Origin of the sequence: Pseudomonas lundensis, from assembly GCF_001042985.1 — a bacterium.
GTDB lineage: Bacteria > Pseudomonadota > Gammaproteobacteria > Pseudomonadales > Pseudomonadaceae > Aquipseudomonas > Aquipseudomonas lundensis.
This window is the reverse complement of the sequence record NZ_JYKY01000017.1, coordinates 1-112,864: the sequence shown is the minus strand read 5'-3', so window position 1 is coordinate 112,864 and position 112,864 is coordinate 1. Positions and strand designations below refer to the sequence as shown.

The window sequence follows — 112,864 nt, the reverse complement described above, 5'->3', positions numbered from 1 at the left end:
AGGGCAAGCCCTCCAAGTTATCTGGTGGATGCGTCTAATGGGTGTTTCTATTGGGTCATTCCAAGCCGTCACATTGGCGATGGAGGGGGGGGTGTGTATAGCCATTGTTTAAGCGATGAGGGGGGGGGGTGTATAGCCGCTGCTGCAGCCACCGAAGGGCTTGATCACGGCTAAGCACTTGGTAGTGGAAATTGTGCTTAGTCAGGTAAGCTCGGTTCGGTCAGACGCCCATTGATAACGATGTTTTGGAAGCGGGATTGTTTCGCTTAGCAAGCTCAGAAAATTAACTGACTGTTGCACTTGCTCCTTGAGACCGCCATGTTATGAAAACCCCGAGTGCCACTAAGCGTTTTGTCGCGGGCTGTGCGTTGGCTTATGCCGTGTTCATGGCCGGTTCTGCCGTGGCTGCAAGCCCCGCTGAGTTTGTTGACGAAGCGTCTGCGGCAGGGATTGCGGAAATCGAGAACAGTCGTATGGCGATTCAGAAAACCAAGTCGGTCGATATCAACAGCTATGCCGTGGAAGTGATCAAGGATTACACCGATGCCAACCGTGACCTTAAGGATATTGCTCAGAAGCAAGGGCTGGAGGTGGCGGCTGAAGAAGATGTCTTGAGCAAGGCCAAGACGATGATGCTGCAAGTGCAGGAAGGCGCGTCGTTTGATGTGGCGTATGTGGCCAATCAGGTAAAAACCCACGAAGACGCTATTTCGCTCTTTAAGCAGCAAGCTCACCAGTCAACGTCGCCGCAGCTTAAAGCGTTTGCGAAGAAGTATTTGCCGAAGCTGGAGATGCATCTGGACATGGCCAAGAAGTTGGCGACTACGCATCAAAAAGGTGAGGTGGATAAACCGGTCAGTTAATGGCCCCTGTGGCGCTGGCGCTGACGCGCGTCAGCGCACTGTCGCTAGGCCTTGGCGTCGGTTGTTTCTTCGTTGGAGGTGATGACCGTTTCGGTGCAGGTCACTTCCACTGACTGGTTTTCACCGATGCGTTTGTATTGTTTGCGAATATTGTGCAGCTCTTTGGTGTCCAGCGCGTCCAGGTTGAGCACGGCGTTTTGTGCTTCTTTGGTCACGCGCAGCAGTTCATCAATTTTGATATGCAGCACATCGTTGTCGCGGTTCTGGGTATTTTGAATGAGGAACACCATGAGGAACGTGATGATGGTGGTCGAGGTGTTAATGATCAGTTGCCACGTGTCGTTGTAATGAAACCAGGGCCCCGAAACAGCCCATATCACGATCAGTAAAATGGCGATCTGGAATGTTCTGGGGCTTCCTGCCTGCTTGGCAAGTCCTTGGGAAAAGGTATCGAATTTCATCTTGTGCCTCTGAGTGGTCGTTATAACTGGGACCACGGCAGGTGTTTGAAATTCTTTTTTCTTACATCGACCTTTTCATCTCCAGTGGAAACATTGCCCGTCAGGCGGCATCAAGGTTGGGTTGGGCCGGGTAAGACCGAAGGTGGCGTGACTGAGCGCTCGCCATCGCCTATCGGGCCATTGCCATCCGTATTCATACCGCCCTGACGGCCTGGATCATTGCCTTGAATGCGTGGATCGACTGACGGGTGCGTCGGGGTGTCCGCATCGTTGTGGATTTTGGAATCCTGATTGATGGTGGGCTCAATCCCTTGGGTCGCTGGCGCGGGGGCGGGCCCTTCGGGAAGGGTCGGGCCGGTGGAAGACGAAGCCGCATAGCTGCTGACGGACACCATGCCCAAGGCAGTGGCGAAAGACAGGTGTTTAATCAAGGTCATCATGAGGTCGACTCCAAAGTGGGGAGGGCTACATGATGTTGGTGTGTGAACTGCACATGTTCGTGCCACCCAAGTGACGAGCGGTTACTCGGTAATCGCCGCGTCACGGGGGCGTCAGGCTCAAACGGCGATGTCGTTGAAGCTGCAGTATTCTTCCCAGCTCATGTCCAGGGCTTCAGCGACTTCCTGATGCACTTCCCGGCGCATAGCGGCCAATTCTTCCGGCGAGCGGGCGATGAGTTCCAGGGCCAGCTCCCAGGCTTCGAGGCCACGGCTTTGGGCTTCGTCTTCAAATGCCCAGAGGATTTGCTGCTGGCGATCCTCGTGGCTGAGGTCTTTCATTTCTTCGATCAGTTCAGGGTGCCCTTTGATGAACGTATCCAGGGCCAGTTCGTTGCGGGATTCTTTAGGGATCATTCGTATTCTCGGGGCCATTCAGGGCAATAAACGACCTGCCAAGACAGGCCGTTTTCAAGGTGTTGAGCATCCTAGCGGCTTCACCCGGTGATGAAAAGCGCCGCAACACGAGCTACCCGACAGCTTGCAGCTTGCTTTCTCGTTGCAGGGCATAACCCCACACTGCGAGGGTCAGGGCCGCGATGACGGCGCCGACCATGACGATGCCCTCCCAACCGTAAACCGGGTAGGTTTGTGCGCCCGCGAGCGAGCCCAGAGCGCCGCCAATGAAATAACAGGTGATGTAACCCGCGTTAAGGCGATTGCGCGCCGCGGGCCGGATTTGAAACACGGCGTTCTGGTTGCTCACATGGACCAGTTGCACGGCAAAGTCCAAGGCCAGCACGCCGATCAACAGGGCGGCCAATGAGCTACCGGCAAATGCCATGGGCAGCCAGCACGCCAGCAATACCAATAAACCGGCAGTGGTGGCCTGTTGGCCCTTGCCACGGTCAGCCATGCGCCCGGCCCAATTGGCCGCCACCGCACCGACGGCACCCGCGAGCCCGAACAGGCCGATCACCGCGTCAGAATAACCGTAGGGCGGCAGTGCCAGCAGAAAGGCCAGGGGTGTCCAGAACAAGGCAAACAACGAGAATGTCAGCAGGCCCAACAGCGCGCGCAGGCGCAATACCGGCTCTTCCACGAACAGGCGAAAGACCGATCCCAGCAGTTTCGGATAGCTCAACCCTGCGCTCTGATGATGATTGGGCAGGGCGCAGTACAGCGCGAGGGCGCTGATAAACATGAGCGCGGCGGCCAGCAGGTAAATGGTGCGCCAATCGCCTGCCGAAGAGAGGGCGCCTGCCACGGTGCGTGCCAGCAGAATACCCAGCAGCAGGCCGCTCATCAGTGTGCCTACGACCCGGCCCCGGCTTTGCGGATCCGTCAGGCTGGCAGCCATGGGCACCAGTACCTGGGCCGAGACAGAAAACAAGCCGGTGACCGCCGTACCCAGCAGCAACAGGGTCAGCGACGGGGCAAAAGCACTCAAGAGCAAGCCCAGCGCGCTTAAGACGGTCATGCTGACAATCAGGCGGCGTTGCTCAAACAGGTCACCCAGCGGCACCAGTAACAGCAGGCCGGCGCCATAACTCAACTGGGCGGTGATCACGACGGTACCGGCACTGCTCATGCTCAAGCCCAGCTCTTGGGCGATGGTGTGCAGCAAAGGCTGGGCGTAATAGTTGCTGGCCACGGCCAGGCCCGTCGCAGTGGCCATCAGCAGGATCAGGGCAGTGCTCAGGGGTTTGTGAGCGGCAGGGGAGGTGGACATCGACTGTCTCATCGGCATGGAGTGTGGCGTGAAGTATCAGGACTGCTGCCCGTGCATGTCACTGAATATGTCGAAGTTTTTTGCAGGCCAACGACAAAGCCCTTCACCCGGAGGGAGAAGGGCTTTGAAAATGCAACGTTTCGGTGATGGCCGAGACAGTCGCCGTATCTTAGTTACGACGGCCCAGCAACAGGCCTACTACCAGACCGAAACCGGCAGAAATCGCAACGGTCTGCCAGGGGTGGCCGCCGATGTAATGCTCGGTTGCGTCAACCACCGGCTTGCTGCGTTCGCGAACGTTGTTTACGGAGTCCAGTGCCTGCTTGAGTTTCAGGCCCACCTGCGCACGCAGTGTTTCGCCTTCTTCGCCAACCAGCGATGCACTGTCCTTGAGCAGCTTGTCCGATTCGGCTATCAGGTCTTGCAGCTCGCTGAAAGCCTGGTCTTTGATTTGGTCTTCAGCGGCTTGTACGGCGTTTTTTCGAGCCATTGCGGTACTCCTTGCAGGTGAAAAGGATGATGAGTTATGGAGTCAATCCGGTCGTGAAAAGTTGCATCTGTTTTGCGGGATGTACGGTGTTGAGCTGACAGCGTAGTTAAAAACCTGGCTGAGACACTTCTTTTGAAGGTGTAAGATGTAGCCCAAATTACGCCGCAGGAACCTGTCATGAGCTTCAATCTCGCCAATAAGCCCCTTGCTGAGCGTGCTGCGCTTGAAGATGAAAAATCACGTCTGTTTGACCTTTGGCAGAGCAATCTGGGTAAGGCCAAAGGCGATGCCGCACGTCTGTTCGGTGAGCGTGCCAAGCGCAAGGGCAAATGGGCCGAATGGGTCCGTTCCGAGCTGGACGCCATGTCGCCGCCCGAATACGCAAACATGGTGCGCAGTGAAGTCAACCGTCTGATGGCCGCGGCCAAGTAAAACGCGTAGATGCGGCTGATCAGGCGATCTCCAGCACGCTGAAATGCTGGACTGCGGCCCCGACCTTGATCTGCACCTCGTCGTCGAGGTACTTGCCCAGCAGCGCAGCGCCCAGTGGCGAGCGCGGTGTGATGACAGTGACGGTTTGCCCGTTCGCCTTGAGCGTCAAGCCTGCCGCATCAGGGGCCAGCAGCAGGTACTGCGAGGTGCCCTTGTCTGTTTCGAGACACACCAGCGCCCCGATCTGAATCCCGCGCGCGGGTTCCAGTGGTTCCAGCGACATGGCCTGACAGCGTTTAAGTGCCTGGCGAATTTCCTCTACCCGACGTGCCTGACCTGTTGCCAGATAGGAAGCTTCCAGCCCAAGGGTGTCGTACTTGTTCTCAGCCACATTTTCTTCGTGGGTGGCAGCTTCGTAGGCGGTCTGAGCCGCGCGTTGCAGCACATCGAGATCAATCTCGAGTTTCTCCAGTAGCAGGCGGTGTACGTCGGTCTTGTTCATAAGCAGGGACGGTCAGGTCTTCAGTTAATTGCAAAAACGCAGCACGTTGGCGCGGCTTTTGTCGGTCGGGGCGTTCTGATCTTGCTGTAGCCAAAACTGGCAGGTGGGGTTTGCCAGGTTGCGGTTGCTGTCACGCGCCTGCTCCAGCCGTTGCTGCTGTTCGTGTTGATACAGGTTTTGCTGATATTGCTCAAACATCACATTGCTTGGGGCGGGCGGCGGCGTCGACGGCAGTGTCGTCGGGTGCAAGAGGGCGGCTACAGGCGCCAGGGAAGCGGGTCCGGCAGCGCGATAGATCAACCAGCACGTCAGGGCTATCGCTACAAACCCGAACCAAAGCCCAAGGGCAATACAGCCGATCAGGGAAAGCGGGCTGAGGGTGACTGACAATCGACGGCGAGCAATCGGACGAGCGGGCATGGCAGCCTCCGGGCGGGCGCGTGGTGTGAGTGAGCGGCGATTGTCGCACGACTGTCGCGCAGATTAATGCGCCATAACGCTTCTGTCCCTGCTGTTTTATGCGGACAATCGGCCCTTTGAATGTTGGAGCCTGGAATGAAAGTCTCCTGGGATATTTTTTGCAGTGTGGTCGACAACTACGGCGACATTGGTGTCACGTGGCGTCTGGCCCGTCAGTTGGCGGCCGAGCATGATCTGGCGGTGCGGTTGTGGGTCGACGATTTGCACGCGTTCGTGCCGCTGTGTCCTGAGGCGGATGCCACAGCCAGTGAACAATGGCAGCAGGGCGTGGAGGTTCGCCAGTGGCCACAGGTCTGGGCGGCGGTGGAGGTGGCCGACGTAGTGATCGAGGCGTTCGGCTGCAAATTGCCAGAGGCTTATTTGCGCGCCATGAAAGAGCGTGTCAGCCCTGCGTTGTGGATCAATCTTGAGTACTTGAGTGCAGAGGACTGGGTGGCCGGCTGTCACGGCTTGCCTTCTCTACGGCCCGATGGCCTTAAACGCATTTTCTTTTTCCCCGGCTTTGAAGCTGGTACGGGCGGCTTGCTGCGCGAAGGCGATTTACTCGCACGACGTCAGTCCTTTCAGCGGAATCCGCTGGCGCGGCAGGCGTTCCTGCAAGCGTTGGGCGTCTTTCCAGACCCGCAGGCGCGCCTGATCTCGTTGTTTGCTTATGAAAACACGGGCCTCGCCAGTTGGCTGTCAGCCTTGTCAGCGGGTCATCGCGCGACGCATTTGCTGGTTCCGCAAGGGCGGATCATGGCGGACCTGCTGCACTGGCTTGATGTTGAAGCGTTATCGCCTGGTACCGTTGAGCGGCGCGGCACGCTGACTGTTCAGGCGTTGCCGTTTGTCCGGCAGGAGGATTACGACCGCATCTTGTGGAGTTGTGACTTCAATGCCGTGCGGGGCGAGGACTCCTTTGTGCGGGCGCAGTGGGCCGCTCGTCCCATGCTTTGGCATATTTACCAGCAAGAAGAGGACGCGCATTGGGTCAAGCTCAAAGCCTTCCTGGCGTTATACGTCAACGGCCTGTCACCGGCCGCCGCGCAGGCGATTACCGACCTGTGGCTGGCCTGGAATGCGGGCGCGGACATGACCAAAAGCTGGAATGACGTAGAAGAACACTGGGAGCAACTGTCCGCCCACGCTGAGCGCTGGTGTCTACAACAGGCAAACCAGGCTGATCTTGCGCAAGCGCTGGTACTGTTTTATAGAAATTGGATATGATACGCGGCCTAGATTTTTGTAAATCTCAATCCAAATTCGGATACTCGCAATGAAAACTGGTAAAGAGCTTAAACCCGGCACAGTCATCAAGCTCGAAAACGACCCTTGGTTGGTTCAGAAAGCTGAATTCACCAAGTCGGGCCGTAACAGCGCGATCATGAAGACCAAGCTGAAGAACCTGCTGACTGGCTACAAGACTGAAATCGTTTACAGCGCTGACGACAAGCTGGACGACGTGATCCTGGACCGTAAAGAAGCGACCCTGTCCTTCATCTCCGGCGACACTTACACGTTCATGGACACCACTGACTACACCATGTACGAGCTGAACGCTGAAGACATCGAAGCCGTTCTGCCTTTCGTTGAAGAAGGCATGACCGATGTTTGCGAAGCCATCTTCTTCGAAGACCGTCTGGTTTCCGTGGAGCTGCCGACCACCATCGTGCGTCAGGTTGACTACACCGAAGGTTCCGCTCGTGGCGATACCTCGGGCAAAGTGATGAAGCCTGCCAAACTGAAAAACGGTACCGAGCTGAGCGTTGCAGATTTCGTTGAAATCGGCGACTGGATCGAGATCGATACCCGTGACGGTGGTTCCTACAAGGGCCGCGCCAAGGTTTAATCCTGGCGTTCACCGCACGACAAAAACCCGACCACAAGGTCGGGTTTTTTTTGCTTCATGAAATCGTGCGCAAGGCCCGGTTTTGAGCTTTGCCACTGGCCTGCGACTGGGTAGCATGGCCGATCACCATGAGGGGCAGTGATGTTGATGGATGTTGTGATGTACACCGCGTTGGGTGTCGCGCTGGGGGCGATGGGCGGATTGTTCGGGATAGGCGGTGGTTTGATTGCCATTCCCGTGCTGGGCCTGTGGTTTGGTCTGGATCAGCAAATGGCGCAAGGTACGGCCTTGGTCATGTCGGTGCCCAATGTGCTGGTGGCGCTGTATCGCTACAACCAGCGCAATCGCATCGACCTGCGTCAGGCATTACCGCTGGTGGCGATGAGTTTCTGCTTTGCGTGGCTGGGCGCGATGCTGGCGGTAGGGCTGGATCCGCGCATTATTCGGTGGGGATTTGTCGGTTTTTTGCTGGCGATTACGCTGTATAACCTGATCAAACTGTATGGCGCTGCGGCTAAAGCGCCCACAGGCTCTCGCTACGGCTGGCCATGGTTTGGCGCGTTGGGGGCATTGGCGGGAACCACAGGCGGGTTATTTGGCGTAGGTGGTGCGGTGGTCGCGGCGCCCGTATTGACCAGCGTTTTCGGCACCTCGCAGGTGGTGGCGCAGGGCATGTCGCTGGCCCTGGCGGCACCGAGTACCAGCGTCACGTTGTTGACCTACGCCATTCATCACGAGGTCAATTGGCTGATGGGCGTGCCCATGGCCATCGGCGGGTTGCTGAGTATCAGTTGGGGCGTAAAAGTCGCACACGCGCTGCCCGAGCGTGTGCTGCGCGCCTTGTATTGCGGCTTCTTGCTGGTATGCGCCGGGTTGTTGGCCATCAAAGCTTGAAGCCATCGACGATGTAGTGCGCGAAGCATTCAATAATCGGCGACGGCGTCGTGATGGGTTTGCGCAGCAATACAATGCTGGCAGACGGTAGCTGAGGCAGATTCTCGGCTTCCCCGACAATGCGCAGCCCGGGGGTCAACAGGCTCTCGAGTTGCGCAGTCACGGCCAGTCCTGTGCTGACCACAGCATTAATGGCCGCCAGGCTGGCGCTGGTATAAGCGACCCGGTATTCGCGTTGCATCGCATCCAACGCATTGCAGGCCCAGACCCGGCAAAAACACTCGGTGTTGAACATGGCCAGTGGCAGCGGCGTTTGTTCATGGGGCGTAAAACCTTCAGCCACCATCCACACGAAGCGTTCCTGACGCAGAATCTGTCCTCGCTCTGAGCCTGGCTTGCGGGTGACGATGGTCAAGTCCAGATCGTTACGTTGCAGCAGTAACGCAGATGGCTCGCAATGCACTTCCACATTGATCAGCGGGTAATCCTGAGCGAATCGCGACAGCACCCCGGGCAAAAAACGCATCACGTAATCGTCCGGTGAGCCGATTTTGATCGTGCCCACCATGTGCGGCTGGCGCAGGGTATTGAAGACCTCGCCGTGCAATTTCAGAATGCGCCGCGCGTACCCGAGCAGGACGTGGCCTTCCGTCGTCAATGAAACATTGCGCCCGTCGCGCTGAAAAAGCGGGCATTGAAGGACATCTTCTTCAAGCCGTTTCATTTGCATGCTCACTGCCGATTGCGTGCGGTTGACAACGTCGGCGGCGCGGGTGAAGCCGCCATGATCCGCTATCGCCACAAACGTGCGCAGCAGGTCGGTATCTATGCTGGGGAAATCAGCCATTCATCAATCTCTGAGATGAGTCGCATAAGAAACATTCGTTGGATTGATCTTAGGCCCACACAGACACTTGAGCCATCCCCCAAGAGGACTCAAGCGATGAAAGGTAATAAGGTTTCAGCCGTGTGGTCACGGCTCGTCCGGTGGCACCAGTTAGCCCGCGAACGGGCATGTTTGCGCAGGATCAGTGATGCAGCGCTCAAGGATCTGGGGCTGAGCCGCGCGGACGTAGAAATTGAAAGTCATCGGCACTTCTGGGAAGACCCGTTTAACAAATAAACGGGTCTTCATGAGCCCTTGCGCCTGGTGCCAGGCGCAACGTTTCAGCGTTTGACTTGCTTGAGGGTTTCGGCAATCAAAAACGCCAGCTCCAATGACTGATCGGCATTCATTCGCGGGTCGCAATGGGTGTGATAGCGGTCCGACAAGCCATCTTCGGTAATCGGCCGTGAGCCGCCAATGCACTCGGTGACATTTTGCCCGGTCATTTCGATGTGAATACCGCCGGCGTAACTGCCCTCGGCTTCATGCACCTGGAAGAAGTGTTTCACTTCGCGAAGGATCTGCTCAAAGTCGCGGGTTTTGTAGCCACTGTTGGCCTTGATGGTGTTGCCGTGCATCGGGTCGCAGCTCCAGAGCACTTGCTTGCCTGCACCCTCGACCGCACGAATCAACTGCGGCAAATGATCGCCCACCTTGTCGGCTCCCATGCGTGCGATCAGATTGAGGCGGCCCGGGTCGTTGTTCGGGTTGAGCGTGTCGATCAGTCGCAGCAAGTCATCGGTGTTCATGCTCGGCCCGACCTTGACCCCGATCGGGTTATGGATCCCGCGCAAAAACTCGACATGCGCGCCGTCCAGTTGGCGCGTACGGTCACCGATCCACAGCATGTGGGCCGAGCAATCGTAGTAATCGTTGGTCAGGCTGTCGCGGCGCACGAAGGCCTCTTCGTAATTGAGCAGCAGCGCTTCGTGGGCAGTGAAGAAACTGGTTTCGCGCAATTGCGGCGAGCTGTCCATGCCGCAGGCGCGCATAAATGCCAGGGTTTCATCAATGCGGGTGGCCAGTTGGCTGTACTTTTCAGCCAGGGCCGAGTTGGCGATGAAGTCCAGATTCCATTTGTGGACCTGATGCAGGTCGGCAAAACCGCCCTGGGCAAAAGCGCGTAGCAGGTTCAGGGTCGCGGTGGACTGGTTGTAAGCCTGCACCAGGCGTTCGGGGTCCGGTACACGGCTTTTTTCATCAAAACCGATGCCATTGACGATATCGCCGCGATAGGCCGGAAGCGTGATGCCGTTGAGGGTTTCGTCATTGGCCGAGCGCGGTTTGGCGAATTGGCCGGCCATGCGACCGACTTTGACCACCGGGCAACCCGCCGCAAACGTCATGACGATGGCCATTTGCAGTAACACTTTGAACGTGTCGCGAATCTTGGCCGCGGAAAACTCGGCAAAACTTTCAGCGCAATCGCCACCTTGAAGCAGAAAAGCCCGACCCTGTGTGACTTCCGCAAATTGGCGGCGCAACTCGCGTGCTTCGCCTGCAAAGACCAGCGGCGGGTAACTGGCCAGGCTTTGTTCGACCCGCAGCAGGTGCGCGGCGTCAGGGTAGACAGGTTGTTGCTGGATTGGCAGGGCTCGCCAGCTGTCGGGGCTCCAGGATTGGCTCATCGCAGACTCTAATGTGGAAGTGAGGTGGGCCATGGTAGCAGCAAATTAGTGCGTGACCTGCCGCGCTGCTATGGCCGACAATCGCGCCTTTCTGCTCGGCGCCGAGTGGTGGTTTTTTAGTGCGATGCCCGGGTTGTGCCGGGTCGCGGCAAGGAGAGGAAATGTCTGAGGAGCGCGTTGAGCGTCTGCTCGCCGAAGTTCATGATGACTTCGGCATGATTCGGGTGCTTGAAGTGGAGGATTACCGCTTCCTCGAATTTGGCGATGCGATCGAGCAAAGTTGTGTCTTCACCGCTGATCCCAGCTGGCTGGAGTATGACTACACCCGCGCCATGCTGATCGGCGCGCTGTGCCATGAAGCCCCTGAAAGTGCCCTGTTTTTAGGGTTGGGCGCAGGCACCCTGACGCAGGCCTGCCTCAAGTTTCTGCCCCTCGACGATGTCGAAGCCATCGAGCTGCGACCTGACGTCCCCCGGCTGGCCATCGAGTACCTGGGCCTGGACGATGACCCCAGGCTTTACATTCGTATCGGGGACGCCCTCGAGTTGCTCGACAGTGCGGAGTCGGCAGACCTCATTTTTGTCGACCTTTATAACGACCTCGGGCCTGCGTCCGGGCACTTGGCCTGGGGGTTCCTCGAAAACTGCCAGAAGAAACTCAATCCCGGCGGCTGGCTGATCATCAATCAGTGGGCCACCGATGATGGCAAACCGTTGGGTGCGGCACTGCTGCGCGGTTTGTACCATCGCCATTACTGGGAGTTGCCGGTGAAGGAGGGCAACGTGATCTTGATGGTGCCTGCGGATCTGGAGCAGACACTGGCGCTGGACGCGGTCACCGGGCGTGCTCAAGCGCTGGCGTCGACGCTGGGGTACTCGCTGGAGCCGTTGATCAAAGCCATTCGGCCTGCCACCTGAATGCGCAAAGATGAAACGTTTTAGCCTTTGGCCCCGAGTGGCCAAGGGTTTGGCGTTTTTTGAACCGGTCAAAATATCCTTAAGGCCCGGTCTATAGAGGCATACAGCGCTTTTTGCCTCAAAAAAACACTTCTTTTTTTTGATAAATCCGGTATAGTGCGCGCCGGCCTTTAGCCGGGCCACGTTTAGGTGTCGCATTTCCCGAAGCACGCTTCGGCTGCTCGTCCGTTTCGCGGACAACCCTGAACGCTCCATTCATTTAAACGTTTTCGCAAATCCCCGCCGACAAAGCAGCCAGGGCGACTCTTGAGTCTTACACGGCATGCGCAGCTTTGGAGCATGGGTCTTTGCGGATGCACTTAGAGGCAGACCCATGACCCAGGAAACCGGCGGCTTCGCCGCTTTTAATCTTAATCCGAATATTCTTGCAGCCGTCGCAGCGACTGGCTACGAAGAACCTTCGGCTATTCAGCAGCAATCGATCCCGATCATCATGGCCGGTCACGACATGATTGGTCAGGCGCAAACCGGTACGGGTAAAACCGCCGCGTTCGCCCTGCCGATCCTGCACCGCATCGATCCTGCTAAGCGCGAGCCGCAAGCCCTGATCCTGGCGCCAACCCGTGAGTTGGCGCTGCAAGTAGCAACCGCTTTCGAAACCTACTCCAAGCAAATGCCTGGCGTAACTGTGGTAGCCGTTTACGGCGGCGCGCCTATGGGCCCACAGCTGAAAGCAATCCGTAATGGCGCACAGATCGTTGTCGCCACACCTGGCCGTCTGTGCGACCACTTGCGTCGCGACGAAAAAGTACTGGCAACCGTGAACCACCTGGTTCTCGACGAAGCTGACGAAATGTTGAAGCTGGGCTTCATGGACGACCTTGAAGTGATCTTCAAGGCTCTGCCATCGACCCGTCAGACCGTTTTGTTCTCCGCGACCCTGCCGCAGTCGATCCGTGCCATTGCTGAGCGCCACCTGCGCGATCCGCAACACGTGAAGATCCAGACCAAGACTCAGACCGTTACCGCGATCGAACAGGCTCACCTGTTGGTTCACGCTGACCAGAAGACCTCGGCTGTATTGAGCCTGCTGGAAGTCGAAGACTTCGACGCCCTGATCATGTTCGTGCGCACCAAGCAAGCGACCCTGGATCTGGCCAGTGCCCTGGAAGCCAAAGGCTACAAAGCCGCTGCGCTGAACGGTGACATCGCCCAGAACCAACGTGAGCGCGTGATCGACTCCCTCAAGGATGGCCGTCTGGACATCGTTGTGGCGACCGACGTGGCAGCACGTGGTCTCGACGTTCCGCGTATCACCCACGTGTTCAACGTTGACATGCCGTACGACCCTGAGTCCTACGTTCACCGTATCGGCCGTACTGGCCGTGCCGGTCGCGAAGGTCGTGCGCTGTTGCTGGTAACGCCGCGTGAGCGTCGCATGCTGCAAGTGATCGAGCGTGTAACCGGTCAAAAGGTTGCTGAAGTTCGCCTGCCGGATGCTCAGGCCGTTCTCGATGCTCGCATCAAGAAGCTGACCAACAGCCTGGCGCCGCTGGTCGCTGATGCCGAATCGACTCACGGTGATCTGCTGGATCGCCTGACTGCCGACATCGGTTGCAGCCCGCGTGCCCTGGCCGCCGCTCTGCTGCGCAAAGCCACCAACGGTCAAGCCCTGACCCTGGCGGCCATCGAGCGCGAGCGTCCACTGGTGCCGAACAGCGCGCCGCGTGAACGTTCGGGTGATCGTCCTGAGCGTGGTGATCGTGAGCGTCGTGCGCCGGTTCCATTGGCCGAAGGCCGTGCCCGTTGCCGTACCGCGCTGGGTGCGCGTGATGGTATCGCTGCCAAGAACCTGCTGGGCGCTATCCTCAACGAGGGTGGCCTGGCACGTGAAGCAATCGGTCGCATCCAGGTGCGTGACAGCTTCAGCCTGGTAGAACTGCCGGAAGATGGCCTGGAAAAACTGCTGGCCAAGCTGAAAGACACCCGTGTTGCCGGCAAACAGCTCAAGCTGCGCCGCTACCGCGAAGATTAATCACTGCTGCAGTGATTGATCGATAAAAAAATCCCCGACGTGTTCGGGGATTTTTTTTGTCCGGAAGGTGGGTCTACGTCAGGTCGATAGCCTGCCTTCATCCAAATCGATAAATATCCATGCCCAGCGCACCCAGCGTCCAGCCCGCGTGCGCCACGTGAAATGCCCCGCCGGCCCCACGGGCGAAAAACAGTGGCAGCACGTGCTCATCACTGGGGTGGTTACGCGCGGCATGGGGGGCAGCACGCCGGTAGTCGTGAAGCGCTGCCTCATCGTCAGCCTCGAGTTTTTCAATCATCCAGTCCCGAAATGCCTTGGCCCACGGCTCGATGCGCTCGGGGCCTGCGTGCCAGTCCAGCTCGCGCAGGTTGTGGGTGATGCTGCCGGAGCCGATCAACAAGATGCCTTCTTCACGCAGACCGTCCAGGGCGCGGCCGATGTGTGTCTGAAAGGCAGGGCCTCGCTGGCTGGGCAGAGAAACCTGCACCACGGGGATATCGGCCTGTGGGTACATCAGGGACAACGGCACCCAGGTGCCGTGATCAAAAGGGCGTCGCGGGTCCAGTCGGGCAGGTAAACCGTTGTCAGCCAAGCGTTGCGCTACCTTTGCGGCCAGTTGGGGATTCCCCGGGGCCGGGTATTGCACAGCGAACAAGGCAGGGGGGAATCCGCCAAAGTCATGCCAGGTTTCAGGTGCCGCGCCGCTGCTGACAATCAGTTCCGCGCTTTCCCAGTGTGCAGACATGATTACGATAGCGTTCGGGCGCGGCAGTTCGGCGGCCAAACGGGTCAAGGCGGGCCCACTGGCGCCGGGCTCAAGTGCCAGCATTGGCGAGCCATGAGAAATAAACAGGCTGGGAAGCATGAACAGGGCCCTCAGGGTTAAGATGCGTCATCTTCGTTCTGATCAATGATCTAAATCCAATATAAGTTTTAGTGGTTATCCATCGAATTTAAAGGTGAATCATGCAGGCTGATTTTTGGCACGACCGTTGGGAGCGTAATCAGATTGGCTTTCACCTGGAGCAGGTCAATCCCCATTTAGCGCGTTATTGGCCCGACCTCGGCCTTGAGCCCGGTACGCGCGTGCTGGTGCCGCTGTGCGGAAAAACCCTCGATTTAACGTGGCTGGCGGCACAGGGTTATGAGGTGCTGGGCGTTGAGCTGTCTGAGACAGCGGTGCAGGCGTTTTTTAGCGAACACGACCTCGACCCCAAGGTCAGTCAGCGGGGCGGCTTCAGGGTCTACGAGGCAGGGCCGGTGACGTTGCTGTGTGGTGATTTTTTTGCGTTGAGCGCTGAGGAGGTCGCGGCCTGTTCGGGCGTGTATGACCGCGCGGCCATCATCGCCTTGCCCCCGCAGATGCGAGAGGACTATACGGCCCATCTGACACGCATCTTGCCAGCGCGCTGCCGGGGCCTGTTGATTACCCTTGATTACGAGCAGTCGCAGATGCAAGGCCCGCCGTTTTCCGTGCCCGATGCGCAGGTGCAGCGTCTTTTGGCGGCAGATTGGTCAATCGAGATCCTTGAGCAACCGGACATCCTGGGTAAGAGCTGGAAGTTTTTGAAAGGCGGTGCAACCCGGTTGGTTGAGCGTGTCTACCGCCTGGAAAAAACGGCCTGACGCGCACTGGACCGTGATATGAAAAAGGGCGACCGAAGTCGCCCTTTTTTGTTCGCCGTAAACGTTAGCCGCGGCGACGCAGTGCGTCGATACGCTCTTCCAGCGGCGGGTGGCTCATAAACATACGGGCCAGCCCTTGTTTGATGCCGCCATTGATACCAAAGGCCGCCAGGCTGTCCGGCATGTGCACAGGCAGGCCCTGTTCGGAGCGCAAGCGTTGCAGGGCGCTGATCATGGCTGCTGTGCCCGCTAGGTGAGCACCTGCTTCGTCAGCCCGGAATTCACGCTTGCGCGAGAACCACATCACAATGGCGCTGGCCAGGAAGCCCAGCACCAGTTCTGCGAAGATCGTCGCCACGTAGTAGGCAATGCCGCGGCCTTCTTCGTTCTTGAAAATCACCTTGTCCACAAAGTTGCCGATGATGCGGGCGAAGAACATCACAAATGTGTTCACCACCCCTTGCACCAAGGCCAGGGTCACCATGTCGCCATTGGCGACGTGGCCGATTTCGTGAGCCAGAACCGCTTTTACTTCATCGGGAGAAAAACGCTCCAGCAGGCCCTGGCTGACAGCAACCAGTGCATCGTTCTTGTTCCAGCCTGTTGCAAAGGCGTTGGCCTCATAGGCGGGGAAAATCCCGACCTCGGGCATTTTGATCCCGGCTTCCCGGGACAATTGCTCAACGGTTTGCATCAGCCATTGTTCATGACGAGTACGGGGTTGAGTGATGACCTGGGTGCTGGTGCTCATTTTCGCCATCCATTTGGAAATGAACAGCGAGAACAAAGATCCTGCGAAACCAAAGACTGCACAGAAAACCAACAGCTGACTGAGGTTCAGATCAACCCCGTTGGCCGCCATGAACCCGTTGAAGCCGAACAGGCTCAGGGTGATGCTGGCAATCAGCACGACCGCCAGGTTAGTGGCCAAAAACAGCAAAATGCGCATCATGGTTGTAAGAATCTCCTCGACTTAAGGTATTGCCGCATGCGGGTATATAAGGTGCTGTTACAGGCTATTCAACCAAGTGACTATTTCAAACTGTGTCCTACAGGCTGATTCTAGTTGTAAGAAAGCCGTTTCCTAATACGGATTGACTTTATTTAGACGCGAAAATTCGGTTTCGGGTCAATAAATACAAGGCATGGCGATTTTAGCGAGGTGCGGGGAGGGGGGCAGCAGACGAGCGGATGTGGCGGGTGAAGAATATTTCATACAAAACATGCTGTGCGACATTTGATGTGTCGCACAGCATTTTGGGAAATTACTGACGATAGGTTTTCAGGAAGTTACCGATTCTGCCGATCGCCTGATCCAGTTCATCCACCCGTGGCAGCGTGACCACACGGAAATGATCTGGCCACGGCCAGTTAAAAGCCGTGCCTTGCACCACCAGCAGTTTTTCCGAAAGCAGCAGGTCCAGGACGAATTTCTCATCGTTGAGGATCGGGCAGACTTTAGGGTCAATCCGCGGGAAGGCATACAAGGCTCCCATGGGCTTCACGCAACTGACGCCCGGGATATCGTTGAGCAACTCCCAAATGCGGTTGCGTTGTTCGAGCAAGCGTCCGTTAGGCAGCACCAGGTCATTGATGCTCTGATAACCGCCCAGCGCCGTCTGGATCGCATGCTGGCTCGGGACGTTGGCACACAGGCGCATGTTGGCCAGCATGTCGATGCCTTCAATGTAGCTCTGGGCATTGTGTTTGGGGCCGGAAATGGCGATCCAGCCGGAGCGGAAGCCCGCGACGCGATAGGATTTCGACAAACCATTGAACGTCAGGCACAGGACGTCCGGGGCCAGCGAAGCCGTACAGATGTGCACGGCATCGTCGTACAGGATCTTGTCGTAGATCTCATCAGAGAACACCACGAGGTTGTGTTGGCGTGCGATTTCCAGCATGCCTTGCAACACTTCTTTGGAGTACACCGCCCCCGTCGGGTTGTTCGGGTTGATGATGACCATGGCCTTGGTGTTCGGAGTAATTTTGGCCTTGATGTCGGCCAGGTCCGGGAACCAGTTGGCCTGTTCGTCGCACAGGTAGTGCACCGGATGGCCGCCTGCCAGCGTTACCGCAGCGGTCCACAGCGGGTAATCAGGGGCCGGGACCAGCACCTCATCGCCATTGTTGAGCAGGGCTTGAAGCGACATCACGATCAGCTCGGACACACCGTTGCCCAGGTAGATGTCTTCAATACCGACGCCTTCGACCTGTTTTTGCTGGTAGTACTGCATCACCGCCTTGCGCGCGCTGAACAAGCCTTTGGAGTCACTGTAGCCCTGCGCGGTGGGCAGGTTGCGGATCACGTCCTGGAGGATTTCATCCGGGGCTTCAAAACCAAATGGCGCCGGGTTGCCGATATTCAGCTTGAGGATGCGATGGCCTTCCTCTTCCAGGCGTTTGGCGTGCTTGAGCACTGGGCCGCGAATGTCATAACAGACGTTGGCGAGCTTGTTTGATTTGCTGACCTGCATGGCGATGTGATCCCGAAAATGAACGATCCAGCCAGAGGTGATGCCTGACTGGGAAATTCTGTGCCTTCACACAGCGGCAATCCGCGTCGCTTCAACAATCCGTTTGAATGCGGATAACGCGGGTGCCAGACTGGCGTTTAACGAGGCGCAATCATACGTGCCACCCGACCCCTGGAAAAGCCACTGGTCGGGGGTTTTTCAGTGACAGAGGGATAACCATGCACAAGTTGGAAAAAACACTGGACGAGTGGAAGGCCATGCTCGACCCGGAGCAATACAACGTCTGCCGTCTTAAAGGCACCGAGCGGCCGTTCTCGGGCAAATACAACGCCACCAAAACAGATGGCGTTTACCACTGCATCTGCTGCCAAGCACCTTTGTTTGACTCAACAGCCAAGTTTGATTCGGGGTGCGGCTGGCCGAGCTTTTATAAGCCGATTGGCGAGAACGCAATGCTTGAGATCCGTGACGTGAGCCACGGGATGATTCGCACCGAAGTGGTGTGCGCCACGTGTGACGCGCATCTGGGGCATGTATTCCCCGACGGCCCACCGCCAACAGGGCTACGTTACTGCATCAACTCGGTGTGCCTGGATCTCGTACCGCGCGACTGACCATCACTTTTCGAGGCGCCGTCATGACCGATAACGTGTTGAATATCCCTTGCACTACGCTGACAGGTGAAACAAAAACCTTGGCCGACTTCAACGGCAGAGCGCTGCTGGTGGTCAATACCGCCAGCAACTGCGGGTTTACGCCTCAATACAAGGGCCTTGAAGCCCTGTGGCAGCAGTACAAGGATCGCGGGCTGGTGATTCTTGGCTTCCCTTGCAACCAGTTCGGGCAACAGGAACCGGGGGACGAGGCGGCCATTTCGCAGTTTTGCGAGACCCATTACGGCGTGAGCTTCCCGCTGTTCAAAAAAGTCGAGGTCAATGGTGCCCAGGCACACCCGCTGTTCAGGGCGCTGAAGACCCGGGCGCCGGGGTTGCTGGGCTCCACCGCCATCAAGTGGAATTTCACCAAGTTTCTGATCAGTGCCGACGGCCAGACCATCAAGCGTTACGCCCCGCCGACCAAGCCGAATGCCTTGAAACCCGACATAGAAGCACTTCTCGGCTAAGCGTCCTTGCTGACACCGGGCCAACCTTTCAAGGCGTCAAGGGCACCCAGGTGTCCAGCAGGGCTTCAAGCTCTTCACGGCGGAAAGGCTTGGCCAAATAGTCGTTCATACCGGCTGCCCGGCAGCGCTCGCGCTCTTCGGGCATGGCGTTGGCGGTCAGGGCCACAATCGGCAGGTCCGGCCAGCGCTCACTCTGGCGGATCTGCCGACTGGCTTCATAACCATCCATGACCGGCATGTTGCAATCCATCAGCACCAGGTCAAAGTCGTGCTGCTCCAGTTGACTCAAGGCCTCGCCGCCGTGGGCGGCGACCGCCACATCGCATCCCAATTTGCTCAACATGCCTTTAGCCACCAATTGGTTGACCGGGTTGTCTTCGACCAGCAGGATTCGCGCCCGATGTTCGGTTGGCTGGCTGCTGGCCGGCACGCTCAATGCTTCGTCATCGTCGTGTTGCAGCAAGTGCTGCAGGCTTTGATAGAGCGCTTTGCGCGAAAGCGGGCGGGCCTTTTGTTGCAGGGGGGCCAGGGCATTCACTTGGTCGCCGGGCATGAAGTTGCCATACGCCGTGACCAGCAAAATCGGCGCTTTGATCGCGGGCCGCAAGCCAAACAGGCATTCCGGACAATCGGTGATCAGCAGGTCAGGCTCAATGCCTGCCAGTGAGTCGTCGATCGAAAAACGTTGATAGTTCAGCCCCCAGGTCGGCAACAGGTTGCCAAGCAGTTCAGACAAGCCGCTGCTGGCGGCGGTGACGGCAATGACCTTGCCCTGCAATGGCTTGAGCGAAAGGGTCGACGTGTGACAGGGCAGCGGCAGGTCGGCGCAGAACTGGCTGCCAAAACCCATCTCGGAGCTAATGGTCAGACGCCCTTGCATGACCTCGCACAGGCTATTGGTCAATGCCAGCCCCAAGCCTGTGCCGCCAAACTGCCGGGTAATGCCTGCGCCGGCCTGGGTAAAGGGTTTGAAAATTCTGGCCTGGGCTTCTCGGGCGATGCCAATGCCGGTGTCACACACCTCAATGCGCACACGGTCGTTTTCTGCATGCAGGCGCACATCCACGCGCCCAAAGCGGGTGAACTTCAGCGCGTTGGAGAGCAGGTTGCTGACGATTTGCCGTACTCGTGTCGGATCGCCGATCACCAGTGCCGGAAAGTGCGGGTCAATCAGGCACGTCAGTTCCACGCTCGGGGCGGCATTCTGCGACAGCAGGTTGGCCGTGTCTTCAACCAGTGCGCCCAGGTCGAACGCAATGTGTTCGAGTTCCAGTTGCCCCGCGTCGAATTTAGACAGGTCGAGAATGTCATTGAGCAGTTCGACCAGCACTTTGCCCGAATCGTGGGCAATCGACAGTTGCTGATGCTGTTCGGCATTCAACGGGCTGTCCAGGCTCAAAGCCAGCATGCCCAGCAGGCCATTGAGCGGCGTGCGTATTTCGTGGCTCATGTTGGCGAGAAACGCCGAGCGCGCCTGGGCCATCTCCAGCGCCGTGCTGCGGGCGGTTTCGAGCTCTTCATTGGATTGCGTCAGGCGCGCGTTGATCGCCTTGAGCTCCTGGGTGCGGGCCGACACGATGTGTTCCAGTTGCGCCAAGTACTCGGTCAGGCGGTTCTCAGCGCTGCGCCGGTGGTCGATTTCCCGCACCAGGGCGTCAAATTGCTGGTTGGCGACGTCAACCAGCACCCCGATCTCGTCGTCTTCATGACCGGGCGGGCAATCAATACGCGATTGTTTGGGATCACCGGGTTTGCTGTTGCTCAGGTCGCGAATCACCCGCACCAGAGGCTTGGTCAGCATCACGTAAAACAGCGCGAGCAGCAGCCCGGACAGAATCAGGCTGCGGGCAAAGCCGGTCAGCAGGGTGACTTCTGCCCGGTGCAAGAAGCGGCTGCCAAACGGGTAAGTGTCCACCTCAAGGTGCAGCACGCCCACGCTTTGTTCCGGCAAATGATTGAAGTAGAGCCGGTCATCGAATGAGCGGTTGGCGCCGAATAAAAAGTCGCTCAGCGTGCGATAGCGGCCGTCTTCGGGCTGATCATGCACCGAGGCCAGCATGGATTTGTCGTTGTCACTCAATTGCGCGCCAATGATCGCGGGCGAACGCAAGAGCCCCAATACCAGCTCCTGCGCCAGTTCGGAGTCGAGGTTGTAGGCAATGCGTGAGGCCGGGTTATGGCTGATTTCAAGCAAGGATTGGATTTCACGATTGATGGCAGCGTTTTCGCTGGCATAATCGATGCCAATTTGTAGCAGGCTGAGCAGCGTCCCCAATACAAAGCCGACCAGCACTGTCAGCCTCGCCTGTTTGAAAGACAGGCGGTGGGTGAGTTTTATATCCATAGGGTGCTGCACCTGTTTCCATTCTTTTCGCCGGACCAGAGATTAACAGGTTAGCCGACACACGGTGCCGGGATCATCCTGCTGACGGGGATCGGTGACGTCGAGAATGGATCGCCATGCCCGTTCGATCACTGCGCATTCTGTGTATCAGCCCGAGGAGAAGTTGTGGATTCTAAACTGAATGCCTTTCTGGAGCGTGCCGACGCGGTGCTGGCGCGCATTGAGCCATTGTTGCCAGCCGTCCGCGAGCCGGTGGACTGGAATCACGCGTACGCCGCACGCTGGCAGCGAGAAGGCCGCACGGGGTATTTGCAGGCGCTGGACGTCAGCCTTGAAATGCGCCTGAGCGACTTGATCGGCATTGATAAGCAGCGCGATCAGTTGGGGCGCAACACCCAGCAATTCCTTGACGGTTTACCGGCCAACCATGCATTGCTCTGGGGCTCGCGCGGCACGGGCAAGTCTTCGCTGATCCGCGCTCTGCTGGCCGAATATGCCCCGCGGGGGTTGCGCCTGATTGAAATCGAACGCGATCACCTGGCGGATCTGCCGAGGGTGGTTGAAGCCCTCCAGGGGCTGGAGCAGCGTTTCGTCCTGTTTTGTGATGACTTGTCGTTTGAGGCGGGCGAGGGCGATTATCGGGTGCTCAAGAGCGTGCTGGACGGCTCGCTGGAGCAGGCACCGGAAAACGTCCTGTTGTACGCCACTTCAAACCGCCGCCACCTGGTGCCGGAGCAAGAAAGCGATAACGAACACTGGAAGCGCGTGGACGGTGAACTGCACCCCAGCGAAGCCGTGGAGGACAAGATCGCCTTGTCTGACCGCTTTGGTCTGTGGCTGTCGTTTTACCCGTTCACACAAGAACATTTTTTGAGCGTGGTTGAGCACTGGATCGGCGTATTGGCGACCAAAGCCGGTTTGCAGTGGCAACGTGATCAAGCGCTGGATATTTTGGCAGTGCGTTGGGCGACCGGGCGCGGCAACCGTAATGGTCGTTGCGCTTACCAGTTCGCGCGCTACTGGGTCGGATTGAAATTGCTGGAGCAAACCAATGATTGATTTGAACGCCACAGGCGCAGGCCTGGACGGTTACACCCTGTTAACGGCGCAGTTGGAATCGCTGCTGGCCGATGAACGTGACTTTATTGCCAATGCTGCGCAGTTTTCGGCGTTTTTGTTTCATCAACTGGACGACCTCAACTGGGCCGGTTTTTACCTCAACCGCAATGAAGAACTGGTGCTGGGGCCTTTTCAGGGCCAGATCGCCTGTGTTCGTATCCCGTTCGGACGGGGTGTTTGCGGAGAAGCCGCTGCCACCCGTCAGACTCAGCGGGTTGACGATGTGCATGCGTTCCCGGGCCACATTGCCTGCGACAGCGCGTCGAACAGTGAACTGGTCGTGCCGTTGATCAAGGACGGTCGCCTGATTGGCGTGCTAGACTTGGACAGTCCACGCATTGGCCGTTTCACCGAGCAGGATCAAGTCGGCATTGAAGCGCTGGCGGCGATCTTTTTGCGTTTGAGCGACTGCTAAGCAGCAAGCCCGGCCTTGCGCAACAACGCGTCGACATCCACCGCGTCGATCTGCGCGGGTTCAAGAAAGCGCCGGGCGTATTGCATGAAAATCTGTTCGTGGATAAACAGGGCGAACAGGTGCGGGTCGATATGAGCGTCGTGGCACATCGCTGCCATGATGCTCAGCGCTTCACTCAGTGTTTTGCCCTTTTTGTAGGGGCGATCCGAAGCGGTTAACGCTTCAAAGATATCGGCAATCGCCATCATCCGCGCCGCCAGGCTCATTTCTTCGCGCTTAAGCCGTTTCGGATACCCGGTGCCGTCCATTTTTTCGTGATGGCCGCCCGCAATCTCAGCGATGTTGCCCAGATAGCTGGGGAAGGGCAGGTGCTTGAGCATCAGAATGGTCTGCACAATATGGTTGTTGATGATGTAGCGCTCTTCGCGGGTCAGCGTCCCTCGGGTTGTACTCAGGTTGTACAGCTCGCCGCGATTGAATTTGTAGGCCGGGACATCCAGCTGAAAACCCCAGACGTTGTCGGGCTCAATCCGCTCGGAGTCGTTGCGCTCAAACAGGTGTTCCGGTTTGTCGGCCAACAAGGGTTCGGTCACGGGCAAAGGCTGTTCCTGACGCGTTGTCTGGCGTTTGTTTTCCTCCCATGAGACCCCCAGCCGGTCATCCAGTGTGCGCGTCCAGGTACGCAGGGCAATGGTTTGCAGGCGTTGCAGATCATCTTCGGCCATGGCCTCTCCCCCCAGATTGCAACGTGCGACGAAGGCAAAATCGTCATCCAGGGCGGCCAATACCGCTTCGCGGATCTGAGTCAGTTGCTGATCGTTGCCGCCCAGCGCCCGACCTTGCCAGTAATTGACCCATGCATCGCGCTTGAGCACTTCGAAGCGCGTGCGTACCTCATGAATGCGGTCGTACAGTGTTTCAAGTTTGGTGGCCTTATCCACCACGTATTCGGGGGTCGTCACTTTGCCGCAGTCATGCAGCCAGGACGCGATGTGCAGCGCCTCCCATTCTTCGTCGGTGGGGCGGTAATGCTCGAATTCGGGTGACTGACTGGAGGACGCGGCTTGCGCCAGCATTAGGGTCAGGGCAGGCACACGTTGACAGTGGCTCCCGGTATAAGGGCTTTTAGCGTCGATGGCGCCCGCCAGCAATTGAATGAAGGCGTCGAGCAACTGCTTTTGCCGTGCCTGTAACCGCTGACTCTCGATGGACACGGCTGCCACCCCGGACACCGCCTGGATGAAGGCGATCCGGTCAGGGCGCAGGTGTTCCCGGTCTTCAGTGGAGTCACTGTTGTTGAGCAGCAACACCAGAATGCCCACTGTTTCGCCGTGGCGGTTATGCAACCGAATGCCAAGCAGGTGCGCACTGTGGGTGTCTAGCGCTTGCAGCACAGGGTGCAGCATGCCCGCCTGTTCAAGGTTAAGCGAACACACCACGCTATCGCCCCCTTGGTGCAACGTGCGCAGCCAGTCAGGGTATTGGCGCGGGTCCGCGTTAATCGCTGCCTCCAGGAGGTTCACGTCCCGGGGCTGATCGCCAATGATCAAGCCTTTGAGGGAAAGCTCAGGCCCATCGTTGTCTATCAGGTAAATCAGCCCGGCCTGGGCTTGAGCGATTTTCATGGTTTCCAGTACGACCGATTGCAGCAACGGTTCAAACCGGGTGTGCGCCGACAGGCTCGCGGTGATTTCGAAAAAACTGGCCAGGGTTTCTTTCATGCGGCGCATGGAGGACGCCAGTTGATCAATCTCCAACACGGGTGAGTGCGCGCTGGCGGGGTAATTGAAGTCGAACCGGCGAATGGCTTCGGCTTCCTGCACCAGCCTGCGCAGGGGCTTGACCAGCACTCGGGACACCAGCCAACCCACGGGCAGGCATAACAACAGAATACCCAGCGTAACCAGGGCGCCTTGCCAGCGTAATCGCTACGCATCGGCCAGCAATTCGTCTTTGGGGACCATCAGCGCTAACTGCAGGCCATTAAGCCCACCATCCGTGACCCCGGCTCGCGACACAATCCATTGCCGTTGGTCCGCCGACAGCTCGGCCCCGGCATTACCGGGTTGGGCGATCAATGTGCTCAAGGCCGAACTGAGCTGATCGACTTTTGGCAGTTGAGTGGATTCAGGCGCCGCTACCAAACGGGAATAGTCAGGGTAGGCAATCGCAGTGTTGTCCTGATCGAACAAGGCTATTTCTGTGTGGGGCGTGACTTTGTGTCGGGCGAGTGTGGCGGACAATTGCGAGAGGGTCAGGTCGGCGCCGATGACGACTTTTGCGGAGCTGCGCCTGGACACCGTCGTACCCACCTCGCGGGTGGAGAAAAACAGATAGGGGCTGGTGGTGATTTCGTCGTGTATGCCCCTGGCGGGGATAAACCAGCTGCGCTGGCGCGGGTCGTATGACTCATCGGGTTTGTCACGCTGGCCAACCAGCGTCAGCGAGTCATCGTAGAAAAAATGCCGGGACAGGGGGGCGGCGTCCTGGCCTGAGCGTTGGATATTCCAGGCTTCGTAGGTGGCTGATGACGGGGCAGAGAGGCGGTCCTTCGCTGCTTGCGAGCGCAGGGGGCGGACCAGAAAGAAATTACCTTGCGCGTCCCCCAGATACAGCGCAGCCAGAGAAGGGTTGTCTTTTAGCGTCTGGACAAAGGGCTCCAACAACGCCATCCGGCTTTCTGAACCTTCGATGCCCGTAGTGGCATTCAGGGCAAGCAGCCGTAACGCATGTCGAATCGGTTGGTAAGTGTGTTGTAAATCTTGCTGAACATCCCGCTCGATTTGCTGAAACAGCTGTTGGCTGCTGTTGAGGATAATGCGCGTGGTTTGCAAATAATTGAAAACTCCCAGCGTTACGCCCAGCACGATCAGAAGCAGGGTAAACATCACACTGATGTGCACATGCAGCGGAAACTGACGCTTGCTGGCTGGCGCAGTTGTGGGCATGAAAGGGTCTCCGCTGTGAACAATGCTCAGGTCGCCTTAAGCATAGTAGGGCCGAATAATCGGCGCTTTTTTTGTGTTCACAGTGCGGAGCCGTTGATCAGTGGTTCAGTTTCTCAAGTTCTGCGAGCAGTGTTTGTTCCATCGACGTCATGGCGTGTACCACTTGGTTGCAGCATTCATCCACATTCGTCAGGTCGGCCTGCTCAAGTGCTTCGCATCGCGCAATCAAGTGCAGGGCACTGACAATTCGTGCTGCGCCTTTGATGCGGTGCGCCAGCTCTGAAAACGGCGGCAAACCGTCTTCGGCACGGAGTTTTTGAAGTTCCTCAAGGTCGGTGCGGTTACTGCGCAAGATCTCTTCGAGCAAGCGTTTGACTCGAACCGGATCCGAGCCGGACAGGGCGTAAAGGCTTTCTACGTTAAAGGCGACTTCGTTTGAAACCGGTTTGAGTTCGTTCAACCGCTTGCTGAGCAACGTCAGGCTTATGGGCTTGAACATGCAGTCGTCCATGCCGGCTTCCTGGCAATTAAGGCGTTCTTCAGGTTGTGCGTTGGCTGTAAAACCCAATATCACGCAAGGCGGGCGTTGTTCGACGTGTTCGATATGGCGAATGGCCCGGGTCAAGTCATAACCATTCATGACGGGCATATTGCAGTCCGCAATAACGACGTCAAATGCGCCCTGTTTCCAGAGTTCCAGCCCGGCAGCGCCGTGCTGCGCAGTCGTAAACATGTGCCCCAGGAACCCCAGTTGCTGGCACATCAGCAAGCGATTGGCCGGATGATCATCGACGACCAGTACGTTTAACGGGCGTGTGCTCTGGGCGACTTCGGGTTCTTTTTCCGCCTGCTCAAGGCACGGCGTCAACGAAGGAAGTTTCAGGGTGATGTGTACCTGCGTCCCCACGTTCGGCTGACTGCTGAGTGCCAGTGTGCCGCCCATCATTTCGCACAGGCTTCTGCAGATGACCAGGCCCAGCCCGGCACCTCCCAAGGCCAGTTGCCCGGTGTTTTCAACTTGGGAAAAAGGTCGGAACAAGCGGGCCTGATCGGCTTCGTTAATGCCAATGCCCGTGTCTTGGACGCTGAGTTGCAGTTCTACCTGGTCCGCAACCTCGGTTGGTCGCACATTCATTTGCAGCGTGACTTGTCCTCGTTCCGTGAATTTGATGGCATTGCTGATCAGGTTGGTCAGGATCTGTTTGAAGCGCAAAGGGTCGATCAGGACATCCGGGGCGTCGTGTTCGGGATTGAATAGGAGAGCCAGGGTCAGTTTCTTTTGCCGGGCCAGGCCGTCAAACACGCGAATGACTGCGTTGGCCAGCTCGCGCAAATTGACCCGCTCGGCGGAGAGGTTCAACCGACCGGATTCGATACGGGCGATGTCCAGAATGTCACCAATCAATTCCAGGAGGTCCTTGGCCGAGTTGTACGCCACCTCGATGGAGGGCCTGTCCAGTTGCCCCTTGTCGGCCCGTTTGAGGGTGAGTTCCAGCAAGCCGATTACGGCATTCATCGGAGTACGAATTTCGTGGCTCATCGTTGCCAGGAAGGTACTTTTAGCGCGGTTTGCTTCGTCGGCCCGCTCTTTGGCGGCCCGCAGTTCGTCCATCAACTGGCGACGGTCACTGATATCAATCCAGCCACCGATGACGCCCTGAACCTCGCCCAGAGAATCCCGGTAAGGCAGTATCCAGTGATAGATGGTGATGGCCTGATCGCCTACGTGCAGTTGACGGTCCATGATCAGTGGCGTGCCTTCTCGAATGACACGCAGATAATCTGACTGAAAGTCGTGAGCCTCGTGTTCATTGCTGATGGCGCGCCGGGTTTGTATGACCGTTTTGCCGATCACATCTTCGCGCTTGGCGGCAAAAGTCTTCAGGTAGCTGTCGTTGCAGGTTTTCAGTACGCCCTCGCGGTCGCGTACATAAATCGGGTGGGGGGTTTCATTGACCAGCGCACGCATGAATTCGAACTGGTCGTTGAGGGCGCGCTCGGCCCGCTTGCGTTGCTGGATCTGGCGACGCATGTAGGCGTTCCAGAGCAGTGACAGCAGCAACAGAAGCATGGTGCCAATGATGATTTGATAAATCAGCCGATGGTAATTGCGCCAGTAGCTGTCAGAGGCCGGGACATAACCGCGCCATCGACTGTTGATAATGCCCAGCTCATCAGGCGCAATGCTGAGCAGCGCTTTATCCAGAATGGAGCTCAGCTCGCTGGCATCACGGGCCGTCGCTAACGAGAACGTGGCTGGTTGGGTGCCAATGGTCGCGCTGATTTGTAACCGGTCCTGAAATAATTGAGACGCCAGCAGGTAGTTGGCAATGACCAGCGTGTTGACCGCCCCCTCAACTTTGCCTTCAGCCACGAGTTGTGTGGCCTGATAGATGTCATCTGTTTCAACCAGCGTAATGCCGGGGAATGCTTTACGAAGATAAGGGGTAAGTGGATTACCCAGCGTCAGTGCGAGACGTTTACCGGCCAGTTGTTCAAGATTTGAAGGGTGGTCGGGGCCTTTTTCAGTCACCAGTACAAATGAGTTTTCAAGATAGGGGCGGCTGAAGTTGAGCTGGCTCTCTCTGGACACCGAAGGACTGATCGCTGAAATGATGTCGGTTTCGTGATGCTGGATCATGTCAATCATGTTGCCCAGACTGCGGGTGCGCTGGATTTCGAAACGTAAGCCGGTTCGCAGTCGGATCATTTCCAGCAGATCTGCCGTAATGCCCCGAAAATTACCCTCCGCATCAAAAAAACTGAGGGGGGCCAGGGTTTCGTTGACCACGACTTTGACCGTGGGGTGTTTAGCCAGCCAGCGTTCCTCGCGCTCGGTCAATTGAAGTTTTTGGTCGGAGAGCAGGATGTCGCTGCCTGCGCTCCAGCGTTTGGCAATGCTTTCACGTTCGCTGTTGGGGATGGCCGCCAGCGCGGTATTGAGAATGTCCAGCAGCATGGGGTTGTCGCGGCGAACGGCAAAACTGAAACCATACGCTTCATGCTTGCTGAAGTTGGCCATTTTGATGTTCTTCAAATAGCCCTTGTTAATCATGTAGTGCGTTGAAATCGTATCCCCAAGAAATACGTCGGCCTGATCAAAGGCCACTGCATTTATTGCGTTCTGATAGGAAGGGTAGGACTGGACAATCGCCTTGGGATACAGCTTTTTGACATCCGCCAGTGGCAAATAGTGATAAACCATGCTCAGGCGCAGGCCTTGCAGACCTTGCGTCAGCGAACGATTTTCTCCTTCGCGGCTTACCAGCACAGGTTGGTCAACCGCGTAGGGAATGGACAGGACCAGGTCGGGGTTGGAGGCTTCGTAGCCATTTGAGGTGCCGAGCAAATCAATGGTGCCCTGCACGAGTGCATCAATCGCTTGTTCTCGGGTAGAGAAGCGTTGAACCCGGATAGAGACGTTGAGCGCCTTGGACAAAAGCCCTGTGTAATCGGCAGTAAGCCCTTCGTAATCCTGACCACTGGTGGTCATGTCAAAGGGCGGGTAGTCCGGCGATGAAATACCCACCCGCAATATGCGCTTTTCCTGCAACCAGGTACGTTGATTCTTATCGAGAAGCGCTTCCTGATAATAGATGCCCGAGCGGCTTAGCAATGAATAGTTGTCACGGCCGTTGGCCTGCACCAATACCGGCCAGCACAGAATGAAACCTGTGATCAGTGAAAGGAAGTGTATTAACCGCGTGGGCATCCTGTTTCTCACACTAAAGAATTGCGTTTGGCTAATTCGATAAGATCAACCAATGAATTCGCTTTTAGTTTTTGCATGAGTCTTTTCTTGTAAGTGCTCACGGTTTTGTTGCTTAGAAACATGCCTTTGGCTATTTCCTTGTTGGTCTTGCCCTGTGCAAATAACTGCAGAACCATCAGCTCCCGGTCGTTGACCGATTTGAATAATTCGATTTCTGAAGAATCCCCATCCTCGTGACGCTCGGGTGCCAGGGCCTGACTGGGGAAATAATTGTAGCCCGCGAAGACCGCTTTTATTGCACTGACAAGTTCACTCAGTTCTTCTTGTTTGCACACATACCCGGCAGCCCCGGATTGCATGCAGCGCATGGCAAAAAGGGTGGGGGATTGCGCTGTCAGGACCAGCGTTTTAAGGGTTGAGTTCATGGCGTTAAAGCGTGCAAGCACTTCCAGTCCGTCGAGTTTCGGGATGCTGATGTCGAGAATGATCAAATCGGGAACACACTCGCGCACCATTTGCATTGCATCCACGCCGTTGTCGGTTTCGCCGACTATTTCATACCCTTCATGTTCTAACAACATACGAATCGCGAGCCGGATAACCGGATGGTCGTCGACAATAAAGACGGTGGTCATAGTTAATTCCTGTTAAGCACGGTATAGAAAGCGCGCACCATAGCTCAGTTATAGGAGTGGGCACACGAACCCTTTGGCCTACAAACGTAGTATGGGAAAATTCCTACGCAAATTAAGGCGCGAGAGTACGGTTAGTTGAATAGGCGAAGAGCCGGTTGTTGAAGGGATTGGCTGTTTCTTGGCTTGAATGTTTGGGGTTTAAAGCAGTTGTTTAGTGCGATGAAGGAAAAGTACTACATGCTGTTGGGATATTTGGTTGTTGTGTTTATTTGTATTGTTTTAATTCTTTGGCGTTAAACGCCATTTTCTGACAGGGCTATACAGGGCTCATCCGTTATCGGGATGAGCCGTGTATAGAAAAGCAGGGGCTCAGACGGGGCTTGAGCGGCCGGTCATTTCTCGGGCCATTTCTGTGGCGTAGCTGTCGGTCATGCCGGCGATAAAGTCGATGATGCGCATGAATGAACGATGCAGTGGCCAGTGAGGGGCTGGCGCGTTATTACCCAGCAGATCGAGAATGCGACGGCTCTTGAAAGAGGGCGTACGCCCTTTGTGCTGCTCCAGGGCCGCCCCGCAAAAGGCATTCAGCAAGATCTCCAGCGTCGTGTAGGCGCCAATCTCATGCAGGGTTTTGCGTTTGTCCTGGAAGATCTTTTGCCGAGCCATGTTTTTGGCATCCAGCACGCAACGCTTTGCCGGGCCGTGCATGTGCTCGACCAAATCACCCGATAACGTGCCTTCAAGCAACGCATCCTGCTGCTCGACAAACGTGCGCGCCGCGGCATTGGTCAGGTGTTCGATGGCTTTGCCGCGCAAAATGGCGAGCTTGCGCCGCTCTGAGTCTTTGGGCCCGAGCTGTCGATAGGTTTGCGGTAAATCATCGCCTACCAGGCCCAGCAGCAAGGCTTCCACTTCGTGGTAGGCCAGCAAGTCCATTTCCAGACCGTCTTCCAGGTCAATCAAGGCGTAGCAGATATCGTCGGCTGCCTCCATCAGGTACACCAATGGATGGCGAGCCCAGCGCTCGTCTTCAAGTTGCGGGAGGCCCAGTTTCTGAGCGATCCCTTGAAGCAGGGGCAGCTCGCTCTGATAGCAGCCGAACTTGTGTTTTTTATAACCCAGCGAGTCGGCATGTCGTGCTGTCCACGGGTATTTGAGGAAGGTGCCCAGCGTGGCGTGGGTCAAGCGGGTGCCACCGTCGAACTGGTGATACTCCAGCTGCGTAAGCACCCTGAAGCCTTGTGCATTGCCTTCAAAGCTCAGGAAGTCCCGACGCTCGGCTTCACTCATGTCGTCCAGCCAGCCGCGGTCTGCGGCCTGTTGGAACCAGTTGCGAATCGCGTCTTCACCCGAGTGGCCGAACGGAGGATTGCCGATGTCATGGGCCAGGCAGGCCGATTGCACCACCATCCCTAGGTCGGCGGGGTCACACCAGTCGGGCAGGGCGCTGCGCAAGGTTTCGCCCACCCGCATGCCCAGGGAACGGCCCACGCAGCTGACTTCCAGGGAATGGGTCAGGCGTGTGTGAATGTGATCGTTGCTGGTGACGGGATGAACCTGCGTCTTGCGGCCCAAGCGTCGGAAGGCGCCCGAGAAAATGATGCGGTCATGATCTTTATGGAATGGGCTGCGCCCGAGTTCTTCAGGGCTGTGATGGGGTTTTCCGAGGCGTTCGCGATTAAGTAGGGTCTGCCAATCCAAGGCGCGGTGCTCCGTCAGTGAGTAGGGGTTCAGCTTCTCGCTTCACGCAGGAGGGTGCAAGGGGGATCAGGTTTCAGAATGAACAGACGCAGCGGGCAGGCGAGTGTTGCTTCGCTGCCCTCTGCGCCGATCATGTGGACACGTTCAAGGCTTGCGGGCTGTGCTCTGAATCACCAGTTTGATCAAGGGCAACAGACCTGTTGTCAGGCCGATCAGGCGAGACATGCGGCCGGTGCCCTTGGAGCGGGCGCCTTTGCCCGTCAGAAACCCGAGCAGCGTGACCGCCCCGACACCCCAAAGCGGAGCGTGCTTGATGCCCAGGCTTTCTTGCCAGTTGCTCGTCATCCCGCGCATTTTCTGCAAGGGCTGTAGCAGCTGCTGCGTTTCGTGGCGGATCTCCTGGCGGTGCATTTCCATCCGCAAGCGGATCAACACCTTGCGCATCTCGCGACGCGACGCTTTGGGCGGCATTTCAGGCAGGTTCATGGCAACAAACGCTCGCGGTCTTTGGCCAGCTCTTCAAGCGTGGCGTTGAAAGGAGAGGACTCATCGAACACGGCCGCTTTGAGTCGCAGGCCACAGTAGATGGCGGCCAGGGTGTAGAACACGCACAGCCCGATGATGCCGGCCAGACGATAGCTGTCCCAGACCAGAATCAGCACCAGTGCCGACAACCCGATCAGCAGCAACAACCCGAATACCAAGGCCAGCCCGGCAAACAGCAACAGGCTGACCGTACGGGCTTTCTGTTCTTGCAGCTCAATGCCCAGCAACTCGACATGGCTGTGCAACAGGCCGAGAAAGGCGGCACCCAGGCGCCGCGGTGAGGAACGAGGGGAGCCGGATTCGTCAGTCATATTCAGCGCCGCGTAGCCAGCAGACCAATCAGAAAGCCAACGCCCGCCGCGATACCGACCGATTGCCAAGGGTTGGCCTGCACGTAATCTTCAGTGGCCACCACCGCAGCCTGACCGCGTTCTTGCAGGGACTCCTTGGTTTCTTCAAGGGATTCACGGGCTTTGAGCAAGCTGTCCTTGATCTGTGCACGCAGTTCGTCTGCCTGATCCCCCGCCAGCGAGGCGGTGTGTTCCAGCAGGCGTTCGGTGTCGGCAACCAGTGTCTGGAAGTCAGCCATCAAAATCTCTTGAGCATTTTTTGCTGTAGTGCGGGCCATGATGATCTCCGTGAGTGGCTTCTTGATGGTTCAGAGTGTAGGCAGTGAATGAAGGTTCACTGAAATTCTCGTGTCGGGCAGGCCCTGGAGCCGTTACCCGTGCGTTGTGACAAAACCTTACCTTAAATTACTCGCCTTCGCGGTTGAAGCCTGGCGTTTCGCGCGCGTCGGCGTTTTCCAGGCACCCGTCCAGCAAGTGGTAACGGTTGTGCCGGACTTCGTCTACGCGGTGTCGAACGGCGCGTTCCGGGATGCCCAGCAGAATCAGCGCATGGGAGGCCAGCATCAGGCTCGACTCCAGCAATTCGGGCACCACTTCGGTTGCCCCGGCAGCCTTGAGCTCGACCAACAGGCTATCGTCGCGGGTGCGCACCAGTATCGGCACATCAATCGTGATCAGGCGCGCCTCTTTGAGCACGCACATGGCCACATCCGTGTCGTCGACCGCAATCACCAGCAGGCGCGCGCGGTCCAGGCCCACGGCGCGTAACAGGTCGCCGCGCCGGGCGTCGCCGTAATGCACGCAACTCTCGACCTTGGCGGCCTCCTGAATGCGTTCAGGATCATAGTCCAGCGCCACGAAATCATGGTGCTCACTGCGCAAGAACCGCCCGATGGACTGACCGACGCGACCATAGCCGCACATCACCACATGTCCGTGCAATTCGGCGTTCTGCGCCGCGATCTCTTCCAGCTCGGCTTCTTCGTACGACTTGCGATGCAAGCGTGCGGCAATTTGTGGCGCCGCGCGCAGCAGCAAAGGCGTCAGCAGCATGGAGCAGAACGTGGCGGCCAGCAGGTAACTGGCCATTTCGGGCGGGATCAAGGCATTGCTTTGCATTTGCGCCATCAGCGCGAAACAAAATTCGCCGCCTTGTGCCAGCGCCAGGCCGCTGCGCCACGCGGTCTCGCCCTCGCTGCCGCGCAGCTTGACCAACAGCGCCACAACGCCGCCCTTGATTAACAGCAAGGCCAGGGTCAGGCCCAGGATCAGAAAACCGTCGTGCACGAACAGTTGAAGGTCGATGAGCATGCCGATGCTGACGAAGAACAGCCCCAGCAAGATGTCGCGAAACGGGCGGATGTCGGCTTCGATCTGATGGCGGTAATGGCTTTCCCCCAACAGCATCCCGGCCAGGAATGCCCCGAGGGCAGGCGATAGGCCCAACAAGTGCGTGAGCCAAGCGGTCAGCAGCACAATGACCAGCGCCAGCAGCACAAAAAGCTCCGCCGAGCGCGAGGCTGCCACTTCATGGAACAGGCGCGGCAGCAGAAAACGGCTGGCCAGTAACAGGCCCACGAACAGAATCACGGTTTTGCCCAGCGTGATGGGCAGTGCCCAGTACCAGGCCTGATCGCTGCTCCCGGCAAATACCGGCACCAGCGTCAGCAACAGCACCGCGACCACGTCTTGAAACAACAAGACGCCAATGGCGTTCTGCCCATGGCGGCTGAAGATTTCACCCAGGCTGGTGAGCTCCTTGCTGACAATGGCCGTGGACGACAGGGCGAGCCCGGCGCCCAGCAAAAACGCGGCGTTCAGGCTCATGCCAAATGCATACAACAGCGCCCCTAGCACCAGCGAGGTGCACAGCACCTGCAAGCTGCCCAACCCGAACACCACCTTGCGCAGCGCCAGCATCTTGGGCAACGAAAACTCCAGCCCCAAGGAAAACAGCAGGAACACCACCCCCAGCTCGGCCAGGTCGGGCAGGTTCGGGCTGTCGTTGATCCAGTCCAGCGCGGTAGGCCCGACAAACAGGCCCACGCACAAATAGCCCAGTACCGGCGGCAGTTTCAATCGCCTGAAAAAGGCGATCACCACCAGCGAAGAGGCGAGGATGATCAGTAAATTGGCAAACACAAAAGTCTTCCCTGTCAGTTCAAATAAAAAAAGTCGCGAGCATCCGGCAAACAGAAGGGGCCGGCGCTGATGTGCATCATTGTTTGACGGCAAAATTCCAAAATGACGGTCCTTCGCTATGCTCAGAACCAGCTGCTTAATTGGATGCAAGACAAGCGTAGTCGTCAGGAGCGTTATGGAGCGTCTGTATTCCCTGCAAGGCTTGAGAGGCGCCGCCGTTCTGGGGGTGGTGTTATTTCACATGGCGTCGGTGGAGGCGAAGTATTCCGGTGGCGATCTGTTATTGCCAGCGCTGGTGAATTTTTTTCAGCTGGGGGTCGACCTTTTTTTCGTCATCAGCGGCTTTGTCATGGTCATCGTGACCCGAGGGCGCTTTCAAAACGCCGTGCAAACCCGGCGCTTTGTGTTCAATCGACTGTCGCGCATCTACCCCAACTACTGGTTGTACTTCTTCATTACGCTCGGCGTAACCCTGGCGATGCCGGGGGTGGTGAACACCTCACACGGCAGTTCGAACCTGCTGATGTCGTTTTTGCTGTTGCCCAACGACCGCGTGTTGCTGGTCATGGTGGCCTGGTCGCTGGTGTTTGAGCTGTGGTTTTACCTGGTCTTCACCGGGCTGTTGTTTTTCAGGGAAAAACACCTGCCGGTGTTGCTCGCGCTATGGGCGATCGGGCTGGTTGCCTTCAACGGGCTGGCCAATTGGCAAGACTTCAATCCGGCATTGAAAATCATGCTTCACCCCTATGCGCTGGAGTTCATTGCGGGCAGCGCACTGGCGTTATTTTTTTACAGCAAGCACAGCGCCAAGGTCCCGACCGCTTGGGTGTGGACGACGTTGCTGATCGCACTGCTGGCGGGTTTCCCGCTGATTTACGGGTACAAGCTGTTCTTTGCCGAAGGGCTGGTGCGCATGCTGTCAGTAGGGCTGGTGTTCGGCGCCGTCGTGGGCTCGCTGGCGCTGCTGGAACGCCGCAAGTTGATTCGCGTGCCCGCGTTTCTGGTTTTTACCGGCGATATGTCCTACACCATTTACCTGTCGCATTTGTTGGTGTTGGGGGTGATCGGTCATCTTTGGCAGCGGGTCGGGGCGTGGCCTGACAGTCCGTGGGACAACGCGCTGTTTCTGCTGCTCATGATGGCCGCCGTGCTGTGTTACGGGGCGCTGGCCTATCGTTTCTTCGAGAAACCGGTACTGGATTGGGCCACAGCCTATTGTGCTCGCACGTTCGCCGTCAGCCCCCGGCGCCCGCAGACCGACTCGGCCAAGTGACTGGCGGCGCCGGATTCGGGTCGACGACAAAGGGTGAGGCTCCTAGAATGAACGCCTATTTTTCTCAGGTCGTGAATTATGCCTTCCGAATGTCAACTGTTCGGCACGCTGGGTTGTCATCTGTGTGAACTCGCTGAAGCAGAAGTCATGCCGCTGGTCGAACACGGTTTACTGGTCGAACTGATCGATATTGCCGACAGCGAGGCACTGTTTGAAGCCTACGGGTTGCGCATTCCTGTCCTGCGTCGCGTGGACACGGGCGCCGAGTTGGGTTGGCCATTCGATACCGAACAGATTGTGGCGTTTCTGCGGTAGGTCGACGTCCAACCGCTGATGCACCGCCCCATGCTGATCGAATGGCTCGGCATGGCGCAGCGCAGCAGGGGTTCACGCCGCTGTGTCAGGCCCTATAGATGAACCCGGTCGGCACGTCGCTGAGCGGGGCAACTTGAACCCCGCCCAGGAACGTCAACAACTTGCCTTCCTGTTTGGCTGTCTTCAGCGCCATGGAAAGCGGCGACAGAGGATTGCGCCGGATACAGTCGTCGACCGATTCCGTCAGCGGTTTGGCCAGTGAAATCTGTGGCGTGTCAACACGGTGTAGTTGCAGATAGTTCATGGTGCCAGCGCCTTTTCGGCGGAACACCACTTCAGTCGCGCTCGTGACATCTGGATAAATGTCAAACCCAAGGCGCTCCAGCAGGGCCTTCATCATTTTGTTGAGCCCCAAAGGTTCAGTCAGCAACAGGCGTTCACTGGGGAGCAGGATCAGGTCTAACTGGTTGAAAAAATCCTTGCGCGTCAATTGGCTCAGTGTGAACGTTTTGTTACCGATGCCTGTTCCCTGTGCCAACAGCGCGAGTGGGTCACCCAGGTGAATGTTGTCGGGCACCGCTTGTCCTGCTCGCCACCCGTGCAAGGTGTTGTTGATGTTTCTCATGCGGGCAGGTGTCAAGTCCGGGCTTGAAGCATCGGCCATACGATAGAGTTTTTTGGCCAGTGCACTGCGTGATGCAGGTGTTAATGCAGGTAGAAGGGAGCCGACAAACTGGGCGAGGGACTTGTGGAAAAATGGCGGGAATACAGTCCATGCTCCGTCAGTGAAGACGGCCATCCGGGGCTGTAAAAAGGGACTTTCATGGATGCGCAAGCCTAATTGCTCGTAGCTATTACATGGCTTGTCCGGGTATTTGATAAATACACGATTGCCTTGGGCGAGGTTGCCTTGCGGCAATATTTCGTAATAGAGCCCGTCTATGTCGATGACCCGATGAGTGCCCAGCGCGTCGGTAACTTTTGAAATGGGTGGATTGATGCTCTCCGGTTTTAATTGAGCCTCATTAAACGTTTTGCCCCAGCGCTTCCAGCTTGTGCTGTTTAGAGGCTCAACGACTGCCGTGGTGGTTGAGAATACGGGCTGTTTGGTTTTTTTTACCGGTAAATCCTCTGACGCAGCGGGCAGGGTGCGTTTGTTGCTCAAGCGCACGTTGGCACCGGAACTTGCAGCCCGCGCCCGTGCGGCGGCTTCACCCAGACCCGGTTTGAGGTACTGTCGTGACCAGATGGGAAACTCGTGATGTTTGACCAAGTATTCCGCCAGATCCAGCTCCAGGCGACTTTGGTTGGCGTGCGGAAAATCAAATTGGTCCAGTAATTTTCGGGCTTCTCTGAAACTGAAGTTCGGAAATGCGACCCTCACGCGAAAGGGTGCCAGAGTCGATTTCATACCGCCGCGCAAACCCGCCTGCGGATGTTCGATGCGCCATACGCCTGCACTGTCGCGTGCAATAGGCGAGCGATACCAGGCTTGCGGATTACGCATATCCATCACGCGCCATGTGCTCAAGTGCGAATCGTATATAACTTGAAACCAGTGCTGCTCTTGATGAATGAAAAACTGCGAAGTCTCACTGCGTGAAATTATTTTTTCATAGACACCCTGGTAGATCCCGTCGGTGCGCAAGGTCAGGTCGGACACGCTTTGGGTGAAACGCCATTTCGAATCAAGCGCCGGAGCGGGTGTTGCAACTGTCTTCGAGGCCCTGACGATGCCCACACCAATATCGATACCAGCGTCCACCCAGTGCGAAATCATGCCCACCCAATGGCCGATGGCTTCACGCTGGCTGTCGCGCTTGAGCGCGTCGATGAAATTCCACAGCGACATCAAACTGCGTCCCAGCGCAATGGGCGCGGTCACTTTGAGCGGCAACACTGCGGTCACGACATCCACTGTTGTTTCAATGCTGTTCCAAACAGTGAGCTGGTTCACTTCGGAGGTTGAATTGCTCAGTGCATCTGCATTGGCTAATGCGTGGCGAGCTTCTGCAAGGCACGCCTGTTCGATAAAGTTTCCAGTAACGGGTAACAGTTTCGCATCCGGTGCCCTCAACCCTTTGTTGAGTAGTCGGCGCACACGATCCTGATGACTGTGGCTGACGCGCGAAACGAAATAGTCGTTCAACTGCGGGTTGGTCAGAAATTTTTTAGCCAGATGCTGACGGCTTACGTACTCACGGAAACGCTTGCCGTCCGGGGCTGACGGGGTGTAAACCACGAGAGATTGGACGGCAAAATGCGGGTGAGGCGCAAGAAGGTCGAGCATCAGTGCAGGATCTTCTCTTTCCACATCCGGTGGCGTGCCAAAGATCAACACACCGCGCACGGTGGCTTCACTGATCAACAGTTGAAAAACTTTAATCGTATGCCCTTCCACCACTGCCGGGATCGACGGTGAAGAGGCTTCATTGAATGCCGCTTCAACCCATCGATAACCCCGAGCCAGCCGATCAGGGAAGAAGTCCCCGGTTATTTTGGCCTCCAGGGCATCCACACGCAGTTGCGCAAGCATCAGTTGCATGGCGGACTCTCGTCGCGCTACAGCTTTTGGAGAGTCGATGAGTGTGTCTTTGAGGAAAGCTTCATAGTTATCGCCAATATTGACGGTTCGAATGATGGTTTTTATCTGCCCTGCCGTCAGTGGTGACGATGATGTGTCGTCGCTGGTAAGGCTTGTCACGCGGGCCGTCAGTGCATAGTCAATATCAAATTTACTGACATTCTCCAACGCCAGTTCAGTCATGGTTCGGGTGGTACTGGCCAGTTGGATAGTCGGCCCGGTGCGTGAAAGACTGTTGGCGGCGGTGTAGGACGAGGGCGCCCAGCCCGTCAACGGGATAACAGGCCCCGATCCTCGCTCGGCGGCAGTGACCGTAATCAGGAGGGTATCCGGGTCAACGTTCAATCCATATTCGACCTGGATATGCTGGCGTATTTGTTCACGTGCATAACGCAGCAGGAACGGTCGGTCGCCAAATTGAGCTGGAGAGGGCGCGCCATTTTCATTGGCGATCAGGCTCATCAATTGATAGTGCTCAGACGCATCAAGCCAGGCCTGGCGGTCAACGCTCGTGGCTTTAAGCAGCCAGTCGCGTGCCGTTTTGGCAATACGTTTGACAGATCGCGCATTGAGGGCATTGGCCTGTTTGAAGCGGTGCGCATAATCGACGGCATGCGCCAGCCCTTCTTTAATGGCTTGCGTGGAGTGGTTAGCCGAATTGAGCAGCAGATGAATGATGTTCTGCTCACGCTGGTCGTCATGCGCAGTCAATACATGCTCAAACAGTGAGACCTGAATTTCACTGAATAGCACCTCAAGCGATGAGGTCACGCCTTTATCCCACGTCTCGATGCGGTTTAGATCCTGCGTTGAAAGCAGCTCAAGCATCGATTCGAACTCCGAAGGGCTGCGCCAGCGTCGTTCAATTTCAGTGTGCAATGCCTGTAACGATTCAAAACCCTCCAAGCCACCTGAGGGTGTGTACAGCACCGCCTTGCCTGCATCGGCAGTCGAACGGATGTGCACCGCAGCTGTTTTTTCCGGAATCGAATACGCGCCCTGTTCGTTGTCCGCGCCGGTGCCATCACGGGCCGTGATGACAAATGCACCGGTCAAATTAGCCTGATCAGGTTCATCAGGTGTTTTTAGCGCCAAGGCGTAGACGGCCGGGCGCGAGAAAGCAGTCAGCGCTGCGCGGGCCGCGAGGGTTGGGTAGCGCACCACCTGATTGACCAGCACGATGTGCTCAGGCGTCAGTGTGCTGTCGAAAGACAGCAATTGAGACTCGGCCTCCAGCAATGCGCTGAGCTTGTCCAGCAACCAGGCCTTTCTGGAAAGGGCACCGGTGAGCGGGGTCCGGGATTGCCAGAACTCGGTTGTCTGTTGCGAAAAATAGCTGCGCACGTGCTGGCGAGTGTCCGCGACAAAGGTTTCAAAAAGGCCTGCATCAAGACCTGTGGCAGGCTCGGCGTTAATCATGCCCACAGTGGTCCGGTTTTGCGGGTAATGGGGGTAAATCCCCGTCCGAAAGGTATCCAGTACCGTATCCATGACGCTCAGGGGTTGCGAGCTATCTGCGGTCGAAACCGGATGGGTGGGTTTGATCTCAACCAGCAGGTGCTCAGGATTCAGCCTGCCTGACGCGTCAGGAAAACGGGTTTTCAATTGGTTTTGCAGGACTGATTCAAGGGTAGGTTGATCCGCCAATACCGTTTGAATTGCTGTATCCAGCTCGGTCCAGGTCTGGATGAGTTGCTTTTCGGCATCGGGGCTTGCCATTACCAGTTCGGCGCTCAAGGCATCCGATAGATGAAACACATCACTCATAGAGATAACTCACCAATAGTCAGGTAGTGCGGCCCTGGCTTGAGTCCAGCCAAGCGCCGGTAAGCGATTAAGAGGTGAGCAGTGTGTACCGGTGTGTGCGCGCAAAATGGCTACATATATAGGGCAACAGACGATTGATGGTTCCTTGGGCTGGGACTGTGGGCGATAATCCCCGGCTGCATTTCACTGCCGAGTTCACTATGTCGCCCCCCGCGTTCAATGCCGCCGAGCACCAAGCCAGCACCCTGTATCTGCCGCCGGGCGAATGGTCGACCGTGCTGGATTGTTTGTGTGATCACTTTCGTGCGATCAGCCGTGAGCAGTGGCTGGACCGCATGGCCCGTGGGCGGGTGCTGGATGCCAACGGTCGGCCTGTGGATGGGCAACTGGCGTATAAGGAAGGCCTGCGGATTCACTATTTTCGTGAAGTGCCCAACGAAACGCCGATCCCTGTGCAAGAGACCATCCTCTATGCCGATGAGCATCTGGTCGTGGCCGACAAACCGCACTTTTTGCCTGTCACCCCGGCAGGTGAATACGTCGAGCAAACCTTGCTGCGGCGGCTGATTCGCACCTTGGGCAATCCGAATCTGGTGCCCTTGCACCGCATTGACCGGCACACCGCCGGGCTGGTGCTGTTCTCGGCCAATCCGGCGAGTCGCTCGGCGTATCAGTCGCTGTTTCCGACACGCAAAATCGACAAACACTACGAAGCCATTGCGCCAGCGTTGCCGGATCTGCCGCTCCCCCGCGTGCATAAAAGTCGTTTGATCGAGGGCGAACCGTTCTTCCGCATGCAGGAAGGACCGGGTTTGAGCAACACCGAGACCCACGTCAGTGTGATCGAGAAAAATGGCGACCTGTGGCGTTACGGGTTATCGCCGGTGACCGGCAAGAAGCATCAATTGCGCGTACACATGGCGGCGCTGGGGGCCGGGATTTGCAACGACCCGTTTTACCCGCAGGTGATCAAGGATGCGGTGGATGACTACGCCAATCCGTTGAAACTGCTGGCCAAAACGTTGCGTTTTATCGATCCGGTGACAGGCCAGGCGCGTTATTTCGAGAGCCGGATCAAGCTGGACTGGTAGGCAACACACAACCGACGGCGAGCCAGAAACAACAAAACCCGCACCAGGCGGGTTTTGTTTTAACGCATGAAACTTACAGCTCTTTAACGGTACGCACCTGATCTTTGTTGATGCGGGTTTCTTTACCGTCCAATTGTTTGAACTGGTAGAAGCCCGAATCTTCATCGTACTTAGGCGTGTCGGTTGCCTGGATTTCACGACCGTCGTTGAGCGTGATCACGGTTGGCGAAGCACAGCCAGCAAGGGCGGCCAGGCCAGCAGTGAGCATGAGAGCGGCGAGAGTCCGATGAGTCATGGTGTTTCTCCAACAAATGAATGTGCTTTATAGGTAACTGACCCTGAGACGTATACATCGTCTGCAAGTTCCCTGACGAGTGGCGCAAGGATAGCTATTGCGTTTATTTGAGTAAATCCGGGGTATTAACGTTGAGCAGCCGCGGATCATTGTCGGCGCATTTGCAGGCCTGTGCATTGAGCTCAAGCATGATTTTGCGCGGGCTGCGCTCGCCGTTTTCCCAGGCCGTATCAAACACGCCGCGGTGTTGCACGGGGATCACGCAGAGCAACGGCTCCCAGTGTTCGCCCTGACGCACCATGACCGGTCGGGCAGGGTGCTGAGCGGCGGTGTCGAGCAACCGGGCGATCAGTGCGGCGTCGATCTGCGGTACGTCACAAGGCAGCACCAGCAAATGGGTATGCCGTGCGGCCGCCAGCCCGGCGCGGATACCGGCCAATGGCCCCTCGAAGTCGTCGTTGCCATCGCTGACCCATTGATCGGCCAAGGCCGCGTAACGCTCGCGGTTGCGGTTACAGGAAATAATCAGGTCATCGGTGAAAGGCCGTACCACGTTCACGGCATGGGTAATCAGCGGCTGACCCTGCCACTGCACCAGCCCTTTATCGTGCCCGCCCATGCGCTGGCCGCGTCCGCCCGCCAGTAACAGGATGGAGCAGGGGAACCGGTTCATGAATTGACTCCGCGCAGTCAGGCAAAAGAAGGGCTGTGATATAACACCGGGCTGTTCTTCCTACAACTGGACCTCGTCTATGAAAGCCAAGGTTGATGCGCCTTTCGTACCTTTGAACATCGCTGTTCTGACCGTCAGCGATACCCGCACCCTCGACACCGACACCTCGGGTCAGGTGTTTGTCGACCGCCTGACTGACGCGGGCCATCGATTGGCGGCGCGCGTGTTACTCAAGGATGACCTGTACAAAATCCGCGCTCAGGTTGCGCAGTGGATTGCCGAGGATGACGTGCAGGTGGTGCTGATGACCGGCGGCACCGGTTTCACGGCCCGCGACAGCACGCCCGAGGCCGTGAGCTGCCTGCTGGACAAACAGGTGGACGGTTTTGGTGAGTTGTTCCGGCAGATTTCCGTGGCCGACATCGGCACCTCGACCGTGCAATCGCGCGCCCTGGCCGGTCTGGCCAACGGCACGCTGGTGTGCTGCCTGCCGGGTTCGACCAATGCCGTGCGCACGGGCTGGGACGGGATTCTGGCCGAGCAACTGGACGCCCGTCATCGCCCCTGCAATTTTGTGGCGCACCTGAAGCAGGCAGCGGCCTGTGAAACCCGTGGGTAAGCCGGGCCGCACCGGTGAATTGATGCCGGTTGAAGTGGCCCTTGCGCGCCTGCTGGCGCTGGCCGAAGCCGCGCCGATCCGCGACACCGAGACCTTGCCACTGGCCGCCTGCGAGGGGCGGGTATTGGCGCAGGATCTGGTCTCCACCCTGGATCTGCCGCCCTGGCCGAACAGCGCCATGGACGGTTACGCACTGCACCTTGCTGACTGGACGGGTGAGCCGTTGCCCGTCAGCCAGCGCATTTTTGCCGGGCAGGCGCCCGAGGCGCTGGCACGCGGCACCTGTGCGCGGATCTTCACTGGGGCCCCGGTGCCTGCCGGGGCGGATTGCGTCGAAATGCAGGAAAACGCGCAGGTGCAGGCTGATGGGCGGGTGGTGTTCACTCAGTCGCTGCGCGTCCAGCAGAACATTCGTCCACAAGGGCAGGAAACCACGGTCGGTGAGGTGGTATTGGCCGCAGGTACGCGCCTGGGGCCGATTGAGCAAGGGCTGGCCGCGTCGCTGGGCTGCGCCACGCTTGAAGTGATTCGGCGGGTCCACGTGGCCGTGTTGTCCACCGGGGATGAACTGATTGAGCCGGGGCAGCCCTTGGGGCCGGGCCAGATCTACAACAGCAACCGCGTGTTGCTGTGCAGTTGGCTGACCCGTCTGGGGTGTGAGGTGCTGGATGCGGGCATCTTGCCGGATGATTTGCCGGCCACCCGCCAACGCCTGGTTGAATTGGGCGATGTGGATTTGATTCTGTCCACGGGCGGGGTGTCCGTCGGTGAAGCTGACTTCCTGGGGATTGCCCTGCGTGAAGACGGTGAGCTGGCGTTGTGGAAGCTGGCGATCAAACCCGGTAAACCGCTGACGTGCGGGCATTACCGTGGCGTGCCGGTCATCGGTTTGCCGGGTAACCCGGCCTCGACGCTGGTGACCTTTGCGTTGCTGGCGCGGCCGTACCTGCTGCGCCGTCAAGGTGTGCAGGCGGTCGAACCGCTGACCTTTCAGGTGCCGGCCGGGTTCGTCTGGGCCAAGCCGGGCAATCGTCGCGAGTACTTGCGCGGGCGACTGGAACAGGGCCGTGCGGTTATCTACAAGAACCAAAGCTCGGGCGTGCTGCGCAGCGCGGCGTGGGCCGAAGGGCTGGTGGAAGTGCGCGAGGGCAGTACCCTGGCGCAGGGCGATGAAGTGGGTTTCATCCCGTTGAGCGAAGTGCTGGGCTAACGCCGCGCAGCTGCTGACGCACCACGCGATGGCTGCCAGTGACGCAGCCATCGCGCGATTCAGGCAAACGGCCCGTCCCAATAGCGCTGGTACATGCCGAGTTTTTTCTTCCAGCGAGGGGGTAAATGCCGCTCCTGCTGACCGAGCTTGTAGGCCCCCAGTTTGACCGCATTGCGCAGCAGCGAACCCGGCCAACTGAACACGCGTCGCGGCCCTAAAAACCGCAGTTCGGATTTCACGTAGCGCAGCCCTTCACCCCCGGCTCCGCCAAACGCTTGCCTGATCCAGGGCTCGCGGGCCTGAAAAACCCCGATGTCGAAGTAGCGGCGAAACTCCTCCTTGAGCGAGTAATTGTGGGAGTGCCGACAGCACGCCTGGCCCTCGTACGCGACTTTCCAGCCCGCCAGCAGCATTTTGGCGGCAACGTACATGTCTTCCGAGAGGATCACGTGGTTGGGAAACCCACCCACTGCGAGCAAGGCTTCACGCCGGTAGGCGGAAAACGAGTTGGACATGAACGCGGTCTTGATCCCCAGCTGCGGCGCATCGGCAAGGCTTTTGAGCTGCGAGTGGGGCGGGTAGTTGAACTGCCGCGCGTGTTGCGCCAGTGGCACGGCGTCCAGGTGGGGTAACTGTCGCCCGCACACTGCGCCCACCGTCGGGTCGCTGAACGGGCGAACGATGGCGGCCAGCGCGTCAGGGTCCTCCAGATAGGCATCCTGGGTCAGGAACACGCACACCGCGTAATCCGGGTGGCGCTCGACCATCATCTGCCGCGTGCCACCGTGGTTGAAGTCCTTGCTGTCGATGCGCAGCACGTTCGGGCAGCGTGCCTGCGCCCGTTCGAAGGTGCCGTCGCGGGAGCTGGAGTCGACGATGAAAGTGTCGAACGCGATACGCTGGCGCGCCAGCGAGTCGAGCAGGCGCTCCAGCTCCTGACGACCGTTGTAAGTCGGGATGATGCAGGCAATGGTGAGCGGCTCAGTCATGAGGCCTCCGGGTTGTCAGTGCGCCACGGGCGTAACCACAGCGCCAGGGCCAGCATCAGTAACGCGCCGAACGCCGTGCTCAGGCCCAATTGCAGCCAGATGGACTGCAACGGGTGCAACAGCCCGGCCGACAGCAGCATCATGCCCAGCCCGAGCAACCAATGGCTGCGCCATGGCACGTCAGCCAGCAGGTGTTGACGGCGTATCAGCAGCAGGCCGGTGAGCACCACGCCCCCCACCGCCGCCAGTGCGATCCCGATGAGGCCGAAAAACCAGGGCAACACGGCCAGCAGGATCGCGTTGAAGAGGCTGCCGATCAACTCGCAGGTCAGCGGCAGGCGCGTATCACCGGCCGCGTAGGCATAACGGGCGAGCAGAGCGTTCCATGCGCCGAACATCAAAGGCACCGAAAACCACGCCAGCAACTCGGGCAAGGGGCTGTCGGCCGCTTGATTGGGCAGCAGCAGGTGCACCAGCGCGCCGGCCGCGCCAATCAGTCCGGCCACGGCGGGCACGGTCAACAAGGTGGCGCTGGCCAGCCCCTTGCGCAGCAGGCCCAGGCGTTGCTCGCCCGAGCTGCCGCTCATCAGGCCCAGTAACACCTGGTTGAGACTCATGAGTGCAATCAGCGGCAGGTTGATCAGCTTGCGCGCCAGGTTGATCCACGTGACCGAACCTTCGCCCAGCAGCGATGCGACCATCCGCTCCAGCAAGGCCAGCCCCTGACTGGCCAGGTTACTGCTCAACAAGGGGCCGATGCGTTGCAGCAGTTCGCGACTGGCACCGGGCGCGGCCTGCATCTGCCAGGGTTTCCAGCCGTCGCGGTACAGCGGCAGGAGCATCACCGACGGCATCAGCACACTGCCCAGTACGCAGGCGCTGGCCAGCCCCTCGGCGGTGGACTGGTGCTTGAAGAAGGCCAGATAGATCACCGGCGGCAGGTTGAACAGCAGCGATCCGAGCCCGGCCAGCACGAACCGCGAACGGGCTTGCAAGGGCACGCAAAACAAGCCGTGCAGCACAAAGCCCGGCGCGCACCACGCCAAAATGCGCAAACTGTGGCTGGCCAGTTCATAGCCCTGATTGTCGAGGCCGGGGCCGATCAAGCGCACCCACAGCAGCGAACCCACCCCCAGAATCCCGCTCAGCAGCAGGCCGCACAGCAACAAACGCGGGGCCAACGCGCCGAGCCAGGCACGTTGCTCCAGCGCCGTGCGTTGTTGGTACAGCGGCAAGGCGGCGGCACTCAACAAGCCGGCGGCCAGCGCCATGCGCAACGCTTCGGGCAGAAACATGGCCACCAGAAAACCGTCACTGCGCCCGCCCGCGCCCCATGCGGCCACCAACAACCACTCGCGGGCGAACCCCGCCGCGAGTCCGGTGAGGGTTGCCAGGGTCAGCCACAGGGTCGATCCGAACATGGCCCGGCCCTAGTGAAACAACGTGAACAGGCCTTTGCCGCCCACTTTGTAGTTCAGGTTGCGGCAGCGTTCGCCTTTGATGGTGGCATCGGGGCCACCGACGATGGCGTAGGGTGGCACCGGTTTGGACACCACGCAGTTGCCACCCACCACGGCGCCTTCTCCGATGTCGGCACCGAAGGAGAGCAGGGCGCGGCTAGCAATCCAGGCATAGTCGCGAATGTAGACCGGGCCGCCAATGGCCCAGAACTCGGGCGCTTGCACGTCATGCCCGCCCGCAATAATCAGCACGTGCGAGGCGATGGTCACATGGTTGCCAATAATCAGTCCGCCCCGTGCGTCCAGTTGGCAATGCCAGCCCACGGTGCTGTCGTCGCCGATGCGCAAGCTGTCCACGCCGAGGATTTCCGTGTTGCGCCAGACCGTCGAACCTTTGCCGATTTTCGCCCCACCCGCGCGTAGCCACAGCAGGCGCACGGTATGGCTGGGGATTTTGCAAATCAGAATGTTGTAGGCCAGCTCCCACCCGCGCAGCAGGCGGTCGCGCAAGGTCGGCCAGTTTTTGCCGTACAGCGGGATCAGCGCGCCTTTGAGTTCGCGGCCCAGCAACGCATAAAACCGTCGGGCCAGCGGCGGTTCGATGCGTGGCTCGATGTTCAGGTAGCTGATGAAGCACAACGTGTCGCCTTTGAGTGGCTGTTCGAAGCACACGTCATTGGCCAGCATCCAGTCGTAGGCGTTGGTCAGATCTTCAAGGCTGACCCCCATTTTTTCGGCGTACTCGGGCAAGGCCTGACGCAGGTTGCGCGAGTGAAAGAGACGGTGCTTCATGGGCGAACTCCTGAAAAAGGCGCCGGGGCATTGTGTGTGAGGCGCCGGGCTTCATGCAGGCTCAAGCCGAGCATCAGCCAGAACAAGGCGATCAACACCTGAGTGAAGCTGAAATAGTGATCGAACAGGCCGCTGACCAGCGCAGCCAGCAGGCCGACGGTGGTGCCGAACCAGATTGAAGTGTCGGCCGTCAGGGCGATGGGCGTGTGCCGCGGGCGCACGCTGCGCCACCAACTGGCGATCACCGCGATGAACAGCAACATACCGGGCAGGCCGAGCTTGTACATAAAGTTCAGGAACAGGTTGGAAATACCCAGCAAACCCGTGCCTGCCAGCCCGGCCTCCACCTTGAAGCCGATGCCCAGCGGAAAGGCGGCGATGGCGTTGGGAAATGCCCGGTATTCATCCAGGCGCACACTGGTGCTGCCGGTGTCGGCCGTGGAGAAAATGGCGGCCAGGCGTTCTTGCAACGGCGGGTACACCAGCAACAGCACCACCACCGCTGCGACCCCGGCCAGCAGCATGCGCCCGGTGTAGGGGACGCGTTGGCTGGCGCACCAGATCAGCACCACCATCATGCTGATCAACGCCCCGCGCGAGCCGGTCATGGCCAGCGCAAGCACCCCCAGCAGGCCGACACTGACCCCCAGCAGCCTGTGCCAGCCACGCCGGGTAAACCCGAAGCACAGGGCCAACGGCACCAACAAGGCCATGGCGCCGCCCGTCACGTTGGGGTGCATCCACGGCGAACTCATGCGCGTGGTAAAGGACTGCAAGCGGTCGTCGAGCATGCTCACCCCGCCATAGCCCAAGTGGCCGAGGATCGAGGTAATGCCGCTGGCAGAACGGTCCCGCAGGTACACCGGGATCGATAGTAGCAACAGCAATAACGTGCCGAGCAGCAATGCGATCACCATCTGCTCGCGGGCTTTGGGTGTCTCCAGCAGCCGTGGCACCAAAAACAGCACCGACAGGTTCAGCAGCCAGCGCACCCAATTGACCGGCCCGTTGCCTTCAGCGCTGACCATCCACTGGCCGACCAGAAACGGCAAGGCACTGAACAGCATCAACACCAAGACCCAGCGTTCGGTGCGCAGCAGTGTGGGGGCGGGAGGCAGGTTATTGAGCAGCTTTTGCACCAGCACGCTGCCCCACACCAGCAGGATCAGCAGCTCCGACACCGTGGTGCGAAAGCCGATATTGACCGTGGTGTAGGGTAAAAACGTCGCGAGCACGCCAAACAGCAGCAGCCCCCACAGCGGATGGCGCAGCACCGTCACCACCCCCGCGATGCCGACCATCAACACGATCACGCTGAGCGGCGGCAGCACCCAGGCCATCAGCCCGAACAGCAGGCTGAATATCAACGCCAGCGGAAGCGCCAAAGGCATTAGCGAAGCTCCTCCAGCAGCGCATAAAGACGCTCGCGGTAAGCCTCGTCCGCGTAACGGCCGGCCCAGGCTTTCATCTGCTGCGGGTCTTCCGGGGCCTGACTGGCCAGGCTCACCATCAACCCGGTGAGGGCCTGGGTGTCAGTGGGGGAGAAGCGAGGGCTCTGCGCCGGGGTGATCTCATCCAGTGCCGAGCCGCTGGCCACGGCCACCGAGGTGCCGACACTCAACGCTTCAATTACCGGCAGGCCGAACCCTTCGGCATAAGAGGGCTGCCACAGGCGTTCGGCGTGTTGGTACACCGCGTGCAGTTGGGCGTCGGTCAGGTCGCTTAAAAAATGCAGGCCGGCTAATGACTGCAAGGGCTCAGGCAGGTGTTCCCGAGCGCCGACCAGCACCAGCTCCGGCACCTGTTGCGAGCGCTGACGCGCTGCCTGCCAGGCCTCCACCAGCCAGGGAATGTTCTTGCGCGGCTCGCGGGTGCCGACTGCCAGCCAATAGCGCGCAGGCAGGTTGAGTTCGCTGATATCGGCCGGTTCACCGACAAAGCCGCTGACCAGATTGGGCAGCACCCGCACTTTGTCTTTGGCGCCGGGGAAGCGCTTGACCACTTCATCCGCGGTGTATTGCGAGGGCGTCCAGATGCGGTCCGCAACCTTGATCGAATGCCCGATCGAGAGTTGGTCGCTGGTGCGGTAGACCTTCTCTTTGAGACGAGAGCCGTGGTGGTTGATGTGGGTCAGCTGGAACAAATCGTGCAGTTGCAGCACATAGCGCATGCCGTGGGGTTTGGCGCCCAGGGGCAAGCCCATGTTGAAGTTGCAGATGTGAATTTCAATCCCGGCTTCGCGCAGGGCGCCCGGTAGGAAGCCGCCTTCAAAACGTAACCGGCCGGGCAGCCGGTGCACGCTTTGCAGCGGCGCCCCCCAGCGCGGGCAATGCACGCGGCGGCGCAGCGGGTGATCTTCTGGGGCGACGCCGAACAACTGCAATTGCACCTCGGGGTGTGCGCGCAACGCCGCTTCCAGCGCCAGCGCCTGACGCCCAATGCCACTGTTGCCATAGCCCGCGGCGGGGCGGTAATCCAGACCTATGCGCATACGCTGACTTCTTCTTTTAAGGAGGGAAGACGGGTGTAAACCTGTTCCAGCTGGGCCGCGGCCACCGCCCAATCATGCTCGGCCCTGACGTAAGCGCGTCCGGCCTCGCCAATACGTTGCAGCAGGGCGGGATCGCTCAGTGCCGTATTCAACAGTTGGGCCAATTCTTGCGGGTGTTCGCTGCCCAGATAGTGCTCGCCGTTGATGACCTTCAACCCCGAGCTGCCTTGCCCGGTGGTCACCACCGGCAAACCGGCGGCCATGGCTTCGAGCACTTTGAGCTTGGAGCCGCCGCCCTGGCGTAACGGGGCAAAAAAGACGGCGGCCTGCCGCTGTAAATCGCGCAAGTCCGGGACAAAGCCTTGCCATTCAATGCGCGGGTCGGTCCAGCGCTGACGCCAGCGGTCAGGCAGGCCAAAGCCGCAAACGGCAAAACGCACGTGCGGGTTGAGCGCCCACAGTTGCGGCAGGATGCTGTCCAGCGCCCATTCCACGGCATCGACGTTGGGGTGGTATTCGTAATTGCCGACAAACAGCAGGCGCTGGCTGTGCAGGTTCGGTTGCACCTGGGCGTAATGCCCGCTGTCGACACCATTGACCACCACCGACACCGGCGTGCGGGTCAGTTGGCGCATCACCTGTGCGTCCTGTTCGGTGACCGCGATCAGTTCTTTGGCCAGCCCGAACACGCGTTTTTCCCAGCGCCGGTAGCGCCACTGGTCATAGGAGGTAAACGGCTTGAGCCAGCCCGGCAAACGGTCGTAGCTGGCGGCCCCGAGGGCGGATTCGACATTGTGTTCGGTGAGAATAAAGTCGCGTCCGGCGGCCGCCAGCGCACGTTCGAACGGCTGAAAACTGTAGCTGTGTTCGATTTGGATGACGTCCCACGGCTCTTGCAACAGTTGCCCCACTTGCTGTTCCAGCGGGGCCGTCACGCCGTTGATGCCGGCCAGCATCGGGTAGGGCGCCAAGGCCACGGCCAGCAGGGTTTTAAAGCTGCGTAAGGGACGACGCCTGAGCACGATCAAGCGCTCGAGAAACGGCTCAAGGGCCGCGCGGGTGGCGGCGTCGAGGGCGGTTTTAGATTGCACCAGCAAGGTGATCCGGTGCCCGCGCGCGGCCAGGCTGCGCAGCAAATGGTATTGGCGTGTCTTGCCGCCACTGGTGGTTGGCCAGGGAAGATAGGGCAGGGTCCAGAGTATTTTCATGGCGTCCATACCAACAGTTGCAAACTGGATGTGAGCGGCACGCTGATCGCCGTCGCGTCGCTCAACGGGGTTTCAGTGCCCGTGTGCGGGTTGTACAGGGTGGCCCGGGTCACGCCCGGCAACTGCACCTGATCGCCGCTGGCGCTCCAGAACATCCACAGGCGTTTGCCGTCGTCCCGGGTCCAGCCAATGCTGTACAGGTCGTTGGGCGCGCCCTCGACTTGCGGCGCGTCGGCCGGGTCCAGACGCGGGCCGGTGACCTTGAAGAAGTTCTGCAACGCCTCATACACGGGCTTTGGATTGCCTTGCAGGTCCAGCAAGCCGTAGTACTGGTCACGCGGGCTGGCGCGGCTGTCGAGGTCGCTGAGGTTGAACAAAAAGATCCGCTGAAAATCCATCGCGCTCATCAGCGCCAGCCGCCGCAAGGTGTAATCGGACTGGCCATCGACCCCGATCAGCAGTTGCATTTCTTGCGGGCCGTTGTAGCTCGACCAGCCCCATTCCGTGGCCCACACCTGGGCAATGCCTTTAGCGTGCAAGGCGCTGTTGAGGAAGTTGGCGCGGGTCAGGAAGTCATTGTCGGCGGGGGTATCGCCCTCCGGGTACTGCGAATAGGGGTGGTAGGCCGTGATCAGGTTTTGCTGGGCCAAGCCTTGTTCGAGCATTTTTTCCAGCATCAGGCCCGCTTGCTTAGGCATCTGGCTGTAATACGCCATCCCGGCGGTGGCGACTTTTTGCTCGGGCCGCACGTCGCGGATCGCCTTGGCGGTGGTGGTCAGCAGGCGGTAATACTCGGCCGGGTCAGCCTGGGGCAGCCACATGATGTTGGGCTCGTTCCAGACTTGCCAGACGTTCACGTTCGGGTAGCGTTGCGCCAGCATCAGCATGCGCCGGGCAAACACGGAAAAATCCCTCGGCGGGTAGAGGTCGGTGGTGGGCTCGCCGGGGGGCACGCTGCTGGCGAACGGCGCTGAGCCGACCAGGTAGGCCAAGGTGTTGAACTGGTGAGCGCGGATGGCTTGCATCACGCTATCCAGCGGCGCCAGTTGCAGCTGGTTTTCTTCGGGTTCGATCATCGCCCAGTGGATCGTCAGGCGCACCCAGTCCAGCCCCAGCTCATCGAGGCGCTGCATCTGTTTTTCATACACCGGCTGCGGGAAGTACTGAAACTGCGCGTTGACCCCCAAAAAGTCTTTCCATTCCACCGGGCGTGGCCCACGCAAGGTCGTGCCCTGGGCTTCAACGGGCGGGCTCCATGGCAACAGGCTGGCCCCGATCACGGCGATCAGCAGCGCGGGCAGCCAGAACACAGGTTTACGCCACATGGGTGCGTCCCCAGCAGGCGGATTTGAACATCTGGTGAAAACGCTCGGCGGTTTCGCTCCAGACGCGTTCTTGGCCAATCTGTTGGGCGTGCTCGGCCCAGCGTACCGCCATCAACGGGTCGGCACATAAATGGCCCAGCTCGGCGGCCAGCGCGGCGACGTTGCCTTGGGGGTAAATCACCCCGTTGCCGTGGTCGACTTCCTCGGCAAATGAACGGGCGTCCGAGGTAATCACCCCGCGCCCGCAGGCCGCGGCCCATGACAGCGCCCCGCTGGTGCCGCGCAATTGGCCCAACAGCTTGAGTTTGCTTGACTCACGGTAGGGCAGGACCATCACGTGATGGTCCTGAATGACCGTCGCAATGTCGCTGGCTGGCAGGTCGAGGCGCCAGGCGATACTGTTTTCCAGGCCCAATTGCTCGATGCGCTGGCGCAACAGGTGCAGGTAACTGCCGCCCGACTCGAAGGCCATTTCGGGTTCACTGCCCCCGGCCAGGGTCAGGGTCAGTTGTTGCTTGAGTTCGGGCTTGTGCATGAAGGTCATGGCCAGGGCTTCGAGCAAATCCTCAATGCCCTTGCCGCGATAAATAAAGCCGAAATACAACAGCTTCAGCGGGTTGAGATCAGGCAGTGGCGCAGGCGGGATCAGCAAGTTGCCATGGGCAATGACCACCATTTGCTCGTTGCGCAGGCCCATGCGCTGTTTCAGGCAGTCGCTGCCCGACTGCGTGAGGGTGACCAGGCGCGTCAGGCTGCGGCCCAGTTGCCGTTCTTCATACAGACACAACGGGTCGGCCAGTACGGTGGCCATTTGCGGCAGCGGTGACGGCAGGCGGCTGGCCAGTGATAACGGCCATGGCAGCCGGGCGCGACGCCAGACCAGACGCTCCGGGTCATGCACGGTGGCCGTCAGCGGCAGTGTGGGGAAGCGTTCGCGCAAGGCACGCAGGGCGTGGAACTCTGCCAGGCGCCCGCCACCCAGCTCGGCATGTACCAGATCGATGCCGCGCCAGTCAGTGCTGGCCACCCGTTGCAGGGCGCGTTCGGGGTCGTTGCCGATCCCGGCCAGCGGCGTGCTCACTTCAACGCCTTGACTCAACAGGGCGGCCTTGAGGTGCCCTGCGTAGTCGGCAATACCGTTTTGTTCGGGCGCCAAAGGCGCCAGCAGGGCGATGTGCATCAGGCTTTACCCCGTATCCGCGCCAGAAAGTTCAACACCTTTTCCGGGATGTCGAAACGACGGCGGTTGATGATGATGCCGTCCACGCGCTTGAACGCGGTGTTCAAGGTGTTGAGGGCGGTTTGCAGGATCGGCACGGTGGTTTTTTCGGCCTCCACGATCAGGCAGATCAAGTCGGCCTGGCGCAGAATCACGAAGGCTTCCTGATTGGAGAAGAACCCCGACGCGTTGAGCAGCAGGATTTCCCCCGGCGCCGCAGGGCCGGTGCCTTCGACGCGCACCTGATGGCCGCGCTCTTGCAGCAACTGGCGCAGGTGCTCAATCACAAAGCTCACGCCTTCGCCCCGGCGCGCCGAGGTCAGGCCGATGCTGAGCCCGCGCTCGGCCACTTGCTCCAGCGGCAGCACGCCATACAGCCGGTACATGCTGGCGGTGAAGGCGCTGCGGCGCTGGGGCTGGTTGTCGCTGAGGTCTTGCAGGCTGGTCCAGACCTTGACCCCGAAGCGCTCTTCGATGTGGTCGCCGTCGTGAATGCGTTGATCCAGCAAGTAGAAGAAATACAGCGCCAGCAGGCCGACCGCGAGGCTGATCGGGAGGGCCAGAAACAGCATCAACAGGCTCTTGGGAAAGACACGGTTGGGGTTGAGCGTGGCTTGTTCGATCACGGCGATGTTGCTGATGCGGCTCTTGTCCAGTTCACGGTCAATGCGTGCTTTTTCAGTGCTGTCGCTGTAGAGCGCGAAACTTTTTTCGGCGGCGGCCAGCTCGCGTTGCAAGCGCGACAGCTCAGGCTCAAGCGCCAGCGCTTCGCGGCGGTCCTGTTCCAGTTTTTCAAGCTGCACTTTTTGCTGGGCCGCCTGGGTTTTAAGGCGGCTCAGGCTGGCCTGCTGATCGGCGAAGCTGTTTTGCAAGCGCGTAAAGACCGGGTTGGGGGCGAGGTTTTCACTGCGTTGCACCACCGCTTTTTCTTTGTTGAGCAGTGCTTGCAGGTTGGCGATGGCCGCGTCCAGCGCTTTGACCGGCGGGGCGGTCTCCTTGAAGGTGCGGGTCATTTCCTGGCGTTCGATCAGCTTGGCGTTGATGCGTTGGGCCAAGTCCTGGCGGTCCGGGTTAATGCTGATTTGGCGGCCGATGCTGATCTCTTTTTTCATGCTGTCGAGCTGCGCCTGAATCGTCTCCAGGCCGCTTTGGGTGGAGGCCACGGCGCGGGTGGTGTTGAGGTGTTCGCCCTTGAGGTTATTAAGGTTGCGGGCGATGTCGCTCAGGCGTTCATCGATGCTGACGGCGCCCAGCTGGTTAAGGATTTTTTCGATCTGGCGCTGGTAATCGAGAATGCGTGCCTGGGTGGCGGCCGCTTCGGTTTCGTAGAAGCCGTAGAGGCTCTTGCGGCCCATGGTCGAGGTGCGTTCCTGCTCGTATTGGTCGATCCACGATTTCACCACCTGCTGGGCGACCTTGGGGTCATTCCAGGTAAAGCTGACCTCCATGACCGACGAGCCGGGGGCGTGGGTGACGCTGAAATTTTTGCTCAACTGGTCAGCCAGACGCTCGACCGGGGTTTGCTTTTCCACCAGCCCGAGCATTTGCAGAAAACCGCGACCGATGTCGACCAGCCCTTGCACAGTGGCTTTCAGGGCGTTTTTGATCGTCGCCATGGGGCCGGTGGGCTGTGGCTGCCGTGAGAGGTCATCGAGGTACTTTTCGGCCACCTTGCGCACGATCGGGCGGCCAGTAAGGATGCGTTCTTCGTCGATGATCGGGTCGCGCATGGCGCTGGGGATGACCACCGCCTGGCGGTCGGCAATTTCGATCGGCAGGGTGCTGGTGTCGCGGCCGGGTTTGACCAGCAGTAAAGCCGTGGACTCAAAGCGGTTGGGCAACAGGAACGCGCCGAGCACGATGATGATGAAGGTCACCAGCACGGTGATTTTGACTTCGCGTTTGAAGATGAAGAACAGGCGCAACACATCGCGGAAGGAACGGATATTGATCATGTCTGCAGTCCTTTGGCGATTAGTTATTGTCGTTTTTACGCAGTTCGTAGGACGCCCCGATGCCAATTGACTTGGTGAACGGAATCAATTGGTTGAGGTAAAGGTCGACCCACTCGATGCCATTGCCCACTGACGACTTGGGCACAAACACAACGTCGCCGCGCTGCAGCAAAACCGGTGCCTGCATGCTGTTGCCCCGCGCGATGGAGTTTTTGTAATCGAAGAAATACGTGTTGTAGCGTCCGTCGTCTTCCTGACGCAGCAGTGCCACGTTGTTGCTGTCGCCCACGGGCAGCACGCCCCCGGCGCCGACGATGGCCTGTTCCAGGGTGGTGGCGATGTTGACTTGTAGGGTGGCCGGGTTTTGCACCGCGCCGCCCACGTACACGGTGTTGCTCGGGGTTTGCGAGAAGTTGATGGTCAGCGACGGGTCTTGATAGACGTGGGTCAGCTTCTTCTCCAGCACGGCCGTCAGTTGGTCGGGGGTCAAGCCCGCTGCCTTGACGCTGCCGATGTAGGGGTAAGAAAACGTGCCGTCGGTGCGCACGTTGAACAGTGTCAGTTCGTAGATCGAATTGGCAGTGAATGCCGAGATCGACGGCGCTTCACCGGTGTTGCGCACAATGCGCAAGGTGTCGCCTGCCCGGATGCGTTCAAGGGGTAAGGGTTTTCCGGCCAGGGCTTGCCCGGCGCGGTGGCCTTCGCGCAGGACGTCATCGTCCGGCAGTGTCACTTTGGACGGCAAGCCGCACGCACTCAACAACACGGCACTCAACAGCAACAGGATTTTTTTCATTGTTCGCGCTTCCTGGCATGCATGGTCACAGCTCCCTTGCGGGTGTTGGGCAAATGGAAAACCTGAGTCAGTTTTTGCTGGCGTCGACCGGCACACGTCCGTAGATGTCAGTAAAACGCACGATGTCGTCTTCCCCCAGGTATTCGCCGCTCTGCACTTCGATCATCACCAGGTCAACCACCCCGGGGTTGACCAGACGGTGGGTCTTGCCGGGTTTGATGAAGGTGGACTCGTTGGTGTCGAGCAGAAATTCATCGTCGCCATTGGTGACCTTGGCCATGCCGCTGACCACGATCCAGTGTTCGCTGCGGTGGTGGTGCATTTGCAGGGACAACGTGCCCTGCGGCTTGACCACGATGCGTTTGATTTTGAAGCGGCGGCCTTCTTCGAGCACGGTGTAGGTGCCCCACGGCCGGGTGACGGTGCGGTGCAAGCGATAAGCGTCATGGCCCTGGCGCTTGAGGGTCTGGGCGATGTATTTCACGTCCTGGCTGCGCTTGGCGTCAGCGATCAGCAGGGCGTCCGGGGTGTCAATGATGATCAGGTCATTGAGCCCGACCCCGCCCACCAGACGCTTGGGCGAATCGATGTAGCAGTTGTGTACGTCATGCAGCACGTTTTCGCCGTTGCACTGATTGCCATTGGCGTCAGCCGGGCTGAGTTCGCGCACCGCTTCCCACGAGCCGATGTCACTCCAGCCCAAATTGCAGGGCACCACGGCGACCTTTTTCGAGCGCTCCATCAACGCGTAATCGATGGAAATGTCCGGGGCCAGGGCGAAGGTGGTGCTGTCCAGTTCGAGGTGGATTTCCTGTTTGCCCTGAAACACCTGGCTGTGTTCCAGGCAATGGCTGACCGCCGTCAGTACGTCGGGGGCGTAGGCCTTGAACTCACGCAGCACACTGTCGACGCGCATGCAGAACATGCCGCCATTCCACAGGTGCAAACCGCCGTCCAGATACTGCTGCGCGGTGGCGGCATCGGGTTTCTCCACGAAGCGGGCCACTTCATAGGCTTCGCTGCTCAGCGCAGGGCCTTTTTCGATGTAGCCGAAGCCGGTTTCTGCCTTGGTTGGCACGATGCCAAACGTTACCAGCCAGCCTTCATCGGCCAATTGGCGAGCATTGTCGACGGCCTTGGCGAACGCCTCGATGTCTTTAATCAGGTGGTCGGCAGGCAGTACCAGCAATTGCGCGTCTTCGCCATAGCGCTGTGCCACGTGCAGGGTTGCGGCGGCAATGGCGGGGGCAGTGTTGCGGCCAAAGGGTTCGAGGATGAAGTCCAATTCGACGCCCCCTTTGTTCAGTTGCCGGTAGTCGTCGAGGGTGCGAAAAAACACCTCGCGGTTGGTCACGGTCAGCAGTTGGCCCACATCGCGCAAGCCAGTGGCGCGCCGGAAGGTCTTTTGCAGCAGGCTTTCACCGTCCGGCAGGCGCATAAACGGCTTGGGCATGGCCTCCCGTGAAACAGGCCACAGTCGTGTGCCAGCACCGCCGGCGATAATGCACGGAATGAGTGTGCTCATTCAAAACGCCTCTTTTGTCAGGATGACCACCGGAACCGTGCGGAACAAAATGTACAGGTCGAACCAGACCGACCAGTTTTCGATGTATTCGAGGTCGAACTCGACACGTTTTTCGATTTTTTCCAAGGTGTCGGTTTCGCCGCGATACCCGTTGATCTGCGCCCAGCCGGTGATGCCGGGCTTGACCCGATGGCGCGCGGTGTATTCCTGCACCGCTTCTTCGAACAAAATGCCGGCGGCCTTGGTGGCCGTGGCGTGCGGGCGCGGACCCACCATCGACATGCTGCCGGCGAAGACGTTGAACAGCTGCGGGAGTTCATCAAGGCTGGTTTTGCGGATAAAACGCCCGACCCGGGTCACTCGCGGGTCGCCCCGGGTGGTTTGTTTGTCGGCGGTGAAGTCTGACTGGTTCTGGTACATCGAGCGAAACTTGAACACTTCGATCAACCGGTTGTTGTAGCCATAACGCTTTTGCCGGAACAGCACCGGGCCCGGCGAATCGAGTTTGATCGCCAGCGCCACCAGCAGCATGACCGGCGACAGCAGGATCAGTGCGACGCTCGACAGCACCATGTCTTCAATGCGCTTGAACACCGGCGACCAACCGCGCAAGGGCACTTCAGAGGCGTTGAACATCGGCAGGTTGGCCACTTCGCTGATGCGGTTGTGGGCATGCCGAAAGGCGATCATGTCCGGCACCAGCAGTACGTTCACCGGGAACTTGCGCAGGTTGCGGATGATGTAATCCAGACGGTTTTCAGCCGACCAGGGCAGCGCCACCAGAATCTGCGTGACGCGCTCTTCGCGGATCATTTTTTCCAGGTCCTGAGTGTTGCCGAGCACCGGCAGGTGGGCCACGGTGTCGGGCAGGCGGGCCATGCGGTCATCGATAAAACCGATCACCCCGCTGCGGATGTCCTGATGCTGGGCCAGGTATTCGGCCAGGCGCACGCCGTTTTCGGTGGCACCCAAAATGACCGCCTGTTGCAAGAAGATCCCGCGGCTCATCAGGCGTTTGAACAGGGTCAGCAAAATCATCCGCTCGACCCCGAACAGCAGCAGGCTGCCGAGGTACCACACCAGTAATTCGGCGTTGCTGATGTAGTTGAACAGGTCCAGCGCGCGGTGCATGAACAACAGCAGGCAAAACGCCGCCGACCAGGCGAACAAGGTGAGTTGCAGGCGCCAGCGGTTGCTGAAGATGTTTTCGGCGTAGACCCCCAGCGCCTGGAAAAACAGCACGCTCACCACCCCGAAAAATATCAGCACGGCGAAATAGCTTTTGGTGGTTTCCGGGTGCTGCTCACGCAAATAAAACAGCAGTAACAGGCCGGGCAGGATGGCGGTGAGGCCGTGCACCACGCGAATGGCGAACAAGAAGTACTCGACCATGCTCGGGCGGGTGAGGGACAAGCTGTCAACGGGCTGCAAGCGCATAAGGATCCCTTCTTAATCGCGCCCCCTGTCGACGGCGCGGACTGCAAAGCAATGCCATTCATCCATGCTGCTTTACGTCAGATAGCCAGCAGACGCTGAATCTGCGGTGGTTTTTGATCACTCTTTACTTGGTGTTTTGCGTCTGATCAGCAGTGTAGACGCGATTGTTTTTTGTGTGACAACAAAGCTGAAACCCTTGTATTTCGGCGTTTGGCAGGCGTCAGGCGGGGCTTTATCAGCGAATGAACAGTAGTAAAGAACATGAAACAGATTGTCGCGAATACAAATTTTTGATCCGTTTTTTCAATCGTGTTTTGAACCGTGTAGACCGGGCCGATGCGCTTTTAAAAAAACAACAGGCCGTTTTCATCTGGCTGTTGTCCAACCCACCAGACTCACTGTTTGAGGGACGATGAATGAGCGCAGCAAAGGCCTTTTTAATCTTGCATGGCAAGCAGGCACTCAACGAAGACGTGCGGGCTGCTGTTGAACACCAGCGGGCGCAAGGCTGGGAGCTGGCGGTGCGGCTGACCTGGGAAGCGGGGGATGCGCAGCGTCTGGTGCACGAAGCGCTCGACGCGGGGTATACCCACCTGATTGCCGGAGGGGGAGACGGCACCCTGCGCGATATTGCCGAGGCGATGGCCAAAGCGGATGCGCAGGCGAGCCTGGTGCTGCTGCCCTTGGGCACTGCCAACGATTTTGCGCGGGCTGCCGGCGTACCGCTGGAGCCACTGCACGCGCTGGCACTGCTGGATGCCCCGACCCGGCGCATTGACCTGGGCGATGCTGACGGCGAACTGTTCTTGAACATGGCCACGGGCGGCTTTGGCAGTCAGGTGACGGCCAATACGTCCGAGGACTTGAAAAAGGTGCTGGGCGGGGCGGCTTATCTGTTTACCGGCCTGTCACGCTTCAGTGAGTTGCACGCGGCCTACGCTGAATTGCAAGGCCCCGATTTTCACTGGAAAGGCGATCTGTTGGCGCTGGGCATTGGGAATGGTCGTCAGGCCGGGGGCGGCCATGAGTTGTGCCCCTCGGCGGTGGCCGATGATGGCTTGCTGGACATCAGCATCTTGCCTGCACCGCAGGAAGTGGTCGGCACCCTCAAGGGCCTGATGGAAGGGGGCTGGGGCATGGACAACCTGTTTGTCCGGGCACGCCTGCCATGGGTGAAAATCACGTCGGCGCAAGGGCTGTCGATTAACCTCGACGGCGAGCCGATGGCGCAGGAAGCGAGCCGGTTCTCAGTGCGTCAGGGCGCTTTGCAGGTGCATTTGCCCGACGATTCGCCGCTGGTCAGTCATCAAGGCTGATGATTTGCTCGCGTACGGCAAACAGCACCAGCCCGGCCACGTCATGGATCTGCAAACGCTTCATGACCTGGGCGCGGTGGGTTTCGACGGTTTTGATGCTCAGGCCGAGGCCGCAGGCAATTTCGCGGGTGGACTTGCCGCGCACGATCAGGCGCAGGATCTCCAGTTGACGCTCTGTCAGGTTGTGCTGCCGGGCCTGGGTCGCGCACGGGTCAGGGCCGCGGTTGAGCGCCTGATTGATCACGGTATGGGCAATGGCCGGGCTCAGGTAGCGCTCATTGTTGCGCAGCGCGCCCAGCGCCTGTTCGAGTTCCACGGCACTGGTGTCCTTGAGCAGGTAACCGTGGGCGCCGCTTTCCAGGGTTTGCATGATCAGGTGCGGGTCGGTGTGCATCGACAGGATCAGCACGCTGCTGTGTGGCAGAACCGCCTTGAGTTGACGCAGGGCTTCGAGGCCGCCGGTATGGCGCATCGACAAGTCCAGCAGAATGATGTCCGGCTGAAGTCGCTCGGCGGCCTCCACCAGTTGCCCGCCATCCTCGACTTCGCCAATCACCGCGTAGCCCGGCAAGTCGTTGACCAGCGCCTTGACCCCGGCGCGAATCAACAGGTGGTCATCCACCAGCAGCAGATTGCAGGTCATGAGGTTGGGCCCAGCTGTGCCCGTTGCCGCGTGCGCCGGGGCCAGGGCAATAACACGTCAATGTGGGCGCCCGCGCCGGGTTCGCTGATCACGCGCAGGGTGCCACCGAGTTGCGCGACCCGTTCCAGCATCCCGGCCATGCCGCGTTGCCCGGCCGCTGCGGGGTTGCTGGCGGGGACAAAGCCGACGCCATCATCGCGCACGCTCAACTGCAGGCCGTCAGCCTGGCGCCGCAGTTGCACCAGCAGGTTGCTGGCCCTGGCATGGCGCAGCACATTGGTGACGGACTCCTGGGTGACGCGAAAGATGACCACCGCCATCTCCTCCTGAATATCGCTCAAACGCGGGTGGCACTCGAAGGTCCAGCCCAGCGAAGCGTTTTCGAGGGTCTTGATCAAATGTGCCCGCAGGCTGACTTCGATACCGAGACTGGCAATCTGGCGTGGATTGAACGCCGCGGACACATCGCGCACCTTGGCCAGGGTTTCTTCCAGCAACGTGCACAGGCTCAGGCAGTGCGCTTGCAAGTCGTCGGGAACCCGGCGTTGCAGCCAGCGGGTTTGCAGGGTGGCGGCGGTCAGCAATTGGCCAATGTCGTCATGCAGTTCGCGGCTCAAGTGCTGGCGTTCGTTTTCCTGCACTTCGATCATGCGGGCCGCCAGTTCTTTGGGTTGCAGCTGGATGGCGTGGCGCGAGTCCCGCAGCAGCCACCCGACGCTGGCCAGGGCGGTCAGGTCGAGCAGCATCAACGGGGTGGGCAATGCGTCGCAGGTCCAGTAGACGATGAGGCTTGAAAGTGCAGAGCAAAGACAAAGCGCTGCCGTCAGCCGGCGAGCGGTTTTACCCGTTGGGCACAAAGGCTTGAATGACTTGAGACTGGCGTGCATAGCGTGTGGAGCCAAAGGTGTTCGCTGAAGGACCTGGCAGATGGCTGGCAGGTAAAGAGTTAACGGGATCAACGTTCATGGTTGATGCGAAGCCTGAACGGATCTGCGACACAGACGTCCGGCTCAACGATCGGCGCGCATGGTATCACTTCATTTAAAGCGGGTCGCCTTTGACGCAATTTAAATGGCGCCCTGCACAGCGGTGTTAGTTGGCGTATTACAGGTTTTGCGTGCGCGCTTAAATAGGAAATAAGTCGATAGCTTAGTTGGCGCTTAACTGCAAACACCTGAACGGCGCCTATAGTCTGATATGCGAATTAACTTACAAGATGATCGACATATGATGTATTCACCGCACGCTGTCTTTCTGCCGGGCGTTGAATAAATAGACCGGGAGAAGGCGGCGGACGAGGCTAGCCGAGGGGCGGCGGAGCCGTTTGCATGGCTTCGATCTGTTCGGTGAAAGAGGTAATCAGCAGCTTTTGTTCACTGTCATCGAGGGTCAGTTGGCCCGTGTGGGGGTCTATCAACTCAACCTGCCAGGCCAGCAGACTGAAGCAGTCCTTCAGGATCTCGACCGTTGGTTCGTGCAGGGCGCCCAGGTTTCTTGCCTGCCTGAGCAAGCTGCGCAGGGTTTGGCAAAAGCCTGCAATGGGCGTGATGGTCAACGCTTTGGCGCGTTTCTCCAGCCTGGAGAGGGTCTTGACCATGCAGTCGATCGCGTCGTCGTCGTGGTGAATCAGTCGCAAGTGAGTCAGGCATTCTTCTGCGGTGGTCAATAACACCTGAGCTTCGATTAAAAAGTCGGCTAGCGCTAATGGCCGGTCATTGCCATTGAACATGCTTATTCTCACTCTTCTGGAACGCCTTTTAAGTAAATGTCCGGGCTCATCGTGCAAAAGCCACCCATGAGCATGGCAACTGGATCAGCGTTTTGGGTGACTTTAAGTGCAACTTTTTGGGTGTCAGCAGTGGATGTGTTCGCTTCGTAAGTTTTAAAAAGCACGGTGCGCAGATATGCACCTCACGGCACAAGACAGCGCTGTTTCAGTAATAAAAAGTTCCTGCCGTGATTCATATAATGCGAAGGGGGTCACAATAATGGCAATCGAATAGCACGAATATCAGGGCCTTCCTGAGTGCTGCTCAGGGAATCCCTTAGGAGGGGCCCGCGAGGGAGAAAGGTGAGGGGGCTCGGGTCAAGCGCAGGCAGCAATAATGGCACTGGATGATGTTAAAGTGCCAGCACTTTGTGTGGCGGTTTGGCGCAGGGGGTCAAGGTCCTGATTTTGCTGCCGATAAGGCTAGGGTCTGTTCCTGTTTCAATGTAAGCCAGCGTCGCTGGGTCACATTTAGCCAGGCATGGCGCAGGGCGGGTGTTCGTCGCCGCTGCGAACAAACGCAAACAGACCCCACACACTCAGCCCCCACGCCCAGGAGTTATTCATGGCCGGCATTCTCGACACGGTAGACCAGCGCACCCAGTTGGTCGGTGAAAACCGACTGGAAATTCTCATGTTCCGTCTGGCGGGTCGGCAGCTGTTCGCGATCAACGTGTTCAAGGTGCAAGAGGTTCTGCAATTACCCAAATTGACCCTGATGCCGCAGCGACACCCGTTTGTGTGTGGTGTGGTGAATCTGCGTGGCCAGACCCTGCCCGTGATTGATTTGTCGCAGGCCATCGGTATGCGGCCTCTGGTGCCCGGCCCTGACAGTACGATCATCGTGACCGAGTACAACCGCTCGGTTCAGGCGTTTCTGGTGGGCGGGGTCGACCGCATCGTCAACATGAACTGGGAAGCCATCCTGCCTCCGCCCACCAGCGCCGGGCGTCAGCATTACCTGACCGCCATCAGTAAGGTCGATGAGCAACTGGTCGAGATCATTGACGTTGAGAAAGTGCTGGCGGAGATCGTGCCGTACAGCGCCAAGGTCTCGCGCGAGAAGCTCGAAGACCCGATCCTGGAGCATGCGCGGGGCCGCGAAGTGCTGCTGGTCGATGACTCCAAAGTCGCCCTGTCTCAATTGCGCGAAACCCTTTCGCAGTTGGGGGTCAAGATGCACGTGGCCAGCGATGGCCTCAAGGCACTGAACATGCTCAAGGGTTGGGCAGATGCCGGGCAGGTCATGACCGACAAGCTGTTGATGATCTTCACCGATGCTGAAATGCCCGAGATGGATGGCTATCGCCTGACCACTGAGATTCGTAACGATCCGCGCCTGCGCGGTCTATACGTGGTGCTGCACACCTCGCTGTCGGGCAGCTTCAACGAATCCATGGTCAAGAAGGTGGGCTGTGACAATTTCCTGTCCAAATTCCAGCCGGACAAACTGGTGGATGTGGTCCGTCAGCGTCTGATGCTGGATCAAGTGCCCGCCTGATTCTTTGCACGCAGGATCGGCTCGTATACTGTGGCGTTTTTAATCCGCAGGGAGCTGATTCATGCTGCAGCTAAGTTCGATATACCGATTCCCGCTCAAGTCCGGCAAAGGCGAAAGCTTGTCTCAGGTGCGCCTGGACAAACTGGGTGTGGAGGGTGATCGACGCTGGATGCTGGTGGATGAAGCTTCCGGGCGCTTTTTGACCCAGCGCTCCCACCCGCAGATGAGCCAACTCTCGGCCTTGTGGAATGCCAATGGCGGCCTGACGCTGACGACCGAAGGTTTTGAGGCGCTGGACGTGCCGTTGCCTCAGGCCGACAGTGACCTGCGCGGTGTGACCATTTGGCGCGACACGTTGCGTGTGCCCGATGCAGGCGATGAGGCGGCGCAGTGGTTGAGCCACTTTATCAACCAGAGCGTGAGGCTGGTGCATGTGCCGCTGGAGCGGGCGCGGACCACCGAAGCCGGTTATGGCCGCGATGATGACAAAGTGGCGTTCGCCGATGGTTACCCGTTGTTGCTCATTGGTCAGGCATCGCTCGACGACATTTCAGACAAGGTCGGTCGACCTTTCGAGATGCTGCGATTTCGTCCCAACCTCGTGGTCTCCGGCAGTGCAGCGTTTGCCGAAGATGGCTGGAAGCGTGTGCGTATTGGCGAGGTGGAGTTTCGCGTGGTGAAGTCATGCTCGCGTTGCATCCTCACCACCATTGATCCGCACACCGGCGAGCGTGACACCCAGCGTGAACCCTTGAAGACCCTGATGAGCTACCGCAAGCAGGAAGGCGGCACGATGTTCGGGCAGAACCTGGTGAACGACAGCCACGGCCTGCTGGAAGTCGGCATGCCGGTGACTGTGCTGGAATAACGCGTTGCCCCTGCAGGTGCGCTCGCTCCTGCAGGGGATTACCCGCGGTCACTGATCGTCAAAATACCGCTCATGCCAGTCCACCAGAGGCTGGGGCACGTTGAGTTTCTGACCGTAGATCACCGAGTACGACAACACGTTCTGCACGTACTGGCGGGTTTCGTCGAAGGGAATACTTTCAATCCACACGTCGAAGCCCAGGTGGTTGGCGCCCCGCAGCCATTGGCGAACACGGCCCGGCCCTGCGTTATACGCCGCTGAAGCCAATACCCGGTTGCCGTTGAACTGGCCATGCACCTGACTCAGGTAGGCGGCGCCCAGCTGGATGTTCTTGTCCGGGTTCAACACTTGTTGGGGCGATGCCAGCGGAATGCTGAATTTTCTGGCGGTTTCTTTGGCTGTGGCTGGCATCAATTGCATCAAGCCGCTCGCGCCCACGCCGGAACGCGCGTCATCCATAAAGGCACTTTCCTGACGGGTGATGGCGAATACCCAACTGGAATGCAAGCCGCGCACCTTGGCCTCGCGCACCAGGGTGTCGCGGTGCGCCATTGGGAAGCGGATGTCCAGATCGTCCCAATACTGCGCCTGACTGATGGTGCGAATGGCCGGGAAATACCATTTGCGGTCGTAGGCCAATTTGGCTTGCGCCACCATTTCGTCGCGATTGAAGTGGCGGCTGACGTGATACCACTCACGGCGGCCATCGACGATTTGCCCGCGGTCATGAAATTCCAGTGCGCGCTGTACGCCGGGGGTGTTGCGCACTTTGTTAATCAGTTGCGGGCTGAGCACCAGCGGTTTGTTGTTGAGCTGATAAGGGGTCTGCGCCCGATCGGCTGCCAGGAAGCCGTAGAAATCACGTTCGCGGGCCACATTTTTGAACAGCACTTGCGCTTGCGGATTTTTCGGTTCGGCCAGCTCCAGGCTGCGCGCCTGCCAGTAGCGCCAGCGGTTGCTGGTGGCCAGATCCTGCGGCAATTGGCGGGTCAGTTGATAGGCATCTTCCCAGCGTGCCAGGCGCAACAGCAGGCGCAAGCGCCATTCGGTGACGGTGTTGTCGCGCAGCTCGGGGTCATATTTGGTCATGATGTCCAAGCCGCGGCTGTCATAGCGGCGGGCAAACGTCAGACCAATCTCACGGGCGATGGCGACCTTTTCATCCCGTGAGAAATGCATGTTGGTGGCGTAGGTGTCGAGCAGTGCTGCCGCTTTCTCAGGGTCCTGTCGCGCTAAACGTCGCAAGCCCAGGCCTACGGCGTCAGACATGGCCTCACTGGCTGGCAGAAAGCGCGATGGTTGGCTGAGCAGATCGGGCTTTTGCGCCACTTCAATCATCACTTTGGCTTGTGGGCCTAGCGTGTTGAGGCCGTTAGCCAGGGTGGTGGCCAGGCCGTAATTGCGGGCTTCAGCCGCCAGCTTTACCCGCTGCCAGCGTTTTTGTTCGGTCAGTTGGCCGTCGGCGGCCCACTGGCTGAACAGGGCGTCGCACGCCGCCGGTTGTGCTTTGCCCACCAGCCAGAGTTTTTCCGCGCTGGCGTAACCTTCGGCTTTTTGGTTGTGCGCCAGTTGGTACTGGCCGTTCAGGCAGTCCAGCTCGGTAAAGTTGAGCTTGGGGTCGTAATACTTGGCAAAGGTCGCCCAGTCGCCGCGATCAGCCAGCCAGCGCAACCAGCGCAGTTTCATCCAGTTGGCTTGCGGCAGGTCGCCATGCGCCGCCAAAAACTGCTCGATTTCAGCGTTGCTGGCGCTTTTCAGGCGGGCGGTGAGTTCGTCGTAGGCCAGATACGGCGTCAGCGGGTAGCTGCGCAGGGCATCGGCATTTCGGAAGTAGGGGCCGGAATCGCCTTTGGCCAAGGCGCGTTTGGCCTCGTCGTACAGTTGGCGTTGTTGGGTCAGGTCTGCGGCCTGTGCGGCTTGCACGGCGCAACTGGTGAGAAGCAGGCAGGATAAAAAGTTGAAGAGACGACTGCGCATGGGGCTTCCGTACAGATGAAAAACGCGGTGTGTGCAGGGGGAGCCCGGCACTGATTGAGTCGTAGCTTAGCCTTTTGCCAGCAGCGCGTGAACGCCTTGCAGGCCCAGCGGTGAAACTTGCGACTGAATGGAGGCAAGCGCAGGGCCAACAATAAATAGCCGGCCGCCTGAAGGCGCAAATCAGGTAGAATGCGCGCCCAGTTTTTGGAGAAGCTCATGACCCTGCTCAAATTCAGCGATGTGTCCCTTGCTTTCGGCTCTACGCCGTTGTTGGACAAGGTGTCCTGGCAGATCGCCCGTGGAGAGCGGGTGTGCATCATCGGCCGCAACGGCACCGGCAAGTCCAGCATGATGAAGCTGGTAAAAGGTGATCAAAAGCCCGACGACGGCTCTGTCTGGCGCGCACCCGGCCTCAAGATTGGCGAATTGCCGCAAGAGTTGCCGGTTGCCGACGGACGGACGGTGTTCGACGTGGTGGCCGAAGGCCTCGACGGTGTGGGCGAGCTGCTGGCTCAGTACCACCACCTCAGCCAGAACATCGTCACCGACGCCGATCTGGACAAGTTGATGCACGTCCAGCAAGACCTCGAAGCCCGTGACGGCTGGCGCTTGCAGCAACTGGTCGACAGCACCCTGAGCCGCTTGCAATTGCCGGCGGACAAAACCCTGGCCGAATTGTCCGGCGGCTGGCGTCGTCGTGTTCTGTTGGCGCAAGCGCTGGTGTCCGAGCCGGACCTGCTGCTGCTCGACGAACCGACCAACCACCTGGACATCGGTGCAATCGCCTGGCTCGAAGAAGCCCTCAAGGACTTCCAGGGGGCCGTGCTGTTCATTACCCACGACCGTTCATTCCTGCAAAATCTGGCGACCCGGATTCTGGAGCTGGACCGTGGCGGCCTGATTGACTGGAACGGCGACTACGCCAGTTTCCTGGTCCATAAGGAAGCCAGCCTGGCAGCGGAAGAAACCGCGAACGCGCTGTTCGACAAGCGCCTGGCCCAGGAAGAAGTGTGGATTCGCCAGGGCATCAAGGCGCGTCGCACCCGTAACGAAGGCCGTGTGCGTGCGCTCAAGGCCCTGCGTGTTGAACGCAGCGAGCGCCGTGAGCGCACCGGCAAAGCCAATATCCAGCTCGACACCGCTGACAAGTCCGGCAAGCAAGTGATGGTGCTGGAAAACGTCAGCTTCGCGCACCCGGAAGGTCCGTTCCTGATCAAGGACTTCTCGATGGTGTTGCAGCGCGGCGACCGTATCGGTCTGCTGGGCGCCAACGGTACGGGCAAAACGACCCTGCTCAAGTTGATGCTGGGCGGTTTGCAGCCTACCAACGGCAAGGTGGAAGAGGGGACGCGCATCGACGTGGCGTACTTCGACCAGTTGCGTCATCAGTTGGACCTGGAAAAAACCGTTATCGATAACGTGGCTGAAGGCCGTGACTTTATCGATATCGATGGCCAAAGCCGCCACGTCCTCAGCTACCTGGGTGATTTCCTGTTCAGCCCGCAGCGTGCCCGCACGCCGGTCAAGGCGCTGTCAGGGGGCGAGCGTGCGCGCTTGCTGCTGGCCAAGTTGTTCAGCAAGCCTGCCAACCTGCTGGTCCTCGACGAACCGACCAACGACCTCGACGTCGAAACCCTCGAACTGCTTGAAGAGGTCTTGCTGACCTTCAAGGGCACCGTATTGATGGTCAGTCACGACCGGGCATTTCTCGACAACGTGGTCACCAGCACGTTGGTCTTTGAAGGCGAAGGCAAGGTGCGTGAATACGTGGGCGGTTATCAGGACTGGCTGCGCCAGGGCGGCTCGCCGCGCTTGCTCGGCGTGACTGAAAGCAAATCCGGCAAGGCGGACCTCACCTCGGCCGTGGTCACAGCAGCTCCCGCGCAAGCGCCGGCGGCACCTGTTGCGGCAAAAAAGAAGCTGAGCTACAAGCTGCAGCGCGAACTGGAAGCGCTCCCGGGCGAGATTGATGCCAAGGAGCAGGCGATTGCCGCAGTCGAAGCTGAAATGGCTGACGCGGGCTTCTATCAGCGTCCTGCTGCACAAACGGCTGAAGTGATTGCCAAGCTTGAAGCGTTGCAAGCGGAACTTGAGCAACTGGTGGAGCGTTGGGCTGAGCTGGATGCCTGATTGAGCTGTCGCTGAACTGAAAAAGCCCGGCCTTTTTAATCAAAAGGTCGGGCTTTTTTGCTCGCGGGGGGGCTCAGTCGGGCTTTTTGAGGCTGACCGCCAGTACGTCGCAAGGCGCGCCATGCAGCACGTCGTTGGCGGTGGAGCCCAATAGCAGGGCAAGGCCGTGGCGGCCGTGGCTGCCGACGACGATCAGGTCGCAGTGATGCTCCTTGGCAAAACTGTGAATTTCTTGTCGGGGTTGGCCATAGGCCAGCTTGCAATTTTCTTTTGTGAGTTGCGGATAGATATCGATCAGCCGATCAAGGCGCTCTTTGGCCTGATCAAACTGTTGTTGTTGCAACTGTGACAGGTCCATCGGCACATCCCCGCCAAAGGCCATGGCCATGGGTTCGACGATGTGGATCAAAGACAGCGTGGCGCCATTGGCTTCTGCGCTGGCGCTGGCGCGATAAATCACCGGGTCGCACTCTTCGGTCAGGTCTACGGCAACCAAAATATGCGTGTAGGGTTTGGGTGTGGACATGTGAGGCGCTCCTGTAAACGGTCATGGGCGTGAGTATGGCTCTTTTGCAGAGCCTTGGTTCAAGTCAGGGTCAATGCATTAATTTGAAGGCAGTGAGAGTACACATATGACGGTATGGATAGTGGTGTCAATCCTGGCGCTGATTTTGAGTCCGCTTGCCTGGCTGCGTCCTTCGCGTCGTCAAAGCGGGCGTATGGCGCTGCGCATGGAAGCACGGCGGATGGGTTTGGCCATGCAATTGACGCCTCAGGAATGGCCGCATTGGCTGGAGCCGGAGCCGCCCGGCTCATGTGCGCAGTTTCATCGTCCGCGGCGCGGCAACGACCCGCAGGTGTGGTGTTATTGGCAATCCGCGCCGGGAATATGGGTCAATCAATGGCGTGAAGTCTGCACCGATGAGCGCTTGTTGGCGCAGTTTCGCAAGCTGCCGGCGAACGTATACAAAGTGGAAGCAGGCAAGCAGATGATCGCACTGTACTGGGGCGAGAAAGGCGAATCGCAGGTCCTGGTGGCGATCGATGAAGTCCTCAAAGCCCTCGCGTGAGCGGGCTGCCACCGTCTCGCGGCGGCGTGCGCAGGCGAGCAAGAACTGACTGATGGGTCGTTTTGTCATCGTTGTTTCGGACAATTGACAAGCGCACGCTTTTCCGTGAAGGTGTGACACCCAAATCAAACGGGCGTATGAATCGAGTGTTTGCCGTGCAGGCAGCGTTCGCATAACCCCGAATATCGCGTTGGCGGGTGTGCCTGGTGGATTGGCGTTAGCATTGACGGTGTCGTCATTGCCAGCCAGACGCTAGCGTCCGACGTGTACTGTTCAGCTTCCATATCCTGGAGATCAGTTGATGATTTACGAAGGTAAAGCCATCACGGTTACGGCTCTTGAAAGTGGCATCGTCGAACTGAAGTTCGACCTCAAGGGTGAGTCCGTCAACAAGTTCAACCGTCTAACCCTGAACGAATTGCGTCAGGCAGTCGATGCGATCAAGGCAGATGCTTCGGTCAAGGGCGTTATTGTTTCCAGCGGCAAAGACGTTTTCATCGTCGGCGCGGACATCACCGAATTCGTCGAAAACTTCAAGTTGCCGGATGCCGAGCTGATTGCTGGCAACCTCGAAGCCAACAAGATCTTCAGTGACTTCGAAGACCTCAATGTCCCAACCGTAGCAGCCATCAACGGAATTGCACTGGGCGGTGGTCTGGAAATGTGCCTGGCGGCGGATTTCCGTGTCATGGCCGACAGCGCCAAAATCGGTCTGCCCGAAGTCAAGCTCGGCATCTATCCGGGCTTTGGCGGCACGGTCCGCCTGCCGCGCCTGATTGGTGTGGACAACGCTGTTGAGTGGATCGCCTCCGGCAAAGAAAACCGTGCTGAAGATGCGCTGAAAGTCAGCGCCGTTGACGCTGTAGTGACGGCCGACAAGCTGGGCGCTGCAGCCTTGGACCTGATCAAGCGTGCCATTAGCGGCGAGCTGGACTACAAGGCCAAGCGTCAGCCAAAACTTGAGAAGCTCAAGCTGAACGCCATCGAACAAATGATGGCATTCGAAACCGCCAAAGGTTTCGTGGCCGGTCAAGCCGGTCCGAACTACCCGGCGCCGGTTGAAGCGATCAAAACCATCCAAAAGGCTGCGAACTTCGGTCGCGATAAAGCACTGGAAGTGGAGGCGGCAGGTTTTGCCAAGCTGGCCAAGACCTCTGCCTCGCAATGCCTGATCGGGTTGTTCCTGAACGATCAGGAACTGAAGAAAAAAGCCAAGATCCACGACAAGATCGCCAAAGACGTGAAGCAGGCTGCCGTTCTGGGCGCGGGCATCATGGGGGGCGGTATTGCCTATCAGTCGGCCTCCAAAGGCACGCCGATCCTGATGAAAGACATCAACGAGCACGGCATCGAGCAGGGTCTGGCTGAAGCCGCCAAGTTGCTGGTGGGGCGCGTTGATAAAGGTCGTATGACCCCCGCCAAAATGGCTGAAGTGCTCAATGGTATTCGTCCTACTTTGTCCTACGGTGATTTCGGTCACGTGGACCTGGTGGTCGAAGCGGTCGTTGAAAACCCGAAGGTCAAGCAGGCGGTACTCGCTGAAGTTGAAGACCACGTCAAGGAAGATGCCATTCTGGCGTCGAACACCTCGACCATTTCCATCAGCCTGTTGGCAAAAGCCCTCAAGCGTCCGGAAAACTTCGTCGGCATGCACTTCTTCAATCCGGTGCACATGATGCCGCTGGTTGAAGTGATTCGTGGCGAGAAATCCAGTGACCTGGCTGTGGCCACCACGGTTGCCTACGCCAAGAAAATGGGTAAAAACCCGATCGTCGTCAACGACTGCCCGGGCTTCCTGGTCAACCGTGTGCTGTTCCCGTACTTCGGCGGTTTTGCCAAGTTGGTCAGCGCTGGCGTCGACTTCGTGCGCATTGACAAGGTCATGGAAAAATTCGGCTGGCCAATGGGCCCGGCGTACCTGATGGACGTGGTCGGCATCGACACTGGCCACCATGGTCGCGACGTGATGGCGGAAGGTTTCCCGGACCGCATGAAAGATGACCGTCGTTCAGCGATCGATGCGCTGTACGAAGCCAAGCGTCTGGGTCAGAAAAACGGCAAGGGTTTCTACGCTTACGAGGCGGACAAGCGCGGCAAGCAGAAGAAAGTCGTCGACTCAAGCGTGCTTGAGGTGCTCAAGCCGATCGTTTACGAGCAGCGTGACGTCACCGACGAAGACATCATCAACTGGATGATGATCCCGCTGTGCCTTGAAACCGTGCGTTGCCTGGAAGACGGCATCGTTGAAACCGCCGCCGAGGCCGACATGGGCCTGGTGTACGGCATCGGTTTCCCTCCATTCCGTGGCGGCGCTCTGCGCTACATCGACTCGGTCGGTGTTGCAGAGTTCGTGGCCCTGGCTGATCAGTACGCTGAACTGGGCGCGCTGTACCACCCGACGGCGAAGCTGCGTGAAATGGCCAAAAACGGCCAGAGCTTCTTCGGTTAAGCGCCCCATTAGAGTGAGAGTGAAATTATGAGCTTGAATCCTAGAGACGTGGTGATTGTAGACTTCGGTCGCACCCCGATGGGCCGCTCCAAGGGTGGCATGCACCGCAACACCCGTGCTGAAGACATGTCTGCGCACCTGATCAGCAAAGTGCTGGAGCGCAACAGCAAGGTTGACCCGAACGAAGTGGAAGATGTGATTTGGGGTTGTGTTAACCAGACCCTGGAGCAGGGCTGGAACATCGCGCGCATGGCGTCGTTGATGACCCAGATCCCGCACACCTCAGCAGCCCAGACCGTGAGCCGCCTGTGCGGTTCATCCATGAGCGCGTTGCACACCGCTGCGCAAGCGATCATGACCGGCAACGGTGACGTATTCGTGGTGGGCGGCGTCGAGCATATGGGTCATGTGAGCATGATGCATGGCGTCGACCCTAACCCGCACATGTCGCTGTATGCGGCCAAGGCGTCGGGCATGATGGGCCTGACCGCTGAAATGCTGGGCAAGATGCACGGTATTACGCGTGAACAACAGGATGCTTTCGGCGTTCGTTCGCACCAGTTGGCCCACAAGGCGACGATTGAAGGCAAGTTCAAAGACGAAATCATCCCGATGCAGGGATATGACGAAAATGGCTTCCTGAAAACGTTCGACTACGATGAGACCATTCGTCCGGAAACGACAATGGAAAGCCTGGCGGCGTTGAAACCTGCGTTTAACCCTAAAGGCGGCACGGTAACCGCCGGTACGTCGTCGCAAATCACTGATGGTGCATCGTGCATGATCGTGATGTCCGCTCAGCGTGCAAAAGACCTGGGTCTGGAGCCTCTGGCTGTGATTCGTTCGATGGCTGTTGCAGGTGTAGACCCTGCAATTATGGGTTATGGTCCGGTTCCGGCGACGCAGAAAGCCTTGAAGCGCGCGGGCTTGAGCATGGCCGATATTGACTTCATCGAACTCAACGAAGCGTTCGCTGCACAGGCGCTTCCGGTGCTGAAAGATTTGAAAGTGCTCGACAAGATGAATGAGAAGGTTAACCTGCACGGCGGCGCCATTGCTCTGGGTCATCCATTTGGATGCTCGGGTGCGCGTATCTCCGGCACCTTGCTCAATGTCATGAAACAAAATGGCGGCACCTTCGGGTTGTCCACCATGTGCATTGGTCTTGGCCAGGGCATTGCAACTGTCTTCGAACGCGTCTAAGCGTTGCGTTGACAGAAGCCGGGGCCAAGTGCCCCGGTTTTTGTTTTTATGACTTTTTAATCGTCATGGGCTTTAATTTTTTTTATTTGTAAAGAAGGTGTCGCAACATGCCGCTACAACCGGGCCTCTATCAGCATTACAAAGGGCCGCAATATCGGGTATTCAACGTGGCTCGCCATTCTGAAACCGAAGAGGAAGTGGTGTTCTACCAAGCCCTGTATGGGGATTTCGGTTTTTGGGTGCGCCCATTGAGCATGTTTTTGGAAACGGTCGAAGTGGATGGCGAGCAAGTACCGCGCTTTGCACTGATTCAGGCCGAACCCAGTCTTTTTTCCCGGCCATAAGCGGGCGTCGCGCAGCACCCTGCGCTTGACCTCACCTTGTTGCCACTATATATAGCGGTGCCGCGTCAGGCGCGAACCGCCTTTCACTTCTAGAATTCAGGAATTTTCTGATCCATGGGCAAATCGCTGGTCATTGTGGAATCCCCGGCTAAGGCCAAGACCATCAACAAGTACTTGGGTAACGAGTACGTGGTGAAGTCGAGTATCGGCCATATCCGAGACCTGCCCACCAGCGGTTCGGCTAGCGCCAGCAAAGAACCGGCTGCCAAGCGTGGCAAGGCCGCAGCGGGCGAAGCGCCTGCTTTGTCGCCGAAAGAGAAAGCTCAAAAGCAGCTGATCTCGCGCATGGGCGTCGATCCGGAGCACGGCTGGAAAGCCAAGTACGAGATCCTTCCCGGCAAGGAAAAGGTCATCGAAGAGCTGCGCCGGCTCGCCAAGGATGCTGACACCATCTATCTCGCAACCGACTTGGATCGCGAGGGGGAGGCCATTGCATGGCACCTGCGCGAAGCCATCGGTGGGGATGACAGTCGCTACAAGCGCGTGGTGTTCAACGAAATCACCAAAAAAGCCATTCAGGAAGCGTTCTCCAAGCCGGGCGAGCTGGACATCAACCGCGTCAATGCCCAGCAAGCGCGCCGTTTCCTCGATCGCGTGGTGGGCTACATGGTTTCGCCGTTGCTGTGGGCAAAAATTGCCCGTGGTTTGTCGGCAGGTCGTGTGCAATCGGTGGCCGTCAAGCTGGTGGTTGAGCGTGAGCGCGAAATTCGGGCATTCAACCCTGAAGAATATTGGGAAGTTCATGCGGACCTGGGCACGGCCAAAGGCGCAAAAGTGCGCTTCGATGTGGCCCGCGAAAAAGGCGAGGCCTTCAAGCCGCTGAATGAAGCCCAGGCCATGGCAGCGCTGGAGAAGCTCAAGGCATCCAGCTACACCATCGCCAAGCGTGAAGACAAACCGACCAGCAGCAAGCCGTCGGCACCGTTCATCACCTCCACCTTGCAACAGGCTGCGAGCAATCGCTTGGGCTTCGGGGTGAAGAAGACCATGATGATGGCTCAACGCTTGTACGAAGCGGGCTACATCACCTATATGCGTACCGACTCCACCAACCTGTCGGTGGATGCGGTTGAAATGGCCCGCACCTACATTGAAGGTGAGTTCGGCGCGTCGTATCTGCCGCCAGCGCCTAACGTCTACAGCAGCAAGGAAGGCGCACAAGAGGCTCACGAAGCGATTCGTCCTTCAGACGTGAACATGCACCCGAGCAAGCTGTCGGGCATGGAGCGCGACGCTGAGCGCCTTTACGAGCTGATCTGGCGCCAGTTTGTGGCGTGCCAGATGCTGCCGGCCAAATATTTGTCCACCACCGTGAGTGTGGCGGCCGGTGATTTTGAGCTGCGCGCCAAAGGCCGCATCCTCAAGTTCGACGGTTACACCCGGGTCATGCCGCAAATTGCCAAGCCGGGCGACGACGATGTGTTGCCGGACATGGCTCAGGGCGATGTGTTGAAACTGATCAACCTTGATCCGACCCAGCACTTCACCAAGCCACCGGCACGTTACTCCGAAGCCAGCCTGGTCAAAGAGATGGAAAAGCGTGGCATTGGTCGTCCATCGACCTATGCAGCCATCATTTCGACCATTCAGGATCGCGGCTATGTGGCCTTGCACAACCGCCGTTTCTACTCCGAAAAAATGGGCGACATCGTTACCGAGCGTTTGTCCGAGAGTTTCTCCGACCTGATGGACTACGGCTTCACCGCCGGAATGGAAGAAAACCTCGATGACGTGGCGCACGGCGAGCGTGACTGGAAGAACGTGCTGGACGAGTTCTACGGCAGCTTCAAGAAAAAACTTGAAGTGGCGGCGGACCCGGACAGTGGCATGCGTGCCAACCAGCCGGTGATGACTGATATTGCGTGCAAGGAATGCGGGCGCCCGATGCAGATCCGTACGGCATCGACCGGTGTATTCCTTGGTTGCTCGGGCTATAGCCTGCCGCCCAAAGAGCGTTGCAAGGCCACCGTCAACCTGGTGCCGGGCGACGAGATCGCAGCGGACGATGAGGGTGAGTCTGAGTCGCGGGTTTTGCTGGGCAAGCACCGTTGCCCGATTTGCAGCACCGCGATGGATGCTTACCTGCTGGATGAGAAGCACAAGCTGCACATCTGTGGTAACAACCCGGATTGCGCTGGCTACGAAATCGAAGAAGGCAGCTACCGCATCAAAGGGTATGAAGGCCCGAGCCTGGAATGTGACAAGTGCGGCAGCGAGATGCAGCTCAAGACCGGCCGGTTCGGCAAGTTCTTCGGCTGCACCAATGCGGAATGTAAAAACACACGCAAGCTGCTGAAAAGCGGTGAAGCGGCCCCGCCGAAAATGGACCCGGTGAAAATGCCGGAGCTCAAGTGCGAGAAGGTCAACGACACCTACATTCTGCGTGATGGTGCGTCGGGGCTGTTCCTGGCAGCTAGCCAGTTCCCGAAAAACCGTGAGACCCGCGCACCGCTGGTGATTGAAATCATTGCGCATAAGGATGAAATCGATCCGAAGTACCACTTCTTGTGTGAAGCGCCGAAGAAAGACCCGGAGGGTCGACCTGCTGTGATCCGTTACAGCCGTAAGACCAAGGAGCAATACGTGCAAACTGAAGTGGACGGCAAGCCGACAGGCTGGCGCGCGTTCTACGACGGTTCCAGCTGGAAAGTTGAAGACAAGCGCAAAGACAAAGACGCTTGATCCGTTGCTGAACGGCTAAAAACCGCGCGAGGGCTGCATGCCCCGCGCGGTTTTTTTTGACCTGTGGTTGAGGTCTCGACCAGGCAGGAGACTGATGCTTTCGTGCGACGACTTCGTCGCTGGACGCCCCGCTAGGCGTCAAAGGCTATAGAGGCAACAGTCCGGTTGCCGCAGATTCAGGGCGAGAAGAGTGAAGCCCCTTGCGCCTGTCACCTCATTTCCTTGAGACTGCTCGACCTGCCCTAACCCTTTTGCTGTGGAGCGCCTGTATGGCTCACGAACTCTATACCCGCACCAATCAGAAAATTTATTTTGCGGGCTTGGCGCTGGAAGCCATGAATAAGGCATCACACGGCGGGGCCATGAATGCGCAAGCATTGCGACAGGCAGAGTGTGAGTCGGCAGTGTTTCACTTGTATGGCGCGCTGCTGGGTTTGTGTCATGAAATTGCGGGTTTCTATCGGTTGCCGCAGGCTCACGCTAATCGTGTGGAGTTGTTGCTGACGCAAGACGTATTGGACGCCAACGCTATTCCAGAACTGGCCGAAATGGTGGAGCTGGCGCGGGCTCCGGGCACTTGGCTGGCGCAGTTAGTGGCCGCGCATGCAGCCCTGTATCAACCCTTGCAGGCGCCTAAAAAGGTCAAGGTCGATGTGTTTCAACCCTTGATTGACGTGGTCAGTCTGGAAGATGACGTGCAGGAAACACTCAGCCACGAAACCCTTGAGCAATGGCGTCAAAGCCTTAAGAAAATGGCCCTGCGCTTTCGCGATGGACTCAATGAGTGCTAAAAGTCGGGTTCGAAACTGTACGGTCATTCATCAGGACGTCATTAAAGCGCCATAGAACGTGGCAAATTCCTGAGGGATGACTGATATAATCCCGCGCTTTCGTGGAGAACCAACTTTTATGCCAACGTCCTTTCTAGAAATTGTCGAATTGCCTGACGGCCGTATCGAATTGCGCCGGGCTGAGGACGAGGGGTCTTTGGTGACGCTGAACTTCTCTGAAGACGCCAAGGCCTTTCTTCAGGGGCAGCATGTTGAAGTGGCAAAAGCCATGTTGAGTGTTGGTGTGCAAATGGCGGGGCGGCTGGCCGAGGGCGAGCTTGAAAAAGAGGATGAAGGACCGCGCATCCTTCACTGAGTGTTTTGGGTGAACCGTTCAACGGCTGGCTTCTGTGTTCTATAGAAGCCCCGTGCTGGGCTGTTTAGCCCAATCGAATATTCAGGCTTTGCCCTTGACCCATCAGGGCTGCGCCAATCAATTGTTGACGTGCGGTGCTGTTGAGCGGGTTTATCCAGCTCACCACCGTGTGGCTGCGGCCTAGGCGCAGCGCTTCACAGGTCAATTGCAAAGCGCTCTTGTTGCCGTTGGGCTGGAGCAGCAAAATGCGTTCGCGGTTCAGGCCAGCATCGCGCAGCCAGCTTTGCGTCAGGCTGGCGGGTGGAGCGATCAGTGTCAGCCAGCGCTCATCTTGTTGCTCGCTGAGTTCGCGAAGCATGGGGGCCAGCAGGCTCAAGCAGTTCTCGGCAGCGCCGCGTAGCGACAGTTCACTGAAAACTTCAGGTTCTGCGCGCCAGGGTGAATCAAGCACAGTCTTGATCGTGGCGGGCATGGGTTGAGCCATGAATGCCTCGAATAAAGGAAGTTGTGCGGGTAGCGATGTGTGCGGGAACTGCATGACGCCTCCTTATTAACGGCGAATAACGCCGACACTCAGGCCTTCGATAACCAGTTCCTGCTCTTTGAGGTTGACCTCAATCGGCGCGAAATCGGGGTTCTCGGCGATAAGCCAGACTTTGCTGCCTTCTCGCTTGAATCGTTTGACCGTTACTTCGTCATCAATACGGGCTACCACGATTTGCCCGTTTCTTGCCTCGCGGCACGTGTGGACGGCAAGCAGGTCGCCATCAAAGATGCCAACGTCCTTCATGCTCATGCCCTGGACGCGCAACAGGTAGTCGGCGCGCGGGTGGAAGAAGGTCGGGTTGATGTTGCAGGACTCTTCAACGTGTTCCTGCGCCAGTATGGGAGCGCCAGCAGCCACTCGACCGATGATGGGCAGGGTGGACTCGTCGGCACTGGCCTCGAAACCGGGGATCCGGATGCCGCGGGAGGCGCCCGGCGTCATTTCGATGGCGCCCTTGCGGGCCAGGGCTTTGAGGTGTTCTTCGGCGGCATTGGGTGACTTGAAGCCCAGCTCCTGTGCGATTTCAGCACGGGTGGGCGGGTAGCCGTTGTCATCCAGGCAGCGTTTGATAAAGGCCAGGATCTCAGCTTGGCGTGGCGTCAGTTTTAGCATGATGATCGCTCTGTCTTTTTATACAGTGACTGGGATTATATACAGTGAAGGCTCATTGGCAATGCTCCATTTTTAACCGTCCGCTGGACGGTCGTCGATGAGCAGTGAGGCGGCTACTTTATCAGCACAGACCGCGTCCTCCGAGGCTGTGGTTAAATGCCGGACTGGCCGGTCGCAAAAAGAATGCCCACCTTGACTTTTTACAAACTGAAACGTATGTTTCAAACAACTGTTTAAGTGTTTGTCAGCCGGAGTAGACATGGCCCAGTCGGAAACCGTTGAACGTATCCTTGATGCTGCTGAGCAGCTGTTCGCGGAAAAAGGTTTTGCCGAGACTTCATTGCGGCTGATCACCAGCAAAGCCGGGGTCAACCTGGCGGCTGTGAATTACCATTTCGGGTCTAAAAAAGCGCTGATCCAGGCTGTCTTTTCGCGCTTTCTCGGGCCTTTCTGCGCCAACCTCGACCGTGAGCTGGAGCGGCGTCAGGCCAGGCCGGACAGCCGTCCCGAGCTTGAAGATCTGCTGGAAATGCTGGTGGAGCAAGCGTTGGTGATTCAGCCGCGCAGCGGCAATGACCTGTCCATCTTTATGCGATTGCTGGGGTTGGCGTTCAGTCAGAGCCAGGGGCATTTGCGCCGCTATCTTGAAGACATGTATGGCAAGGTGTTTCGCCGTTACATGCTGCTGGTCAATGAAGCTGCGCCGCAAATCCCGCCGATTGAACTGTTCTGGCGCGTGCACTTCATGCTGGGGGCGGCTGCGTTCAGCATGTCCGGAATCAAGGCGCTGCGCGCAATTGCCGAAACCGATTTCGGGGTTAACACCTCGATCGAGCAAGTCATGCGTTTGATGGTGCCTTTTCTGGCCGCGGGCATGCGTGCCGAAAGCGGCGTGGTCGATCCTGCGATGGCGGCGGCACAAATGCGCCCGCGCAACAAAACGTCTCAGGCCAGCCCCAAGCTTTGACCTGACGCGGGTGGGCGTGGCTGCGCAGTTCCGCTAAGCTTGCCGCCATGCTCATTCCCGCCTTGCTTCCCTGTCCCCACTTCACGGCTGCTGCCCACACCGCAGGCGCGCACGCCGCTGCCTGCATTCGGGGCCGGGGAGCACGCGCACTTTCTTTTAAGGATTACCCATGAGTTCTGCCTTGCAAGGCTCCTTGATGGTGGACGTCGCCGGCACCTGGCTGACGGCTGACGATCGACACCTGCTACGCCAGCCTGAAGTGGGCGGCCTGATTATTTTTGCGCGAAATATTGAGCACCCGCGTCAGGTGCGTGAACTGTGCGCTTCGATTCGCGCCATTCGCCCCGACCTGCTGCTGGCGGTGGATCAGGAGGGCGGGCGGGTTCAACGCCTGCGCCAGGGGTTCGTCCGCTTGCCCGCCATGCGTGCCATCGCTGATAACCCCAATGCCGAGTACCTTGCCGAGCAATGTGGCTGGATCATGACGACTGAGGTCTTGGCAGTGGGTCTGGACTTGAGTTTCGCGCCCGTGCTGGATCTCGACTACCAGCGCAGCGCCGTGGTCGGTAGCCGCTCATTTGAGGGCGATCCGCAGCGGGCTGCAACCCTGGCTGGTGCGTTCATCCGCGGGATGAATGACGCTGGAATGGCCGCCACGGGTAAGCATTTTCCGGGGCATGGGTGGGCTGAAGCTGATTCCCACGTGGCCATTCCCGTCGATGAGCGCAGCCTTGAACAGATTCGCAGCCACGATCTGGTGCCGTTCGCGCGTCTGAGTCAGCAGTTGGCGGCCGTCATGCCTGCCCATGTGATTTATCCCAAGGTCGACAGCCAGCCCGCTGGCTTTTCCCGTCGCTGGTTGCAGGACATTCTGCGCGGTGAGCTGGGGTTTGATGGCGTCATTTTCAGTGATGACCTGTCGATGGCCGGCGCCCATGTCGTGGGTGACGCGGCCAGTCGCATCGAAGCGGCCTTGACGGCCGGCTGCGACATGGGCCTGGTGTGCAATGACCGCGCGGCGGCGGAGCTGGCCCTCACGGCGGCCCAGCGCCTGAAGGTCACGCCTTCAGCCCGCATTGCACGCATGCGCAGTCAGGCCTTCGCCAGCACCGACTACCGCCAGGATCCGCGTTGGCAGGTGGCGATCGGTGCGCTCAAAGATGCTCAGTTGATTGATTAAGGGATCGCTTCAATGACGGTTTACGCAATTATGGGTGGCACGGGCCTGACCCAGCTTGAAGGCTTGACCATTACGCGCTCGCTGGCGCTGGATACACCGTATGGCCCGACCTCGGCCGACATTCAGGTCGGCGAGTTCGCCGGGCGTGAAGTGTTGTTTTTGGCGCGCCACGGACACCCGCATCGGGTCCCGCCCCATCAGGTGAACTACCGCGCCAACATTTGGGCGCTGAAACAGGCAGGTGCTCAGGCGATTTTGGCGGTCAATGCCGTAGGCGGCATCCATATGGCCATGGGCACCGGGCATTTCTGCGTACCGCACCAATTGATCGATTACACCAGTGGCCGGGAGCACACGTTTTTTGCGGGGGATCTGGAGCATGTCACGCACATTGACTTCAGCCATCCCTACACCGAATCCCTGCGCGAGCAGTTGATTGGCGCATTGGCTGCCGAGGGGTGTTCCTACAGCTCCCATGGTGTGTATGCGGCGACCCAAGGACCACGCCTTGAAACAGTGGCTGAAATTGCTCGCCTTGAGCGTGACGGCTGCGACATTGTCGGCATGACCGGAATGCCCGAGGCGGCACTGGCCCGTGAGCTGGAACTGGACTATGCCTGTCTGGCGTTGGTGGTGAACCCGGCAGCGGGCAAGTCCACGGCAATCATTACCATGGCCGAAATCGAACAAGCCCTGCGCGACGGCATGGGCAAGGTCAAATCGACGTTGGCACGTGTGCTGGCAGGGTAAGCCCTTTACCTGCTGTAGCCGCCAGACGAAGCCTGGCGCTGCTGGTCAGCGGCTACAGGATCGGGATTAACGCTTTTCGGTTTTGGGTGGCAGGGGCGCGAACAGCGCCTCAATGTCGTCGTCCTGCAACTTCCAGTCTCCCGCACTACGGCCGTCCAGAACCCCTGCGGCCAGATCTGATTTTTCCTGCTGCAAGTGCTGGATTTTCTCTTCCACGGTGCCGCGGGCAATCATCTTGTACACAAATACCGGTTTTTCTTGCCCTATGCGGTAGGCACGGTCGGTGGCCTGGTTCTCGGCGGCCGGATTCCACCACGGGTCGTAGTGAATCACGGTGTCCGCTTCGGTCAGGTTTAAACCCACGCCACCGGCCTTGAGGCTGATCAGGAAGATCTGCAGTTTGCCGCTCTGGAAGTCTTTGACGGGGGTGCGCCGGTCCCGCGTTTGCCCCGTGAGCAGTGCGTAGGCAATGTTGCGCTTCTTCAATTCAGCTTCGATGAGCCCGAGCATTGAGGTGAATTGCGAAAACAGAAGAATGCGTCGGCCCTCGGCGAACAAGGCTTCAAGCATCACCATCAAGCTGTCGAGCTTGCCCGACGTGCTGCCTTTTTTCGGCGGGTTATCGCTCACAAGCCGCAAGTCGCAGCACACCTGGCGCAGCTTGAGCAGCGCTTCAAGAATGATGATCTGGCTGCGCCCGACGCCTTTGCGGGTGATTTCATCGCGCACTTTCTTGTCCATCGCCAGGCGCATGGTTTCGTAAACGTCCCGCTGCGCTTCGTTCAGATCCACCCAGTGGATGATCTCGGTCTTGGGTGGCAGCTCGGTGGCGACCTGCTCTTTGGTGCGGCGCAGCAGAAACGGTTTGATACGTGCGTTCAAGTGTTGCAGGCGCTCATCGTTGCCTTGGCGCTCGATCGGCACCCGATAGTCGCGGTTGAAGGTTTTGACGTCCCCCAGCCACCCGGGCAGCAAAAAGTGAAACAGCGCCCACAGTTCCCCCAGATGGTTCTCCAGCGGCGTTCCGCTCAGGCACAGGCGCTGGCGTGCCGACAGTTCGCGCGCGGCCTGTGAGGCTTTGCTGTTCGGGTTTTTGATGTACTGCGCTTCGTCGAGAATCAGAATGTGCAGCGGCACCTTGGCCAACCGCTCAATGTCTTTGGGCAGCAAGGCATAGGTGGTCAGGATCAGGTCGTATTCGGTGAGGTGTTCGTAGTGTTTTTTGCGACTGGCCCCATACAGTGCCAGCACCTTGAGCTGCGGGGTGAAGTGCGCGGCTTCGTCCATCCAGTTCGGAATCAGGCTGGTGGGCATCACCACCATGGCCGGGCGGTCCAGTCTGCCAGCGTTTTTTTCGCACAGAATGTGCGCCAGGGTTTGCAGGGTTTTGCCCAGCCCCATGTCATCCGCCAGAATCCCGCCCACTTCAAGCTGGCGCAATGACTGCATCCAGCTCAAGCCTTCAAGCTGATAGGGGCGCAACGTGGCATTGAGCCCCTGTGGCGGCGCCACGCTGAAATCCTTGATGTCGCGCAAGCGTTGGGCGAACCCGCGAATCTGTTCACCGCCCTCCCAGCGCAGGGGGATAGCGTCCAGGGCATTGAGCCGTGGCGCGTCAGCGCTCTTGATGCGCAAGGTCGTGGCGCCCGGTTCGCCCAGGTAAAACTCACCCAGGGTGGCCAGCACGGGTTTCAGGCGGCCGTAGGGCAAGGCCACTTGCAACGGCACGTGGGTGCTGTTGGGAATGGCCGGGATGTTCACCAGAATCAGTTCATCGTCACGGCGTTTGGCCAGTTTTTCGGGGCTGAGGATCTCGGTGTGCGAGCGCATCAGGTTCAGCAAGATGGGCAGCAAACTCAGGCGTTGGCCATTGACGATGATCCCCAGTTCCAGGTCGAACCAGTCACGTTCCGGCGCTTCATCGACGTTGGCATACCAGTCTTCGACAGGGCTCAGGTCAAAGCCGAAATGCTCGTCGATCTGTAACTCCCAGCCCTGGTCTCGCAAGCGGTTCATCTGGTTGAGGGTGAAATTCAGCCAGGCACTGTCGTTGACCATTTCAAACAGTTCGCCGGCACTTTCAGGCAGGGCTTTGCTCTGGCGGGTAGCGATTTTGAATCCCAGGGCACGCAGTTGCTCGCGGTAGGCGTTTTCGGTTTCGGGGTGGCGCTTGATGCGCAACACGTGGTCATCCTGGCGAATCAGCACGTCGGCGTTTTTCTGCCCCGAGACGTAATGCTCCCGGTAGTTGAAAGACAGCGCCGCGCGGTGCTGGATGTAACGCTGCATTTTGCCGTTGCGCGGCTCGAACGCACTGAACTCGGCACTGGCCAGCCACAAGCGCGGCACCGGTTGCACATCATCGATCAGTTGTTCGGGCAGGTTGGCAGGACGGCGCGCGTCGAGCACCGCTTGCAGTTTTTCCAGAAGCTCGGCGTCCTGGGCAGCAGCAGGGTAATTCAAAGTGTCTTCAATCTTCAGTAGTACGGCCGCGATGTGCTTGCAGTGGGTGCGTACAGGGCAGGTGCACGTCGCGCCCACCAGCAGCAACGAGCCTTTGGCAGACTCGCGCAACTCAATGGTTTGACGGTAGGGGTTTTCGCCTGAACCCTGACAGCTGGACGTGATCTGGCTGTCACCGATCCGGGCGATTCTGACGCGATTTTCCCTGGCGTAGCGACGGCCGCGCTCAAGGGTTTGCTCTTTGAACCGACTGACCCACGTTGACGCCAGCGGTTTGGTCAGTCGGGGTGTCGGGTTCAGGGGCATGGGGACTTCATTGTGCGGGCCCCATCAAGAAGGCTTCGGTGTCAGGCGCTCAAACAGCGCCTCGATGGTATTGAAGCGCTCATCCGGGCGTTCCATGGGCACCATGAACTTGAACAGCGTCGCGCCTTCAAACTTGTAGCGATTGGGCTGGCCCTGAATCAGTTTGATCAGTACCAGCGGATCGACCGGGGTGTCCGCGGCAAACTCGATGCGCCCGCCTTGCGGCCCGGCATCGACTTTTTTGATGCCCAGTTGTTCGGCGTGCAGCTTGAGCAAGGTAATGCGCACCAGGTTTTTGGTCGGTTCCGGCAGCAGGCCGAAGCGGTCGATCATCTCGACCTGCAAGTCCTTCAAGCCTTCTTCGTCGGTCGCTGAGGCGATGCGCTTGTACAGAATCAGTCGCGCATGCACATCCGGCAGGTACGACTCGGGAATCAGCGCGGGCACCCGCAGGTTGATCTCCGGGCCACCGCCCAACGGCTGGTCGAGGTTCGGTTGTTCGCCCTTGCGGATCGACTTGACGGCGCGTTCGAGCATTTCCATGTACAGGGTGAAACCCACGGCCTGGATCTGGCCACTTTGGCCGTCGCCCAGAAGCTCGCCGGCGCCACGGATTTCCAGGTCGTTGGTGGCCAGTACAAAGCCTGCACCCAAATCTTGGGTATTGGCGATGGCCTCCAGGCGCTTTTGCGCGTCCCCGGTGATTTGCTGGCGTGGAGGCGTCAGCAGGTAGGCGTAGGCCTGGTGGTGACTGCGGCCCACGCGGCCGCGCAACTGGTGCAATTGCGCCAGGCCGAACTTGTCGGCGCGTTCGATGATGATGGTGTTCGCGCTCGGCACGTCGATACCGGTCTCGATGATGGTCGAGGCGATCAGCACGTTGAAGCGCTTGTGATAGAAGTCGCTCATCACTTGTTCGAGTTCGCGCTCGCGCATCTGGCCGTGGCCAATCCCGATACGGGCTTCGGGGACGAGCTCGGCCAGATCGGCCGCGCATTTCTCAATGGTCTTCACATCGTTGTGCAGGTAGTAAACCTGCCCGCCACGCAGCAGTTCACGCAGCAGGGCTTCTTTGACCGTGCTGTTGTTCTGCTCCATGACGAAGGTGCGCACCGACAGGCGGCGGGCGGGCGGTGTGGCGATGATCGACAAGTCGCGCATGCCCGAAACCGCCATGTTCAGCGTGCGCGGGATTGGCGTGGCAGTGAGGGTCAGAATGTCGACTTCGCTGCGCAGGGCCTTGAGCTGTTCTTTCTGGCGCACGCCGAACCGGTGTTCTTCATCGATGATGACCAGCCCGAGGTTTTTGATTTTGACGTCGTCTTGCAACAGTTTGTGGGTGCCAATCACGATGTCGATCTTGCCCTCGGCCAGATCGGCGACCGCCGCATTGATCTCTTTGGCCGATTTGAAGCGGCTCATGACTTCTACCCGCACTGGCCAGTCGGCGAATCGGTCGCGGAAGCTGTTGTAATGTTGCTGTGCCAGCAGGGTAGTGGGAACCAGAATGGCGACCTGTCGCCCGCCATGCACGGCGATGAACGCCGCGCGCATGGCCACCTCGGTCTTGCCGAAGCCCACATCACCGCACACCAGGCGATCCATGGGCTTGGGCGCGAGCATGTCGGCGCGCACCGCTTCGATGGCGGTCTGCTGATCCGGGGTCTCTTCAAACGGGAAGCCCGCGCTGAAGGTTGCGTAGTCGGCTTTTGGGTCGTCGAACGCGTAACCTTCGCGGGCGGCGCGACGGGCATAAATGTCGAGCAGTTCGGCAGCCACATCGCGAACCTGTTCGGCCGCTTTGCGTTTGGCCTTTTGCCAGGTTTCGGAGCCCAGGCGGTGCAGGGGCGCCAGCTCGTCATCGCTGCCGGTGTAGCGGGCAATGAGGTGAAGGTTGGCCACGGGCACATAGAGCTTGGCGCCTTCGGCGTATTCGAGGGTCAGGAATTCAGCCACCTGATTGTCGACTTCCAGGGTAGCCAGGCCTTGATAGCGGCCAACACCGTGGTCGATGTGCACCACCGGCGCACCTTCGCGCAGCTCGGTCAGGTTTTTGATTACGGCGTCATTGTTGGCGTCGGCGCGTTTTTCACGGCGTCGGCGCTGCATCACTCGCTGACCGAACAGCGGGCTCTCGGCGATCAGGGCCAGCGCCGGATCGTCCAGTAACAAGCCTTCATCGAGCGGGGCAATGGTGATAGCCAGGTGATGCTTGCTGGACACGAAGTCCGGCCAGCTGTCGACGGTTTTGGGGCGCAGCTTCAATCGCTCAAGCAGCTCCAGCAAGACTTCGCGGCGACCGGCGGACTCGGCGGTAAACAGCACGCGGCCTTCAAATTGCTCAAGAAACCCCGAGAGGGCGGCCAGCGGCTGATTGGCCTTGGCCTCGATCGCAAGATTGGGCAATGGCTGCGCCGGGAAGCGTTCGCGGCTGCTGCCGGTGTCCAGGTCATCCTGACTGGCGACCACCCGCGGCCAGCTTTTCAGGCGGGCGAAGCAGTCTTCGACCGGCAGGAACAGTTCGGCGGGCGGCAATAAAGGACGGGAGGGGTCAACCCGGCGTTCTTCGTAGCGGTTGCGCACGTCGGACCAGAAGTTCTCGGCGGCCTGTTCGATGCCGGGCAACGAGAACACCTGGGTGTCGCCGGGCAGGTAATCGAACAGGGTGGAGGTTTCGTCGAAGAACAGCGGCAGGTAGTACTCGATACCTGCTGGCGTAATCCCGCTGCTCAAATCCTGAAAGATCGGGCAGCGTCGAAAGTCGACGTCGAACCGTTCGCGGAACCGTGCCTTGAAGCGTGTCACGGCATCCTTCTGCAGGGGGAATTCCCGTGCGGGAAGCAAGCGAACCGAATCGACTTTGTCGATGGAGCGCTGATTCTCCGGGTCGAAGGTGCGCAGGGTTTCGATTTCGTCGTCGAACAGGTCGATCCGGTAAGGCAGCTTGCTGCCCATGGGGAACAAATCGATCAAAGCGCCGCGTACGGCGAACTCGCCGTGCTCGTACACCGTGTCGACACAGCGATAACCGCTGGCCTCCAGGCGGGTGCGCATCTGCTCTACATCCAGTTTTTGGCCGATGTCCAGCACCAGGCTGCTGCCGAGCAGAAACTTGGTCGGTGCCAGGCGGTGTAGGGCCGTGGTGATCGGCACTACCAAAACGCCATGATCCAGCTCGGGCAACCGGTACAGGCTGGCGATGCGCTGGGAAATGATGTCCTGATGCGGCGAAAACAGGTCGTAGGGCAGGGTTTCCCAGTCCGGGAAATGCAAGACGGGCAGCTCGGGTGCAAAGAACCTCAACTCCTGCTCAAGGCGTTCGGCGCTTTGGCTGTCGGCGGTCAGGAGCAGGGTGAAGCGCTTGGCGGCGCTGGCGGCCTCGGCAATGGCGAGGCTCAGGGCGGCACCGGGCAGGTTGCCCCAGTGCTGTTTGCCTGCCGTAGCAGGAAGTTTGGGTAGTCGCAGGACGGGCACGGAAGGTTGAGCTCCAAGCGTTGCGGCAAAGAGGCCGATTGTAACGGGCCTGGGGGTTGGCTGTCAGTCGCCGTCTTTAATGGCGCGCCAAATCCTTCGGGGAAACGGTAAAACGCAGTCCGTCCCCCCTTGGCAAGCCCTTAGAAGGCGAGGGAAAACGGTGCATAGTGTTTTTTTTTCACCTGTAAATATTGGGGCTTAATCGTTTCAGTCAACCCGCATGACAGGCGCACATTGCCCATGGCCAGAGGCGGCGGCATAATGTAGCCCCTTTTTTCAGCCCCTACATGTGGAAGGTTCCCGTGACTCAGAAGCCCGACCAGTGTCTTGGTGAATGGATCGACCGTGAAGCACTCGCAGAAGCGATGATTCCGCTGATTGGTCAGCTTTACCGCAATAACAACGTGGTGAGCTCGATCTATGGCCGCAGCCTGATCAACCGTTCAGTCATTGCGATTCTCAAAGCTCACCGCTTTGCGCGTCATCGTCAGTCCGATGACATCGAATTGTCCGTGCACGAAACTTTCCCGCTGCTCAAAGCGATGAGCGAACTCAAGCTGGGTGCTGCTTCGGTAGACCTGGGCAAGCTGGCCGTCAAGTTCAAGACCGAAGGCAATGGCCGTACCGCCGAGCAGTTCGTGCGTGAAGAACTGGCCGACGTTGTGGGTCAGCAAAACGCTGACGCCCGTAAAGGCACCGACGTTGTGCTGTACGGTTTTGGCCGTATCGGCCGCCTGCTGGCGCGCATCCTGATCGAAAAAACCGGCGGCGGCGACGGCCTGCGCTTGCGTGCGATCGTAGTGCGCAAAGGCGCCGATAACGATCTGGTCAAGCGTGCCAGTCTGTTGCGTCGTGACTCCGTGCATGGCCCGTTTGACGGCACCATCGTGGTTGACGAAGAAAACAACACCATCACCGCCAACGGCAACCTGATTCAGGTGATCTACGCGAAGAATCCGACCGAGGTGGACTACACCCAGTACGGCATTCAAAACGCATTGCTGGTGGACAACACCGGTGTATGGCGTGACGCCGACGGTCTCGGCCAGCACCTGGCGTGCCCTGGCGTTGATCGTGTGGTTCTGACCGCGCCTGGCAAAGGCAAACTCAAGAACATCGTTCACGGTATCAACCACGGTGAGATCACCGCTGACGACAAAATCATCTCGGCTGCTTCCTGCACCACCAACGCCATCGTGCCGGTGCTCAAAGCCGTCAATGACAAGTTCGGCATTGTGAACGGTCACGTTGAAACGGTTCACTCGTACACCAACGACCAGAACCTGATCGACAACTTCCACAAAGGCGATCGCCGTGGCCGTTCGGCTGCGCTGAATATGGTTATCACCGAGACCGGCGCTGCTACTGCTGCGGCCAAGGCGCTGCCTGAGCTGGCTGGCAAGCTGACCGGTAACGCGATCCGTGTGCCTACGCCTAACGTGTCGATGGCCATCCTCAACCTGAACCTTGAGAAGCCGGCTACCCGTGAAGAAATGAACGAGTACCTGCGTCACATGGCGCTGCACTCCGAACTGCACAAGCAGATCGACTTTGTCAGCTCGCAGGAAGTGGTTTCCACTGACTTCGTTGGCTCGCGTCATGCGGGTGTGGTTGATGCGGAAGCAACAATCTGCAACGACAACCGCGTTGTGCTGTACGTGTGGTACGACAACGAGTTCGGTTACAGCTGCCAGGTGGTTCGCGTGATGGAAGACATGGCCGGGGTTAACCCGCCAGCGTTCCCGCGCTAAGCGACTGCCGCACTTGAAAACGCCCCGACTGGTTTGAACTGCACCCCAAAAGTTGGACACCCGTCCTGACTTTTGGGGTGTTTTTTCATGAGCAAATACTCAGAGCAATTCAAGCTTGAAGCAATAACCTCTTACCTTGCTGGCGGCACAAGCTATCGAGTGGCCGCTGACAAGCATGAAATAGAGTTTGGAATGCTGCGCCGGTGGGTCGCCAGCTACCGCATCCACGGTGCCGCAAGCCTTAAAAAAATACATCGCCGATACAGCCCAGGCTTCAAGCTTTCTGTCTTGCAACGAATGTGGCGTGATGAGCTGTCTTATCGCGAGACGACGGCTTTGTTCGACCTTCGCAACGCCAATCAGGTAGGTATTTGGGAGCGCCAGTATTACAGTGGCGGCATTGAGGCTTTGACCTCTCGCAAACCAGGTCCTGCAGCCAAAATGTCCAAAAAGCCATCCAAACCTGTTACCACTTCTTGTGATGCTGACTCGCCGTCTCGTGAGCAACTGCTCGCCGAAGTGGAGTATTTGCGGATGGAGAACGCTTATTTAAAAAAGCTGAAAGCCTTGATCCAGGCAGACGAACTGGCTGCACGCGCCAAAAAGCGCAAATAGTTCTGGCATTGAGGCTGCACTACCCATTGGACGGTTTGCTTCAAGCGTCTGGCTTGGCACGCAGTACGTTTTACTACCAGCAGAAAGCTTTGCAGGTGGTGGACAAGCACGCCTCGCTCAAGACGCAGATCAAATCTGTATTTGAGCAACACAAGGGCCGTTATGGCTATCGGCGCATCACAGCCGCTATCGGTCACTTAGGCACTGTGGTGAATCACAAAAAAATCCAGCGCCTCATGGGGCAGCTACAGCTGAAATCGCTCGTCAGACCCAAGCGATACCGCGCCTATAAAGGCCCTGTAGGCCGTATAGCGCCTAACCATTTGGCGCGTGGGTTTGAAGCCGAGCAGCCCAATCAAAAATGGGTGACTGACATTACAGAGTTCAAGGTCGCGGGGTGAAACTGTACCTTTCGCCTGTTCTTGATCTGTATAACGGCGAAATTGTGGCCTACCAAATGGAGACCGCACCTCGCTTTTCGATGGTGAGCGACATGCTCAAAAAAGCGCTGAGCTGCTTGAAAGCGCATGAGAAACCCATGCTTCACTCAGATCAGGGCTGGCACTACCAGATGGCCGCCTATCGACGTCAGCTTGAGGAAAGAGAGTTGAGTCAGAGTATGTCGCGAAAGGGAAATTGCTATGACAATGCGACGATGGAGAGCTTTTTCGGCACGCTGAAAACCGAGTTTTACTATCTGAACCGCTTCACCAGCGTTGACCAGTTGAAGGCTGGGCTGGATGATTACATCCACTATTACAATCACGAACGCATAAAGCTGAAGCTAAAAGGGCTGAGTCCTGTTCAATACAGAACCCAGCCCGTAAGGCCCTAGCTTCAAACTGTCCAACTTAATGGGGTCAGTTCAGTTCGGGGCGTTTTTGTAGGTGTGTTATGGCGTCAGTACAGCGATATCACGCGTGACTGGTCACGGCCGATTTGGCTGTACGCCGTTCATGTGTGTTGCCACGGAACAGCACCACGGTGGCAATCAGTCCCAGCACGGCGGCGCCGGTCAGCCACAGACCAGGGGCCGCCTTGTTGTCCAGTACGTGGATCAAGTAGGTGCACGCCGCCGGGGTAAAGCCACCGAACGTTGCGGTCGCCAGGCTATACGCCAGCGAGAAGCCCGTGGTCCGCACCTCGACCGGCATGATTTCGGTGAGCGCCACCACCATCGCGCCGTTGTACGAGCTGTACAGGAAGGACAGCCACAGTTCGACGATCAGCAAGTGGCTGAAGCTCGGGTTGGCCACCAGCCAGGACAACGCCGGGTAGGCGGTCAGGATCGCAAGAATGGTCGCGCCCAGCAGCAAGGGTTTGCGGCCGACCTTGTCAGACAGTGAGCCCATCACCGGTAACCAAAAGAAATTGGAGGCGCCGATGCAGACCGTCACCAGCAGTGCATCAAAATCCGACAGGTTCAGTTCAGCTTTACCGAAGGTCGGGGTGTAGGCCGTGATCAGGTAAAACGACACGGTGGTCATGACCACCAGCGCCATGCCGCCCAAGACGAGTCCAAAGTTCTGACTGATCGAACGAATGATTTCCCGCAGGGTAGGGCGATGTTCGCGCGCTTCAAACTCGGGTGTTTCTTCCATTGAGCGGCGAATGACGAAAATCACCGGGACAATCAGGCAGCCCAGCAAAAACGGAATGCGCCAGCCCCACTCACCCATGTCCTGTGGGCTGAGCCAGTGATTCAAGCAGACGCCGAGCAGCCCGGCAAAGACCACCGCGGCCTGCTGGCTTGCGGACTGCCAGCTGACAAAAAAGCCTTTGCGGCCCGGCGTGGCGATTTCTGACAAGTAAACCGAGACGCCACCCAGCTCCACACCGGCGGAGAACCCTTGCAACAAACGCCCCAGTAGCACCAGCAGCGGCGCCGCCACGCCCAGCGTGGCATAACCCGGCACACAGGCAATCAGCACAGTGCCCATGGCCATCAGGGCGAGGGTGATGATCAGCCCTTTGCGTCGGCCATGGCGGTCAATGTAGGCGCCCAGGAAGATTGCACCCAGCGGGCGCATCAAGAAGCCGGCACCGAACGTGGCCAGCGCGAGCATCAGGGAAGCGAAGGCGTTATTGCTTGGAAAGAAGGTGTTGGCGATGGCTGTGGCGTAAAAGCCGAAGACCATGAAGTCGAACATTTCGAGGAAGTTACCGCTGACAACGCGAAAAATCGCCTTGCCTTTACCTGCACTGGAGGCCATCAGAAATCACCCGCTGTTATCTGTTTTATGCGTATCCATGTTTTTAGTCGTCCACACTGTCTGGTCCGGGCCTGCGCCAGTCAGACAAACAGTTTTGTAACCATATGTGTATCAAGATGTGTAGGCAACTAATGAAGTGACTACCGAGTGCTCAGGGTGTTTGCGCCAAGAGGGTTTGACGCAGTGGCTCGGGCAAGCCTTCGGGCGCGAGCCAAATGCCCAGGTACGCTTTGGCGAGCGCTTTGTCAGTGCTGGTGAAGATGACCTGACCATTGCGTTCCAGGTTCAGGCCGCGAGCGGGGTCGTAATCCAGGGCATAGCGGTCACCGCGCTGGATGTTGGCAAAACTGCCCTGTAGCTTTTTTAATCCCGCTTCGAGGGTCCTCAGCGTGGCAGGCGAGTGTTGACGCTTGAGGATGGTGGCAGAGGCGGTGGTGATGTCGCTGTGATCAAGGTCGCGCAGATAAAACAGCTCAAGGCGCAGGTCGCGCAACTGCTCAAAGGCGTCCCGGGGGCTGATGTTGGCAGGTGCAAACAGGGCCGCGGCGTAGACATCGGCCCACAGGTACGTCAGCACGATTTGACCTTTGCGCTGTAGGGTTTGAGAACCGTCTTTTAATTGAGTAGGAAAGTTCGCCTTCTTGATCGGTTTTGCCTCGTCGGCCAGGCAGGTAAGGCTGTTCATCAGCAACAGAGCGATCAACAAATGGCGCATAAGGGGCTCTCTGAAGGGGGGGAGTGGGCGCGGCGGCTCTGGGCCGCGATCAAGGTTGAGACGGCTGCGGATTCTACATCCCGCGCAACCCGTCACTGCCTCTTGAAGAGAGTTAAGGTCAGTTCTGGATGTAGTGAACACAAAATTAGCCTACGACGAGACCAAGGGTTAATGTTCGCCGCGTTCAGGCTTCTATAGACTGTGCCCCACGTTTTGATCCTTCATGGCGCCGGCCGCGTCATGATTTAGCCGCAGGCGCCTGAAAATGCGTCGCGGCCCGTTCTGAGGAGTACGCATGGCTGTCTACAACTACGACGTAGTGGTACTGGGTTCCGGCCCGGCAGGAGAAGGTGCGGCAATGAACGCCGCAAAAGCAGGGCGCAAGGTGGCGATGGTCGACAGCCGGCGTCAGGTCGGCGGTAACTGCACGCACTTGGGCACCATCCCGTCCAAGGCTCTGCGTCACTCGGTCCGGCAGATCATGCAGTTCAACACCAACCCGATGTTTCGGGCCATCGGTGAACCCCGCTGGTTTTCTTTCCCGGATGTGCTCAAAAGCGCCGAGAAAGTGATTTCCAAGCAAGTGACCTCGCGCACCGGTTACTACGCCCGCAACCGTGTTGACCTGTTCTTCGGCACCGGCAGTTTTACCGACGAGCAAACCATCGAAGTGGTCTGCGCCAACGGCGTGGTCGAAACGCTGATGGCCAAGCAGATCATCATTGCTACCGGTTCGCGCCCGTACCGCCCGGCCGATATCGATTTCACCCACTCGCGCATCTACGACAGCGACACCATCCTCAGCCTGGGCCACACCCCGCGTAAGCTGATCGTCTACGGCGCGGGTGTAATCGGTTGCGAATACGCATCGATTTTCAGTGGTCTGGGCGTGCTGGTTGAGCTGGTGGACAACCGCGAGCAACTGCTGAGCTTCCTCGACTCCGAAATCTCGCAGGCGCTGAGCTACCACTTCAGCAACAACAACATCACCGTGCGCCACAACGAAGAGTACGAGCGTGTTGAAGGCGTCGAAAATGGCGTGATCTTGCACCTCAAGTCCGGCAAGAAGATCAAGGCCGATGCCTTGCTCTGGTGCAACGGCCGTACCGGCAACACTGACCAGCTGGGGCTGGAGAACATTGGCATCAAGCCCAATGGTCGCGGCCAGATCAGCGTGGACGAAAACTACCGCACAGTGGTGCCTAACATCTACGCCGCTGGCGACGTGATTGGCTGGCCGAGCCTGGCCAGTGCAGCGCACGACCAGGGTCGCTCGGCTGCCGGCAGCATCGTGGACAACGGCAGCTGGCGTTTCGTGAATGACGTGCCGACCGGCATTTACACCATTCCGGAGATCAGCTCGATCGGCAAGAACGAGCAAGAACTGACCCAGGCTAAAGTGCCTTACGAAGTGGGCAAGGCGTTCTTCAAGGGCATGGCGCGTGCCCAGATTGCCGGCGAGCCGCAAGGCATGCTGAAAATCCTGTTTCACCGTGAAACCCTGCAAGTACTGGGCGTCCATTGCTTCGGCTATCAGGCCTCGGAGATCGTGCACATCGGTCAGGCGATCATGAACCAGCCGGGTGAGCTCAATACCCTGAAGTATTTCGTCAACACCACGTTTAACTACCCGACCATGGCGGAAGCCTATCGGGTAGCGGCTTACGACGGCCTTAACCGGCTTTTTTAAGCGGCTCCGGCCGGTGGCCTGAGCCGGCCGGGGAGACCGATTTCAGCTATTCCCGAGGGTGGCAGTGGCCAAACCGGGAAAGTCTGTAATCAGGCTATCTACGCCGAAATCAGCGAGTCTGCGCATCAGTGCAGGCTCGTTGACTGTCCATACCGACACATGCAAACCCTGACGCTGGGCTTTTTCCAGGCGCTCCGGGGTGCAGAGTGTCCAGTTCAATGCCAGCAGCTCGCAGCCATAGCTTTGCGCGACCTTCAGCGGGTCGAGCCAGGCGTATTCGGCAACCAGTCCGCGGGACAGATCCGGTGTCAGTTCGATAGCTGCCTTAAGCACTTCACGGGAACTTGAGGTCACGGTGACCTTGTCCATCAGGCCGTGGCGCTGGGCCATTTCGCGAATCGCCAGCACGGTGGTCGCTGCCCGCGTACGGGACGCGCTTTTGACTTCCAGCTGCCAATGCTCGAAGTCGCACTTTTCAAACAATTCTTCGAGTCGTGGAATCGGACACGGATGCACCCAGCCCGGGCCGCCCTTGCGTGCGTCATAGGTCGCGAGATCGGCTGCGGTGTGTTCGATCACCTTGCCGCGTCGGTCGGTGGTGCGCTTGAGCGTCGGATCGTGAATCACCATCAGCTCACCGTCCTTGGACAGGTGCAGGTCGAGTTCGCAGCGGCGCACGCCGTGCTTGAGGCATTGCTCGAAGCTGGCGAGGGTGTTTTCGGGTGCTTCGCCTTTGGCGCCGCGATGGCCATAAATCAGGGTCACAATTGCTCCTTAATACACAATTCACAGCGCCGGGACGCGCTTACTCTTCTTCGGCTGCTTCGTTTTGTTCACGGGCCAGACGGCGTGCCTGGGCCTGTTTTTGCAAGATGTAACGGGCCAGCAACTGACGCTGTGCGTCGGTGATAGCTTCAAACTCGGTGCCAATCTCGAACTGGCCGTTGCGTGGGGTGCAATGGGTGACCTTGGCGCGCAACAGAAGCCCCAGCGCTTGCGGCATCAGCACCAGTTTGATCGAGAGGTGGGTGCCCGGCGAATAGGCGTTTGCATGCTCGAATTCAATGCCGCCTTCGGACAGCTTGACCGGTTGCAGCTCGCCAATCTTGCCCAGTACGGTTTGTGCGACCACCTGGCTGAGCAAGTCGACCCGTTTGTTCAGGGTTTTGAGGTAGCTGGAGAGGGTGCGGTCGCGTTCGCTGATCTGGCGCAGCAGGTGCTGCGACTCGAATTCGCTCAGGTGTAACTCACTGAGTAAATTGAATAAAGGCGAAGCATCCTGCAACACTTCAGTGCTCGCGGCTTGAGGTGCCGACAGCGGGGTTATTTCCAGTGCGATCACATCATCGATACGGTAGTATTCGCGGCGATCTGCTTCATCTAATGTCGACATGGCGAACCCATGGTGGCGGCTGTGGTCTGAGTGTAAAGCTGCTTATCAGGCCCCGCCACAAGGACGTCTTCTTTTCCCTCGAACAAGCCCCGACATGTTCAGACCTCTCTTCGTATTTATCGGCACGCGTTATACCCGTGCAAAGCGTCGCAATCACTTTGTGTCGTTCATTTCTCTGACTTCAATGATCGGACTCGCCCTCGGCGTGGTCGTGATGATTGTGGTGTTGTCGGTGATGAACGGCTTCGATCATGAGATGCGCACCCGTGTGCTGGGCATGGTGCCCCACGCGACCATCGTCGGCGACCAGCCGATCAGTGACTGGCAAATGCTGGCCGCCCAGGTCAGGCAGAATCCGAAGGTGGAGGCGGTGGCGCCCTACACCCAGATGCAGGGCCTGCTGACCCATGATGGCAACGTGCAAAAAGTCCTGCTCAATGCCATCGACCCCGCGCAAGAGCGCAAGGTGTCGATCATTGACCGGTTCATGTTGCAAGGTCAGCTCGATTCACTGACGCCCGGCGGCTTCGGCATCATCATTGGCGACAAGGCGGCGAAAAAGCTCGGCGTGGCCGTTGGCGACAAACTGACGTTCGTGGCCCCGGAAGTCACGGTGACCCCGGCGGGCATGTTTCCGCGCATGAAACGCTTCACGGTGCAGGGCATTTTCCATGTCGGCGCCGGTGAAATCGACGGCTATCTGGGCATTACCCATTTGCAGGACCTGGCGCGTTTGCAGCGCTGGAAGCCCGATCAGGTCCAGGGGTTGCGCCTGAAGTTCGACGACCTGTTCCAGGCGCCTCGCACAGCGTGGGAAATCGCCCAAAAGCTGGGGGATGACCGTTATTACGCCCGTGACTGGACCCGCACTCACGGCAACCTGTATCAGGCCATCCGCATGGAGAAAGCCATGATCGGCCTGCTCCTGTTGCTGATCGTGGCCGTGGCGGCCTTCAACATCATTTCCACGCTGGTCATGGTGGTGAACGACAAGAAGGGCGATATCGCGATCCTGCGGACGCTGGGCGCCACGCCGGGCACGATCATGGCCATTTTCATGGTGCAGGGCACCGTGATCGGCGTGGTCGGCACTGCCATTGGTGCGGTGCTGGGCATGCTGGCGGCCTTGAATGTCAGCGCGGCGATCTCGGCCCTTGAAGGGCTGATCGGCCACAAGTTTCTCAACGCCGACGTGTACTTCATCGACTACCTGCCGTCGCAATTGCAGACGCAGGACGTGTTGATGGTCTGTGGCGCGGCATTGGTTCTGAGTTTCCTCGCGACCTTGTACCCGGCCTGGCGTGCTGCGCGCACCCAGCCTGCGCAGGCGCTTCGTTATGAGTGAGTTGGGCATGAAAGAACAAGCAGTGTTGAGTTGCCGCGACCTGGGCAAGTCCTACGAGGAAGGCCCGGAGTCAGTGGTGGTGTTGTCGGGCCTGCAACTGGAGTTGCACCCGGGTGAGCGTGTGGCCATCGTCGGCACCTCGGGCTCGGGCAAAAGTACCTTGCTTAATTTGCTCGGTGGCCTCGACACGCCGACTACCGGCAGTGTGTGGCTGGCGGGTGAAGAACTGTCGGCGCTGGGCGAGAAGGCCCGTGGCCAGTTGCGTAACCGTTCACTGGGTTTCGTGTACCAGTTTCACCACTTGCTGCCCGAGTTCACGGCGCTGGAAAACGTGTGCATGCCGCTGTTGATCGGCAAGACATCGATTCCCGAAGCGCGGGAGCGGGCCACGGCACTGTTGACCCGTGTCGGCCTGAGCCACCGTCTGGAGCACAAGCCGGCCGAGTTGTCCGGTGGCGAGCGCCAGCGCGTGGCCATCGCCCGCGCGTTGGTGAACAAGCCCGGGCTGGTGATGCTCGATGAGCCTACCGGCAACCTTGACGCTCATACCGCGCAAGGCATTCAGGACCTGATGCTCGAACTCAGCACCTCGATGCGTACCGCGTTCCTGGTGGTGACGCATGACATGAACCTGGCCCGCCAGATGGATCGCGTGTTGCACCTTCAAGAAGGTCGCCTGACCACGATTTGATCGGCCAAAACCCGGCACCCTGACCGGTGCCGGGTCTTTAATTTTTTTACGGTGCCCGCGAATGTTCAGACCGTTATCGATTTTTATCGGCACGCGCTATACCCGCGCCAAGCGCCGCAATCGTTTTGTTTCGTTCATCTCCATGACCTCGATGATCGGCCTCGCCCTGGGCGTATTGGCCATGATTGTGGTGCTCTCGGTGATGAACGGTTTTCAGCGTGAAATGAGTAACCGCATCCTTGGCATGGTGCCCCATGCCACTGTCGTGGGCATAAAGCCCATTGATGACTGGCGCCCGGTGGCTGAAGCCGCCATGAAAAACCCCGAGGTCACGGCCGCAGTGCCGTTCACCGAGATGGAAGGGATGCTCTCCTATAAAGGGTCGATGCAGCCGATTCAGATCAGCGGCGTTGATCCGGCACTCGAAGGCCAGGTGTCCATCGTGACCCGGCACATCGTGCAGGGGCGCATGGAAGACCTCAAGCCCGGCGAATTTGGCGTGGTATTGGGTGATATCACGGCGCGGCGTTTCCGGTTGGGCGTCGGCGACAAGATCACCCTGATCGTGCCCGAAGCCAGCACCGCGCCGGGTGGCATCACCCCGCGTCTGCAACGCTTGAACGTGGTCGGGATCTTCAAAGTGGGGGCCGAACTGGATGGTTCCATGGGGCTGATCCACGTTGAGGATGCAGCAACCATGCAGCGCTGGGCGCCGAATCAGGTCCAAAGCGTGCGTCTGGCCGTCAAGGACCTGTATGCCGCGCCCAAGGTCTCGGCCGAGGTGGTCGCCGGGTTGGGTGATGCCTACCGCGCTGACGACTGGACGCACACCCAGGGCAGCCTGTTCAGTGCCATGAAAATGGAAAAAACCATGATTGGTCTTCTGCTGCTGATGATCGTGGCCGTGGCGGCATTCAACATCATCGCCACCTTGATCATGGTGGTGAACGACAAGGGGGCTGACATCGCGATCTTGCGCACCATCGGCGCCACGCCGCGTCAGATAATGGCCATATTCATGGTGCAGGGCACGGTGATCGGGATTGTCGGCACCTTGATCGGTGGCGTGCTGGGCGTGATTGCCGCGTTGAATGTCAGCGCGCTGGTGGGCTGGATGGAGCGGGTGTCCGGGCAACACATCTTCAGTTCAGACGTCTACTTCGTCAGCAACCTGCCGTCCGAGTTACAAGGCGGTGACGTGCTGCTGATTTGCACGGCGGGTTTTGTGCTGAGCTTCCTGGCAACGCTGTACCCGGCGTACCGCGCGGCGAAAATCCAGCCGGCTCACGCATTGCGTTACTCCTGATCCCTCGCATGTGCGCACAGGCTGCAGGCTTGATGATCGACGGCATGCAGCCAGCGCCAGTGCCTACAGCGACTGCGCCCTTGTAGGCAGTTCAATCACAAACCGCGTCATCCCGGCCTGTGACTCACAGGTGATCTGCCCGCCATGGGCGCGAATAATCGATTGGGTGATTGCCAGCCCCAAGCCTGCGTGTTCACTGCTGCCTTCCCGGCGTGCCGGGTCCGCCCGGTAAAAGCGGTCGAACAGGCGCGGCAGTAACGCTGCCGGGATGCCAGGCCCGCTGTTTTCCACGGTGATACGCAAGCGGTCTGCCGTGGGCACCATGCACACCTTGATCTCGCCACCGGCGGGCGTGTAGCGCAAGGCGTTATCCAGCAGGTTGGAAAGGGCGCGGCGCAGCATGCTGCGGTCGCCCGCCAACTGGCCGCTGCCTTCATGGGTCAATTGAATCTGCGACTCTTCTGCCAGCAGCGCATAAAACTCCAGCAGGGCCTCCACCTCGTGTGCCAGGTCCAGCGGCTCGCGTCTGGGTGTCAGCAGGCCGTGGTCGGCCTTGGCCAGGTACAGCATGTCGTTAACCAGCTGTGCCATCCATTGCAGTTCTTCGAGGTTGCTGTGCAGGGCCTCGCGGTACGCATCAATGTCCCGTGGCCGGGTCAGCGTCACCTGAGTGTGGGTCAGCACGTTGGAGAGCGGGGTGCGCAGCTCATGGGCGATGTCGGCGGAGAACGCTGAAAGGCGCTGAAATGACGCGTCAAGCCGCTCCAGCATGGCGTTGAAGGCGTGCGCCAAGTCCGCAAGCTCCGTAGGCATTTGCGCTTCAGGTAAGCGCGCAGTGAGCGAATCGGCGGAGACACTGGCCGCAATCGCGCTCATGCGGCGTAACGGGCGCAAGCCACTGCGCGCCGCCCACGCCCCCAAAATGGCGGTGGCCAACGCCGAGAGGCCGACGGTCATCCAGATCAAGCGTTGCATGCGCTGCAAGAAATGCTGGTGATGGGTGATGTCCAGGAGCAAGGTCAAGCGGGGTGCATCCGGCGTTTCGGGCTGGGGATTGAGCACGCGATAATCGGTGCCCTTTATTTGCAGGCTGCCCAGGCCGGGGGTGGTGGGCAAATCGTTGGGCAGGCTGGTTGAGCTGTCAAACCACGGGTGACCGTCGGGGCCGCGCACGCGAATGCTCAGATCGGGCTGATGACTCAAATCTTGCAGCAACACCGGCAGGCGCCGGGAGAACTGGTCGAGGGTGCTTACGCCGTTCAGCGTGCTGCGCAACCCTGCCAGCCGGGCTTCCATCAGTTGCTGGTCCAGTTCGACGAAATGCACTTCGCTGGCGCGTCCGAACAGCACCCCGGCGAACAGCGATACCACTGCCGTACACCCCGCAAACAGCAACGCCAGACGACTGCTCAGCGACAGGCGACGCATCACGGCGTGCGCTCTTCAAGCACGTAGCCCATGCCGCGTACGGTGTGGATCAGCTTTTGGTCGTGGCTGTCATCGATTTTCAGGCGCAGGCGGCGGATGGCGACTTCGATGACATTGGTATCGCTGTCGAAATTCATGTCCCACACCTGAGAGGCAATCAGCGATTTGGGCAGCACTTCCCCCTGACGCCTGAGCAGCAACTCCAGCAACGAGAATTCCTTGGCGGTCAGGTCGATGCGCTGGCCATTGCGTTCTACGCGGCGGCGGATCAGGTCCAGGCGCAGGTCGGCCAGTTGCAGGCTGGTTTCCTGGGTGGTACTGCTGCCGCGCCGCAACAGGCTGCGCACGCGCGCCAGCAGCTCGGAGAAGGCAAAGGGCTTGACCAAGTAATCGTCGGCCCCCAGCTCCAAGCCGTGAACACGGTCTTCAACGGCATCGCGGGCGGTGAGAAACAGCACCGGCATGTCCAGCCCGGCGCTGCGCACCGCTTGCAGGATTTGCCAGCCATCGCGACCGGGGAGCATCACATCGAGGATTAACAGCGCATAGTCGCCGGTCAGGGCCAAGTGCTGGCCAGTGATGCCGTCAGCAGCCAGTTCGGTGATGAAACCCGCTTCGCTCAGGCCCTGTCGCAGGTATTGCCCGGTTTTGGGCTGGTCTTCAACAATCAGCAGTTTCATGGGCGACCTATCAAAAAAATACCTCAGCCTTATACAGCGGCGCGTGTGGTGAAGGGTAATCCTGACAAAGTTGTAATCTTTCGGTCAGTTGACTGCCAGTACCGAGGTTTAAAGTCAGGGAATGTTCGAATAGTAGCCTTCTGGAGTACCTATGACCCTACGTAATCGTTTGGCCTTTGCGGCGTGTGTGTTGGCATTCAGTGTGTCGGCCGTTGCCTCGCCGGGCAGTCATGCGGATATTGGCCAGCCAGCAGCGGCTGCCAGCGCTACGCGCACGGTCAACATCGAAATGACCGATCTGGCGTTCTCGCCCAAGACCCTTGAGGTGAAAGCCGGTGAAACCGTGCGCTTTGTGCTGATCAACAAGGGCCAACTGCTGCATGAGTTCAACCTGGGCGATGCCGCGATGCACGCCGAACATCAGAAAGAAATGCTCAAGATGCAGCAAAGCGGGGCGATGACCACCACAGGTATGCACCACGCCGGCATGGACCATGGTGCGATGGGGCAGGGTTCTCTGCCCATGACCGGGATGGCCCACGATGACCCCAACAGCGTGCTGGTCGAACCGGGCAAAACCGCTGAGCTGACCTGGACGTTCAGCGGTACTCGCGACCTCGAATTTGCCTGCAATGTGCCCGGCCACTACCAGGCAGGCATGGTCGGGACGCTCAAAGTAGCGCCTTAAATCGTGAAGTTCGTCTGCGGGCGCTGAAAGCCGGGCGTAAACCCGATAGAATTGCGGGGTTTTTCTAGCCAGGTTTTTTGTCATGCATCCCGCAGCCGAACATTCGCCGCTGGGCAAGTCCAGTGAATACATCAGCACCTACACCCCGTCCTTGCTGTTCCCCATCCCGCGTGCCGCGAAATGGGCAGAGTTGGGTCTGAGCGCCGAGACGCTGCCCTATATCGGGGTGGATTTTTGGACCTGCTTTGAACTGTCGTGGCTGTTGCCGTCGGGTAAACCGGTCGTTGCCATCGGCGAGTTTTGTTTCGCTGCCGATTCGCCCAACATCGTGGAATCCAAGTCGTTCAAGTTGTACTTGAACTCCCTGAACCAGACCGTATTCCCGGATACATCAAGCCTGCTTGAGACCCTGACATCTGACTTGTCAGAAGCATCGGGCAAGCCTGTCATCGTTCGCGTACGGACGCTGGATGAAGTGCAAGCTGATGGCGTAGGTGTTTTGCCGGGTGTGTGCATTGACGGTCTGGACATCACGGTCAGCGACTATGCGCAGCCTCGTCCGGAGCTTTTGAAGTGCGATGCTTCGCACGTGGTTGAAGAAAGCGTTTACAGCCATTTGCTCAAATCCAACTGCCCAGTGACCAGTCAACCCGATTGGGGCACGGTGGTGGTGCAATACCGCGGCGCGGCGCTGGATCACGCCAGTCTGTTGGCGTATCTGGTGAGCTTCCGGCAGCACTCTGATTTTCACGAGCAGTGCGTCGAGCGGATTTTTCTCGACCTGCAACGCCTGCTCAAGCCCGAGGCCTTGACCGTGTATGCGCGCTATGTGCGTCGCGGCGGGCTGGATATCAACCCGTACCGTTCCACTGAAACGGCCGAGTTCAAAAACCTGCGCCTGGTGCGTCAGTAACCGTATTGACTTGCAGGCGCGGGGGACGCGCCTGCAAGTGTGCGGCATCAGGCGTTGTTCAGCGCCTTGGCCTGTTCCAGCACGGCTTCAACGTGACCGGGCACTTTGACCCCGCGCCATTCGTGACGCAACACACCATCCTTGTCGATCAGGAAGGTGCTGCGGTCCACGCCAAGGTATTCCTTGCCATACAGCTTTTTCAGCTTGATCACATCAAACAACTGGCACAGGGCTTCGTCCTTGTCGCTCAGCAGTTCGAACGGGAAGCCTTGCTTGGCCTTGAAGTTTTCGTGTGATTTGAGGCTGTCACGTGAAACGCCAAAGATTTCCGTGTTAGCCGCCTGGAAGTCCGCGTAGTGATCGCGAAACCCTTGGCCTTCAGTGGTGCAGCCCGGCGTGCTGTCCTTGGGGTAGAAGTAAATCACCACCTGCTTGCCTTTAAGGTCGGACAGCTTGACGGTTTTCTCGCTGGTGGCAGCGATCTGGAAATCGCTGACGGGTTGATCGATTGCTACAGCCATGGGGCGCTCCTTACATCGGGTTTTGTGGACGCCAAGGTTCAATCAGCGCATCGAGGTTCAGGGCGTCGGCAAAATCAAGGAACTGGTCACGCAGCCAGCTGATTTGTACGCCTGCCGGCAAGGTCACGGTAAACGTGGCGTTGAGCATGGTGCCGCCGGTTTGCGGAGCCTGATAGGTGTCGCAGGTCAGGTTTTCGAGTTCGACGTTGTGGTCGATGAAAAACTGGCATAGCTCATTGATGATGTCCGGACGATACGCCGAGCTGACATACGCCACGTAAGGCAAGGCTTGCGGACGGGTTTCGAGGGCCGCACTGCGGATCACGTTGACGGTGAATGCGTGTTTTTTGGCCAGTGATGGCAAACCGGCCTCAAGGCGCGCCAGCGCATCCCAACTGCCAGTGACTTCCAGTACCAGTGCGCTGCACTCGCCGTGGCGCGTCAGGCGCGAGGTCACGACCGCGCAGCGGTTCTCATGGCTGGCACGGCACAGGACGTTGGTCAGCTCCATTGGGTTGGCGCCAAGGGCACTGATGACAAGGAATTGTTCGCGAACTGTGGGGGTGGACATTCAGCCTTCCTAAAACGATGAGTGGTCGGTACGGACGGTGCACGGGTTGCCCGTGGCGCACTTTATGGCGCGAAACCCTCGCACGCAGCAGCCATCACACAAGGTTGGCGAAGGGTGCGAACCCGGCACGGCGGCGTTTGGGTGGGGCTTTGGGCGCGATATAAAGAGCCATAAAACAGGCCCGCGTGCACATCAGTACCAATCAAAGGCTGAAGGGTAGCGAAAAGCAGCGCGAAGGGGAATGCTCATCGGGCGCGCTGTTGCTTGTGCAAGGGTCAAGGCGCCAGTACCATTACGGCTCTCTTTTTCCGGCAGGAGCGGTTGCATGATTGCGGGCAGTATGGTGGCACTGGTCACACCTATGGATGCACAAGGTCGCCTGGACTGGGACGCTCTGAGCAAACTGGTGGACTTTCACCTGCAAGAGGGCACCAACGCCATTGTTGCCGTTGGCACTACAGGTGAATCGGCAACGCTGGATGTGAACGAGCACATCGAAGTGATTCGTCACGTTGTCAAACAAGTCGCAGGGCGTATCGCGGTTATCGCCGGCACAGGCGCCAACTCGACTCGTGAAGCGATCGAGCTGACTGCCAATGCAAAAAAGGCAGGTGCAGATGCTTGTCTGCTGGTCACGCCTTACTACAACAAGCCAACGCAAGAAGGCTTGTATCAGCACTTCAAGGCCATCGCTGAAGCGGTCGACATCCCGCAGATCCTCTACAACGTGCCGGGCCGTACGGCCTGCGACATGCTGCCTGCCACGGTGGTGCGCCTGTCGACGGTGCCAAACATCATCGGCATCAAGGAAGCCACCGGCGACCTGCAGCGGGCCAAAGACATCCTGGCCGGCGTGAGCGAAGACTTCCTGGTGTACTCCGGGGATGACGCCACAGCCGTTGAGCTGATGCTGCTGGGCGGCAAGGGCAATATTTCGGTGACGGCCAACGTTGCGCCGCGTGCCATGAGCGATCTGTGCGCTGCCGCGATCGCGGGCGATGCCGTCAAGGCGCGTGCCATTCACGAACAGTTGATGCCGCTCAATAAAACCCTGTTTATCGAATCCAACCCTATCCCCGTGAAGTGGGCGCTGCATGAGATGGGCATGATGCCGGACGGTATCCGTCTGCCGCTCACCTGGCTCAGCGAAGCCTGCCACGAACCGCTGCGTCAGGCCCTGCGCCAGTCCGGCGTATTGGTTTAATTGAGGAAGCACTACGCATGAAGCGATTGGCCGGACTTTCCGCACTAGCCGTGATTATTTCCAGCACCAGCGGTTGCGGTTGGCTGTGGGGTCCAGAGGGTTATTTCCGGGACCGTGGCAGCGACTATCTGGAGGCGCAACAAACGGCGCCAATGCAATTGCCGCCGGGTGTGCAGACTGACAAGCGCCTTGTGCCGCTGTTGCCGATCCCGAGCAACGTGCCGGATGACAACGTCAAGGGCGAATTTGAAGTGCCGCGTCCGCAGCCTTTGGTGGCGACCACCAGTGCGAGCGATTTCAGCCTGCAAAAAAGCGGCGACAGCCGCTGGTTGATGGCGCAGCGTTCTCCTTCTGAAGTCTGGCCGCTGGCCCTTCAGTTCTTCCAGGACAACGGCTTCCGTATTGACGAGCAGCGCCCGCAAACCGGTGAGTTCACCTCCACGTGGCAGGGCGCCAGCGAATTGTCCTCCTCGATGGTCCGTCACCTGGGCAGCAGCGGTCTGGCCGCCGACAGCGAAACGCGCCTGCGAGTCCGTATCGAGCCAGGCGTGCAGCGCAATACCAGCGAAATCTACGTGGTCAGCGCCAACCGCCCTGCGGGCAGCACTGCCAACGTCGACTTCACCAACCGTTCGGTCAACGCCGGGCTGGATGCGGCACTGGTCAATGAAATGCTGGTCAGCATGAGCCGCAGCGCCGACAAGGGCGGTACGGTGTCGTTGCTCGCGGCCCGCGACTTTGACACGCCAACTCGCGTAACCCTGAACGAAGACGGCAGCGGCAACCCGGTGCTGACGCTCAACGAAGACCTCGATCGTGCGTGGTCCAGCGTGGGTCGTGCGCTGGAGCAGGGCGAATGGCGCGTTGAAGACATCAACCGCACGTTGGGCCTGTACTACATCAACCTCGCTGAAAAAGCCCAGAACAAAGACGACAAGCCTGGCTTCTTCGCCGGTATGTTCGGCAGCAAGCCGGACAAGGAAGAAGTTGAATCCCGTGCCGAGCGTTATCAGGTTCGCCTGAGCAAAGTGGGCGACGCGGTGCAAGTGACGGTCGAAGAGAACATCAACACCGTAGCGTCGCCAGAAGTGGCGCGCAAAGTGTTGGGCGTGATCCAGGACAACTTGGGCTGATTCTATGCGTTTTGCCGTTCTCGGCAGTGGTAGCCAAGGGAATGGCACGCTGATAGCCAGCGACAGCACTTATGTTTTGGTCGATTGCGGTTTCTCCCTGCGGGAAACCGAACGCCGTTTGGTTCGGTTGGGCATCAGTCCACACCAGCTGAGCGCGATTCTGGTAACCCACGAACATGCCGATCACGTGCATGGCGTGGGTTTACTGTCTCGGCGTTACAATTTGCCGGTCTATATGAGCCGTGGCACCCAGCGCGGGATGCGCAAACCCCTCGAGCCTGCCGGTTACGTGGCGGGTGGCGAGACATTACAGATTGGCGCGTTGAGCATCAGCGTCACACGGGTCGCCCATGATGCGCAGGAGCCCACGCAATACGTATTCAGTGACGGTCAGCGACGTTTTGGTCTGCTGACTGACCTGGGTTCCTATTGCGACGGTGTGCTGCACAGCTATCGCGATCTGGATGCGTTGATGATCGAGTCCAACCACTGTCGCGACATGCTTGCCCGTGGCCACTACCCGTACTTTCTCAAGCAGCGGGTGGGCGGTCAGGAAGGACATTTGAACAACCATCAGGCTGCAAACCTGGTGGCCGAGTTGGGCTGGAAAGACCTGCAACACCTGGTGCTGGCCCACCTGAGCAGCAAGAACAACCTGCCGCAGCTGGCCCGGCAATGTTTTGTCGACACCCTTGGGTGCGACCCGGACTGGCTGCAACTGGCCGATCAAGATTCAGGGCTAGACTGGCGCACAATCGCCTAGCCCACCTACTTAGCATGCGGAGCCCATCATGGAAAAACGTGAAGAACTCTATCGCGGTAAAGCGAAATCGGTTTACAAGACTGACGACGCCAACCGCTTGATCCTGCTGTTCCGCAACGACACCTCGGCGTTCGACGGCAAGCGCATCGAACAGCTCGATCGCAAAGGTATGGTGAACAACAAGTTCAACGCCTTCATCATGCAAAAACTCGAAGAAGCCGGCGTGCCGACCCAATTCGACAGGCTGCTGGGCGACAACGAATGCCTGGTGAAAAAACTCGACATGATCCCGGTTGAGTGTGTCGTGCGTAACTATGCGGCGGGCAGCCTGGTCAAGCGCCTGGGCGTAGAAGAGGGCATGAAGCTCAACCCTTACACCTTCGAACTGTTCCTCAAAGACGACGCCAAAGGCGACCCGTTCATCAACGAATCCCACGTGGTGGCGTTTGGCTGGGGCACGGCCGATCAATTGGTACGCATGAAAGAGCTGTCGCTCAAAGTCAACGAGGTGCTGAGCAAGCTGTTCGACGACGCAGGCCTGATGCTGGTCGACTTCAAACTCGAATTCGGCGTCTTCCATGACGGCTCGATCGTACTGGGCGACGAATTCAGCCCGGACGGCTGCCGTCTGTGGGACAAGGCCACTGGCAAGAAGATGGACAAAGACCGCTTCCGTCAGGGTCTGGGCGACGTCATCGAAGCTTACGAAGAAGTGGCAAACCGCCTGGGCGTTCCGCTTTAAGCCGTAAAAACGCGCAAGCATCTGATAGCACGCAGTTTTTTTGAAAATAAGGTTTGCCTGAATCAAAAGTGCTGTTATGATGCGCGCCGTTGGAGAGATGCCAGAGTGGCCGAATGGGACGGATTCGAAATCCGTTGTACTGGCGACAGTACCTAGGGTTCGAATCCCTATCTCTCCGCCATTATTGAATACGACTAAGCCCCTGAAATGGTTGAACATTTCAGGGGCTTTTTCGTTTTCGGGATGTGATGAAAGGCCATTCTCGACACCCGCTGATCCAGGGCCGAGTCGATCCGTTCGACGGTGCGCAACCTGGAGCGCGCTTTCGGTGCTTTCTATTCTCGAACCACTGGCGGCCTGCGCCGTACGGCTCTCCACGTCTTCGACGACGAGTGCAATCACGTCAGATAACCACAGCTCCGTCCAGCCGTTGAGCATGCTCCTGCGGGCATCGGGTATGCGCGCAGGATCTACTTTGTCTATTCCCTCGATCTCTTTTCCCGGCTAAATGGATCGGCCTGCTCAAGGGCGGCATCAGTACCCACATGACTGATGCTGCCCACAGGGGGCGGATCTGAGCGCCCTGTCTCCAAAAGCGTTGGCCCCGATGTGCCTGACAATCGTAAAAATGTCATTCACGGTCTTTTGGCCGCGCCCTTGTTTTAGTAGCGGGGCCGGGAACAGTCCAATGCCACGTGTGCTGATGTCTGCGATCCACGATTCGCCGATTTTTTTCTCGACGTAAAGCGCTTTGCTTGTGCCTTGCTGGCCTTCCGTCCAATCGTTGAAGTCGGTTCTGCCCAGTAGCACAAGAGCCTGTGCGAAGGGGGGTGAATTTCTGGCGTTATGCCTACCCAAATGCCCCGGGTTTTTAGCTCTGTTCAAAGACTATTTTGAGGGCTAAGCACAGCCTGTTTTTAAACTAACCAGACTTTAAAAAGACGCGTTTCTTAAGTTGCCCATTTTTCGCAACTGCGCAAGAAGTTGCGCACTCAAATGTGGATAACTGTGTGGATACATGGCCACGGTGCATATAAACCGTGGGCTGTAGACGAGTGCGCAAGAAGTTGCACAGTACTGCGCAACTTCTTGCGCACTTTTTAAAGGTTTTTGTTTAAAAAATAACCAGCAAAATTCCTTACTTCGCGTAACGCCTTGTTTTTAAATGACTTGATAAAAGCTGGCACGATCTTTGGTTACTCCATTCAGCACTTGAGTGGCATTTGGGCCTTTCAAGTCCTCATTTTTGAGCAAGGAGAGCATCAATGGCGACGCTAGCTTACATGTCCATCACCGGCACCAAACAGGGTCTGATTACAGCCGGTGCATTCACCGCGGATTCGGTGGGCAACACCTATCAGGAAGGTCATGAAGACCAGGTCATGGTGCAGGGTTTTAGCCACGAAGTGATCATCCCTCGCGACCCGCAATCAGGCCAACCGACCGGCCAGCGTGTTCACAAGCCGGTGAAGATCACCAAGGTGTTCGACAAGTCCTCGCCGCTGCTGCTGGCCGCACTGACCTCGGGCGAGCGCCTGACCGAAATCGAAATCCAGTGGTTCCGCACCTCGGCTGCCGGCACGCAAGAGCATTACTTCACCACCAAACTTGAAGACGCCATCATCGTCGACATCAAGGACTACATGCACAACTGCCAGGACCCGTCGAATTCGCACTTCACGCACTTGGAAGACGTGGAGTTCACCTACCGAAAAATCACCTGGACCCACGAAGTGTCGGGCACTTCCGGTTCCGATGACTGGCGCTCGCCGGTGGCTGGCTAAGGCTGGCTGAGTGTTTCTGCGCACGGGCGCCTTGTGGGTCAGTGCGCAGGTTTAACCCCGGAATGATGTGTTTTCGTCGCCTCTTTTTTGGCGACGCACGCCTGCAGCACTGCATGAGGAGTCAGGATGTTTTCACCGGCGGATCAACCCCATTTCACGCTCACCCTTGCGGGTGCGGACGTTCAGGTCGTGGCCTTCAAGGGCCGCGAGGCCTTGAGCAGGCCGTTTGTTTTTGATCTGGAGCTGGTCAGCCTGCTGACGGGTGAGAGGCTTTCATGACCCCTGGAAATGCCGTTGCTCACACCCGTGCGCCCCAAGTTGCCATCGTTCCGCTCAATGAAGTTCAGATCGAAGATGTCGGGCGCGACGTTTCCGCCATTGATGCCTGGCTGCAAGACATCAGCGGCGGGGCGGTTACCCTTGAACGACTGCAACACGTTGCAGGCTTGGTTCCGGTCGTTGGCAATGTCATGGCGCTTGCTGATGCCATTGGCGACATTGTGAGTCTGATTAAAAACGGTGGCAGCGACCCGCTCGACTGGGTCAGTCTGGGCATCAATCTGGTGTGTGTTGCTCCTTTTCCCGGCACCACCGCGGCGCGCGTGAGCTTGCGCTCAATCTTGTCTTTGGCCCGTAGTGAGCTTGCCCATACCGGCAAGATAGTGCTCGGCGATGCATTGATTGAAATCATGGTTGGGCACCTGAATGCAACGATTGTGGGCCGGCTTGAGCACTTTCTGACCATTGCCCAAAGCCAGCTACCGGATTTGCTGGAGCAGGCAGGGGGGGTGGGCGAAGAGCTTGTGTTGGACCTCGCCAAAGGAATGAGGGCGCTGGTAGACGGTGACATGGACGTGAAGGGGCGTCTTGCCAGCGCGCAGCAACACATCACGTCCATCAACACTGAGCAGCTCAAGCGCAACCCGTTTTACATCTTCACGAATGTCTATGGCGCTTTGCGGGATGTTCAGGTCGCTGCGGGCACCAGCGTGGCCAACTCGGCGGCCAAACTTCTGATGCCTGCTCAGGCCAAAAAGCGGGTGTACGAGCAGACTGAGCATTTGATAGCGATGGCGCCCGAGCTGCGCGTCCAGCTCAGAAAACTTAACGATCCAGCCCTTAAGGGATCCATCGGATCGCTTTTGGTCGTGCTCAACAAAGCTGTTCAGTTATGGCGTTTGCGCAACCCGCACGCACTGAGCAGTAGCATCAAAACGGGGACGACGAGCAAAGCCCGCTACATACAGGGAAAAGGTGAGCTGGAAGTCCGGAAAAAAGAGGTGCCTGCCCAAAAGACGGCCAACCCAGGGAAAAATGGCCCATGCGTTGGGTCTTGTAACAGCATCCTTTTCTCTTTAGGGGCGGAAACGTTCAGCCACACGGATTTCAGCTTGCCCGGCCCGTTCCCGATTGACTGGACACGCACCTACTACTCACGCCTGAGTGCCTATGATCAAGGCGCCCTGGGCGCGCGCTGGATCACCGAATTCACCACCCGCTTTGACCTGCACG

General features: G+C 58.7%; 98 protein-coding genes, 1 tRNA gene and 2 pseudogenes. 47 read left to right on the top strand and 54 right to left on the bottom strand.

Translation table 11 applies throughout. From position 1 onward, the window contains the following. Window positions 1-323 precede the first annotated feature (323 nt). Window positions 324-863 carry a DUF4142 domain-containing protein gene (locus TU74_RS14855; RefSeq protein ID WP_047273904.1) on the top strand — a complete coding sequence of 180 codons (540 nt, stop codon included), beginning with the start codon at window positions 324-326 and terminating at the stop codon, window positions 861-863. A 44-nt stretch (window positions 864-907) separates the two neighbouring features. Here TU74_RS14855 and TU74_RS14850 read toward each other — a convergent pair whose 3' ends face one another. The 5 genes from TU74_RS14850 to TU74_RS14830 form a co-directional block, all read right to left on the bottom strand. Next, window positions 908-1,324: a low affinity iron permease family protein gene (locus TU74_RS14850; RefSeq protein ID WP_048376946.1), complete on the bottom strand. Its 417-nt coding sequence runs from the start codon at window positions 1,322-1,324 to the stop codon at window positions 908-910. A 110-nt stretch (window positions 1,325-1,434) separates the two neighbouring features. Next, on the bottom strand, window positions 1,435-1,764 hold the full coding sequence (locus tag TU74_RS14845) for a hypothetical protein (protein WP_053070015.1): 330 nt from the start codon (window positions 1,762-1,764) through the stop codon (window positions 1,435-1,437). A gap of 117 nt (window positions 1,765-1,881) precedes the next feature. Beyond that, window positions 1,882-2,178 (bottom strand): DUF6388 family protein, encoded by a 297-nt coding sequence (locus TU74_RS14840; protein WP_047275572.1) that lies wholly within the window; start codon window positions 2,176-2,178, stop codon window positions 1,882-1,884. A 112-nt stretch (window positions 2,179-2,290) separates the two neighbouring features. Continuing rightward, window positions 2,291-3,493 carry an MFS transporter gene (locus TU74_RS14835; RefSeq protein WP_048376945.1) on the bottom strand — a complete coding sequence of 401 codons (1,203 nt, stop codon included), beginning with the start codon at window positions 3,491-3,493 and terminating at the stop codon, window positions 2,291-2,293. Between the two features lie 169 nt (window positions 3,494-3,662). Beyond that, window positions 3,663-3,983, bottom strand: coding sequence for an ElaB/YgaM/YqjD family protein (locus TU74_RS14830; RefSeq protein WP_047273911.1), 321 nt, complete (start codon window positions 3,981-3,983; stop codon window positions 3,663-3,665). A 177-nt stretch (window positions 3,984-4,160) separates the two neighbouring features. Here TU74_RS14830 and TU74_RS14825 point away from each other — a divergent pair, with 177 nt between their 5' ends. Next, window positions 4,161-4,415: a hypothetical protein gene (locus TU74_RS14825; protein WP_047275577.1), complete on the top strand. Its 255-nt coding sequence runs from the start codon at window positions 4,161-4,163 to the stop codon at window positions 4,413-4,415. A gap of 19 nt (window positions 4,416-4,434) precedes the next feature. On the opposite strand, the gene TU74_RS14820 is transcribed toward TU74_RS14825, so the two are convergent. Both TU74_RS14820 and TU74_RS14815 read right to left on the bottom strand, forming a co-directional pair. Continuing rightward, a complete protein-coding gene (locus TU74_RS14820; protein ID WP_048376944.1) occupies window positions 4,435-4,917 on the bottom strand; it encodes a GreA/GreB family elongation factor in 483 nt (160 codons plus the stop codon). A 24-nt stretch (window positions 4,918-4,941) separates the two neighbouring features. Next, window positions 4,942-5,337 (bottom strand): hypothetical protein, encoded by a 396-nt coding sequence (locus TU74_RS14815; RefSeq protein WP_047280147.1) that lies wholly within the window; start codon window positions 5,335-5,337, stop codon window positions 4,942-4,944. Between the two features lie 135 nt (window positions 5,338-5,472). Here TU74_RS14815 and earP point away from each other — a divergent pair, with 135 nt between their 5' ends. From earP to TU74_RS14800, 3 genes are all read left to right on the top strand, one after another. Continuing rightward, complete coding sequence (earP, locus tag TU74_RS14810) at window positions 5,473-6,606, top strand: elongation factor P maturation arginine rhamnosyltransferase EarP (RefSeq protein ID WP_047293002.1); 1,134 nt, start codon at window positions 5,473-5,475, stop codon at window positions 6,604-6,606. Between the two features lie 49 nt (window positions 6,607-6,655). Continuing rightward, window positions 6,656-7,228, top strand: coding sequence for an elongation factor P (locus TU74_RS14805; protein ID WP_047273922.1), 573 nt, complete (start codon window positions 6,656-6,658; stop codon window positions 7,226-7,228). A gap of 141 nt (window positions 7,229-7,369) precedes the next feature. After that, a complete protein-coding gene (locus tag TU74_RS14800) occupies window positions 7,370-8,122 on the top strand; it encodes a sulfite exporter TauE/SafE family protein (protein WP_048376943.1) in 753 nt (250 codons plus the stop codon). On the opposite strand, the gene TU74_RS14795 is transcribed toward TU74_RS14800, so the two are convergent. Continuing rightward, complete coding sequence (locus TU74_RS14795) at window positions 8,112-8,969, bottom strand: LysR family transcriptional regulator (RefSeq protein ID WP_047293006.1); 858 nt, start codon at window positions 8,967-8,969, stop codon at window positions 8,112-8,114. The genes TU74_RS14800 and TU74_RS14795 overlap by 11 nt on opposite strands. Before the next feature lie 96 nt (window positions 8,970-9,065). Between TU74_RS14795 and TU74_RS23565 the strand changes: the two genes are divergently transcribed. After that, window positions 9,066-9,245 carry a DUF1127 domain-containing protein gene (locus TU74_RS23565; RefSeq protein ID WP_082149880.1) on the top strand — a complete coding sequence of 60 codons (180 nt, stop codon included), beginning with the start codon at window positions 9,066-9,068 and terminating at the stop codon, window positions 9,243-9,245. Between the two features lie 44 nt (window positions 9,246-9,289). Here TU74_RS23565 and TU74_RS14790 read toward each other — a convergent pair whose 3' ends face one another. After that, complete coding sequence (locus TU74_RS14790; protein ID WP_048376942.1) at window positions 9,290-10,636, bottom strand: class II 3-deoxy-7-phosphoheptulonate synthase; 1,347 nt, start codon at window positions 10,634-10,636, stop codon at window positions 9,290-9,292. Between the two features lie 161 nt (window positions 10,637-10,797). Here TU74_RS14790 and TU74_RS14785 point away from each other — a divergent pair, with 161 nt between their 5' ends. Together TU74_RS14785 and TU74_RS14780 are read left to right on the top strand one after the other, a co-directional pair. After that, complete coding sequence (locus TU74_RS14785) at window positions 10,798-11,553, top strand: spermidine synthase (RefSeq protein ID WP_047273931.1); 756 nt, start codon at window positions 10,798-10,800, stop codon at window positions 11,551-11,553. Between the two features lie 373 nt (window positions 11,554-11,926). Then, window positions 11,927-13,588, top strand: coding sequence for a DEAD/DEAH box helicase (locus tag TU74_RS14780; RefSeq protein ID WP_047275591.1), 1,662 nt, complete (start codon window positions 11,927-11,929; stop codon window positions 13,586-13,588). A gap of 97 nt (window positions 13,589-13,685) precedes the next feature. On the opposite strand, the gene TU74_RS14775 is transcribed toward TU74_RS14780, so the two are convergent. Next, window positions 13,686-14,453: a DODA-type extradiol aromatic ring-opening family dioxygenase gene (locus TU74_RS14775; RefSeq protein ID WP_048376941.1), complete on the bottom strand. Its 768-nt coding sequence runs from the start codon at window positions 14,451-14,453 to the stop codon at window positions 13,686-13,688. 101 nt (window positions 14,454-14,554) lie between these two features. Between TU74_RS14775 and TU74_RS14770 the strand changes: the two genes are divergently transcribed. Next, the gene (locus TU74_RS14770; protein WP_048376940.1) at window positions 14,555-15,214 is read left to right on the top strand and encodes a thiopurine S-methyltransferase; all 660 of its coding nucleotides are present in this window, start codon (window positions 14,555-14,557) and stop codon (window positions 15,212-15,214) included. Window positions 15,215-15,278: 64 nt separating this feature from the next. Here TU74_RS14770 and htpX read toward each other — a convergent pair whose 3' ends face one another. Further along, complete coding sequence (gene htpX / locus TU74_RS14765) at window positions 15,279-16,166, bottom strand: protease HtpX (protein ID WP_047273939.1); 888 nt, start codon at window positions 16,164-16,166, stop codon at window positions 15,279-15,281. A 313-nt stretch (window positions 16,167-16,479) separates the two neighbouring features. After that, the gene (locus tag TU74_RS14760; RefSeq protein ID WP_048376939.1) at window positions 16,480-17,691 is read right to left on the bottom strand and encodes a pyridoxal phosphate-dependent aminotransferase; all 1,212 of its coding nucleotides are present in this window, start codon (window positions 17,689-17,691) and stop codon (window positions 16,480-16,482) included. A 218-nt stretch (window positions 17,692-17,909) separates the two neighbouring features. On the opposite strand from TU74_RS14760, the gene msrB reads away from it, so the two are divergent. Further along, the gene (gene msrB, locus TU74_RS14755; RefSeq protein WP_047293016.1) at window positions 17,910-18,305 is read left to right on the top strand and encodes a peptide-methionine (R)-S-oxide reductase MsrB; all 396 of its coding nucleotides are present in this window, start codon (window positions 17,910-17,912) and stop codon (window positions 18,303-18,305) included. Between the two features lie 23 nt (window positions 18,306-18,328). Then, entirely contained in the window at window positions 18,329-18,814 is a 486-nt protein-coding gene (locus TU74_RS14750; RefSeq protein WP_048376938.1) for a glutathione peroxidase, read from the top strand. A 28-nt stretch (window positions 18,815-18,842) separates the two neighbouring features. On the opposite strand, the gene TU74_RS14745 is transcribed toward TU74_RS14750, so the two are convergent. Then, complete coding sequence (locus TU74_RS14745; RefSeq protein ID WP_048376937.1) at window positions 18,843-21,158, bottom strand: response regulator; 2,316 nt, start codon at window positions 21,156-21,158, stop codon at window positions 18,843-18,845. A gap of 165 nt (window positions 21,159-21,323) precedes the next feature. On the opposite strand from TU74_RS14745, the gene TU74_RS14740 reads away from it, so the two are divergent. Beyond that, window positions 21,324-22,217 (top strand): ATP-binding protein, encoded by an 894-nt coding sequence (locus tag TU74_RS14740; protein WP_048376936.1) that lies wholly within the window; start codon window positions 21,324-21,326, stop codon window positions 22,215-22,217. After that, window positions 22,210-22,692, top strand: coding sequence for a GAF domain-containing protein (locus TU74_RS14735; RefSeq protein ID WP_047275604.1), 483 nt, complete (start codon window positions 22,210-22,212; stop codon window positions 22,690-22,692). The genes TU74_RS14740 and TU74_RS14735 overlap by 8 nt, the downstream gene beginning before the upstream one ends. On the opposite strand, the pseudogene TU74_RS14730 reads toward TU74_RS14735, so the two are convergent. The 8 genes and pseudogenes from TU74_RS14730 to TU74_RS14695 all read right to left on the bottom strand — a co-directional run bounded on the left by TU74_RS14730 (window position 22,689) and on the right by TU74_RS14695 (window position 34,726). Further along, window positions 22,689-25,640: pseudogene (locus TU74_RS14730) on the bottom strand (HD domain-containing phosphohydrolase). The gene TU74_RS14735 and the pseudogene TU74_RS14730 sit on opposite strands and share 4 nt — an antisense overlap. Before the next feature lie 97 nt (window positions 25,641-25,737). Beyond that, window positions 25,738-29,352 carry a transporter substrate-binding domain-containing protein gene (locus TU74_RS14725; RefSeq protein ID WP_048376935.1) on the bottom strand — a complete coding sequence of 1,205 codons (3,615 nt, stop codon included), beginning with the start codon at window positions 29,350-29,352 and terminating at the stop codon, window positions 25,738-25,740. Window positions 29,353-29,360: 8 nt separating this feature from the next. Continuing rightward, window positions 29,361-29,987, bottom strand: coding sequence for a response regulator transcription factor (locus tag TU74_RS14720; protein ID WP_047273956.1), 627 nt, complete (start codon window positions 29,985-29,987; stop codon window positions 29,361-29,363). 369 nt (window positions 29,988-30,356) lie between these two features. Next, window positions 30,357-31,688, bottom strand: a complete 1,332-nt coding sequence (locus TU74_RS14715) for a deoxyguanosinetriphosphate triphosphohydrolase (RefSeq protein WP_047273958.1) — start codon at window positions 31,686-31,688, stop codon at window positions 30,357-30,359. A 144-nt stretch (window positions 31,689-31,832) separates the two neighbouring features. Beyond that, complete coding sequence (locus TU74_RS14710) at window positions 31,833-32,174, bottom strand: hypothetical protein (RefSeq protein WP_047273960.1); 342 nt, start codon at window positions 32,172-32,174, stop codon at window positions 31,833-31,835. After that, complete coding sequence (locus TU74_RS14705; RefSeq protein ID WP_047273962.1) at window positions 32,171-32,545, bottom strand: phage holin family protein; 375 nt, start codon at window positions 32,543-32,545, stop codon at window positions 32,171-32,173. Before TU74_RS14705 ends, TU74_RS14710 begins: the two co-directional genes overlap by 4 nt. A gap of 2 nt (window positions 32,546-32,547) precedes the next feature. After that, the gene (locus tag TU74_RS14700; protein WP_047273963.1) at window positions 32,548-32,862 is read right to left on the bottom strand and encodes an ElaB/YgaM/YqjD family protein; all 315 of its coding nucleotides are present in this window, start codon (window positions 32,860-32,862) and stop codon (window positions 32,548-32,550) included. Window positions 32,863-32,989: 127 nt separating this feature from the next. Further along, window positions 32,990-34,726: a cation:proton antiporter gene (locus TU74_RS14695; RefSeq protein ID WP_047293031.1), complete on the bottom strand. Its 1,737-nt coding sequence runs from the start codon at window positions 34,724-34,726 to the stop codon at window positions 32,990-32,992. 175 nt (window positions 34,727-34,901) lie between these two features. On the opposite strand from TU74_RS14695, the gene TU74_RS14690 reads away from it, so the two are divergent. After that, complete coding sequence (locus TU74_RS14690; protein WP_047293033.1) at window positions 34,902-35,999, top strand: acyltransferase family protein; 1,098 nt, start codon at window positions 34,902-34,904, stop codon at window positions 35,997-35,999. Window positions 36,000-36,077: 78 nt separating this feature from the next. Further along, complete coding sequence (locus TU74_RS14685; RefSeq protein ID WP_047293035.1) at window positions 36,078-36,314, top strand: glutaredoxin family protein; 237 nt, start codon at window positions 36,078-36,080, stop codon at window positions 36,312-36,314. Between the two features lie 85 nt (window positions 36,315-36,399). On the opposite strand, the gene TU74_RS14680 is transcribed toward TU74_RS14685, so the two are convergent. Beyond that, a complete protein-coding gene (locus TU74_RS14680) occupies window positions 36,400-40,665 on the bottom strand; it encodes a dermonecrotic toxin domain-containing protein (RefSeq protein ID WP_048376934.1) in 4,266 nt (1,421 codons plus the stop codon). A 200-nt stretch (window positions 40,666-40,865) separates the two neighbouring features. Between TU74_RS14680 and TU74_RS14675 the strand changes: the two genes are divergently transcribed. Beyond that, on the top strand, window positions 40,866-41,756 hold the full coding sequence (locus tag TU74_RS14675) for an RluA family pseudouridine synthase (protein ID WP_048376933.1): 891 nt from the start codon (window positions 40,866-40,868) through the stop codon (window positions 41,754-41,756). A 73-nt stretch (window positions 41,757-41,829) separates the two neighbouring features. On the opposite strand, the gene TU74_RS14670 is transcribed toward TU74_RS14675, so the two are convergent. Together TU74_RS14670 and mobA are read right to left on the bottom strand one after the other, a co-directional pair. Continuing rightward, window positions 41,830-42,051 (bottom strand): YgdI/YgdR family lipoprotein, encoded by a 222-nt coding sequence (locus TU74_RS14670; protein ID WP_047273975.1) that lies wholly within the window; start codon window positions 42,049-42,051, stop codon window positions 41,830-41,832. A 103-nt stretch (window positions 42,052-42,154) separates the two neighbouring features. Next, window positions 42,155-42,724, bottom strand: coding sequence for a molybdenum cofactor guanylyltransferase MobA (gene mobA / locus TU74_RS14665; RefSeq protein WP_048376932.1), 570 nt, complete (start codon window positions 42,722-42,724; stop codon window positions 42,155-42,157). Between the two features lie 79 nt (window positions 42,725-42,803). Here mobA and moaB point away from each other — a divergent pair, with 79 nt between their 5' ends. Both moaB and TU74_RS14655 read left to right on the top strand, forming a co-directional pair. Beyond that, on the top strand, window positions 42,804-43,343 hold the full coding sequence (moaB, locus tag TU74_RS14660; RefSeq protein ID WP_047273979.1) for a molybdenum cofactor biosynthesis protein B: 540 nt from the start codon (window positions 42,804-42,806) through the stop codon (window positions 43,341-43,343). Then, window positions 43,327-44,553, top strand: coding sequence for a molybdopterin molybdotransferase MoeA (locus TU74_RS14655; RefSeq protein ID WP_048376931.1), 1,227 nt, complete (start codon window positions 43,327-43,329; stop codon window positions 44,551-44,553). Before moaB ends, TU74_RS14655 begins: the two co-directional genes overlap by 17 nt. Before the next feature lie 59 nt (window positions 44,554-44,612). On the opposite strand, the gene TU74_RS14650 is transcribed toward TU74_RS14655, so the two are convergent. The 12 genes from TU74_RS14650 to TU74_RS14595 all read right to left on the bottom strand — a co-directional run bounded on the left by TU74_RS14650 (window position 44,613) and on the right by TU74_RS14595 (window position 59,750). Next, window positions 44,613-45,542: a glycosyltransferase family 2 protein gene (locus tag TU74_RS14650; RefSeq protein ID WP_048376930.1), complete on the bottom strand. Its 930-nt coding sequence runs from the start codon at window positions 45,540-45,542 to the stop codon at window positions 44,613-44,615. Next, on the bottom strand, window positions 45,539-46,963 hold the full coding sequence (locus tag TU74_RS14645; protein ID WP_048376929.1) for a lipid II flippase MurJ: 1,425 nt from the start codon (window positions 46,961-46,963) through the stop codon (window positions 45,539-45,541). The genes TU74_RS14650 and TU74_RS14645 overlap by 4 nt, the downstream gene beginning before the upstream one ends. Window positions 46,964-46,972: 9 nt before the next feature. Next, complete coding sequence (locus TU74_RS14640) at window positions 46,973-47,794, bottom strand: acyltransferase (protein WP_048376928.1); 822 nt, start codon at window positions 47,792-47,794, stop codon at window positions 46,973-46,975. Beyond that, the gene (locus TU74_RS14635; RefSeq protein ID WP_048376927.1) at window positions 47,791-49,185 is read right to left on the bottom strand and encodes an O-antigen ligase family protein; all 1,395 of its coding nucleotides are present in this window, start codon (window positions 49,183-49,185) and stop codon (window positions 47,791-47,793) included. Before TU74_RS14635 ends, TU74_RS14640 begins: the two co-directional genes overlap by 4 nt. Continuing rightward, window positions 49,185-50,285, bottom strand: coding sequence for a glycosyltransferase family 4 protein (locus TU74_RS14630; RefSeq protein ID WP_048376926.1), 1,101 nt, complete (start codon window positions 50,283-50,285; stop codon window positions 49,185-49,187). The genes TU74_RS14635 and TU74_RS14630 overlap by 1 nt, the downstream gene beginning before the upstream one ends. Continuing rightward, window positions 50,276-51,493 carry a glycosyltransferase family 4 protein gene (locus TU74_RS14625; RefSeq protein ID WP_048376948.1) on the bottom strand — a complete coding sequence of 406 codons (1,218 nt, stop codon included), beginning with the start codon at window positions 51,491-51,493 and terminating at the stop codon, window positions 50,276-50,278. Before TU74_RS14625 ends, TU74_RS14630 begins: the two co-directional genes overlap by 10 nt. Then, the gene (locus tag TU74_RS14620; protein ID WP_048376925.1) at window positions 51,490-52,818 is read right to left on the bottom strand and encodes a cellulase family glycosylhydrolase; all 1,329 of its coding nucleotides are present in this window, start codon (window positions 52,816-52,818) and stop codon (window positions 51,490-51,492) included. The genes TU74_RS14625 and TU74_RS14620 overlap by 4 nt, the downstream gene beginning before the upstream one ends. Then, window positions 52,808-53,998, bottom strand: a complete 1,191-nt coding sequence (locus TU74_RS14615) for a glycosyltransferase (protein ID WP_048376924.1) — start codon at window positions 53,996-53,998, stop codon at window positions 52,808-52,810. The genes TU74_RS14620 and TU74_RS14615 overlap by 11 nt, the downstream gene beginning before the upstream one ends. After that, window positions 53,998-55,992 carry a GumC family protein gene (locus TU74_RS14610; RefSeq protein WP_048376923.1) on the bottom strand — a complete coding sequence of 665 codons (1,995 nt, stop codon included), beginning with the start codon at window positions 55,990-55,992 and terminating at the stop codon, window positions 53,998-54,000. Before TU74_RS14610 ends, TU74_RS14615 begins: the two co-directional genes overlap by 1 nt. Window positions 55,993-56,011: 19 nt before the next feature. Further along, the gene (locus tag TU74_RS14605; RefSeq protein WP_047274001.1) at window positions 56,012-56,788 is read right to left on the bottom strand and encodes a polysaccharide biosynthesis/export family protein; all 777 of its coding nucleotides are present in this window, start codon (window positions 56,786-56,788) and stop codon (window positions 56,012-56,014) included. Between the two features lie 67 nt (window positions 56,789-56,855). After that, window positions 56,856-58,313: a mannose-1-phosphate guanylyltransferase/mannose-6-phosphate isomerase gene (locus TU74_RS14600; RefSeq protein ID WP_048376922.1), complete on the bottom strand. Its 1,458-nt coding sequence runs from the start codon at window positions 58,311-58,313 to the stop codon at window positions 56,856-56,858. After that, window positions 58,314-59,750, bottom strand: a complete 1,437-nt coding sequence (locus TU74_RS14595) for an undecaprenyl-phosphate glucose phosphotransferase (RefSeq protein WP_048376921.1) — start codon at window positions 59,748-59,750, stop codon at window positions 58,314-58,316. 416 nt (window positions 59,751-60,166) lie between these two features. Here TU74_RS14595 and yegS point away from each other — a divergent pair, with 416 nt between their 5' ends. Continuing rightward, the gene (gene yegS, locus TU74_RS14590; RefSeq protein ID WP_047274007.1) at window positions 60,167-61,066 is read left to right on the top strand and encodes a lipid kinase YegS; all 900 of its coding nucleotides are present in this window, start codon (window positions 60,167-60,169) and stop codon (window positions 61,064-61,066) included. Here the strand turns inward: yegS and TU74_RS14585 are convergent. The 3 genes from TU74_RS14585 to TU74_RS14575 all read right to left on the bottom strand — a co-directional run bounded on the left by TU74_RS14585 (window position 61,050) and on the right by TU74_RS14575 (window position 63,438). Next, entirely contained in the window at window positions 61,050-61,709 is a 660-nt protein-coding gene (locus TU74_RS14585) for a response regulator (RefSeq protein ID WP_047274009.1), read from the bottom strand. The genes yegS and TU74_RS14585 overlap by 17 nt on opposite strands. Continuing rightward, a complete protein-coding gene (locus TU74_RS14580) occupies window positions 61,706-62,596 on the bottom strand; it encodes a sensor histidine kinase (protein WP_048376920.1) in 891 nt (296 codons plus the stop codon). Before TU74_RS14580 ends, TU74_RS14585 begins: the two co-directional genes overlap by 4 nt. Window positions 62,597-63,009: 413 nt before the next feature. After that, window positions 63,010-63,438 (bottom strand): hypothetical protein, encoded by a 429-nt coding sequence (locus TU74_RS14575; protein ID WP_048376919.1) that lies wholly within the window; start codon window positions 63,436-63,438, stop codon window positions 63,010-63,012. Window positions 63,439-64,042: 604 nt separating this feature from the next. Here TU74_RS14575 and TU74_RS14570 point away from each other — a divergent pair. Both TU74_RS14570 and TU74_RS14565 read left to right on the top strand, forming a co-directional pair. Beyond that, window positions 64,043-64,978 (top strand): chemotaxis protein CheV, encoded by a 936-nt coding sequence (locus tag TU74_RS14570; protein ID WP_047274015.1) that lies wholly within the window; start codon window positions 64,043-64,045, stop codon window positions 64,976-64,978. Between the two features lie 61 nt (window positions 64,979-65,039). Continuing rightward, a complete protein-coding gene (locus tag TU74_RS14565) occupies window positions 65,040-65,846 on the top strand; it encodes an MOSC domain-containing protein (protein ID WP_048376918.1) in 807 nt (268 codons plus the stop codon). A gap of 48 nt (window positions 65,847-65,894) precedes the next feature. On the opposite strand, the gene TU74_RS14560 is transcribed toward TU74_RS14565, so the two are convergent. Continuing rightward, window positions 65,895-67,823: a transglycosylase SLT domain-containing protein gene (locus TU74_RS14560; protein WP_047274019.1), complete on the bottom strand. Its 1,929-nt coding sequence runs from the start codon at window positions 67,821-67,823 to the stop codon at window positions 65,895-65,897. 216 nt (window positions 67,824-68,039) lie between these two features. On the opposite strand from TU74_RS14560, the gene TU74_RS14555 reads away from it, so the two are divergent. Then, on the top strand, window positions 68,040-69,953 hold the full coding sequence (locus TU74_RS14555) for an ATP-binding cassette domain-containing protein (protein ID WP_048376947.1): 1,914 nt from the start codon (window positions 68,040-68,042) through the stop codon (window positions 69,951-69,953). 73 nt (window positions 69,954-70,026) lie between these two features. Here TU74_RS14555 and TU74_RS14550 read toward each other — a convergent pair whose 3' ends face one another. Then, a complete protein-coding gene (locus tag TU74_RS14550; RefSeq protein ID WP_047275652.1) occupies window positions 70,027-70,479 on the bottom strand; it encodes a universal stress protein in 453 nt (150 codons plus the stop codon). Between the two features lie 106 nt (window positions 70,480-70,585). On the opposite strand from TU74_RS14550, the gene TU74_RS14545 reads away from it, so the two are divergent. From TU74_RS14545 to TU74_RS14515, 7 genes are all read left to right on the top strand, one after another. Further along, entirely contained in the window at window positions 70,586-71,023 is a 438-nt protein-coding gene (locus TU74_RS14545; protein WP_047274023.1) for a hypothetical protein, read from the top strand. Between the two features lie 301 nt (window positions 71,024-71,324). Beyond that, entirely contained in the window at window positions 71,325-73,472 is a 2,148-nt protein-coding gene (fadB, locus tag TU74_RS14540) for a fatty acid oxidation complex subunit alpha FadB (RefSeq protein ID WP_047274025.1), read from the top strand. Window positions 73,473-73,499: 27 nt separating this feature from the next. After that, the gene (fadA, locus tag TU74_RS14535) at window positions 73,500-74,675 is read left to right on the top strand and encodes an acetyl-CoA C-acyltransferase FadA (protein ID WP_047274026.1); all 1,176 of its coding nucleotides are present in this window, start codon (window positions 73,500-73,502) and stop codon (window positions 74,673-74,675) included. A 107-nt stretch (window positions 74,676-74,782) separates the two neighbouring features. Next, window positions 74,783-75,019, top strand: coding sequence for a DUF1653 domain-containing protein (locus TU74_RS14530; protein ID WP_048376917.1), 237 nt, complete (start codon window positions 74,783-74,785; stop codon window positions 75,017-75,019). 114 nt (window positions 75,020-75,133) lie between these two features. Next, window positions 75,134-77,761 carry a type I DNA topoisomerase gene (gene topA / locus TU74_RS14525; RefSeq protein WP_048376916.1) on the top strand — a complete coding sequence of 876 codons (2,628 nt, stop codon included), beginning with the start codon at window positions 75,134-75,136 and terminating at the stop codon, window positions 77,759-77,761. A gap of 269 nt (window positions 77,762-78,030) precedes the next feature. Beyond that, complete coding sequence (locus tag TU74_RS14520; RefSeq protein WP_047293080.1) at window positions 78,031-78,552, top strand: DUF6586 family protein; 522 nt, start codon at window positions 78,031-78,033, stop codon at window positions 78,550-78,552. 118 nt (window positions 78,553-78,670) lie between these two features. Beyond that, on the top strand, window positions 78,671-78,907 hold the full coding sequence (locus TU74_RS14515) for a hypothetical protein (protein WP_047275661.1): 237 nt from the start codon (window positions 78,671-78,673) through the stop codon (window positions 78,905-78,907). A 64-nt stretch (window positions 78,908-78,971) separates the two neighbouring features. Here TU74_RS14515 and sulA read toward each other — a convergent pair whose 3' ends face one another. Continuing rightward, window positions 78,972-79,445, bottom strand: a complete 474-nt coding sequence (sulA, locus tag TU74_RS14510; protein ID WP_047274035.1) for an SOS-induced cell division inhibitor SulA — start codon at window positions 79,443-79,445, stop codon at window positions 78,972-78,974. Window positions 79,446-79,457: 12 nt separating this feature from the next. After that, complete coding sequence (gene lexA / locus TU74_RS14505) at window positions 79,458-80,066, bottom strand: transcriptional repressor LexA (RefSeq protein ID WP_047274037.1); 609 nt, start codon at window positions 80,064-80,066, stop codon at window positions 79,458-79,460. Between the two features lie 259 nt (window positions 80,067-80,325). On the opposite strand from lexA, the gene TU74_RS14500 reads away from it, so the two are divergent. The 3 genes from TU74_RS14500 (at window position 80,326) to TU74_RS14490 (ending at window position 82,963) form a co-directional block, all read left to right on the top strand. Continuing rightward, the gene (locus TU74_RS14500) at window positions 80,326-81,033 is read left to right on the top strand and encodes a TetR/AcrR family transcriptional regulator (protein WP_048376915.1); all 708 of its coding nucleotides are present in this window, start codon (window positions 80,326-80,328) and stop codon (window positions 81,031-81,033) included. 169 nt (window positions 81,034-81,202) lie between these two features. Continuing rightward, window positions 81,203-82,213: a beta-N-acetylhexosaminidase gene (nagZ, locus tag TU74_RS14495; RefSeq protein WP_048376914.1), complete on the top strand. Its 1,011-nt coding sequence runs from the start codon at window positions 81,203-81,205 to the stop codon at window positions 82,211-82,213. Window positions 82,214-82,225: 12 nt separating this feature from the next. Further along, window positions 82,226-82,963 carry an S-methyl-5'-thioinosine phosphorylase gene (locus TU74_RS14490; protein WP_048376913.1) on the top strand — a complete coding sequence of 246 codons (738 nt, stop codon included), beginning with the start codon at window positions 82,226-82,228 and terminating at the stop codon, window positions 82,961-82,963. Between the two features lie 66 nt (window positions 82,964-83,029). Here the strand turns inward: TU74_RS14490 and TU74_RS14485 are convergent, their stop codons facing one another. Both TU74_RS14485 and mfd read right to left on the bottom strand, forming a co-directional pair. Next, window positions 83,030-85,732: a DEAD/DEAH box helicase gene (locus tag TU74_RS14485; protein ID WP_048376912.1), complete on the bottom strand. Its 2,703-nt coding sequence runs from the start codon at window positions 85,730-85,732 to the stop codon at window positions 83,030-83,032. A 24-nt stretch (window positions 85,733-85,756) separates the two neighbouring features. Next, a complete protein-coding gene (mfd, locus tag TU74_RS14480; protein ID WP_048376911.1) occupies window positions 85,757-89,206 on the bottom strand; it encodes a transcription-repair coupling factor in 3,450 nt (1,149 codons plus the stop codon). Window positions 89,207-89,493: 287 nt separating this feature from the next. Between mfd and TU74_RS14475 the strand changes: the two genes are divergently transcribed. Together TU74_RS14475 and TU74_RS23980 are read left to right on the top strand one after the other, a co-directional pair. Next, a complete protein-coding gene (locus tag TU74_RS14475; protein WP_047274047.1) occupies window positions 89,494-90,957 on the top strand; it encodes a glyceraldehyde-3-phosphate dehydrogenase in 1,464 nt (487 codons plus the stop codon). Window positions 90,958-91,044: 87 nt separating this feature from the next. Continuing rightward, window positions 91,045-92,407 (top strand): annotated as a pseudogene (locus TU74_RS23980) (IS3 family transposase). Between the two features lie 79 nt (window positions 92,408-92,486). On the opposite strand, the gene tcuC reads toward TU74_RS23980, so the two are convergent. Together tcuC and TU74_RS14455 are read right to left on the bottom strand one after the other, a co-directional pair. Further along, on the bottom strand, window positions 92,487-93,785 hold the full coding sequence (tcuC, locus tag TU74_RS14460) for an MFS transporter (RefSeq protein ID WP_047293088.1): 1,299 nt from the start codon (window positions 93,783-93,785) through the stop codon (window positions 92,487-92,489). Between the two features lie 151 nt (window positions 93,786-93,936). Further along, on the bottom strand, window positions 93,937-94,500 hold the full coding sequence (locus TU74_RS14455) for a chalcone isomerase family protein (protein WP_048376909.1): 564 nt from the start codon (window positions 94,498-94,500) through the stop codon (window positions 93,937-93,939). 295 nt (window positions 94,501-94,795) lie between these two features. Between TU74_RS14455 and sthA the strand changes: the two genes are divergently transcribed. Further along, the gene (gene sthA, locus TU74_RS14450; RefSeq protein ID WP_047275673.1) at window positions 94,796-96,190 is read left to right on the top strand and encodes a Si-specific NAD(P)(+) transhydrogenase; all 1,395 of its coding nucleotides are present in this window, start codon (window positions 94,796-94,798) and stop codon (window positions 96,188-96,190) included. Between the two features lie 42 nt (window positions 96,191-96,232). Here sthA and TU74_RS14445 read toward each other — a convergent pair whose 3' ends face one another. Beyond that, window positions 96,233-96,955, bottom strand: a complete 723-nt coding sequence (locus tag TU74_RS14445; RefSeq protein ID WP_047293092.1) for a glycerophosphodiester phosphodiesterase — start codon at window positions 96,953-96,955, stop codon at window positions 96,233-96,235. A gap of 40 nt (window positions 96,956-96,995) precedes the next feature. Then, on the bottom strand, window positions 96,996-97,583 hold the full coding sequence (locus TU74_RS14440; RefSeq protein WP_047274058.1) for a PilZ domain-containing protein: 588 nt from the start codon (window positions 97,581-97,583) through the stop codon (window positions 96,996-96,998). Between the two features lie 94 nt (window positions 97,584-97,677). On the opposite strand from TU74_RS14440, the gene TU74_RS14435 reads away from it, so the two are divergent. The 3 genes from TU74_RS14435 to TU74_RS14425 all read left to right on the top strand — a co-directional run bounded on the left by TU74_RS14435 (window position 97,678) and on the right by TU74_RS14425 (window position 100,925). Beyond that, the gene (locus tag TU74_RS14435; protein ID WP_047293095.1) at window positions 97,678-98,928 is read left to right on the top strand and encodes a lipoprotein-releasing ABC transporter permease subunit; all 1,251 of its coding nucleotides are present in this window, start codon (window positions 97,678-97,680) and stop codon (window positions 98,926-98,928) included. Between the two features lie 7 nt (window positions 98,929-98,935). After that, on the top strand, window positions 98,936-99,619 hold the full coding sequence (gene lolD, locus TU74_RS14430; RefSeq protein ID WP_164488093.1) for a lipoprotein-releasing ABC transporter ATP-binding protein LolD: 684 nt from the start codon (window positions 98,936-98,938) through the stop codon (window positions 99,617-99,619). 61 nt (window positions 99,620-99,680) lie between these two features. Next, a complete protein-coding gene (locus TU74_RS14425; RefSeq protein ID WP_048376908.1) occupies window positions 99,681-100,925 on the top strand; it encodes a lipoprotein-releasing ABC transporter permease subunit in 1,245 nt (414 codons plus the stop codon). Between the two features lie 63 nt (window positions 100,926-100,988). On the opposite strand, the gene TU74_RS14420 is transcribed toward TU74_RS14425, so the two are convergent. Together TU74_RS14420 and TU74_RS14415 are read right to left on the bottom strand one after the other, a co-directional pair. Beyond that, a complete protein-coding gene (locus tag TU74_RS14420; protein ID WP_048376907.1) occupies window positions 100,989-102,353 on the bottom strand; it encodes a heavy metal sensor histidine kinase in 1,365 nt (454 codons plus the stop codon). Beyond that, the gene (locus tag TU74_RS14415; RefSeq protein WP_047274069.1) at window positions 102,353-103,033 is read right to left on the bottom strand and encodes a heavy metal response regulator transcription factor; all 681 of its coding nucleotides are present in this window, start codon (window positions 103,031-103,033) and stop codon (window positions 102,353-102,355) included. Before TU74_RS14415 ends, TU74_RS14420 begins: the two co-directional genes overlap by 1 nt. A 151-nt stretch (window positions 103,034-103,184) precedes the next feature. On the opposite strand from TU74_RS14415, the gene copI reads away from it, so the two are divergent. Continuing rightward, a complete protein-coding gene (gene copI / locus TU74_RS14410; protein ID WP_047293101.1) occupies window positions 103,185-103,721 on the top strand; it encodes a copper-resistant cuproprotein CopI in 537 nt (178 codons plus the stop codon). 82 nt (window positions 103,722-103,803) lie between these two features. Continuing rightward, the gene (gene queF / locus TU74_RS14405) at window positions 103,804-104,634 is read left to right on the top strand and encodes an NADPH-dependent 7-cyano-7-deazaguanine reductase QueF (RefSeq protein ID WP_048376906.1); all 831 of its coding nucleotides are present in this window, start codon (window positions 103,804-103,806) and stop codon (window positions 104,632-104,634) included. Window positions 104,635-104,681: 47 nt separating this feature from the next. Here the strand turns inward: queF and TU74_RS14400 are convergent, their stop codons facing one another. After that, window positions 104,682-105,155, bottom strand: a complete 474-nt coding sequence (locus TU74_RS14400; RefSeq protein ID WP_047274075.1) for a peroxiredoxin — start codon at window positions 105,153-105,155, stop codon at window positions 104,682-104,684. Between the two features lie 10 nt (window positions 105,156-105,165). Then, the gene (locus tag TU74_RS14395; RefSeq protein WP_047274076.1) at window positions 105,166-105,726 is read right to left on the bottom strand and encodes a glycine cleavage system transcriptional repressor; all 561 of its coding nucleotides are present in this window, start codon (window positions 105,724-105,726) and stop codon (window positions 105,166-105,168) included. A 325-nt stretch (window positions 105,727-106,051) separates the two neighbouring features. Between TU74_RS14395 and dapA the strand changes: the two genes are divergently transcribed. The 6 genes from dapA to TU74_RS14360 all read left to right on the top strand — a co-directional run bounded on the left by dapA (window position 106,052) and on the right by TU74_RS14360 (window position 111,352). Continuing rightward, window positions 106,052-106,930 (top strand): 4-hydroxy-tetrahydrodipicolinate synthase, encoded by an 879-nt coding sequence (gene dapA, locus TU74_RS14390; RefSeq protein ID WP_047293107.1) that lies wholly within the window; start codon window positions 106,052-106,054, stop codon window positions 106,928-106,930. Between the two features lie 17 nt (window positions 106,931-106,947). Then, window positions 106,948-108,063, top strand: a complete 1,116-nt coding sequence (gene bamC / locus TU74_RS14385) for an outer membrane protein assembly factor BamC (RefSeq protein ID WP_048376905.1) — start codon at window positions 106,948-106,950, stop codon at window positions 108,061-108,063. Between the two features lie 4 nt (window positions 108,064-108,067). Next, on the top strand, window positions 108,068-108,826 hold the full coding sequence (locus TU74_RS14380) for an MBL fold metallo-hydrolase (protein ID WP_047274082.1): 759 nt from the start codon (window positions 108,068-108,070) through the stop codon (window positions 108,824-108,826). A 28-nt stretch (window positions 108,827-108,854) separates the two neighbouring features. Next, window positions 108,855-109,568, top strand: a complete 714-nt coding sequence (gene purC / locus TU74_RS14375) for a phosphoribosylaminoimidazolesuccinocarboxamide synthase (RefSeq protein ID WP_048376904.1) — start codon at window positions 108,855-108,857, stop codon at window positions 109,566-109,568. Between the two features lie 91 nt (window positions 109,569-109,659). Further along, window positions 109,660-109,749 (top strand) — tRNA-Ser (locus TU74_RS14370). A 1,084-nt stretch (window positions 109,750-110,833) separates the two neighbouring features. Further along, window positions 110,834-111,352, top strand: a complete 519-nt coding sequence (locus tag TU74_RS14360; RefSeq protein ID WP_048376902.1) for an Hcp family type VI secretion system effector — start codon at window positions 110,834-110,836, stop codon at window positions 111,350-111,352. Window positions 111,353-111,534: 182 nt separating this feature from the next. On the opposite strand, the gene TU74_RS24185 is transcribed toward TU74_RS14360, so the two are convergent. After that, a complete protein-coding gene (locus tag TU74_RS24185) occupies window positions 111,535-111,789 on the bottom strand; it encodes a hypothetical protein (RefSeq protein WP_157315174.1) in 255 nt (84 codons plus the stop codon). A 33-nt stretch (window positions 111,790-111,822) separates the two neighbouring features. Here TU74_RS24185 and TU74_RS14355 point away from each other — a divergent pair. After that, window positions 111,823-112,864: DUF6531 domain-containing protein (locus TU74_RS14355; protein WP_241485570.1), on the top strand; the 1,042-nt coding region annotated here is incomplete at its 3' end.

Coding starts and splice junctions, on each gene's coding strand:
- TU74_RS14855 (WP_047273904.1), top strand. CDS start 324: ATGAAAACCCCGAGTGCCACTAAGCGTTTTGTCGCGGGCTGTGCGTTG.
- TU74_RS14850 (WP_048376946.1), bottom strand. CDS start 1,324: ATGAAATTCGATACCTTTTCCCAAGGACTTGCCAAGCAGGCAGGAAGC.
- TU74_RS14845 (WP_053070015.1), bottom strand. CDS start 1,764: ATGATGACCTTGATTAAACACCTGTCTTTCGCCACTGCCTTGGGCATG.
- TU74_RS14840 (WP_047275572.1), bottom strand. CDS start 2,178: ATGATCCCTAAAGAATCCCGCAACGAACTGGCCCTGGATACGTTCATC.
- TU74_RS14835 (WP_048376945.1), bottom strand. CDS start 3,493: ATGTCCACCTCCCCTGCCGCTCACAAACCCCTGAGCACTGCCCTGATC.
- TU74_RS14830 (WP_047273911.1), bottom strand. CDS start 3,983: ATGGCTCGAAAAAACGCCGTACAAGCCGCTGAAGACCAAATCAAAGAC.
- TU74_RS14825 (WP_047275577.1), top strand. CDS start 4,161: ATGAGCTTCAATCTCGCCAATAAGCCCCTTGCTGAGCGTGCTGCGCTT.
- TU74_RS14820 (WP_048376944.1), bottom strand. CDS start 4,917: ATGAACAAGACCGACGTACACCGCCTGCTACTGGAGAAACTCGAGATT.
- TU74_RS14815 (WP_047280147.1), bottom strand. CDS start 5,337: ATGCCCGCTCGTCCGATTGCTCGCCGTCGATTGTCAGTCACCCTCAGC.
- earP (WP_047293002.1), top strand. CDS start 5,473: ATGAAAGTCTCCTGGGATATTTTTTGCAGTGTGGTCGACAACTACGGC.
- TU74_RS14805 (WP_047273922.1), top strand. CDS start 6,656: ATGAAAACTGGTAAAGAGCTTAAACCCGGCACAGTCATCAAGCTCGAA.
- TU74_RS14800 (WP_048376943.1), top strand. CDS start 7,370: ATGTTGATGGATGTTGTGATGTACACCGCGTTGGGTGTCGCGCTGGGG.
- TU74_RS14795 (WP_047293006.1), bottom strand. CDS start 8,969: ATGGCTGATTTCCCCAGCATAGATACCGACCTGCTGCGCACGTTTGTG.
- TU74_RS23565 (WP_082149880.1), top strand. CDS start 9,066: ATGAAAGGTAATAAGGTTTCAGCCGTGTGGTCACGGCTCGTCCGGTGG.
- TU74_RS14790 (WP_048376942.1), bottom strand. CDS start 10,636: ATGAGCCAATCCTGGAGCCCCGACAGCTGGCGAGCCCTGCCAATCCAG.
- TU74_RS14785 (WP_047273931.1), top strand. CDS start 10,798: ATGTCTGAGGAGCGCGTTGAGCGTCTGCTCGCCGAAGTTCATGATGAC.
- TU74_RS14780 (WP_047275591.1), top strand. CDS start 11,927: ATGACCCAGGAAACCGGCGGCTTCGCCGCTTTTAATCTTAATCCGAAT.
- TU74_RS14775 (WP_048376941.1), bottom strand. CDS start 14,453: ATGCTTCCCAGCCTGTTTATTTCTCATGGCTCGCCAATGCTGGCACTT.
- TU74_RS14770 (WP_048376940.1), top strand. CDS start 14,555: ATGCAGGCTGATTTTTGGCACGACCGTTGGGAGCGTAATCAGATTGGC.
- htpX (WP_047273939.1), bottom strand. CDS start 16,166: ATGATGCGCATTTTGCTGTTTTTGGCCACTAACCTGGCGGTCGTGCTG.
- TU74_RS14760 (WP_048376939.1), bottom strand. CDS start 17,691: ATGCAGGTCAGCAAATCAAACAAGCTCGCCAACGTCTGTTATGACATT.
- msrB (WP_047293016.1), top strand. CDS start 17,910: ATGCACAAGTTGGAAAAAACACTGGACGAGTGGAAGGCCATGCTCGAC.
- TU74_RS14750 (WP_048376938.1), top strand. CDS start 18,329: ATGACCGATAACGTGTTGAATATCCCTTGCACTACGCTGACAGGTGAA.
- TU74_RS14745 (WP_048376937.1), bottom strand. CDS start 21,158: ATGGATATAAAACTCACCCACCGCCTGTCTTTCAAACAGGCGAGGCTG.
- TU74_RS14735 (WP_047275604.1), top strand. CDS start 22,210: ATGATTGATTTGAACGCCACAGGCGCAGGCCTGGACGGTTACACCCTG.
- TU74_RS14725 (WP_048376935.1), bottom strand. CDS start 29,352: ATGCCCACGCGGTTAATACACTTCCTTTCACTGATCACAGGTTTCATT.
- TU74_RS14720 (WP_047273956.1), bottom strand. CDS start 29,987: ATGACCACCGTCTTTATTGTCGACGACCATCCGGTTATCCGGCTCGCG.
- TU74_RS14710 (WP_047273960.1), bottom strand. CDS start 32,174: ATGAACCTGCCTGAAATGCCGCCCAAAGCGTCGCGTCGCGAGATGCGC.
- TU74_RS14705 (WP_047273962.1), bottom strand. CDS start 32,545: ATGACTGACGAATCCGGCTCCCCTCGTTCCTCACCGCGGCGCCTGGGT.
- TU74_RS14700 (WP_047273963.1), bottom strand. CDS start 32,862: ATGGCCCGCACTACAGCAAAAAATGCTCAAGAGATTTTGATGGCTGAC.
- TU74_RS14690 (WP_047293033.1), top strand. CDS start 34,902: ATGGAGCGTCTGTATTCCCTGCAAGGCTTGAGAGGCGCCGCCGTTCTG.
- TU74_RS14685 (WP_047293035.1), top strand. CDS start 36,078: ATGCCTTCCGAATGTCAACTGTTCGGCACGCTGGGTTGTCATCTGTGT.
- TU74_RS14680 (WP_048376934.1), bottom strand. CDS start 40,665: ATGAGTGATGTGTTTCATCTATCGGATGCCTTGAGCGCCGAACTGGTA.
- TU74_RS14675 (WP_048376933.1), top strand. CDS start 40,866: ATGTCGCCCCCCGCGTTCAATGCCGCCGAGCACCAAGCCAGCACCCTG.
- TU74_RS14670 (WP_047273975.1), bottom strand. CDS start 42,051: ATGACTCATCGGACTCTCGCCGCTCTCATGCTCACTGCTGGCCTGGCC.
- mobA (WP_048376932.1), bottom strand. CDS start 42,724: ATGAACCGGTTCCCCTGCTCCATCCTGTTACTGGCGGGCGGACGCGGC.
- moaB (WP_047273979.1), top strand. CDS start 42,804: ATGAAAGCCAAGGTTGATGCGCCTTTCGTACCTTTGAACATCGCTGTT.
- TU74_RS14650 (WP_048376930.1), bottom strand. CDS start 45,542: ATGACTGAGCCGCTCACCATTGCCTGCATCATCCCGACTTACAACGGT.
- TU74_RS14645 (WP_048376929.1), bottom strand. CDS start 46,963: ATGTTCGGATCGACCCTGTGGCTGACCCTGGCAACCCTCACCGGACTC.
- TU74_RS14640 (WP_048376928.1), bottom strand. CDS start 47,794: ATGAAGCACCGTCTCTTTCACTCGCGCAACCTGCGTCAGGCCTTGCCC.
- TU74_RS14635 (WP_048376927.1), bottom strand. CDS start 49,185: ATGCCTTTGGCGCTTCCGCTGGCGTTGATATTCAGCCTGCTGTTCGGG.
- TU74_RS14630 (WP_048376926.1), bottom strand. CDS start 50,285: ATGCGCATAGGTCTGGATTACCGCCCCGCCGCGGGCTATGGCAACAGT.
- TU74_RS14625 (WP_048376948.1), bottom strand. CDS start 51,493: ATGAAAATACTCTGGACCCTGCCCTATCTTCCCTGGCCAACCACCAGT.
- TU74_RS14620 (WP_048376925.1), bottom strand. CDS start 52,818: ATGTGGCGTAAACCTGTGTTCTGGCTGCCCGCGCTGCTGATCGCCGTG.
- TU74_RS14615 (WP_048376924.1), bottom strand. CDS start 53,998: ATGCACATCGCCCTGCTGGCGCCTTTGGCGCCCGAACAAAACGGTATT.
- TU74_RS14610 (WP_048376923.1), bottom strand. CDS start 55,992: ATGATCAATATCCGTTCCTTCCGCGATGTGTTGCGCCTGTTCTTCATC.
- TU74_RS14605 (WP_047274001.1), bottom strand. CDS start 56,788: ATGAAAAAAATCCTGTTGCTGTTGAGTGCCGTGTTGTTGAGTGCGTGC.
- TU74_RS14600 (WP_048376922.1), bottom strand. CDS start 58,313: ATGAGCACACTCATTCCGTGCATTATCGCCGGCGGTGCTGGCACACGA.
- TU74_RS14595 (WP_048376921.1), bottom strand. CDS start 59,750: ATGCGCTTGCAGCCCGTTGACAGCTTGTCCCTCACCCGCCCGAGCATG.
- yegS (WP_047274007.1), top strand. CDS start 60,167: ATGAGCGCAGCAAAGGCCTTTTTAATCTTGCATGGCAAGCAGGCACTC.
- TU74_RS14585 (WP_047274009.1), bottom strand. CDS start 61,709: ATGACCTGCAATCTGCTGCTGGTGGATGACCACCTGTTGATTCGCGCC.
- TU74_RS14580 (WP_048376920.1), bottom strand. CDS start 62,596: ATGCACGCCAGTCTCAAGTCATTCAAGCCTTTGTGCCCAACGGGTAAA.
- TU74_RS14575 (WP_048376919.1), bottom strand. CDS start 63,438: ATGTTCAATGGCAATGACCGGCCATTAGCGCTAGCCGACTTTTTAATC.
- TU74_RS14570 (WP_047274015.1), top strand. CDS start 64,043: ATGGCCGGCATTCTCGACACGGTAGACCAGCGCACCCAGTTGGTCGGT.
- TU74_RS14565 (WP_048376918.1), top strand. CDS start 65,040: ATGCTGCAGCTAAGTTCGATATACCGATTCCCGCTCAAGTCCGGCAAA.
- TU74_RS14560 (WP_047274019.1), bottom strand. CDS start 67,823: ATGCGCAGTCGTCTCTTCAACTTTTTATCCTGCCTGCTTCTCACCAGT.
- TU74_RS14555 (WP_048376947.1), top strand. CDS start 68,040: ATGACCCTGCTCAAATTCAGCGATGTGTCCCTTGCTTTCGGCTCTACG.
- TU74_RS14550 (WP_047275652.1), bottom strand. CDS start 70,479: ATGTCCACACCCAAACCCTACACGCATATTTTGGTTGCCGTAGACCTG.
- TU74_RS14545 (WP_047274023.1), top strand. CDS start 70,586: ATGACGGTATGGATAGTGGTGTCAATCCTGGCGCTGATTTTGAGTCCG.
- fadB (WP_047274025.1), top strand. CDS start 71,325: ATGATTTACGAAGGTAAAGCCATCACGGTTACGGCTCTTGAAAGTGGC.
- fadA (WP_047274026.1), top strand. CDS start 73,500: ATGAGCTTGAATCCTAGAGACGTGGTGATTGTAGACTTCGGTCGCACC.
- TU74_RS14530 (WP_048376917.1), top strand. CDS start 74,783: ATGCCGCTACAACCGGGCCTCTATCAGCATTACAAAGGGCCGCAATAT.
- topA (WP_048376916.1), top strand. CDS start 75,134: ATGGGCAAATCGCTGGTCATTGTGGAATCCCCGGCTAAGGCCAAGACC.
- TU74_RS14520 (WP_047293080.1), top strand. CDS start 78,031: ATGGCTCACGAACTCTATACCCGCACCAATCAGAAAATTTATTTTGCG.
- TU74_RS14515 (WP_047275661.1), top strand. CDS start 78,671: ATGCCAACGTCCTTTCTAGAAATTGTCGAATTGCCTGACGGCCGTATC.
- sulA (WP_047274035.1), bottom strand. CDS start 79,445: ATGCAGTTCCCGCACACATCGCTACCCGCACAACTTCCTTTATTCGAG.
- lexA (WP_047274037.1), bottom strand. CDS start 80,066: ATGCTAAAACTGACGCCACGCCAAGCTGAGATCCTGGCCTTTATCAAA.
- TU74_RS14500 (WP_048376915.1), top strand. CDS start 80,326: ATGGCCCAGTCGGAAACCGTTGAACGTATCCTTGATGCTGCTGAGCAG.
- nagZ (WP_048376914.1), top strand. CDS start 81,203: ATGAGTTCTGCCTTGCAAGGCTCCTTGATGGTGGACGTCGCCGGCACC.
- TU74_RS14490 (WP_048376913.1), top strand. CDS start 82,226: ATGACGGTTTACGCAATTATGGGTGGCACGGGCCTGACCCAGCTTGAA.
- TU74_RS14485 (WP_048376912.1), bottom strand. CDS start 85,732: ATGCCCCTGAACCCGACACCCCGACTGACCAAACCGCTGGCGTCAACG.
- TU74_RS14475 (WP_047274047.1), top strand. CDS start 89,494: ATGTGGAAGGTTCCCGTGACTCAGAAGCCCGACCAGTGTCTTGGTGAA.
- tcuC (WP_047293088.1), bottom strand. CDS start 93,785: ATGGCCTCCAGTGCAGGTAAAGGCAAGGCGATTTTTCGCGTTGTCAGC.
- TU74_RS14455 (WP_048376909.1), bottom strand. CDS start 94,500: ATGCGCCATTTGTTGATCGCTCTGTTGCTGATGAACAGCCTTACCTGC.
- sthA (WP_047275673.1), top strand. CDS start 94,796: ATGGCTGTCTACAACTACGACGTAGTGGTACTGGGTTCCGGCCCGGCA.
- TU74_RS14440 (WP_047274058.1), bottom strand. CDS start 97,583: ATGTCGACATTAGATGAAGCAGATCGCCGCGAATACTACCGTATCGAT.
- TU74_RS14435 (WP_047293095.1), top strand. CDS start 97,678: ATGTTCAGACCTCTCTTCGTATTTATCGGCACGCGTTATACCCGTGCA.
- lolD (WP_164488093.1), top strand. CDS start 98,936: ATGAAAGAACAAGCAGTGTTGAGTTGCCGCGACCTGGGCAAGTCCTAC.
- TU74_RS14425 (WP_048376908.1), top strand. CDS start 99,681: ATGTTCAGACCGTTATCGATTTTTATCGGCACGCGCTATACCCGCGCC.
- TU74_RS14420 (WP_048376907.1), bottom strand. CDS start 102,353: ATGCGTCGCCTGTCGCTGAGCAGTCGTCTGGCGTTGCTGTTTGCGGGG.
- TU74_RS14415 (WP_047274069.1), bottom strand. CDS start 103,033: ATGAAACTGCTGATTGTTGAAGACCAGCCCAAAACCGGGCAATACCTG.
- copI (WP_047293101.1), top strand. CDS start 103,185: ATGACCCTACGTAATCGTTTGGCCTTTGCGGCGTGTGTGTTGGCATTC.
- queF (WP_048376906.1), top strand. CDS start 103,804: ATGCATCCCGCAGCCGAACATTCGCCGCTGGGCAAGTCCAGTGAATAC.
- TU74_RS14400 (WP_047274075.1), bottom strand. CDS start 105,155: ATGGCTGTAGCAATCGATCAACCCGTCAGCGATTTCCAGATCGCTGCC.
- TU74_RS14395 (WP_047274076.1), bottom strand. CDS start 105,726: ATGTCCACCCCCACAGTTCGCGAACAATTCCTTGTCATCAGTGCCCTT.
- dapA (WP_047293107.1), top strand. CDS start 106,052: ATGATTGCGGGCAGTATGGTGGCACTGGTCACACCTATGGATGCACAA.
- bamC (WP_048376905.1), top strand. CDS start 106,948: ATGAAGCGATTGGCCGGACTTTCCGCACTAGCCGTGATTATTTCCAGC.
- TU74_RS14380 (WP_047274082.1), top strand. CDS start 108,068: ATGCGTTTTGCCGTTCTCGGCAGTGGTAGCCAAGGGAATGGCACGCTG.
- purC (WP_048376904.1), top strand. CDS start 108,855: ATGGAAAAACGTGAAGAACTCTATCGCGGTAAAGCGAAATCGGTTTAC.
- TU74_RS14360 (WP_048376902.1), top strand. CDS start 110,834: ATGGCGACGCTAGCTTACATGTCCATCACCGGCACCAAACAGGGTCTG.